Raw genomic sequence first — 113,104 nt, 5'->3', positions numbered from 1 at the left:
AACGGAGATTGTGCTGGAAGCGGCCTTCGGCACCGCCGATATCGCGACAGGCGAGCCGCTGACACCGCGCCATGGCTTCCGGATCGCCTCACATTCGAAGAGCTTCACTGCCGCCGGCATCCTTCGGCTGGTCGAGGCCGGGCGCCTGCGCCTCGACGACAAGGTCGGCGGATTCGTGCCCGGTCTGCACCCCGACATCGCAGCCGTCACCCTCGCGCAGCTGCTGTCGAACAGCGCGGGACTGACTCGGGACGGCCCCGATAACGGCCAGTTCTTCGACCGCAAACCCTATTGCGACAAGGCTGAGCTGCTCGCGGACCTGGCGCAGGCACCGGTTTTTCCGGCCTCGCAGCGCTTCAAATACTCCAACCATGGTTTCGGACTGCTCGGCCTCGTCATCGAAGCGGCATCCGGCGAGAGCTATCGCGACTGGATTGCAAGGGAGGTCGTCGCGCCCGCCGGGCTGACCGAGACCCGGCCCGATATCGACCTCTGGGAGTCCCGCCCGATGGCCAAGGGGCATAGCCCGGCCATGCCGCTCGGCCGCCGCGTCGTCATCCCCGGCGACAATCCCTGCAATGCCATGATTTCGGCTGCCGGCTTCGTCGCCACCGCCGCCGATGTCGCGCGCTACTTTGCGCAGCTTTCGCCAAAAGCCGACAGCAGCATCCTGTCGCCCCTCAGCCGCCGCGAGATGAGCCGCCGCCTTTGGCCGGACGACGAAGCCAGCCTCGGCCGCCATTACGGGCTCGGAACGATCTCGGGCGGCGAGGACGACTGGGCCTGGTTCGGCCATTCCGGCGGCTTTCAGGGTTTCATCACGCGCACTGCCGTGCTGCCGCGGCAGGATCTGACGGTCTCGGTGCTGACCAATGCGATCGACGGCCTCGCCCATCCCTGGCTCGACGGCGTCGTCCACATCCTCAAGCGCTTTTCGGAACTTGGCGCCCCCTCGCCGACGACGCAGGATTGGACCGGCCGCTGGTGGAGCATCTGGAACGCCAGTGACCTCGTTCCCGTCGCCGATAAGGTGCTCTGCGCCAATCCGACGCTGTTCACGCCATTCCTGGACGCTGGCGAGATCGAGATCGAAACGCCAGACCGTGGCCGCATCGCCAGAGCCTCGGGCTTCAACAGCCCCGGCGAGAGCGCGCGACTTGTCCGCGACGAGGCCGGCAAGGTCGCCTCCATCTGGCTGGGCGGGGCGAAGCTCGTGACCGAGGAGGCACTTCGGGCTGAGATGGACGGGCGCTACACCCGGCCATAGGACCGCTTCGGCAAGAAGCAGCCGCGGCAGGCCGTCTTACATCGAAATATCATTCGAAAAGCCGCAACCTCCTGCGTTATCGTCGGGCCGGCGTCCCCATGAATCCCTCCCCGGCGCATAACAGCAGGCGCATGCCATGAGCCCTTTTGCAGTCGGTGGCATCGCGTTTCTCTGCGTGTTCGGCGCCGCCTTTGCCGGAATGCTGATGCGATCGCGGTTACCCGATCATCACCTGAACCCGGACTCAAGGGACGCAATCAAGCTTGCCACCGCCGTCATAGGCACGCTTTCGGCGCTCGCTCTTGGCCTCCTCATTGCCTCGGCCAAGCGATCCTTCGATGACGCGGGGGCCGAACAGAGAACCTCGGCAGCGCGCGTACTGCTGCTTGATCGTGTCTTGGCGCATTATGGGCCCGACGCCGGCGAAATCCGCGGAACGCTTCGCAAGCTCATGGAAGCGAGGTTGAGCAAGGCCAACGCCGCCAGCGAGGGATCGCTGGACGGCGGCCTTGATGTCGAGCCCGTTCAGGATGCGCTGCGAGACCTGTCGCCCCAGACCGAAGCCCAGCGCTGGCTGCAGTCTCGGGCGCTTCAGCTGAGCGGGCTGATCGCAGAAGCGCGCTGGCTGCGAACGGAAACGGAGGTCGGCGGATTCCCGGGAGCGTTCCTCGCCTTCCTGATCCTTTGGCTGGCCTTGCTCTTCGGCTCCTTCGGCCTCCTGGCGCCCGCCAATGGCACGGTCATCGCCATCTTCATCGTCTGCGCCCTGTCGATCACGGGGGCGCTGGTCCTGATCATCGATATGGACCACCCTTATCTCGGCTTCATCAGGATATCCGACACGCCCCTGAGGGAAGCCCTGGCGCGGCTGGGGCAACCCTGATGCGAAGCCGTCGCCGTCATCGCATGAAATGCAGCGTCCGGAAGCGTTGCCGAAACGCCGTCACATCCTTCGCGATGGCCTCGGCCGGCCGCGAGCCGTTGAGGCCCTCGGCGATATAACCGGCGAGCTCGGGCATGTCGGCTGGCGTCATGCCGAAGCGCACGATCTCGGGCGTGCCCAGCCGCAAGCCGTTCACATCGCCTGCGACGGCGGGAAGCGGCAGGCCGATGCCGCAGGTCAGCAGGTTGATCGCCCGCAGGCGCTTGGCTGCCGCCTGTCCGCCGCCATAGGCGCCGGCCTCGATCGCGAATTGATGCGAGGTGGTGATGCCGCGGTCGCGCGCGAAGACCGGCACCTGCCGCTCGACCAGCGCCTCGCCCAGTGCCTTTGCAGTCGCCGCCATCATCTGCGCATAGGCCCGGCCATGCTCCTTCCAGTCGAGCAGCGTGATCGCCAGCGACGCCGATTTGGCCGCATCGAAATTCGCGGTCAGGCCGGGATAGGCGACGGCATCGAGCCGCCTCGCGATATCCGCGTCATTGGTGACGATCAGCCCCGATGGCGGCCCGCCGAGGCTCTTATAGGTGCTCATCGTCATCAGATGAGCGCCCTCCTCCAGGGGCTGCTGCCAGCCATGGCCGGCGATCATGCCCGACATATGCGCGGCGTCGAACAACACGATCGCGCCGACCTCGTCGGCAATCGCGCGGATTTCGCGGATCGGATGCGCGAAGAGGTTGAGGCTGCCGCCGATGCTGATCAGCTTCGGCCGCAGGCGCAGCGCATCCTGCCGCAGCCGCTCGATATCGACCGTGTAGTTGACGGGATCGACAGGCGCGGGATGGGTGACGATGCCATAGAGCCCTGCCGCGCCGGCGCCATGATGAGTCACATGTCCGCCGATCTCGCCCGGCGGCGCGATGATGCAATCGCCGGCTTTTGCCGCGATCATGAAGGCATAGAGATTGGCGATGGCGCCAGACGGCACCCGGATCTCGGCATATTTTGCACCGAAGACCTCCGCTGCGAGCTCGGCGGCGATGATCTCGATCTGCTCGATAGCCTCCAGCCCCATCTCGTATTTGTCGCCGGGATAGCCGAGCGAAGGCCGCGCGCCGAGGCCAGCCGCCAGCGCAGCTTCCGCCTTCGGGTTCATCACATTGGTGGCGGGGTTGAGGTTGACGCAGTCCTGCTCGTGAATGACGCGGTTCTGCGTCGTCAGCTGGCCGATCCGTTCCGCGATGCCATCGAGCGACTGGCCGGCCGTCTCGGCGGCGATGCCGAGCACGTAGTCCTCGCTCGCTTCAGGAACCCAGTCGCGCCTGCCCAGAGCCGTCATAGATCGATCCTCCTCGCGGCGAGCCCGCATGATGCTGGATATGATCGGTTTGCGCGACTGCGCGCAAACGAGTAATCCTCGCTCGAAGGCAGAGAAAATCTCAGCCTCAGTGTTAACTCGGCCCTCATCCTGAGGAGTGCCGCAGGCGCGTCTCGAAGGGTGGTCCAGGAGGCTCCGGCGCAATCTGGATCATCCTTCGAGACGCCGCTTCGCGGCTCCTCAGGATGACGGCTCCAAAGAAAAGATGGTTATGCCCGTCAAACCGCCGCGCCGGCGCCTGCCGTCCCTCAACGCGTTGCGCGCCTTCGAAACAGCGGCGCGTTGCGGCAGCTTCGTCAAGGCGGCCGAAGAGCTTGGCGTGACAGCCGGCGCCGTCACCCAGCAGATCCGGCAATTCGAGACCTGGCTCGGCTTTCCAGTGTTTCAGCGTTTGGCGCAGGGTGTGATCCTGACCGATGCGGCGCGCGAGATCCTGCCCAGGTTGACGCGCGGCTTCGATACGCTTGGACTGGCCGTTCAGGACCTGCGCGACAGCCACCACGACCGGGCACTGACGATCGCGGCGCTCCCCTGTATCGCGCAGCTCTGGCTCTCGCCACGGCTGATGCCTCTGCAAAGCGCCTTTCCGGGCCTGCAGATTTCGGTCTCGGCCATGGAAGAGCCGCCCGATCCGCGCCGCGAACCCCATGATCTCGCGATCTTCTATCTGGACACAGAAGCAGCGTCGGGTGGCATGGCCGCGGGGCAGGCCGATGCGATCCTGCCGGTTTGCGCACCTGCTCTGGCCGCGACGATCGCGAGCCCGGCCGACCTCAGCAGGCACACCCTGCTCCATGATGCAGTCTGGCGTGGCGACTGGGCGCGCTGGCTCGCTTTCGCCGGCGCGGCAGCCAAGATCGACGCGACGCGCGGACCGACCTTCTCGCTCTATAGTCTGGCGCTCGACGCAGCATTGTCGGGCGCCGGCATCCTGATGGGCCGCACCAGCCTCGTCGCCGCGCACCTTGCAGACGGCAGACTGGTCGCACCTTTCGCCTTGGCGTTATCGACCCCCGACCGGCTGACGCTGATCACGGCGCAACCGGAGCACGCCCATCCGCGTCAGGCCGACATTGCCAAATGGCTGATGGAGTCGGTCTGAAGGCGCGAAACCGTTCAAGACTCGGAAGCACGTCGCCATTCCCTGGCAGGCCGTAGGCCTGAGCCCGGAATGACCGGAGGTCGGGGACTTCGATGCCGAAAGCTCAGATATAGGCGCCGCAATCGCCGGCGAGAATCTGATCCATCGAGCGGGCAGGCTCGGCACAACCGGCTTCGCCCACGACCTTTGCGGGAACGCCGGCTACCGTCTTGTTGCGCGGCACCGCCGTCAGCACAACCGAACCAGCCGCGACGCGCGCGCATTTGCCGATCTCGATATTGCCGAGGATCTTTGCGCCCGCGCCGATCAGCACGCCCTTGCGAATCTTCGGGTGACGATCGCCGCCCTGCTTGCCGGTGCCGCCCAAAGTCACGTCCTGCAGCATCGAGACATCGTCCTCGATCACCGTGGTCTCGCCGACGACGAGCCCCGTGGCATGGTCGAGGAAGATGCCCTTGCCGATCTTCGCGGCAGGGTTGATGTCGGTCTGGAAGACTTCCGACGAGCGGCTCTGCAGATAGAGCGCGAAGTCGCGCCGGCCCTGCTTGTGCAGCCAATGAGCCAGGCGGTGGCATTGCAAAGCGTGGAAGCCCTTGAAGAACAGCACCGGCTCCAGCAGCCGATAGCAGGCCGGGTCGCGGTCCAGCACCGCGACGACGTCGGCACGCATGCCCTGCCCGATCTCGGCATCATCGGCCAGCGCTTCCTCGAAAGCCTGCTCGATCAGGTCGGCAGCGACGGCCGGATGGCCGAGGCGGGCGGCGATGCGGTGGCTGACGGCGGATTCGAAGCCGGACTGATTCAGCACCGATGACACGATGAGGCTGCCCAGCGACGGCTCTGCCGCGATCGCCTGTTCGGCTTCGCGCCGCAGGCGGCTCCAGACGGGATCGACGCGGTCGAGCCCGGTGGCGACATCACGTGCTTCTACGACGGAGCGCCCTGACGGCATGATCATTCTCCGGAAAGGATGGTTTGGCGAAGACGACACTAGCACCAACTGCGCAATCCCCGCCAAACCCCGTTTGCAGGGCTGGCATGAATCAGCGTCTCAAGGCGCGGAATCGGAATGCGAACCGAAACCGCCAACCCATTGATGTAGAATAATTTTCTACACGAGACGCGCAGCTGCCACTTATTCTCACAAGCGCGTTAGGAAGTCGAGAACGGCCTGTTTGTGACTCTTGTCGCCAACGGCAAGGTTGTGGTCGCGGCCCTCGATGGCGAAGGATTCCGCGCCGGGGATCAGGTCTGCGAGCTCCGGCCCGGAGCCTGCGACATCGTCCTTCGTGCCGACACTGACAAGCGTCGGCAGCGTGATCCGGCCGACTTCTTGAGCGCTCAACGTCTGGCGCGAGCCCCGGATACAGGCCGCGAGCGCCCTTAGATCGCTCTTCGTCGCATCGGCAAAGGCGCGGAACATGCGCTGCATCGGGTCGGTGAGGACATCGAGCGACGGCGCCTCCATCGCATCCGCGATACCGAGCGGCAGGCCGACGCCTTCGACCAGATGGATGCCGAGCCCGCCCAGAAGCAGGGCGCGGACCCGGTCAGGATGCGCCAGCGCCAGATGCGCCGAAATCCGCGCGCCCATCGAATAGCCCATCACGAAGGCGTGGGGGATATCGAGATGGTCCATCAGCCGCCGCACATCCTCGGCCATGATCTGCGACGAATAGGCTGCGGGATCATAGAGCTTTTCGCTCTGGCCATGGCCGCGATTGTCGAGCGCGACGACGCGATAGCCGGCATGGGTCAGCGTCTTCGTCCATTGGGTGTTGACCCAGTTGACCATATGGCTGGAGCCGAAACCATGGACGAGCACGATGGTCTCACCCTTCGGCACATCGTTGGTCGGCGCCAGATCGATGAAGGCGAGTTGGACGCCGTCGGAAGAAAAGCTTTGCATGGCGGGCCGTCGCTTGGCGGTTGGCTGGATGTCCCACCTGCCATGCGAGCGCGGCTTTGGGTAGCCGCCCCGACGCGGCTTGCCTATGAAGACGGATATGAACCGCACGGCGTCTTCCGCAATCACCCCCCTCTCCCGCTCGCGCATCGACCTCGTCGATCTCGCGCGCGGCCTCGCGCTGCTGGCGATGTTCGTCTTCCACTTCGCCTATGACCTGTCCTATTTCGGCCTGATCGACGTCGACGTCCCCGCTGAGCCGGGCTGGCGCATCTTCGCGCGGCTGATCGCCGGGTCCTTCCTCGCCCTCGTCGGTGTCAGCCTCGTGCTGGCGACGCGCAACGGCCTGAACCGGGCGGCCTATCTCAAGCGCCTTGCCATGGTCGCAGGCGCAGCCGCGCTGGTGACGCTCGGAACCTGGTTCGCGATGCGGCCGAGTTTCATCTTTTTCGGCATCCTCCACCATGTCGCGGTCGCCAGCGTGCTCGCTCTGCCCTTCCTGCGCCTGCCGACGATCGCCATTGCGGCTTCGGCTGCACTTGCCTTCGCCCTACCCTGGCTGGTGACGCATCCGCTGCTGGACCAGCCCTGGGCGGTGTGGCTCGGCCTATCCCGAATGCCGCTGCAAACCGCGGATTTCGTACCGGTCTTTCCCTGGTTCGGCTGTGTGCTTGCCGGAATGACCGTGGCGAGGCTGCTGCTGCCGACGCTGGACACGGCGCGCTGGGCCCGCTGGCGCGCGACCGCCCGGCCCGCACGGCTCGTGGCCTGGGGCGGGCGCCATAGCCTTCTGGTCTATCTGGTGCACCAGCCGCTTTTCATCGGCGCGCTGATGCTGGCGATGCAGTTCATCGTCCTGCCGGCGCCGGAAGAGCAACCCTTTCTGCGCTCCTGCCAGCGCAGCTGCGCGGCCGGCAGCCTGGGCGCGAATGCCTGCGAGCAGCTCTGCGCCTGCACCGTCGACGAGCTCAAACGCGAGAGCCTCTGGCGCAAGGTGCTGGACAATTCGATGAACCCCGAGGAAACCGCCCGCACCACCCGCCTCGCGCAAGCCTGCTACGCGCGTTCATCGAAACGCCCCTGAGGCAATCTCGCACTGGCGCGGGCAGGCCCGGCGCGATAGTTTGCGGCGGCATCACATTCGAAGAGCGACGATCATGGCCGATCACGGCATTCCGCATTTCCACAACGACACCGGCGTCGCCGTCATTCATGTCGGCGCGCATGAGTTCATGTGCATCGGCGCCAAGCCGCCCTTCGATCACCCCCATGTCTATCTCGACATGGGCGCCGATCACGAGATCGTCTGCCCGTATTGCTCGACCCTGTTCAAATATGACGCCTCGCTGAAGGCCGGCACATGTGTGCCGCCGGAGAGCGCCCATCACGAGGACGCCAAGGCAGCCTGACTCAATAAGGCAGCCTGACTCGATCAGGCCGCCTGCCCCGATAAGGCGGCCTGATCCGATTCGGCAGCGGAAGAGTTAAGGGGCTTCCGCGCTTCGGTTGAGTCCGAATTCTCATCGCCAAGGACCCTTACCTTTGTCTCCTCCGCATATCCTGATTGCCGGCGCCGGAATTGGCGGATTGGCGGCTGCGATTTCATTGGCGCGACGCGGGATCTCCGCGACCATCGTCGAGAAGCGAACCGGTTTTGGCGAGACCGGCGCCGGCCTTCAGCTCACGCCCAATTCCGGGCGCGTTCTCGACGCGCTCGACCTGAAGCTTCAGCTCAAGCGCGTCAGCGTCTCCTCGCATGGCCTCGTGATTCGACGCTGGAGCAGCGGCGCAAGCCTGCTTGAAATGCCCTCCGATCCGCAGAGCCTGCCGACGCCGTTCCGGCTGCTGAAGCGCAACGATCTGCATACGGTCCTGCTCGACGCGGCCCGCACGCTCCCCAATGTCAGGCTCGTCGTCGGACGGGGCCTCACCGAGATCACCCAGGATGCAGACGGCGTCACGGCGACGCTTGCGGGCCAGTCAGGCCAGAACGAGACGCTGCGCGGGCTCGGGCTGATCGGCGCCGACGGGCTGTGGTCGCGCGCGCGGGAATTGAGCGGCGATCGTTCGCCGCCGGTCTTCACAGGTTTTGAGGCCTGGCGCGCTCTGGCGCCCGCAGCCGCGGGACAGGCTAAGGCTCGCGTCAACCTGCATCTCGGCGCAGGTTGCCATGCGGTGCATTATCCGGTCGCTGGCGGCCGGGAAACCAATATCGTCATCATCCGCTCGGCCAAGGAGGCGCGCGAAGGCTGGTCCCGCGACGGCGACAAGCGCGTGCTGATGGCGCAAATCGCGGGTGCATCCCGCGAGCTGCAGGAACTCGTGGCCGCAGCCGGCGACTGGCAGGTCTGGTCGCTGTTCGACAGGAAGCCTGCAGCCATGGCCGACGGCCGCATCGCGCTGCTTGGAGATGCCGCCCACCCCGTCCTGCCCTTCCTCGCGCAGGGTGCCTCGCTGGCGATAGAGGATGCGGCCGTGCTGGCCCGCATGCTAGCCGAGCGCCTCGGTCGCGATGGCTCCGCGGGCGTGGCGTCTGCCATCAGCGATTATGCCGCAGCGAGAGCCGCCCGTGTCGCCCGCGTGCAGCAGGCCAGCCGCGAAAACGGGAGAAACTATCATTTCGGCCGTCCCTGGAGCTTTGCGCGCGATTACGGCCTGAAACGCCTCGGCGCTGAGGGCCTGCGGCGGCGCTACAACTGGCTCTACGACTGGCAAGACAGCTGAGAGCGACAAGATACCTGAAATCGCCGCGCCATCTCGCACTCGCCGTATTTCGTCACTATCTATTGCTCATGTGGCATCGAACGGAAGCGACATGATCCGCGTCAATCTCAATGAGCAGCTCAGCCGCCGCCCGGCCGGCATGCCCCGCTGGGCAGCTTGGCTCGCCATGGCCGGCAGCCTCGTTGTCGGCGTCACGCTGTTCCTGATCGCAGCGAGCCTTGCGCTGATCCTGATCCCGATCATCGCGATCGTCGGTGCGGTCGCGATCTGGCGTCTCAAGGCCAAGCTGAAAGCCGCCGGCCTCGATCAGCCCGGCCCATTCCCGCAGCAGCCTAGGCAAGCAGGACGTGTCGAGATCATCGACGCCGAATATCGCATCATCGAGCCCGGCGAGCCGCCGCGTCGCTGACGGTAGACAGCGTCGTCAAGCCGGCGAGCCGCCTCACTCGACTCGGCTGACCAGCACCTTGTCGATCCTGCGGCCGTCGAGATCGACGACTTCGAAGCGCCAATGGCCCTTCTCGAAGACCTCGCCGACATTGGGCAGATGGTTCAATTCGGCCAGGATGAAGCCTGCAACCGTCTGGAAATCGGCATCGCGCGGGATGTGGATGCCGAGCTCATGCGAGAATTCGTCGACCTGCATCCAGCCGGCGACGAGATAGGAGCCATCCGCACGCGTCACGATCGGCGGCTCGCTCTCTTCCTCTTCCTGGAAGGCACCGATGATCGCCTCCAGCACGTCGCCCGGCGTGATGATGCCCTCGAAATGGCCGTACTCGTCGAAGACCAGCGCCATATGCACGCGCGACGCCCTGATCTCGCGCAGCACATGCAGCGCGCCGGCAGTGTCCATCACTACGGGAGCCTCGTTGACCAGCCCAAGCAGGTCATGTGTACCGCCATCCGACAGGAAATCGATCAGATCCTTGACCACGACCACGCCGATGATGGAATCGGACTCGCCCTGCTGTACAGGCAGGCGTGAGCGGCGGGTGGCACGCAGCTGCGCGCGGATCTCGTCGGCGGTATCGGCGAGGTCGATGACCTCGACCTCGCGCCGGGGTGTCATCAAGGCGCGCGCCGAGCGATCGGCCAGCCGCATCACACCCGAGATCATCTCGCGCTCGTCGCGCTCCAGCACGCCGGCGGTCTCGGCTTCCGCGATGATGGTGCGAACCTCTTCTTCGGTGACCCTCTCATCCGACTCGCCCTTCTGGCCGAGCAGGCTCAGCACGGCGCGGCCGGACAGATCGAGCAGGAAGACAAGCGGCGCACCGATCTTGGCGATCAGCGACATGGCCGGAGCGACACGCGCCGCGACACGCTCGGGATCGCGCAATGCGATCTGCTTAGGTACCAATTCGCCCAGTATCAGCGAGAGATAGGTGATCGCGACCACGACGACGCCGACGCCGAATCCATCGGCAGCTCTGGGAGACAGGCCTTGCGTGCTGAGCCATTCAGAGAGGCGCGCACCCAGCGTCGCACCCGAAAAGGCGCCCGAGAGCACGCCGACCAGCGTAATGCCGATCTGCACGGTCGACAGGAAGCGGCCAGGATTATCGGCAAGGCGGATCGCGATGGTCGCGCCTTTGTTGCCTTGGTCGCTGAGAACTTTGAGCCGGGCTGGGCGGGATGAAACGACGGCGAGTTCGGACATGGCGAGCAGACCGTTGATCACGGTCAGAGCCAAGACGATCAGTATTTCGGTTAACAAAACCAGCCCGCGCCATACGAAACCGCACTCGTCAGCGGCTCGCTTCTGGGCTCCTTATAGCGTATCGCCGCCGCGTGGCGATGGGCCGCATAAAAGATTCATAGGCGCATCATGACCGGGCAGCCACCGAAACCCTGGGATCCCTCGACGCAGCCTGCGCCGGCCGACGACCCGCGCCTCCACGCGCCGGCGACCGCGCGCAACCGCGATGCGATCCTCGACGTGCTCCGCGAGATCCTTCCGGCCTCCGGCCGCATCCTCGAAATCGCCAGCGGATCGGGCGAACATATCCTGCATTTTGCCAGGGCCCTGCCCTTGCTGACCTTCCAACCGAGCGACCCGAGCCCTCAAGCGCTCGCGAGCATCGAGGCCTGGACCGCAGACAGCGAGGCCGCGAATATCAGCCCACCGCTTCTCCTCGACGCCGCAGCGCCCGCCTGGCCCGCATGCGGCCCCATCGACGCGATCCTCTGCATCAACATGATCCATATCGCGCCCTGGGCCGCGACCGAAGGATTGCTGCGGCAGGGCGGCGCCATGCTGCGGGAGGGAGCGCCGCTCTATCTCTACGGCCCCTATCGCCGCGCCGACCGCCCGCTCGAACCAAGCAACGCAGCCTTCGACGAGAGCCTGCGCGCCCGCAATCCCGATTGGGGCCTGCGCGACCTCGAAAAGGTAGCCGCCGTCGCAACGGGCGCAGGCTTTTCCGGGCCGAAGGTGACCGAGATGCCGGCGAACAATCTGAGCCTGATCTTCAGGAAGGAATCGCGCCGCTAAAGGCCAGGACCTTGCTCTGCCCGCCCGCATGGCAAGACCAGCCTCTATATCATTGAAATCGCTTGCTTATTGCTGTTTTGACAACATATGCCCAAGGCGAGCGACCATGCCCCCTACCAGTGCACGGCAAAACTACCCATGCACATGAGGATGACGAATACAGAGAGCCAAAGCCACACATCGAGCTCCGACCATATAGGCGGCTTGATGTGAAGAAGCATGTTGCCCTTTCAGCCACATAGCCGACGTTGGTGGCCGCGGCTTCAGAGGAATATTTGTGCTAATTGCTATTCGCAGAGAACCCCTGGAACAGGGCAATCTCGCCTCTCAGGAACTTGACCTCGGCAGGACCTCTGATGGCCGTAAGGCTTCGGTGGCAATGTTTTCCGATACATCCCGTCAGGATATCTTCCAGCGCTCGCGCTGAGAGCATGCTGAGAAACTCGACCTCGCGTTCATGCCGATACGCTTCCGATTCTTTCGTTATGAGCGCGCCTGTCAGAACGGATCTGACAAGATCAGGCGCGGCAACGATCTTCAGCAGGCGGTTTTGAAACATAATGACCTCCGCAGTATCAACTTTGAGGAGGACCGCTAAGTTCCTTTCAATTTGAAGTTGAAGATTCGGCCGGACAGCGGCGCGATCGGCGGGCGATGAAAGCGCTGGCGTTATTGGCCGGGCCGGCCAGATAACGGATCGAGCTTCAATGACTTAAAGGGGTTTGGTGCGGACGGCGGGGATCGAACCCGCATAGCCTTGCGGCTGAGAGATTTTAAGTCTCTTGCGTCTACCAGTTTCGCCACGTCCGCTTGTGGCCAGCGGTAGCGGGCGGACGTTCACTGCGCAAGCGCTTCCCCATTGTCCGCCACGAAGCCGTTCAGTGGCGGCGCGCCGGCTTGTACCATTCGACCCCGTCGGGATCGACATAGAGGCCCGGCGCGACATCCGCGCCGATGCGCTTCTGCTCCATCGGCACGCGGACCGTGTCGTCGCGGTCGCCGCGCTTGACGTAAGGAGCGCCGCTTTGCGGATCGTGGCCGCGCGCGCCGCGAGAATTGACGAGGCCGACGGTCGCCTGGCGACCCGCCACCTTATCCTGCAGTTCCGTCACCGGGCGTCCCGCAAAGGCGATGCGGCCTGTCCCCTCGACCACCGGCAGAGCCCGTCGGCCGGCGCCCTCGCCCGCGATGCGCACGCCGGTGAAGCGCGGGACATAGGTGGCGCCGCCCTTGCCGAAAGCGTTCCAGCCACCGGTCGAAACGATTTGCGCGCCACAGCGCTTATGGCTGCGCTCGCACAGGGCGCGCGAGGCATAGCGCGGCGCCTTCTGCTCGAATTCGGCGCGGGCATTGCGATAGGCGAATTCGCACTGCTCCGGCGTCAGCAGCGCCGCCTCGACGCATTCGTCGCGCCGCTCATAGACAGCGCCCTGCGCCTGTGCGGCGAGTTCGGCCGGAGCTGCGAGGGTCAAGGCAGGCGTGAGCGCGGCAATGCGCAAAGCGGCATACAAGGTGGAAGCCGACATCATGATCATGCGCCGCACCATAATCATGATTGTGGCTTCACAGCAGCGAACGCCGCGAGGCCGCAAGCTCGCGCGTCGCCGCATAATCGATCTTGCCATTGCCGAGCACGGGAATCGAATTCGTCACCAGAATCGCGCGCGGCATCCACAATTCGGGAAAGCCCTGCTCCTTTGCCGCCGCCTGCAAAGCGCCCCGTTCGGCATTGGGCTTTTCGGTGACGAGCACGAGCTGCTCGCCCTTGCGTGCATCAGGCAGCGCGACCACGACATGGTTCTGGTCGGGCCAAAGCCCCGCGATCATCGATTCGACGGCCGCCAGCGAAATCATCTCGCCGCCAAGCTTGGCGAAGCGCTTCGCCCGGCCCTTGATGACGACGAAACCATCGTCGAGCGTGACGATATCGCCGGTGTCGTGCCAGCCGCCCTCGGGCGGCACGATCTGGCCGGGATGCTCGGCGCTGAGATAGCCTGCCATGATGTTGGGCCCGCGCACGCAGAGCTTGCCGCCGTCGGTGATGCCCTCGACGGGATCGAGCCGCGCCTCGATGCCGGGCAGCAGCCGCCCGACGCTGCCCTCGCGCGTCGCGACCGGCGTGTTGCAGGCCAGCACCGGCGAGCATTCCGTGCAGCCATAACCTTCGAGAATCGTGGTGCCGTAGGGCTCCCACATCCTGCGCGTATCGGGCTTCACGCGCTCGGCCCCGGCGACGACGTAGCGCACGCTTTTCAAATCGTCGGGGTCCGCCGCCCGGGCATAGCCCTGCAGGAAGGTGTCGGTCGCGAACAGGAAGGTGCAGCCCATCTCGCCGATCAGCTTCGGTACCTGTTTGTAGTGCAGGGGGCTTGGATAGAGCACGACCTTCATGCCGCTCAGCAGCGGCATCAGCAGCCCGGCCGTCAGCCCGAAGGAGTGGAACGCCGGCAGCGGGTTCATCACGATATCGCGCTCGGACAGAAAGCCCGCGGCAAGCGCGAAGATCTGACGCGCGTTCGAGACCAGATTGGCATGGCTGAGCACCACGCCCTTGGGTTTGCCTTCCGTGCCCGAGGTGAACAGCACGACCGCCGGCTCGTCGGGCTTGGCTTCGTAGGCGCGGTGAACCAGCCCGGGCGCGAGGCTCTGCAACGCTCCCAGCGCCTTGTCGAGGCTGGTGATCTGCTTGCGGACATCCTCAAGATAGATGACCTGCCGCCCCGCTGCGAGGGCCTCCAGCTCGTCGTCGAGCTTGGCCTGGTCGATGAAGCGACGCGAGGTAACGATGGTCTTGAGTTCCGCCAGATCTCCGGCCGCCTTCAGATTCTTGGCACCGGCCGTGAAATTCAACAGCGCGGGCACGCGGCCAAAGGCAGTGAGGCCGAACAGCGTCACCGCCATGCCCTGCACATTGGGCAGCAGCAGGCCGACCCGCTCGCCGGCTTGCGTCACGCCGGCGAGCTTGCGCCCCAGCACCAGTGCGCCGAGCACCAGCCGGCCATAGGTGATCGGCTTGCGCTCGGGATCCTCAAGCGCCACGCGGCCCTTGCCATGGCGCGACGTCGCCTCAAGCAAAGCGCGAAACAGGGTGATGCGAGCGGAGGCAGCATCGAAAGACTGGGCATTGAATTCGGCGGCGGCCATATCTGGCTCGTCTCCCGGCTGGCTGTTTCCTCGGGCGTCAACCTAAGCAGATCGAGCCGCATTGCAACGAAACACCGGAATTCGGATGTGCATCGGGCCGCGGAAAAGCCGCGCCGTTTTTCCGCGCGGCTGGCTACCCAAACGCCCCGATCTCATGCTGGATCGCGCCTGAAATCTCGCGCAGGAGTTCGAACAGCGCCTGCATCGGCGCAAACACGTCGCGATGCAGCGCCTCATAGGTGCCGCCCTCGCGCGGGCCGGGCGGCTCGCCGAAATCGAGGCCGATCGTCGGGTCGGGCTTGAGCGGAAAGATTTCAGCCAGGAGTGCCAGCGAGGCCGGAACGTCGAGCCTCAGCAGCCGCTCGATCAACCCCTCCCGGGTCAATCCCGCATGCGGGCGGAAGTCCGGGATATGCGCCGAGGCAAGCCAGATGCGATGCATCGCGGCAAGCCGGAGCGCATGCAATGCAACGAGCCGCACCGGCATTTCCGGCGTATCGTCCGCCACCGCCTTGAGCTTCAGCGAATCCGAAGACAGCCGCCAGAACAGGCGCCGCAAGGCCGGCGCGAGCTCCAGCCGCGAGAGCGCGTCGGCCACCGCCAGCAGCTCGTCGCGGCGGCCTTCCCTCACCGTCCGTCGCGCACGGTCGAACCAGCTGCCGGGGTCGAGCGTGTCGAGATAGGCGCGCAGCACGTCGAGATCGCTGTTGGCCATGGCATGTTCGGCCAGCCTGTAGGCACGGTCGAACCGATCCGATCGCTCGCGCATTGCCTTGAACAGATCGGGCGCGCGCGACGCGGCATGGCCGATGCCGTGAACGCTGTTCGCCAGCCAGCCGAGCTGCTGCAGGATCGCGTTGTTGGGAATAGCCCGCAATTCGCGGGGATGGCGGATACTCACCGGCCCGCCGGCATCGCTCTGGCGCGCGGCCGGCCGCGACCCGGTCTTGTCCAGCAGCGACGGGCCGAAGGTGCCGATCAACGCTGCATAGCCGGGGTCGTCGACCAGTGTGGTCATCTCCTCCCGGACCGTCTGAAAGAACTCCGTCGCGAAATCCGGCTCGTCATAGATCGGATCGGCCGGTGCATCCTTGCCCGTATCGAACACGGCTTCCGCGATACGCCCGATCGTTGCCGAGGCCAGCTGCGGCGTGCCGAAGAGGAGATAGCCGTCGCTACCCTGGAAGCTGGTCTCGCGCACCGTCTTCACGCCGGCCCGTGCGAAGGCCTGCCGGGCCCAGGCCGGTTCGAGATAGGCCAGACGGTCGGCAAGGCTGCCGGGATGGGCACCACGCCCGACCGACTCGCCATGGGTATCGAAGATGACTAGTTCGATATCGGCGAGATCGTAGCGCGTCAGCAGCTCGCAGATCCGGATGCGCAACCGCTCGACCCAGAAGGTCGATGCGACCTGACCGATATAGCGGCCCGAATCCGAATAGCCGAACTGAATGCAGAGCCGGCCATGCACCTTGAGATAATCGCGGAAATGCGGGCTGCGCAGCGCCTCGTCGATGATGCGCGGTCCCTGCTCCAGCGCGTCGGAGGTCTCGAACAGCGGCGAGATCTCGACCCGGTCGGCAATGCCGAATCGGCTCGCCAGCCAGAGCGCGCTGAGCAGCGTGTAGCCGGTCTCCGTCTCGGCGACGAGGAAACGCACCGGCCGCGAACCATCGACATGTTTCACGATCTGCGCGATCGTCATCACCATGCGCGTCGCAGAGGCGCGCTCCGCCGCCAGGGCCCCGAAATCGATCGCGATCGGCTCGACCTTGCCGAGCAATGCATTGACGGCGGAGAGGAACGCCCGCCGTTGCGCCGGCTGGCTCGGCTCCTCTTCGAGCGGGATGGCGGCGCGCATCGCATTGTGAAGCTGCGAGGCGTTCAACCTGAAATGCGGCAGCGCGATCGACACGCCATGCGCGACGCAACCGGCCTTGACGAGACACAGCGCCATCGTCGTCTCGTCGTCGCCGGACTGGGCCAGCGCCGCATCGAGCGCCGCAATCAGGCGCGACGCCTCGGGCAGCGCCTCCTCGCGCTCGTGAACGAGCGAAAGCGAGAAAGCCTGCAACGCAACGAGGTCCGGCTGCGACGTAATCGGCGGCGCAAGCGCCAGCTGACGTTCGACCGCGGCCAGCGCACTGGTGACGAGATCGCGTACCCCGGCCGCCGCCGGGCCCTGTGGCAGCTTCTCCAGAACGCGGGCGAACTGGCCGCTTTTTGATTCCAGCCGATAGCGCAGCGTGTCCCACCAGCCGATATCGGTACGACCGTCAGTGTCGCAGCCAACCCAGGAGGCAAGGGTGACGGAGCGCGGCACCAAGGTGTTCCAGCGCTCCGGCCAGTGTTGCTTGGCCTCGAAGAGCACGGCGGCGTTCAGCCGGTCGATCGCATCGCGGGCATGGCGGACGGCAAAGCGCGCCTGCTCGAATTCGTCCTGCAGCGTGATCCGGCCATCGGGCCGGAAGGTAAGGTCGGCGTCCTCGACCACGGCGAGGCCCGCCGCGCCACCCGAAGCCAGATCGGCCAGCGCATGCGCCAGCCGCCTGGACATGCCGAAGGTCGGGTGTGCCGTGAAGACGGCCGCGAAACGCGCCCTTTCGACGGAAGCCTTGAAGCTCTCGAAGGGCTCAGACTCCCCATTCGCCTCGGAAACCAGCCGTTCCGCGAGAGCGGCAAGCGGTCGCTCGCCCTCGGTATCCAGCCCGACATAGTGACCGACGCGCACCGCTCGCTGCAGTAATGCCTCCCGGCCGAGATGCCGCACAAGTTCGAGGGCGCCCTCGATCGTCAGCTCGCCGCGATCCATCCGGCGCGTCAGCCAGAGCGTCACGCGCAGGACCGGATTGCCAAAGGGATCGTCGCGCGAATCGCTGCGAGCCTGGACGATTTTCGCACGCAGCTCGGCAGCCAGCGCGGCAATCTGTCCGGCAGATCCTGCGCCTTCGATCACATCAGCCATCGTCACGCCTCTCGTTGCGAGAGGGAGGTAGGCAATTTTTGGACCTTCGTCGAGACGTCCTTGCGATCGCGCGGCGCAGCTGTCGTCAGGCCACGCGAATCTCGTGGCCTGTCACAGGCGCAATCCAGTCGACCGCCTCCCCGGCGGGGAGAGCCTTCGAGAACAGGAACCCCTGCCCTAGCGGGCAGCCCAGAGCCTTCAAGGCCTCCAGCTGTGCCGGCGTCTCGATGCCTTCCGCAACGACATCCATGCCGAGGCTCGCGCCCAGCCGGAGCATCGTCTCCAGGATGGCGCGATCCTGCGGCGAGCTCAGGAAGCGCTGCACGAAGGATTTGTCGATCTTGATGACGTCGATCGGGTAGCTGCGGAGGTGGACGAGCGACGCATAGCCCGTCCCGAAATCATCGAGTGCGACGCGCATGCCGCTTTGCTTCAGCCGCTCCAGCAGCCGCTTGATCGGGCCGCGCTCATTGTCGAGGAAGACGCCTTCGGTGACTTCGACCTCGATCATCTCCGGCTTCAACCCATGATCGGCGATACGCTCGATCAGCGCATCGGCAAAACGATGGTCGTTGAGCTGCGATGTGCTGAGATTGATCGCGATGGTTCCGAAATCGAGCCCCGAACGGTGCCAGAGACCGGCCTGCCTTATCGTCCTCTCGATGACCCATTTCCCAAGGCGCGCCGAAAGCTCGGGGTCCGCGAAGGCGGCCTGGAATGCGCCGGCTGCGATGACCTGCCCGTTGGGCATGCGGCGACGCAGAAGCGCCTCGAAGCCTGACAGGCTGTTGTCCAGCAGCCGCAGCTTCGGCTGGTAGTGGAGCTCAAGCTGATCCTGCACGAGGGCCTTTGCCACGTCGCGCACGGTCTCGAAGCGCTTATCGCCCTCTGCCTTCATCTGCGGATTGAAAATCCGGAACGTGTTCTTGCCCTTCGCCTTTGCCGCATAGAGGGCAATATCGGCATAGGTGAACAGGTCGGCCGGGCGGCATCCAGCGATGGTTTGCGGGAAGGCGATGCCGACCGAAGCGCCAAGCTGGAAGGAATGCTCGCGCCAGACGATAGGCTGCCTCAACTCGTCGAGGACGCGTTCCGCAAGCGCCTCACCTTCGGTCCGATTGAACTCCGGGCTCATCAGCGCCGCGAATTCATCCCCGCCGATTCGCGCGACCAGCACGGCCTCGCTGCAGACGCTGCGAAGCCGGGCTGCGACCTGTTTCAGGCATTCATCGCCCAGTGCGTGGCCAAAGCTGTCATTGACCTGCTTGAAGCCGTCGAGATCGACCAGCAGCAATGGTCCGATCGAAACCCGGCCGACGGCCGCCTCGTCCAGGCGCGACAGGACGGCCTGGAACCGGCTGCGATTGGCCAGGCCGGTCATGACGTCGGTTTCCGCGAGGAAGCGGGTTCGATCCCACAGCGCCCTCTCCGCGGTAATGTCCTGCTTCATGCCGAAGATGCGCACGGCCACGCCGTTCTCGCTCTCCACATCGGCCGTCAGCCGCATCCAGCGCTGTTTGCCGAGTGCGGTCGTGATGCGGGCGTCGAGCGTAAAGCCGCCCTGCTCCCGGATCGCCTTGGCGCGCAGGGCTTCCATCTCCCGGCGCGATACCGGATCGTACATCGCAACGGTCCGCGCCCTGTCGATGGCCGATCCGCGCGGCAGCTCGAAGAGATCGTAGACGCCATCGGTCCAGCGCAGGGTATCGGCGTTTGTCAGGTCGCATTCCCACACGCCGATTTTGGTGGCTGCCGAGGAGCGATCGAAGATTTTCTTGCTATGCGCCAGGGCCGCTTCGCGTTCGCCAAGCAGGCTCGACGTCGCCTCCAGCTCCCGTCTCAGGCCGTCGACCTGCTGCCGCAGCCGATCGAGCTCACTGTCGCGAGGCTCGCGCCGGGCTTCCTGACCTGCGTTCTGATCTTCGGGCAGGTGGTGATCGCGCACGACCGTGCTCTTTTCCGACTGAGATATCCGCTCCGGGAATCATGCTAGTGCGCAGTCGATTAATCATTTGTTAGCCGCGATTGAAAGGCTGCCTTTTGTGTCCGCGGCGTGGATTTTTAAGCACAGGCCGGCTGTGCCATGCGTTCCGTTCCTGTCCGTCGCACCAGGCTGGCGCTTGCCGCGGCCTGCCGCTGTCGGGCATAGGACGCCGCTGCAATTGACGGCCTCCCTGCTGCGCCTTGTCCCGAAAGCTCCCGCGTGAATCACGCCGTCCGCCCGCAGGCCGTATCCGCCGCCACCCCGATCGCCGGGCCATCCGAGGCAAAGCCCTGGCTTGGCATCGCCTGCGGCCTGATCGCGACATTGATCTGGGGCGTTCAGGCGGTAGTCTCACGACAGTCGGTCGCTGACGGGCTGACGGCCGCGGATGTGACGATCCTGCGGTTTTCAGCCGCCGCTCTCGTCCTGCTGCCATGGGCGCTTTGGCGCATGCGCCCCTTCCCTGTCGGAGCTCTCGGCTGGCGGCGCGCGCTTGTCCTGACGCTGCTGGCCGGCGCGCCCTACAGCCTCGTCCTGATCGGCGGAGCCGCCTTCGCACCGGCGCTGCATAGCTCGATCATAACGCCCGGCTTGATCCCGATCTTCACCGCCGGATTGGCGTTCCTGCTGTTCCGCGAGCGCGCCGGACTGGCACGTCTGGCCGGCCTCCTGCTCGTCGTGGTCGGCGTCGCGATTTTCTCGTGGGACACGCTGCTGGGAGCCCCTGCCCGCGCGGGTGCCTGGATCGGCGATCTGCTCTTCGTGCTGACCGCCGTGATGTGGTCGTGCTTTGGGCTGCTGGCCAGGCGGTGGGGCGCGAACGCGATCGAGGTCACCATAGCGACCTGCCTGCTCTCGCTGCTCCTGCTGCCGGTCGTTGCGCTGGTGCTGCCGATCCGGCTCGCGCAGGTCGGGCTCGGCGCCCTGGCGCTGCAGGCGCTCTATCAGGGCGTGCTGGTCGGCGTCGCCGCGCTGTTCTTCTATACGCGGGCGGTCGCGCTGCTGGGCGCGGCGCGCACCGCGCTCTTCCTGCCGCTGGTACCGGTGGTGACGGCGCTGGCGGCAGCCCTGCTGCTGGCGGAATGGCCATCCCCGGCTGAAGTCGTCGGAATGGCCGTGGTGATCACGGGCATGACGATCGCCTTCACGGCCAGGAGCCCAGCCTGAACCCTTGTCCGCCTAAGCTGCTGCCAGCCTGACGCCGCCTCAGCCCTTGTGATCCTTGGCTATGGGCTCGACATAGGCCAGCCCCATATCCCAGGGGAAATAGATCCAGGTGTCCTGGCTCACCTCGGTCACGAAGGTATCGACCGTCGGTACGCCGGCCGGCTTGGCGTAGACAGTCGCGAAATGCGCGTTGGGCAGCATCTCGCGCACGACGCGGGCGGTCTTGCCGGTGTCGGTGAGGTCGTCGACGACCAGCACGCCCTTGCCCTTGCCGTCGCCAATCGCCTTGATCGACGGCGCGACGTCTTTCAGCACCCGAAGTTCGGACTGGTTCTTGTAGTCGTGATAGCTCGCGACGCAGACCGTCTCGATCAGCCGCAGGCCGAGCTCCCGGCAGATGATCGCAGCCGGAACCAGCCCGCCGCGCGTGATGCAGACCATCGCCTCGAACGGGCCCTTCTCGGCCAGCCGCCAGGCCAGCGCACGGGCATCGCGGTGGAACTGGTCCCAGGAAACCGGGAAGGCCTTGTTGGAGGTCGGTTCGGCCATTGCGAGGGCTCCGGGCTGATCGCGGCGCATGCGCGCCCTTCACAGTCCGAAACCTCATCCGCGCGCATCTGGCAAGAGGCCGGCTCACGCCATCCCCAGAAGCAGGGCTGGCGAGAGCCTACAGCATCGGCTTCGTTTGGCGAGCGCCCTGACCTCGGAGGCGACCACCCGCGACCGGCATCGCCGGCGCGCGCGGCTTCCACCGCCGCATTCAGCGCAAGCAGATTGGTCTGGAAGGCGATCTCATCGATCATCGCGATGATCTCGGAGAAGCTTACTCTCCGTCATAAATATCCAGATTGAGCAGCCTAACGACTGTGCAGATCACAGAAATAAAATCATTTACTTAACCTCGCACGCTCCGACTCTATCATCGCCTTCACCGAATTCATTGCCTGGCTCAATTTCTCTGGGTCACGTGAGCGGACGACGACATTCGTGTCCGGGCCCGTTTCGGACCAGAACGGATAGGAGCCGATCGAAACCTCCGGATACGCCTTCGCCACCTCGGCCAGCGCCGTGCCGATATCGCCTTCGCGCAAGCCTGCCCGCACCGTGTCGGACAGAACCTTGACGCCGGTCCTGAGGGTCGGCCCGACGACGTCGAGCATGGCCTGCATGATCGAGGGCACGCCGGCCATCACATAGACGTTGCCGATATTGAAGCCCGGCGCCTTCGACACCGAATTGGCAATCAGCTCGGCCCCGGCCGGAATCCGCGCCATCCGCAGCCGCGCCTCGTTCAGCTGGTCGGCCGGGAAGCGCTCCGACAGCATGGCGATGGCGCGCGGATCATGGTCGATCGAGACACCGAACGCAGCAGCGACCGAATCCGCCGTGATGTCGTCATGCGTCGGGCCGATCCCGCCGGTCGTGAAGACATAGCTATAACGGGCGCGCAACGCGTTCAGTGCAGCGACGATCTCGTCGGTCAGGTCGGGAACGATCCGGACTTCTCGCAGCTCGATGCCGATATTGGTCAGATACTCGGCGATATAGCCGATGTTCTTGTCCTTGGTCCGGCCGGACAGGATCTCGTCGCCGATCACAAGGATGGCCGCCGTGACGAGCGGGCCTGCAGATGTCGTGTCGCTCGTGGTCATGGCAGGTTCCCTCGCTCTGGTCCTAAGAGCTAGGGGTTTGCTTGCGCGGGCTCAAGCGCCCGCCAAAGCACGCCGGTCATGCGCTGCATGCCGCAGGACGCGCCTGAGCGCCTCAGCTTCTCTTGCTCAGCTTCTCTTGCGCTCGAACATGAGATTGAGCCGTGCCTGCGCGATCAGCTTGTAGCCACGCTTCTCCAGCAGCCCGATGAGATCGCTCTGCCAGCGCTGGCGCGAATCCTCCATGACGATGAACTCCGGCCACAGGCTTTCCGGTGCCTCGTTGAGGAAGGGCTCGAGGATCAGATCCTCGGCCCCCTCGACATCGAGCTTGATCGCGTCGAGCCGCTCATAGCCTTCGCTCTGGGCCAGAGCGAGCAGCGTGGTCGCCGGCACCCTGACCGTGTCGCCGGTGCTGGAACTCAGGATGCGGACGCTGGATTCGCCGCGATTCACCGGATCGAGGAACAGCGTCAGCTCGCCCGGCTTGTCGGCAAGCGCGCAGGCCACCGCCTTGATCGTGCCGAACGGATTCTGCGCGATGTTGAACGACAGGCGCGCGAAGATCTCCGGCTGCGGTTCCACTGCAAGGATGCGAGCACCCGGCCCGGCCTTGGCAGCCACAAACAGCGAGTAAGCGCCGATATTGGCGCCGATATCGATGAAGTGAAAGCCCTCGCGCACCCGCGCGGCGAGCATCTCACGTTCCATCGGATCGAAATATTGCGGCGTGAAGAGGACGCGCTTCTCACAGACATTGCCGTCCGGATGGAGGCGCATCCGCGCACCCAGCGCCTCGATGTCGACGGGTTGCCCGCCGAGCGAATGCAGGCCGATGCGACGCAGCGCATACGCCATCTTGCGGCCGAGGAAGCTGTCGGGCGCGCGACGCGTCCAGGCGATGATGCGGGCGATATAGCCTCGCGGCGCGAAGGCGCCGAAGGGCAGCTCCTCCGCCGGTGTCTGTTCGATGATGGCCATTTCGCAGCCTGATACACGCCATGGCGGCCGAACGCCAGCCGCTCGTGACAGGCGACGTGACCCGGCCTGTAGCTCGGCAACGGCAGCGAATTCGGACGAGGGGTCAGAGCCCGGCGTCGGCCTTCATAGCTTCTCACCCAGCAACGCCAGCGCTGTGGAACCGAAAACGCGCATGTTTCCCGCGCGATCGCCGGAAGCTGTCTCGATGGTCAAAACCGCTTCGACGGGCCCCGACACGGCAAAGCAACCATGCCCCGGCGCATCGCCATAGCTGTTCCCTGACGGCCCGGTCGCCCCGGTTTCCGCCAAGCCCCAGGTCGCGCCCAGGCGCTCGCGCACACGCCGGGCGAGCAGCAGCGCATAGGGTTCACTTGCCGGGCGAATTCCCTCCATGTCCGCGAGCGTGATACCGAGCAAAGCGCTCCGCGCCTGCCTGGTGTAGACGACCGCGCCACCCAGAAAGAAGGCCGATGCGCCCGGCTGCGCCAGCAGCGCCGCAGCGATCAGGCCGCCGGCCGACGATTCCGCGACCGCCACGGTCTCACCCCGCGAACGCAGCCGCTCGGCCAACTGTCCTGCAATCGTCAACAAGACCTGCATGAGCTCTCACACCCTTCCTGAAGCGATGCCGTACTGCCGCATTCGCCTTGCGCGATACGCCAAACACAATAGATATGGTCGTCAAGGAGTTGCTCGGCCACAATGACATTCGACGAAACCCTGGGACGATCGCGCATGCGCGATCCGGTCATCAAGCTTCACGGCCCCGAGGCTTTCGCGGCCATGCACAAGGCCGGCCGCCTGACGGCCGAGGGCCTCGACATGCTCGGCGACTACGTCAAGCCCGGCGTGACCACACAGCGGCTCGACGATCTCGCCTTCCAGTTCGCGATGGACAATGGCGCCTATCCAGCGACGCTGTTTTATCGCGGCTACACCAAGTCGATCTGCACCTCGATCAACCATGTCGTCTGCCACGGCATACCCGATGACAAGCCCCTGCGCGAGGGCGACATCATGAACATCGACTACACGCTGATCGTCGATGGCTGGCATGGCGATTCGAGCCGGATGTACGGCGTCGGCGACATCCCCCGCAAGGCCGAGCGGCTGATCGAAATCACCTATGAGAGCCTGCTGCGCGGCATCAAGGTCGTCCGCGCCGGCGCGACGACCGGCGATATCGGCTTTGCGATCCAGCGCTATGCCGAGGCCGAGCGCTGTTCCGTGGTGCGGGACTTCTGCGGCCACGGTGTCGGCCAGCTCTTCCATGACGCGCCCAATATCCTGCATTACGGCAGCCCGGGCGAAGGTCCCGAGCTCAAGCCCGGCATGATCTTCACCATCGAGCCGATGATCAATCTCGGCAAGGCGGGCGTGAAGGTGCTCTCGGACGGCTGGACCGCCGTGACGCGCGACCGCTCGCTGACGGCCCAGTTCGAGCACACAATCGGCGTCACCGAGACGGGTTGCGAGATCTTCACGCTGTCGCCGGCCGGCCGCGACAATCCGCTCAACGCCCGATGACGACCGGCTCCGGCAAGGGGTTGAAGAAGGCCCCGTCGCCTGCAGCCTTTTCCGACGTCGCCACGCCGCATTATCACGGCCACCGCGAACGGCTTCGCGCCCGTTTCCAGGAGGGCGGCGCGGACGCCCTCCCCGATTACGAGCTGCTCGAACTACTGCTGTTCCGCTCGATCCCCCAGCGCGACGTCAAGCCGCTCGCCAAGGAGCTGATCCAGCGCTTCGGCTCCTTCGCCGAGGTGCTGGGAGCACCGGCGCCGCGCCTGACCGAGGTGAAGGGCGTGGGCGAAGGCGTGGCGCTCGATCTCAAGATCGTCGAGGCGTCGCTGCGCCGCATGGCCAAGGGCGCGGTCGCCAAGCGCCCTGTGCTCTCGTCCTGGTCGTCCGTCATCGACTATTGCCGGACAGCGATGGCCTTCGCCGAGCGCGAGCAGTTCCGCATCCTGTTCCTCGACAAGAAGAACGCCGTGATCGCCGATGAGGTGCAGCAGACAGGGACCGTCGACCACACGCCGGTCTACCCGCGCGAAGTGGTGCGGCGCGCGCTGGAGCTCTCCGCCTCGGCCGTCATTCTCGTTCATAACCACCCCACTTGGCCCCCTTCGATCACGGTGGATCACGCTCAATCACATTGAAACACAATGGTTTTTTGGCTTGCGTACTGGGGGCGATATTGGCATATTGGGGGCGGCTAGAGGGGGACCAAAAGGCTCTCCGACCCCGGTTACCGCTCCCGGTTTCTCCTCCACCGATCCCAGTTTCGGGAGGAGGAAATGTCATGCCAAGCCTTACCGATGCCGCCATTCGACAAGCGCTGAAGCGCGTGGAAGTGAGCGGCAAGCAGGAAAACCTCGCCGATGGCGAAGGGCGCGGGACCGGTCGCCTCGTCCTTGTGCTCAAGCCCATGCCTAAGCGCGTGACTGCGGACTGGATGGCGCAGCAGTGGCGCGACAGCAAGCGCATCAAAAAGAAGATCGGCGCCTATCCGTCCATGCCGCTCGCTCAAGCCCGGGAGGTCTATAAGCGCGACTTCGCCGACGTGATCCAGAAGGGTCGCAGCATCAAGATCGCGAATGACACGCGACCTGGCACTGTGGCGGACCTCTTCGAGGGGTATGTCGCGTCGCTAAAGGCCGCCGGCAAGCCGTCGTGGAAGGAAACGGAGAAGGGCCTCAACAAGATCGCCGACACGCTGGGACGAAATCGTCTCGCCCGCGAGATCGAGTCCGAAGAAATCGTCGAACTGATCCGACCGATCTATGAGCGCGGCGCGCGGTCAATGGCGGACCATGTCAGGTGCTATATCCACGCCGCTTTTAGCTGGGGCATGAAGTCGGACAACGATTATCGCAACACTTCGCCTCGCCGGTTCCGCATTCCCTTCAACCCGGCTTCGGGCATCCCGACTGAACCTAAGGTCCAGGGTACGCGCTGGCTCAGCGACGACGAATTCGTGCGGCTCTATCGTTGGCTCGAATGCCCCGACACGCCTGTCACCCCTTCCTATCTGCGTGCCGTGCAGCTCATCATGCTAACCGGCCAGCGGGTGGAGGAGATCGCGCGCTTCCACATCGATCAATGGGATGCGGCCGAACGAATCATCGACTGGTCCAAGACCAAGAACCTTCAGCCCCATGCCGTCCCAGTGCCGTCGCTCGCCGCCGACCTGATCGAGTCGATCAAGCCCAACGAGTTCGGCTGGTTCTTCCCTTCGGCGAAAGACCCCGCCAAGCCGGTGAGCCACGGTACGCTCTATAGCTTCGTCTGGCGCCAGCGCGACCGCGGCGTAATCCCCTACGCGACAAACCGGGATCTCCGGCGCACCTTCAAAACCCTCGCCGGCAAGGCCGGGATCTCGAAAGAGATCCGCGACCGTCTCCAGAACCACGCACTTCAGGACGTCAGCTCGAAAAACTATGACCGCTGGAATTACATGCCCGAGAAGCGGGCCGGCATGGCGAAGTGGGATAAATACGTGCGCGCGCTGCTGGCCAAGAAGAAGGACGGCGGTGCGCTGAAGCAGGCCGCGTGAGCTGGCGCAGCGTCTTGATCATCGCCGCCCTCATGGCCGCCGGCTTCGCCGCGCCGGCAGACGCTGATCCCTGCGAATCTCTCCTCCCTTCCCATGAGGGCATCGTATTCAGCGGCGCCGTTCGATACGTCGGCGATGGCGACAGCCTTTGCGTCGGTCGAACCGGAAATCCCGCTGAATGGATCGAGGTTCGACTTGCCGATTTCAATGCCCCCGAGCTGAATGAGCCCGGCGGATCGGCGGGGAAGAAGGCGCTAGAGCGGCTGGTTCTCGGCCGGCCCGTTACCTGCACGACCGAGCGGGGCCGGAGCGGACGCGTCATATCGTTCGATCGGGTCATCGCACGCTGCCGGACCGGTCAGACAAACCTCGGCGACCTTCTTCGTGCTGCAGGAATCTCGGAGGGCGGGCATTGAAGCGCCGTGCTTCCCATTGACCTAACATAGCTTGGAGGCTATATGACTTGGGAAGTCAGATTGCATTCGGCCTTTGAGGACGAGGTTCTGGCCTTAGAGCGTGACGTCCGTGTCGCAATGTTCGCCGCTGCCAAGCTGCTTGCCGATTTCGGCCCGCAGCTTGGCAGGCCTCACGCCGACACGCTCAAGGGGTCCAGACACGCCAATATGAAGGAGCTGCGCTTCGAGGCGGCCGATGGCGAATGGCGAGCGGCCTTCGCCTTCGACCCGGAGAGAAACGCGATCGTGCTCGTGGCCGGCGACAAGTCGGGTGGAAGCCAGAAGCGCTTCTACAAGAGCCTAGTCGCAAAAGCGGATTTACGGTTTTCCGACCATCTGGAAAGCCTGAAATCCGCAAAGAAGGGAAAGTGAGATGGGCAGGACCATCGACGAAATCATTGCCGAACTACCCGCGGAGGAGCAGGCGGCGATCGAGGCCCGCTACCAGGTACTGAAGGAGGAAGTCGAGGGCTTGCGCGAGCTGCGCCTGATCGCCGGCAAGGCTCAGGCCGACATCGCGACCGCGCTCAATATTAAGCAGCCGTCCGTTTCAAAGATCGAGAGCCAGGCGGACATGTACCTCTCCACACTCCGCAGCTACATTGAGGCGATTGGTGGACAGCTGGAACTGATCGTAAAGCTCCCGGCCCGCCCGGCCTTCACACTCCATCATCTTGGCGACACAGCGGCCGACTATGTGCCCCGGGTGCCCCCAGTGGCGCGGCGGCGCAGGACGCCTAACGGCCAATGACCGAGGCGCATGCTGCGCGACGGCTTCAATCAGGGCGCGGCGCGCACCTTGCTCGAAGAGGTCTCCCGATGGGTTCCCGACCTTGACGGCAACCTCGTCCGAGATTTCCTAACCAGCGGCTACAGCGCACGCGTTTGGGAACTCTATTTGTAGGCCGCGCGCTCCGGGCGCTGAACTTCGACATGGACTACACGCATTCAATCCCTGGCTGCTGCGTCAGGAAGCAGAGGGATCAACGGTGGGGGAGATACAGCTCGCCGATGACGAAGGATACGGCCACCAGAAGCTCAAATTGGAACAGGGCGGGTTTCTCGGGCCAGTCACCTGGCTTTACGCTTCGCGCTACCTCATAACCGGCAGGGTCAAACCAGACAATCGCGTCCACCTCCGCAAGCGGTAATACGACCAGTCGCTGCTGCCGATACGCATCGGCGGGACGAACGCATTCCACTTCGATCGCTATCGTTGCGGTGCCTATACGCGCTGCGCGCGCCGGCTGCCTCTCTTCTACCCATGCACGGATCGTGCGGGGGTCGAGAAGTGAGTTCGCATCTTCACCCGCCGGACGGCCTTCGTAATAGGCTTTCGCATCCAACTCGGCCTGTGGCCGATCAACTGCATCGCCGCGGGCGAGCAGAAAGGCCGCCACAGGGTCAAGGGTGCCCCAACTGATAAGCTCTTTCAACCAGAAGCCAATCCATGGCAAACCGCTCAGGGGCCAATCGGCGATTTCCAGCGCGCGAATGGGCTGTCCGTCATCAGTGGTATCCAGCAGCAGGCCGATGACGCTGCCGAGCCCCCAAGTTCCGCGATAGATGAAGTTGTTCGCCACAAAGGCGTACCAGTTCGTGACCTCGTTCGGGCGAGGTTGTCGCGCCAGCGTCGATTTAGCCAGCCACCAACGAAGCAACATCGGCCAGTCATCGAAACTCTTCTTCCGACCGAGTTTCGTTTCTATCGCAAACACCGGAATTTCAGATAGAAATGCCAACACGTCGCGGATAAAGGTGAACTGCTCTTCGGCGGGCCACTTCACATAATCGCGCCCCTCCGAAAGCTTCACGCGGATCGCCTCCGCGCGATCCAGCAACAGCTTCGCAGATCGGGGTGTCAGGCTCGTCTTATATAAACGCCGGCGCTGGTCGGCATCGGGATACTGGGCCTTGATCGCCCTGCCACGCGCCAGCCAGATCGTCGCCAGATGCGCCTCACCATGCGAAGCCGCATGCGCATAGGTTCGTCGCCAAATCTTCGCCAACTCTGCCTCAAGCTGGGCAGGGTCGAGTTCGATATCCTTGAGTTCCTCGACCTCCTGGATCGCCGCGATCAGGAATGCGTCCAATGAATCAAGATAATCATGGCTGGCTGGCGGGTATGAAGCCTGCTCCGTGACGGCCGTTTGCTCAAGCCAAGCGATGAATTCGGCCTCGGTTCCCCCTCCTACCACCGCTTTCCATGCGCGCTCCAATTCGCGCAGCAGGTGGCCAAGCGGGCTCGATGCCTGATCGTCCGGAATCAGATCGCCCACGGCCGCGGTCGCAGCCTCAAGTCGGGTCACCAGGCTTTCGTATCCGTTCCACTGCCGGTTATAGGTTGGTACGATCCGCCCGAACCGCGTCTCGTAGGTGCGTTCCGGCAGGACCACGAGCGCACTGCCTTCTGTTGCGACACCTGGGCGTCCCGCGCGTCCGATCAGATTGCTGAACTCCTGCAGCGGCAACTCGGCATTACTTCTGAAGACGCTTGGGATCAGCAGGAAATTGACCGGAATGTTGACCCCTTCCGAAAGCGTCGAAGTAGCGATGATGACTCGGACATAGCCACGATCAATAACGGTCTTCAGGCGTCGGGCGAGGAGGCCCGGCATTTTGCCGTGATGCACCACGATGCCGCGTGCTAGCAGCCGATACTCGACAGAATCCTCTGTAAAATAGTCGATGGCTGTCGCCAGGCAGCGCGCCCAAATCTCGTTGCCCTCCTCAATCGACCAATAATCAGGAAGTGCGATATCCTGCCATTTGTCCAAGAGGTCGGCGCACGTCGCGGCAAAGGTGTCGATATTCTGTGTGAGCGAAATCAGGACCGAAGGCGTTGAGCCGTCCGGCCGTTTTGCCGCCAGGTTGAGCGCGGCCCATAGCGTCGGCGCGCGCATCCGAACCTCGGGTCCATCTTCCGGATTGATACCCCCCGGAACAGCGGGGAATGGATCGGGTACGAACGGCGAGTCATCTCGCCGCTCGTCGTCAAACTTCAGCGAGTGCCCATCCATCAGGCTGTAACGGATCGCGAACTGGCCGGTTGGGCGTACTTCGAGACGGCCGAGCATCTGCCGTGTACTGCGATAGGACGAACTTGTGGGTATCGCGTCGGGCGCATCGGAGACCCAACGGGCCAACGCTGGCGCTGCCCGTGCCGCGACCGCAGACAGCGCGACAATACGGAAGTCGTGCTCTTCCCGTGCGCGCATCAGGCGTGTGCCGAGCTGCTCGAGCCGGAAGGCGCGCGATGTCCCGTCACCCAGTCCGGTCAGCCGGGCTTCGTCCTGCTCCACCATATGGGCTTCATCAATGATGACCGTGCGAACCCGGCTGAGGAACAGAACGCCCAGATAACGCAGGAGCGCATCGGCCTTCTCGAACGTGCAGATCACCACAGTCGGCTGATCGGTTTGAATCCAGGCGTCGGTCGGCCCCCAATCGACGCCTCCATACAGGCCCGTGACGACAACCGGGGCCGCTGCGATCCCACGAAGATCCTCGGCGAGACGGCCCTCCACCTCCGCCGCGAGCGCGCGGGACGGCACGAGGTAGAGCACAAGATTGCCGGCAGCGCCTCCGGCCGGGGGATCAGCGAACAGACCCTGGACCGCACCAAGGGTAGCGACCGTGGTTTTCCCTGAGCCAGTTGGCGTACACAGCACGAACGAGCTGTTGTCGCGCAGCTTCGCGATGCCAGCCGCCTGCGCCGGCCAGACAAGCGCCCGTTTGTTGGCAAACGCCGAGCGCGCAAACTGAGTGAGAGCGTCGCCGGCTGGGCCGCTGGACGTGAGGCGGAGTTTATCGATCTGCGGCCAAAGGCAGGTTTCGATAAAACGCCGCGCGCTGGCAGCCGTCAGCCGCGCCAGTAGATAGGAATAGGGATCACGGCTATGCAGGAATCCTAAAGCGAGGGCTTCCAGCTTGACCACCGCGCGCTCGACGGGGGCATCCCCGCCCGTTCTAAGAAACGCGCAGATCGTCCCGACGCACATGACGGTATGCTGGACGGCAGCGACTTCGAGGTCATTGGGATCGATGCGACCATCGGTCCGCAGCCCGCGATAGTTGCTCCAGAACGTCTGCGCCGCTTGGAAAGCAGCCGGGAAGTCCGCCCGAAGGAACTGGCGGAGAAGCTCCGAAAGCGGCTCCCCCTCCGGTAGCCGTCGTAAAAGTCCCAGCGCCATCGCCGGATAATCGGCCAACTGATAGGCTGCGGCAGCCAACAGATGCAGTGGGGCACCCGGCGGCTTTAGCTGCGATTGCGAAAGCCATTCGATGATCTCTGCCGCGCGCTTAATCGAGGTGCGCCACGGCGAGGTAATGTCGGCGCTTCGCTCCAACCAGCCACTTTCCAGCAGCAACATCGCTTCTTCGAGATAACCGGCGATGTCTCCCGCACCGAAACTCGCCAAACCATCACGGCCCATGTCGCGGCGTAGCCGCTGACTGTAGAGTTTGGCTTGGCGTGCCGTTAGGGCTTGGCCTGCCAAATTCTCCCGAATTTCGCGGGCGATGGCGATAGTAGCTGCGTTCGCCATCTCAAGCACCCCGATACAATATGTCGACTACGGCATCTAAATTCTCGAACTGAAACTCCATCGCTTCAAGGTTGCGCTGTATCGTATAGGCCGGGTGAGGCGCTTCGGGAGGAAGCCAGGCGATCCGGTCAGCGGGCTGTTTGGGAGAATGACCGACAGCATAAGCGAGCCCATCGTGGCGAGCTGCCGTGCGGAAACCGTCCCTGTAGAATTGAAGCAGCGCCTGTTGCCATGCTTCAGCTTCGGGCGTGTCGTATTCCGTTAGGAGATTGATCAGTTCGCGCACGCCGCTGGGTCGGTTCCCGCCGACCATAAGCTTTTCGTGGGCGTCTTTCATGATGCCGGTATTGCTGACCGTGAGGCATTTAGCTTCGAGCGTCAAAATGTCGGTGATCACGCCATTGGCGTCCACTCGGAACGCCAGTCCATCATCGCCTGTTCGACCTGGCCGCTTCTCTTTTTCGGCATCTGGATCGTGCGCTTCACCCGCCAGAAGGCGTTCGTTGATCAGGTCCAGATGCTGGAATTCCTGATCGTGAAAGCGGAAGAGGAGCGCTGGAACCATCCAATCGGCGTGTCCGATCGCTCCGAAGTGCTCCACCGCGAGCACGCCAAGCGTTTCCCCAAGATACCCTTGAAGCGATATGCGATTGAGCATCGCAGGATAATGTGCGGCAGGGTCATGCGCCGGATCATTGAAGGGCGACAGATCGTCCTGGAAGCCCGATCGTATCCGACGCCGGGCATCGTCCAACGCTTCCTGAACATAGGCGATCAGTTCATCACGCAATGGGCCAAGGGCACCGTGAACTTCTCGCCAAACCCGTAGCCGGTAGCGTTGATGCGTATGGGAAATGCCTTGATCGACCAACCAGGAATTGAGAGGAACAGGCGTCAGACGACGAAACCGAATCACGTTCTTAAGTTTCCCCCTCCATATTTCCCAAGCTGACCCTTAGCACTGAAGCGCAATCGGCAAGCTGACTTTCCGCGAGACTGAGCGACTTAAATTCAACAGGATAGCGCCTCCCTGCGGGATCGCCGTTCTATCTCCGCGTGCCGCTCCGACCTAACCCTCCGCATTCCGGCTAACGTTGGAAGACCGGCGCCCTCCATCTATGATCACGCCTATGCCTCAGCAGGCTGGCCGGGCAGTGTGACGACATTCGCCGCGCCGAACCAACTCGTCAGCTTGGCCATAGCGTTTGCGGTCAAGAGCTGAGTGAAGAGCAGCGCCAGGCGGGCCTTGGGCCGGGAACAAGCGACGTAGAAAAGGTTTCGATTATTCTCGAAAAATTCCAGCTTGTCGGCCGGCGGACCGGCGTCGATCCATTCGAGCATCTGAACAAAATTATACTTGTTCCAGCCCCTGCCGACGATCACGAGCACATTTTCAAACTCGGCGCCCTTCACACCATGCTTGGTTGCAAATGGCGTATGGCCATCAATGAAGCGGTCGAGCGCTATAACCTCCAAGTACGGGACAGCCCGCAGCTTGCGTAGCTGAGTGACACGCCGCGATTCTCCCTCGACGAGCTCAGGCCCCGTTTCCACTAGCCTTCTCTCGCGTTCCTCCACCGCTTCGGGAAGCCGCATGTGCGGCTGCGCAGCGATGAAATCGATCACCTCGCCGATCGATCCGGCGAGCCGTAGCGCGATCAACGCCGCCATCGCATCAGCCCATGCGACCTTGTCCAGGTGCTTGCGAATGCGCGGCATGCCTGTGCCGAAGCACTCGAACATATCGCCGTAACGCTGCGCTTCGAACGCCGCGCAGGCCGGTTCGAGTTGGTCGGTCAGGAACTTGATATGAGGATCATCTTTCTTCAGCCAAGGGTCGTTGAACTGACCGTAGATCGGCGGGATACTCGCGTAACCTTGTTCGCGAGCCAGCACGCTGTGGCTGAGCATGAGTATCTTGGTCTTCCCGACTGCGAAATCCCAGCCTTCGCCGCCGAGCCGTTCCTTGATGTGACTGAAATATGCTCTGGCCGCATCGGCACTGGTGTCGCCGGTCCAATGGCCGCCGCCCTGTCCAGTACGCCTCACGCCCGGCCAGGCATTGGTGTGGAAGACGCGCGCTTCGCCAGGCGCGTCAGGGTCGCTCACCATCTGCGGCAGATCGGGGCGCATACGGTTTAGCATCTGCACGATCGGGTCCGCCGATCGGAAGTTTGCGTTCTTCTCGATCACCGCAAGCGCGGCGTGCTCCACCGAGCCGCACCCATCGCCATAGATCTTCTGCCAATGGTCGCCGAAAAGCCCGATTAATGGCCCTTCGCCGCGATCGAGAAACCAGGCCTTAAGCGCATCGACAAACGATGCGTCGGTGTCCTGATATTCGTCAATCAGCAGCACCGGATAGCGCGCGGTCAACACCGCGCGAAACTTGGGAAGCGCCATGGCCTGAATCATCAACGCCAGCACATCCTCGTGCCGGATCGTGATCTGCTCTTCCCCGACACTCGGATAGCCAAGCTCATAATGCACCCGCCGAGCACCAATGCCGCCAGCCGGCTCCAGCCTCTCGGCCCAACCGGGCAACTCGGGCACGAGCTTACGCAGCGTCGTCTGGAAATCCTGCAGGATCGACCAGCAAAAGCCATGGACGGTCTCAGGCCGGACCGCCGGATGAGCTTCGACACGCGAGATTATCTCGTCCTTGGCGACGTTAGTGTATGTGATGCAGCCAACCTGCTGGCGCTGGCGCAGTAGCTCTTTGCCGCGCCGGTCGATGAGGCGGCGAAGCGCCTTGTCGAGCGAATAGGTTTTACCCGCTCCGGCGCCCGCTTCCAGACGAAAGCTTCTCCCTTCGTCGAGGCATGCGAACATCCGTTCAAGCGCGACGCGGCCGGCGGCGTCTGCGGGACTTTCGGCGCCATCAGCCATTTTCGCCAACCTCAGCGACATTCACGGCGACACCGGCCACTCGCGCAACGATCTCGACAGCGACAGCGGGCGGCGGCTCCAAAGGCGCGGGGTTGCCCTGGGCCAACCAGCGCAAGCCATCCGAAATGTAGCGGGGCACATTCCAGTCCGTGTGTTCGATCGCGTGTTCCAATGCGAACGTCGACTTTTTCTGCTCGGCCGCGTGCTCATAGGCGAGTGCGGCGGCTTCCCCATCGCCAAGTGGGAAGCGCTCGGGATTTGCGAGAATGAACGCATCTTCAAAGCTACGCGCGCACGGCCCGCCATCTGCCTCCGGGATCTGATAGGCAAGGCGGCGACTGCCAGTCATCTTGTCAGGCGACGTCTTCGCCAACAATGCAGCCGGCGACACTGCATTTCCGAACCAGGCCTTGATGCAACCGTTGCTGGTGAACTGACCGTCGGCGACAGGAACCGCCACGTGCTTCCCTTTGTCATTGGGCTTCACGGCGTCGATGTCGGTGATGATCAGCGCGCGCAACTCAAGGAAGGCGAGAAGATCAAAAAACCGGTGCGCGTAGGCGCCACCGACCTCCATCACCGTCAGATATTGGCTACCGAGCTTTGGCTCGCCAGCGGCCGCAGCATCAGTCTTCCGGATCATCGCGGGGAGCAAGAGCCGCTCCGCCGTGCCTTCGATGAGCACGGCCTTGTCAGCGAAGAATAGGTCACATCGAGTCAGGGTTAGATATTGGTGCAAGAATTCACGGTCGGGGGCCGGCGCATCGCCCATTCCCTGCCGCAGGTCCTTGATGACCGACCGACGTAAGCCCTCGCCGTCCGTCACAGACAGGAAATACCGCATGGACTCAAAGCGCGCTTCATTCGCCATGTGCGGAGAATGCGTGGTCACGACGAACTGCACCGGCCAAGGACGGTTCTCGTTGAGCTGCGTGACGAACGCGCTCGTGATCTGGTCGAGCTGACGAATGAAGACCTCTTGCATCTGCGGATGCAGATGGGCCTCCGGCTCCTCAATGAAGACCAAATGCACGCCGGCCGCCGCCGGGCTTGCCTGATATTCACGAAAGAAGCGTAGCAGCTGAAGCAGCATGTAGACGAGGTTGCGTACGCCGAGCCCATTGTAAGTCTCGGGCAAAGTGACGCCGTTCACGCCAACATAGCGGACCTTGGTATGGTCGTTCAGGAGCTTGTCGACATCGAAGCTCGTTTCGGTGACGAGCCCGGGGTCGGCCAAGCCTGGATAACCGAACAGATCGAACGTGGGCAGCAAGGAGGTAAGCTTCGCATTGAAGCCGACATGCAGATCTCCCTGGATCTGTTCCACCGCCGCCTTCAGCTGCTCGGCCGTCGTTCGCTTTTCCGGGTCGAGCGGATCGGTCAACGCCGACTGAAACAGCACTTCAACGACCTTGCCGAGCACATCGCGTTCGCGATGGGTGTCGTCATCCAGTCCGCGCTGCGCGTTGATGAAGCCCCCGTGGACCAGGGCGGTGAGCGTCTTCGGTTCCAGGGCCTTGCGATTGGTCGGGTCGTTGGGATCGACCGCCTCGAGCGACGACGCATAAGCCGCCGGCAACCGGCTACCGAGTGCGCGAAACAGGGCGATGCGGTCGGCAGCCACGTCCTCTCCTGGCGCGACGATGCCAGCGAACAGCGTCTCGGCTGCCGTCGCTCGTGGACCAAAGGTGAGAACCAGCCGCGCTTCTGAACAGTCTGGATTGAGATCGATGATGCAGTCACTGAGCGGCCCAAGATCCGGCGCATCGACATCATAGGCAATGTCGAGCGTAATCGTGATCGACGGGAGGTGTCCGCGGACATCGGAGGACTCGGCGCCGGCCCGGAAAGCATCGAATGCGGTCCAAAAGCACTCATGACAGCCGAGGGAGAAATCCTCCAGCTTGAACGCCAAGCTCCGTTCGGAAAGGAGCCGGCGGAACAGCTCGGCGATCGAGGTCTTGCCGCTGTTGTTGCGGCCGACGATGACCGTTGTCCGTTCCTCTAGTCCTATCGCAACCTTTCGCAGGAGCCGGAAATTTTCGATCTCCACATGCTTGATTCGCATTCGTTTCCGCCCCTCATCCTGCCTATGCGCATTTTCTCGACTATTTCGGCTCTAACAACTTTATTCTGGTTCGGCGTGTCTCGAAATTATTCATTCGATTCTTTGCGCTTGCTCCACAACGCCCGCGCACGGCGCGTGGGGCTTCATCGGTTTGCCGAGAGGGGAAAGCCTTCCCCTGCGGCCGAGCCAGGGTCTCGGCCGACCCCTTCTGCGGGGACACCCCGCAACGCCCCGCTTAACGGCGATCAGGATACACGGCCCTTCAGGCCCCAAGCTCGGTAGATCCTGATCCGGTTTCTCGCCTGGCTCCCGCTGGCGCTCACGCCATGCCGGTTTCGCTAAGGGCTCCGCCCTCGCGCCGGCAAGGGTGAAGCGCCGGCGAGCCGGCGCCGTCCGGGGCGGTCTCCCCGACCTTCCGCGCGGATGCGTCTTCCAGCACCTCCGCAAATACGGAAATCCGCTTGTGCAGGCCGGGTGATCCCCCTCCGCCCCGGCCGCCCTTGCCCTTGCTACCCCGGTCTCGCCGACGGGCAGGGTTGCAGCGCAGCGCTGCGCTTCAACCCAAGCCCATTAGGAGCAAAGACCATGACGACCGCTGTAATCGAAACCACAGCCACGCCCGCCGCCGAGAACGGCACGGAGATTTTCATCCCGCTCAACAAGCTCAAGAAGTCGGACCGCAACGCCCGGAAGACCCCGCACAGCGAGGCGTCTATCGAAGCCAAGGCGGCAAGCATCCACGCCAAGGGTATCCTGCAAAATCTGGTGGTTGAGCCGGAGCTTGACGCCGAGGGCGCGGCCACCGGCTTCTATTTCGTCACCATCGGCGAAGGCCGGAGGCTGGCGCAGTTGCTGCGCGTGAAGCGCAAGCAGATCAAGAAGACCGAGCCGATCCGCTGCGTCATCGACACACAGAACGACCCGGCCGAAATCAGCCTGGACGAGAACGTCACCCGCGAAGACCTTCACCCCGCCGACCAGTTCGAGCGCTTCCGTGAGCTTGCGGAAAATCGCGGATGGGGAGCCGAGGAAATCGCGGCCCGCTTCGGCGTCACCGCCCATGTGGTGCGGCAGCGCCTTCGCTTGGGAGCCGTCAGCCCTGTGCTGATGCAGGTCTATCGCGATGGCGGGTTGACGCTGGACCAGTTGATGGCCTTCGCCATCGTGGAGGACCACGCCCGGCAGGAGCAGGTTTACGAGAACCTTTCCTATAACCGCGATCCCTCCGTCATCCGCCGCGACCTCACCCGGTCGCATATCGCGGCGACGGATCGGCGCGCGGTCTTCGTCGGCGCGGAAGCCTACACCGAGGCAGGCGGCGTGATCCTGCGCGACCTCTTCACCGAGGATCTGGGCGGCTTCTATGAGAATGTCGCGCTGCTGGACCGGCTCGTCAGCGAGAAGCTGGAGGGGGTCGCTGCGGAGGTTCAAGCGGAAGGCTGGAAATGGGGGAGCGCCCATATCGACTATCCTCACGCCCACGGACTGCGCCGGAATTATCCGCAGCCGGTAGAGTTGTCGGCAGAGGATGAGGCCGCGCGGGAAGCCGCGCAGGCGGAATATGACGCCCTGACTGAGCAGTACGACAGCGCCGAGGAACTGCCCGATGACGTGGATCAACGGTTCGGGGAGTTGGAAGCCGAGATCGAGCGCATCGACGCGCTGCGTCATGCCTACGATCCTGACGACATCGCGCGCGGCGGCGTGTTCGTGGTGCTGAACCATGACGGGACGGCGCGGATCGAACGCGGCTTCATCCGGGCCGAGGACGAGAAGCCAGAGCCGAAAGCGGAGACGGAGGCCGATGCGGACGGCGAAGGCTACACCGTCACGGAGGACGGCGAGATCGTTGAGGACACCGACGAGGACGGGGGTTCGGCCTTGGAGACGGAGGAGGACGCCGACGACGGCAAGCCGCTGTCGGACCTCCTTATTCGCGATCTGACCGCCCATCGCACCCTTGGCCTGCGTCTCGCCCTTGCCGAACAGCCGGACATGGCGTTGATCGCCGTTACCCATGCGTTGGCGGCGCAGACCTTCTACCGGGCACAGGAAGCCCATTGCCTCGATATCCGCCCGACCAGTGCGCATCTTGGTGGACACGCGGACGGCATCGAGGACACGGCGGCGGCGAAGCTGCTGGCCGACCGCCATGAGGGATGGGCGATGGACATGCCGCGCGACGTGGCGGACCTGTGGGGCTTCATCGCCTCGCTGGACCATGCCAGCGTCATGGCGTTGTTCGCCCATTGCGCCTCGCTCACGGTCAATGCCGTGAAGCAGCCTTGGGAGCGCAAGCCCCGCGCCCATGAGACGGCGGACAAGCTGGCGACGGCGGTTGTCCTCGACATGACGGCGCATTGGAAGCCCACGGTGCGGACCTATCTCGGTCGCGTCACCAAGGCGCACATCCTCGCCGCCGTGCGCGAGGCCGTCAGCGATGAAGCGGCGGAACGCCCGTCCGGGATGAAGAAGCAGGCGATGGCGGAAGCCGCCGAGCAGCTTCTGGCCGGAACCGGCTGGCTTCCCGTCCTGATGCGAACGCCGGAACCCGCAGGGCTGGCAGCCGAGCAGTCTGGGGCGCGGGAGACCGTCGAGGCAGAGGATGCTCCGAAGGCGGAAGACGGCAACAGCTATTCCATCGCCGCCGAGTGAGAGGTTGAGCCGGGACCGTATCAACGGTCCCGGCTTCTCCGCCAATGTGAGAGGAAAATTCCGGCCGCGCCTCACGCGCGGCCGGATGACCTCGACCGTCCGACCGGAAGACATGACGTTCCGGCTCGACAGATTGGACATGCGTGGCACGATGACGACGCTGGAAATGGGCAATGCTGGACCGAATGAGAGGCGGTCGAAGCTTGTAAAGGAGAACGGCCATGGTCGCCGTGATGTTGATGAGCGTGGTGCTGATCGGAGTCCTGTGCTTCGTCGCCTATACGCTCGCCACCTATGCGCTTCCCTTCATGTTGGGGCTCGCCGCCGCGCGCTTCGCCTATGACACCGGCTCCGGTCTGATCGGTGCGGGCCTCGTCGGCCTCGCCGCTGGCGCGGTCGCCTTCGGCCTGCTGGTGTTCCTGTTCGCCTCGCTAAGGCCACCGATCCTGCGCCTCGTCGTGGCGTTGGTCTTCGCCGTGCCCGCCGCCATGGCCGGCTATGCGCTGGTCCATGGCGTCACCAATGAGTCCGTCCCGTCCGACATCTGGCGGCAAATTCTCTGCCTCATCGGTGCTATGTTCGTCGGTATCTCGGCGCTGATGCGGCTGGCCGCGCCGTTGGATGCACGGCACGGCCAAGGTGGCGTCGCGTAGCGACATGAAGGTCCGGCGGCGGCGCGCGGCCATCTCGCAGGAAGCCTCTCCAGGGCGAGCTGCTCCCTGAGTGTCCGGGCTCAGTCACCCTTGCAGTGGGATCATGGGATTGCCCTTCACCTCCCACGGCCTCATTCCATGGGCAACGTTGAACGCGGCGACATCTCGAACTTCGGCATGACGGGCGGATCGCACAGCTCCAGGCGGGGGGCTATTCGGCGTCTCCGCTCATGACACCACGAAGGCAGAATCGTCGGAGCCGCGCTCGCTCTCACCCACGAGGACGATGATTGTATCTTGCCGTTGAAGGTCAGGAGCTTGCCCGAGCAATTCGATGCAACCGCCGCCGCCATTGGCGCGGAGGCGGATGGTCGCCATCGCCATGTTCCTGATGATTTTCCATGACGGCCGCCCGCACGCGTCCTCGAATGGATTGGGTCTGACCGAAGACCGGCTTCGCCTCGATCGTCTTCCCGCAACGTCCGCCGCCAACTTTTTTCCGCCGCCTACGGCTTTGCATCGCGAAGCAAAAAAGCCGTCGCCGGTCGTCTTCCACTGACGTTCCCGCCCTTCGGGTGCGGACCGATCGTCCCCAGTCGAACGACCACCATCGAGGTCGCGATGGGCGCGGCCCGAAGAAAAAGGAACACGACCATGGCGACCATCGGCACCTTCACCAAGACCGAGAACGGCTACACCGGTGCGGTCAAGACCCTGACCCTCAACGTCAAGACCGTGAAGTTCGTCCCCACCGAGGGCGACAGCGAGCGCGGCCCCGACTTCCGCATCTTCGCCGGCGCCACCGAGTTCGGCGCAGCCTGGAAGAAGACCGCGCGCGAGACCCAGCGCGAATATCTCTCCGTCAAGCTGGACGATCCGAGCTTCCCCGCGCCGATCTACGCCAGCCTGGTCGAGGCCGAGGACGGCGGAGGCCAGAACCTCATCTGGTCCCGCCGCAACGGCGACTGAGGCCTAACCCCCAAGAAGCCCCGCTCATCCGAGCGGGGCTTCGTCATGCTCATGGCCGCCACTGCCTTTCAGGAAACACGGCGATCAGGATGTGCGGATGTCAGGTTTTGCGGCTTTGCACATCCTGATCAGATCCTTTTGCCCGGCATCCACTGACGCTCTTGCCGGGCAGGTTTGCTAGGGGCGCCGCCCCCGCGCGGCGCAAGGGATCGCTGACGCTCGCTCGGGCCGGTCTCCCCAGCCTTCCGCGGCTTCGCCTTGTGCAGGCCGGGTGATCCCCCTCCGGCCCGGTCGCCCTTGCGCCTTGCTACCCCGGTCTCGCCGACGGGCAAGGTTGCAGCGCAGCGCTGCGCTCCAACCCAAGCCCATAGGAGAATGATCCATGAACACCCTGACCCTCAACCCGCAGCCTGTTTCCGCCGGCTTCCGCGTCGATGTCTCGCGCGGCGAGCGGATCGGCCGCGTTTCGTCGGAATGGTTTTCCCGCCCAGACGACGAGCGCTATTTGAACCTCACCGATCTTCATGACACCGTGCGCCGCCGTACCGAGCGCGCCCATGCCCGCACCGTGGAGAGCCGCGCCGTGCGGGTGGAGGCGAGCCGGGACGACGCGGAACGCCTGTCGCTGATCGTGCCGGGTCGGGACGAGCCGGTTTCCCCGACGCATTGGTCGTTTGGCCAGTTGTGCAGCCTTGTCAGCGCGCCCGCATCCTACATGCGCCAGCTTCCAGCACCGCTGGCTGGGATCAACCTGCAGCACGGCTTGCTGTCGCACCGGGCCGAACTGGTGAAGACGCTGGAGGCTGACGACGGACGGATTGAGCTTCGCGCCGTGACTGGCCCGGACTATGGCCGCATCTGGGATCATGAGCTTGTCGCCGCCGTCATGAAGATCGCGGGCAACGGCATCGGCGACACGCGGTGGAAGGTGCCGGGCGTGCTGGACTGGGCGACCATGACCCATAATCCAATCGTGGACGTCACCAAGGATACGACGACGCTCTACGCCAGCGACCGCGACGTGTTCCTGTTTCTGGTCGACGATACCCATCCCATCGAGGCGGGACGCCTGCCGAACGGTGAGCCGGACCTGTATTTCCGGGGCTTTTATGCGTGGAATAGCGAGGTCGGATCGAAGACGCTCGGCATCGCCTCCTTCTACCTCCGAGCCGTTTGCCAGAACCGCAATTTGTGGGGTGTGGAAGGGTTCGAGGAAATCAGCATCCGGCACAGCAAGTTCGCCGCGCAGCGTTTCGCCCATGAGGCCGCGCCCGCGCTGACCAGCTTCGCCAACTCCTCGCCCGCGCCCTTTGTCGCAGGTATCAGGGCCGCCCGCGAGCGGATCGTTGCCCGCACCGACGAGGACCGCGAGAGCTTCCTGCGCAAGCGCGGTTTCTCCAAGCCGGAAACGACGAAGATCATCGAAACCGTGCTCAGCGAGGAAGGCCGCAAGCCGGAAAGCATCTTCGATTTCGTACAGGGCATCACCGCCCTCGCCCGCACCAAGACCAATCAGGACACACGCCTCGACCTCGAAGGCAAGGCCAAGAAGCTCATGGAGCGCGCCGCCTGAATTCGGCAGAGCCGTGCAGCCGCAAATCCGGCTGCACGGCTTTCTGATTTTCAGGGTTTCCACATGACGGCATTTTCCGACGATCCGTAAATCCGGATCGGCGGGCGCGGCAATGTCAGGGACATGGCCGCCGCTCGCCGTGCTGCGCCCGGCTCGCGAAAAACGGGAACAGCAGCTGTTGCCGACAACACGATTCACTAGTTTACTAGGTGGCACTATACTAGGTGACACGGCGACCTCATCCGCATGAAATTGCGGGAGATCGTCGCGAGAAATTTGCGCAGGCTGAGGCATGCCAAGAACTTGTCGCAGGAAGAGCTTGCCGATCGCGCGGGGATCAATCGCAACTATGTCGGGATGCTGGAGCGAGAAGAAAACGCCGCCACCGTCGATATGCTCGAGAAGCTCGCTGAGGTGCTCGAGGCCGATCCGATCGCGTTCTTCGAGCCCAGCGACACGCCTCATCCGCAGGCTTGAACGAAGCCGCCGTTTTTCCACCCGGCGGGCGCAAGATGGAATCCCTCTCCGGTATGGCAGAGAGCGGGGACATGGTGCTCGTCTGAGCTTCATATTAGAATGCTTCCGGGATTGGTCGCCGATATCGGGTCTACCGGTGCGAGACGATCTCGGGGGACACGGTGATTAAGTTGGAATTCTTGGATGAGCCGCCGGAGAGCGCTGCGCTCACGACCTATGATCGCGAGCACATGAAGCTCTATCTGCGCTTGCTCGATGCCTCGGCAGATGGCGCTGACTGGCGTGAAGCCGTCCAGATCCTGTTCGGGCTCGATCCGGAGCGCGAGCCGGAGCGTGCCCGCCGCGTCCATGACAGCCATCTCGCCCGCGCCCGCTGGATGACGACGCACGGATATCGCGAGCTCGTGCGCGAGGGCTACCGCCACTGAGGCGAGGTGATGCTCCGGCGGCAACACCTGTTGCTGACACGCGGCCTTCCGCGAGCCAGTTCAACCGGGAATAGTAGCCAGCTCGATACACATCAGAATGCGATGCTGGAGGATTGCGATGTCGCAGGACATCTCCCGGTGGCGATCGTCATCGAGCTACGACTATGTCGACCATCTGACGGCGCCCGAGATCGGATGGGAATGGCTGCGGCGCAACGAGGACTATCAGCGCGACTATGCTGACTTTAGCCAGGCGACGCCCCCCACGACGGCGTTGATCGAGCGCGCCAGCCAGCAGTGGGGTTTGCGATTTCCCCGCAGATCCCGCGCTGAACGCCACCGAGACGAAAATCTTCTGGCTTCCAGAGGCCGATACCGGCTCGATCATCCTTGCGTCTGCGCCGCCCCTCCTCTCGACCGATAGCGACGTTGCCAAACCGCTGGCAGTACCGGATGCTCTGATCACGCAGGATGGCGCGCATCACCTGCATGACCTCGGCAATGGCCAGCGCGTTCATATCGTCCGGTCTGCCGATATCGCCGGTGGTGAACAGCTCGCTGCGCTGATCCCGCTCGGGCTCGACGGCTTCGACCGCCTGGAAGCGGTTGCCCGACTTCTGGCATCCCTCCACGGCCGCGTCGTGCCGCCGGACACGCGTCTGACGCGCCAGCAGTTGGCACGCGCCCGGCGCATGCTGCGGGCCGCTGATGGCGCGCGCGACGGGGCGACTCAGCAAGATATCGCAGAAGCGATTTTCCGCACCGGAAAGCTTACCCGCGATGAATGGCAAGCTGCCTCGACACGGCACGCTGTCATGGGCCTTCTCCGGGGTGCCCACGCCATGATTGCCGGCGGCTATCGCAAATTGCTTCGTCATCGACGACGACCATAGCTCCGCCAGTCGCGACCGCCGGTGTGGGAATTTAGCACCCCTATCTTCCCACTGCATCTCACCGGTTTCACTTCGCCATCGTGGCCTTCGTCAGCCGCTGAACGCCAGCGGCCTCAGCGAACACCACGGAGGCCCGATCCATGCGACCCGATCTCGCCGTTTTGCCGCCGCGCTTCCTGCGCACCAAGGAAGCGGCCGATTTTCTCAGCCTCTCCGCCCGCACCCTCGAAAAGCATCGCACCTACGGAACCGGCCCGGCCTATCGCAAGCTTGGCGGCCGCGTCGTCTATGCGGTCGACGACTTGCAGGCCTGGACCGAGCGCGGCGCCGTCACATCGACGTCCGATCCGCGCGGCACGGTGTTGCCTGCCAAGCGCCACGAGCCAGCGCCGACCGCGCATAGCGGTCGCTACGCCCGCTGATCGAAGCGACCTCCCTCTCATGACGGCACGGCATCGCCCGATCTCGGAGCGCGGACAGCTCGACCTGTTCCACGCGCTCCCCGGCGACTTCGCGCCTCGCGACGCGCAGGACCTCATGGCCTATCCATTCTTCTCCCTCGCCAAATCACATCGCACCGCGCCGATCGACTTCGTCGCCGGCGACGTGTCGATCCGCGTCGAGGCGGTGCCCGATCATGGCATGGCCACCATCTGGGACGCCGACATCCTGATCTGGGCCGCCAGCCAGATCGTCGAGGCGCGCGACGCCGGCTTACGCACCTCGCGCCTGATGGCGGCGACGCCCTATGAGATTTTGAACTTCATCGGCCGCGGCGTCAGCTTGCGTGACTACCAGCGGCTGAAGGCCGCCCTCGATCGGCTTCAGTCCACCACTGTCGCCACCTCGATCCGCCAGCCGGCTGAAGGTCGCCGGCATCGCTTCTCCTGGATCAACGAATGGCAGGAGCGCACTGACCGCAACGGCAGACCGGCCGGTATCGAGTTGATCGTTCCCGACTGGTTCTATCGCGCCATCCTCGACGACGCGCTCGTGCTCACCATCGACCGGGCGTATTTCGACCTCACCGGCGGTCTCGACCGTTGGCTTTACCGCCTGGTGCGCAAGCATGGCGGCAAGCAGCGCGCCGGCTGGCGCTTCGACTTCCGCCATCTCCACCAGAAATCCGGCAGCCTCTCACCCTTCAAGCGCTTCGCCTTCGAGCTGCGCGACATCATCCGCCGCCAGCCGCTGCCCGGCTACACCCTGTTCATCGAGGTCGAAATCGGCGGGCGCGTGCTGCTCGCCTTCGAGCCGGCGCCGGCCTCGGAGCCTGTGGAAAGCCTCGTGCTATCGGGAACCCCGACTATCGTGCCATCGGGAACCGCAGGCTCGTGCTATCGGGAACCCAAACAGGGCATAAACCACGGCAAGCAAAGCCGAAATCGCGCCCTTAACTTAGAATCTAACAGAGAATCTAACTCTAAGAGGCGCGCGCGCGACGCGAACGACGTCGCCAATGGCGCCCGCAAGACCTCATCCAGACTCCTCTCTGCCCATCCGGTCGATACGTCTTTCCGTAAATCCGGCTCTGCGGTTTCCGGTGCTCTCGAAGCGCAGCAATTGCCTCTCGGCCAAAGGCGGGGAGAGGCGGAATGATCGTCGCGCTCCTCAATCAGAAGGGCGGCGTCGGCAAGACAACGCTGGCCCTCCACCTCGCCGGCGAATGGGCCACCAGGGGAAAACGCGTCACGCTGATCGACGCCGACCCGCAAGGCTCGGCGCTGGACTGGTCGCAGCAGCGCGCCCGTGAAGCACTTCCGAGGCTCTTCGGCGTCGTCGGCCTGGCGCGCGACACGTTGCATCGCGAGGCGCCCGAACTGGCGCGCCACGTCGATCACATCGTCATCGATGGACCGCCACGTGTCGCCGGGCTGATGCGCTCGGCGCTGCTCGCCGCCGATCTCGTGCTGATTCCGGTACTGCCATCGCCGTTCGACGGCTGGGCCTCGGCCGAGATCCTGTCGCTGCTCGGCGAGGCGCGCATCTATCGCCCGCAGCTCGCCGCCCGCTTCGTGCTGAACCGCTGCGGCGCGCGCACCGTCATCGCTCGCGAGACGGCCGAGACGCTTGCCGATCACGATCCGCCCGTGCTCGCGGCCACCATCGGCCAGCGCGTCGCCTTCGCCGACGCCGCGCAATCCGGCCGCCTGGTTTCCGAGCTCGATCAGGACAGTCCCGCCGCCCGTGAGATCGCCGAGCTCTGCGCCGAGATCGAAAGGATTGCGCCATGATCGAGCGGTCTCCCAAGCGCAGTTTCGCCGCGCGTCCCGCCGATCCTGAGAACTGGATCAAGGCGTCCGATGCGCCCTCCCCGCGCGAATCGGCTGATGGCGGTTACACCGCCCGGCTGACGATCGACGTCACGGCGGACCTGCGTGGGCGCATCAAGATCTCCGCCTTCCAGCGCGGTGTCACCGTCACTGAGATGCTGCGCGACCTTCTCGCGCGCGAATTTCCCAACACCGAAGGAGATCCGTCATGACCGGCACGGCGGCCTCGCGCTTGCGCGGCGGCCCTGCGCCGGCCAGCCCGCCGCCCTTCACGACGCTGGTCGAACTGACCTGGGTCGAGAAGAAGATCGAGCACTGGATCCGGTTCGGCCACCAGACCTATGAGCAGATCCTCGATCGCCGCCGCCGTGTCGTCGGCTTTGCGCCTAACAGCGTATTCGCGCTCAATCGCTGGGCGGCAAACGAGTTCGGCACGATCATCTCGCGCATCGACATAGTGCGCACGATCGGCGCCGGCGAGCCGCTCCAGACGCTGCCCTTCGTGCGGCCTGGCGGCGACATCCTGCTGAAGATCGAAGGCTGGCCCAAGGTCGAGCACGTGCTGCAGGCGATCGACGCCATCGAGGCGCTGCGCATTGATCCTGCCGAGGTTTCGCCAGAGCACTGGCGGCACGTCCACAATCGCCTGACCGCAGGCCAAGAGCCGCGCACGTACAGCGTTGAGCAGCATCGGGCCTTCCTTCTGCGTCGGAGGGCCGAACCATGAGCCGCGCCGGCTACGTCATGGCGACGTACTTCGCGACGATGGGCGTTGCGATTGCAGCCTTCCTTCCGTTGCCGCTCAAGCTCGTTTGGAACGCCTCGGCCAGCACGCCGATCGGTCTCTATGCCATCGGTCCGGCCGAGCGCCTCGAGATCACCGACCTCGTCGCCGTCGATGCACCCGAACCGCTCGCGACCTTCCTTGCCGATGGCGGCTACCTGCCGCGTGGCGTGCCGTTGCTGAAGCGCGTCGCGGGCATTTCCGGGCAACGTGTCTGCCGCACCGGGCGCACGATCAGCGTCGATGGCATCGACATCGCCGAGGCGCTCGAGCGCGACCGACTGGGCCGCGCTCTGCCGACCTGGCGCGGCTGCCGCCTCATCGCCACGGGCGAAATCTTCCTCGTGAACGCGCAGGTCCGCGACAGCCTCGACGGCCGCTACTTCGGCCCGATCTCCACCAGTTCGATCATCGGCCGGGCGACACCGCTCTACACCGACGAAGACGGCTACGGCCGCTTCGAATGGCGCGCACTGAGGCGGTGACGCGCACATCCCTCTCCTCCTCAAACGCACAGCAAAGGAGCTTCCCATGCCCCAGATCGGAGAGTTCACGCGCACGCAATCGGGCTATTCCGGCCGCCTCCGCACGCTCTCGCTCGACCTTGAGCTGACGCTCATTCAGGCCGAGCCGTCCGACACCGAGAACGCGCCCGACTATCGCATCCACTTCGGCGACGAAGATGGACCGGAGGTCGGCGCCGGCTGGAAACGTACGGGCGAACGCGCCGGCGATTACGTCGCGTTGCAGCTCGACGACCCGGTCTTTGTGCAGCCGGTCCGCGCCAACCTGTTCCAGTCCGGCGACGACAAGACCGTCTGGGGACTGCGCTGGAACCGTCCGCCGAAGCGCGGCGAGCGGGACTGAGCCCATGGAGATGCCTCGCCACCGCGATGCCGTCAGGCGATCTGCCGCATCCCGCCGCATGACCCTCCTTCTGCTTTCCGGCCTGATCGTCACCGCGACACCCATCGTCTCGGTGTGTGCGCAGCCTGTGCTGCAAAACCGCTCCGTTCCAGCCAATCCCCATGCCGCCCATATCGCGGAAGCCGCGCAGCGCTTCGGCATTCCGGCGGCCTGGATCGGAGCGGTGATGCGTGTCGAGAGCGCGAACAACGTGCGCGCCGTTTCGCCGAAGGGCGCGATGGGCCTGATGCAGATCATGCCCGAAACCTGGGCCGACCTGCGCCGTCGGCATCGTCTCGGAACCGATCCCTACAATCCGCGCGACAACATCCTGGCGGGCACTGCCTACTTGCGCGAGATGCGCGACCGGTACGGATCGCTCGGCTTTCTTGCCGCTTACAATGCGGGACCTGGTCGATACGAGGAACACCTCGCTGGCCGTCCATTGCCGGCCGAGACGCGCGCCTATGTGGCCGCGCTCCGCCCTATCTTCGGCGGCGTTAAACTCACTCCTCCAGTGACCATCGCCGCCGCCGATCCGAAGACCTGGGCCCGTGCGCCGCTCTTTGTCGCCCAACCCGAGCGCACGCCGGCTGCCGATCCTGCGCAACGCGGCGGTGCTCGGAACGATGCTCCGGCAGCGGCGATCGTGCGCGATGTCTCCGCAAACTCCCCGCAATCGGGCGGTCTGTTCGTGGTCCGAAATCCCGCTGGAGAGCCGCGATGATGGCATTCGCACTCTGGCGCGGTGTGGCGAGCTTCCGGTCAGGTTGGGCGGAAGGATGGGGCTGGCAGGCAAACACGACCAACGGACGGCAAGATAAAAGCGCCCGCGCGTCCTGTCGGCAAGCCATTGACATGATTTGCTTTCCGGCGCGCACGGCGATCGGTCGCGGGCATGCTGCCCGGTTTTCTGCAAAGAATTCAACGACATTTTATGCACGCGCCGTCTTCGCCACCCCTGGGAGGCGGCGATGAGCGAGCGCGATAGCGACTTCCGCATCCAGCCAGGCCGCATTCGCTCGACGCGGGCGCCGAGACCGAAGAGCTTCCTCAACCGGGTGCTGCGCGCCGTGCAGAAGGCCGGCCACACCGACGGTGGATTTACCAAGAGCGCGCACGCTTCAGGTCGCGGGCGCTCGACCTTTGGCCGTGGCCGCAATGCCTTCAGCCGGAACCGTCTGTTCGGCAGCAGTCGCCGTGTCGTCGTGGCTGCCCGCATCGCTCGCCACCAGGGCAAGTCGTTTCGCTCGGCGCCGCTCTCGGCGCATCTCTCCTACCTCAAGCGCGAGGGCGTCAGCCGGGACGGAGAAAAGGGCGTCATGTTCGACGCCGGCTCCGATCGGGTCGACGATCTCGCCTTTGCCGACCGGTGCAAGGACGACCGGCATCATTTCCGCTTCATTGTCTCGCCCGAGGACGCCAGCGAGATGACCGACCTCAAGGCGTTCACGCGCGACCTCGCTCAGCAGATGGAGGCCGATCTCGGCACGCGACTCGACTGGGTCGCCGTCGATCACTGGAACACCGACAATCCGCACGTCCATCTGCTCGTGCGCGGCGTGGACGAGTCCGGCGCCGATCTCGTGATCTCGCGGGACTACATCAGCCGGGGTCTTCGCTCGCGCGCCGAGGATCTGGTGTCGATCGAGCTTGGCCCGAAGCCCGAGCATGAAATCCGCAGCGCCCTGGAGAAGGAAGTCACCGCCGAGCGCTGGACCCGCCTCGACGCCGAGATCCGAGGCCATGCCGACGACGTTGGCGCCATTGACCTGCGTCCTTACTCCAGTGGCTCCGCTAACCCCGAGACCCGCCGCCTGATGATCGGCCGCCTTCAGCATCTGGAGAAGATGGGGCTCGCCACCTCGACCGGCTCCGGGGAGTGGATGGTCGGGCTGGAAGCCGAACGCCATCTTCGCGATCTCGGCATGCGCGGCGACATCATCAAGACCATGCACCGCGCCTTCACCGAGCGAGGCCAGGATCGCGGCGTCGCCGATTATGTCATCGAGGGCGGCGCCGGGTCGCCGATCATCGGCCGGCTGATCGACAAGGGTCTCCATGATGAGCTGACCGGCGAAGCCTATGCCGTGATCGACGGCACCGACGGCCGCGCCCACCATGTCCGCTTCCGCGGTATCGAGGCCTTCGAGCATGCTCCGCCGATCGGCGGCATCGTCGAGGTCCGCCGTTTCGGTGGACCGGAGGAGCAGCGGCCGACGCTGGTGCTCGCCACGCGTTCCGATCTGGATCTTCGCACACAAATCACCGCGCCGGGCGCAACCTGGCTCGACCATCGTCTGGTCGAGCGTGAGCAGATGCCGCTCTCCATGGGCGGGTTCGGCCGCGAGGCGCGCGACGCCATGCAGGCCCGCGCCGATCATCTCGCTGACGAAGGGCTCGGCCGGCGCCAGGGCCAGCGCATTATTCTCCAGCGCGATCTGCTGAGCACGCTGCGCCGCCGCGAACTGGACACCGTGGGCGAGAAACTGTCGGCCGAGACGGGCCTGCCGCATGTGAAGGTCGCGGCCGGCGAGCATGTCTCGGGCACCTATCGGCAGCGCCTGACGCTCCCCTCGGGCCGCTTCGCTATGATCGACAACGGGCTCGGCTTCCAGCTCGTGCCCTGGTCGCGCGAGATCGAACGCAAGCTCGGCCAGCACGTCGCTGGCGTCGCCCGCGATGGCGGCGGCATCGAATGGAGCCTGGGGCGCAAGCGCGACCTCGGCCTCTAGCCCCGAACAGGGAGGGATCCTCGCCATGTCCGCGACCAAAATCCTCTGGGGCCAGATCATCATCGTCTTCCTGATCGTGCTGATCACGACCTGGACGGCGACGCAGTATGTCGCCTGGCAGCTCGGCTTTCAGGCCCAGCTCGGCGCGCCATGGTTCAGGCTTTTAGGGATGCCGGTCTATTTGCCGCCCGCCTTTTTCGCCTGGTGGTTCTCCTACGACGCCTATGCGCCGGAGATCTTCACCAAGGGCGCCTTCATTGCCGCGTCGGGCGGCTTCATCTCGATCGCGGTCGCCATCGGCATGTCGGTCTGGCGGGCGCGGGAAGCCAAGAACGTCGAGACCTACGGCTCGGCGCGCTGGGCCGAGATCGGAGAAGTGAAGGCGGCTGGGCTGCTCGGCCCCGATGGAGTGGTGATCGGCAAGCTCGAGCGCGACTATCTGCGCCATGACGGGCCCGAGCATGTGCTGTGCTTCGCGCCGACCCGATCCGGCAAGGGCGTCGGCCTGGTCGTGCCGTCGCTGCTGACCTGGCCGGGTTCAGCCATCGTCCATGACATCAAAGGCGAGAACTGGCAGCTCACGGCCGGCTTCCGGGCGAAGCATGGCCGCGTGCTGCTGTTCGATCCGACCAACCCGAAATCCGCCGCCTACAACCCGCTGCTCGAGGTCCGGCGCGGCGATTGGGAAGTCCGGGACGTCCAGAACGTCGCCGACGTGCTGGTTGACCCGGAAGGCTCGCTCGACAAGCGCAATCACTGGGAGAAGACCAGCCACTCGCTGCTGGTCGGCGCGATCCTGCATGTCCTCTACGCCGAGGCCGACAAGACGCTCGCCGGCGTCGCCAGCTTCCTGTCCGATCCGAAGCGGCCGATCGAGACGACGCTGCAGGCTATGATGACGACGACGCATCTCGGCGAGGCCGGCCCACATCCCGTCATCGCGTCCACGGCGCGTGAGCTGCTGAACAAATCCGACAACGAGCGCTCCGGCGTGCTCTCGACCGCGATGTCGTTTCTCGGCCTCTATCGCGATCCCGTCGTTGCCCAGGTGACGCGACGCTGCGACTGGCGCATCGCCGACCTGATCGCCGATCCACGACCGGCGACGCTCTACCTCGTGGTGCCGCCATCTGATATCTCGCGGACCAAGCCGCTCATCCGCCTCGTGCTGAACCAGATCGGCCGCCGCCTGACCGAGGACCTGCACGCCAAGGAGCGCAAGCATCGCGTGCTGATGATGCTCGACGAGTTTCCGGCACTCGGCCGCCTCGACTTCTTCGAGTCCGCCCTCGCCTTCATGGCCGGCTACGGCATCAAGAGCTTCCTGATCGCGCAGTCGCTGAATCAGATCGAGAAGGCCTATGGCGCGAACAACTCGATCCTCGACAACTGCCATGTTCGGGTCAGCTTCGCGACCAACGATGAACGGACCGCCAAGCGTGTCTCCGATGCCCTCGGCACCGCCACCGAGATGAAGGCGATGAAGAACTATGCCGGACACCGGCTCTCGCCCTGGCTCGGGCATCTCATGGTGTCACGCTCCGAGACCGCCCGCCCGCTGCTGACCCCCGGCGAGGTGATGCAGCTTCCTCCCTCTGAGGAGATCGTCATGGTCGCCGGCACCGCGCCGATCCGGGCGAAGAAGGCGCGCTATTACGAGGACTCCCGGTTCAAGGAGCGGGTGCTGCCGCCCCCCGATCCGCAGACGTCCGGACGCACCTCCCGCGCCGACGGCTGGTCGACGCTGTCTCCACAGAAACCCGACGTGGCGCTGATGGCCGAGATGGAGAAGTCGGAGAGCGACCCCGCCAATAGCGGCCTGCGCCGGGAACCCGAGCTTCCCGACCATGTCGCCATCGCCAAGGAGACGACCGATCAGAAGCCGGCGGAGGAGTTCGCGATCATGCTCGACGAGGAGCCGGAGGACGCTGCCCGCCAGCGTCAGGCACTGCGCCGCCAGATGACCGGCGTGGCGCGTCAGGTCTCGCTCGATCCCAATGACGGTATGGACCTGTAGGAGGCGGCGATGCGGGACCGCCTGAACCTGACCTTGCCCGCCGAGATGATCACCCGGATCAATGAGCTGTCGGACCGCAAGAAAATCCCGAGATCGGCCATCGTCGAGGCGGCTGTGGCGTCATTCCTGTCGCCCGACGCCGCCGATCGGCGCGAAGCCGCCTTCACTCGCCGGATGGATCGCCTCTCCCGGCAGGCGCAGCGGATCGAACGTGATCTCAGCGTCACGGCCGAGACGCTGGCGCTGTTCGTCCGCTTCTGGCTGACGATCACGCCGCCATTGCCGGGCGAGGCGCAGGCCGCCGCTCAGATCAAGGGTCGCGAGCGCTTCGAAGGCTTCGTCGAGACGCTCGGCAAACGGCTTCAGAAGGGTCAGAGCTTCCTCAGGGAAATCCCGGACGATCTCGCACCAGAGATTCGCGCGGATGACACGACCCGCTAACGGTGAAAATCTGGCCTTTGCCCGCCGGGAATAGCAGGAGACGACCCCGAAGCGGAAGTTCATTTGATCCGGCCGAGCTGTCACTTTTTGGCGCTTTATAACCGGAGTCCAAGACGGAAAAGACATCCTGCTGAGAGATGCGGCACAACTGTTTTTCTACGATATCGGTACGCCATAGCGATTTGAGATCGAGTGAGACGTTCCCTGAGCAGCTTTGTACGGCCTCGTTCAAGCTGCGAGCAGAAGCACACTGAGTACCGTCTGCTTTGAACTGTTCGATACGCGGTAACGTCCGGCGTGTACGGTCGTGACATCCCCCTCGGAAAGCGTTTGATCATCGCCGTCCTGCGTAATGATGCGACCCTGGCCGGCGGTTACGACGACGGTGTGCGGCCGGGTGAAATTCTGCCAGATATCTGCATCACCGGGCGCAAGATGAAGACGCGGACTCGGCGTCGATTGTTTGAACGTCTGTTGCAAGTGTCACCTGTTGAGTGCGTGTCGCAGGGGGCAAGGCTGTTGAAGCTTTGTCGCAGCTGACACCCGGGGAGGCCGACGGCTCGCCATCGATGACAAGGGAAGCGGACGCCTGGCGCTCATCGCGACGATCCGCAACGCGGGAGCAGGGTCTGCCCCCCTCCCGCGTTGTGGTTTAGCGATTGGCGATCAAGCCGAAGCGAGATGCTGGCCGAAGAACGCAGCGAGCTTTTCGACCACGGGCGTTACGAACTGGGGCTTGTCGTACAGGTCGACATGTGTGGCGCCTTCGACGACGAAGAGCTCCTTCGGCTCCTTTGCCTTCGCATAGACCTGGTCGCTCCAGAACTTGGTCTCGGCCTTGGAACCGGCCACGACCATCAAGGGCCTCGGAGAAATCGAGTCGATCAGTTCGAAGGGGAAGAATGCCATCTGCTGGGGGAGGCTGGAGAACATATAGCGGTTGACCGAGTTCGGGTGCTGGCCTCGTGCCGTTCGGTAGTACTCGTAGCCTTCGCGGTACATGACCGGCGTGCTCGCGTTGAACTGGCTCGGTGAATCGACGACCACCGGTACGAGGCGCACAGGCTCGCCACGGGCTTCGCGCGCGCGCTGCTCGCCGGCATCCTTGAGCCGCTTGAGCCGCTCTTCGTAGGAGATCGAGTTCGATAGTCCCTGGCGGCGGCCTTCGCCGATGTCGAAGGTGCTGACGGCCGCCACAGCGCGAACGCGGTGCTCGATCTGCGCGTGGTTGAGGGCATAGCTGCCACCGATGCAGATGCCGAGCGACCCGATCCGGGCGGGATCGACCTGCGGATGCTTCACCAGGAAATCGATGCCGCAGCTGATGTCGTCCACGCGTTGCGCGGGCACTTCCATCAGGCGTGGCTCGCCGCCGCTTTCGCCCTGGTAGGATGCGTCGTAGGCCAGAGCGATGAACCCGGCCTCGGCAAGACGCTGGGCGTAGAGGCCCGACGACTGCTCCTTGACCGCGCCGAACGGGTGCGTCACGACAACCGCAGCGTAGGTCTTGCTGCTATCGAAGCCTGCGGGCTTGAATAGGTTGGCGGCGATGCTCGTCCCCATGTTGCGCGCCGGATAGGTGACGCGTTCGATCGTGACGCCTTTGTCGTTGGGGTAGTTGACGACGAAGGGCTTGCCGCCGGCTGCAGCCTGCGCCGTTGCCGGCCTGCTGGAGGCAAGTGTGGCGCCGACTGCTGCTGCGCCAGAGAGGACCAGAGCCGAGGTTCCGAGAAACCGGCGCTTGTTTTCATCGATACGTTCATCGGCCATCGGAAGTTTCCTTGTTGCAAGATGTTGGCAGGCCGCCAGATAAGGGCGATCATGCCGTCTCGATCCTGCAATAATCGAGACGGTGCAAAGCTGTTGTATTCGTGACTTGTCTTGGCGGTTTGTCAGAGCGGGCTTATTTTGTCGCAGATTGTACCGCGTGAGTTCGGCGCCGGATGATGTTCGACGCATAGTGCGCGGCCAGCACGCACAGTCCGGCTATCGACGCCAGATGGATGAAGAACGGCAGCGCTGCAAATTCGAAGTCCAGGAAACCCATCGTCACGGTCGCGGTCAGCTTGGACCACAGCTCGATCGCCCTCCAGCTATAGAGCCCGTAAGCGGCAATCGTCGTGGCAATGACCCGCAGCGCCGCCGTCCTCAGAGGATTTCTGGTCGAGAACCCGGCGAGCTTACCCATCGTCGCCATGATCAGTGACCATCGCAATCCGACATGGACGCTGACGATGATCAGGCCCCAATAGCCGGCGAGCGCATGGATCTGGCGCGTCGTGAACCCACCGCTGGGGGGCAAGACGCTGAAAACCGATCGTGAGATCATCAGGCTGGTCACCAGCAAGGCGATCATCGTCGCAGCCAGCAATACGGTCACGGCGAGATTGGTCGTAGACCGCGCATCCCGTCTCATTCTCGGGATTGCGCCGTACCAGCGTCGATTGAAGATGTTGTGCCCGATGATCAGCAGGAACATCGCCGTGCCGATCACCTCATGAGAGAGGTTGTCGAGCCAATCATAGGCCAGCGCGATCACCAGAAGCGTGGCCGCGATGAAATCGAGCGTCAGACGGAGAATGAACCGTCGGTTCACGCGTGGTTTTTCCAGCATGAGCCGACATCACGCCTACTGGATGACGGTGCCGTTGAACGCCTTCATGGCATCCATCGTATAGAGGTATTCGCTCGATGCGCGCCCCTGATGGCACGACTGGCAGCGCGCGGAATCATGGCTCGCCTGGATCGTCCGATCGGGGAAGTAGCGCTGAAACTGCCAGTCGCCGGTGCGGCGCTGGTTGTCGTAATCGGCACCCCATCCCTGACCCTTCTGCATGATGAAGTAATCGGCCAGCGCGCCGTTCCGGTAGATGACCAGCGTGACGTGCGCGCCGTCGGGAATGGGCTTGCCAGCCTTCACCAGATCGATGGTTTCACGGCTGGCGAACATCTCTTCGCGAACGCTACCGCGCACGACCGTGGTGTAGTGGACGCCCTTGTCGAAGTCGGCCGGGAAGGTCACCCGATTGGGCTCCGCGCTGGCTTTCCACCCGATGAGGGCGACGCCGCCGCTGACGACGAGCGTAGCCAGAATGCGTGACCACCAGCTGTCCATGTTGTTTCCCTGCCTCTATTCAACGACGCTCGAACGCATCTGCCGCGTGCTGACGAGATTTCTACCGTCGCGATGTCGCGGCGCTTTGTCAGCGAGAGGCTGTTTTGTCGTAAATTGTACGGCGCGCGTGCGGTCTGACCGCCGGGCCTTATGTGGCGCCGACGGCCATGGCGGACTTCTCGCCTGCAAGGGCGACCTCGGCTCTGGGCAGGCAAATGGCTGCGCGCAACCCCGGAGCGTTGTCTGTCAGCACGATATCCCCGCCGTGATGGCGAACAATCGCGCGCGCGATCGACAGGCCCAATCCGACGCCTCCCGTCTCACGGCTGCGGGATGTTTCCAGCCGGAAGAAGGGCGCGAACACCGTCTCTCTCATGTCGTCTGGAATGCCCGGGCCATTATCGAGCACGACGATATCGATCGTCGCACGCGTGTGGAGGATCGATACCCGCGCAAGTCCGCCATAGCGCACGGCGTTCTCGACCAGATTGCGAATGGCGCGACGCAAGCCATCGGGCCGGCATCTGTATGGTGTCTTGCTGCCGTCGACATACTCGACCGGTTGGCCCAGATCGGCGAGATCATCGCAAAGACTGCCCAGCAACGCATTCAGATCGACCGTTCGCGTCTCCTCAATGGTCGCGTCGCCTCGCGCCAACGCGATCATCGCCTCCGTCATCGTCTGGATCTCATCGATGGTCGCCAGCATCTTCTGCTGGACGTCGGGGTCGGTCACGAACTCGGCCCGCAGGCGAAGCGATGTGACAGGCGTCCTCAGATCATGGCCGATTGCCGCGAGCATCCGCGTGCGGTCTTCGACGAACTTGAATAGCCTGCCCTGCATGCGATTGAAGGCTTCGGTCGTATTGCGAATGTCGTCGGGCCCGACTTCCGGCAGGAATGCGACGTTCTCGCCTCGCCCGACAGCTTCCGCAGATGCAGCCAGCCGCCTGAGCGGGCGGCCGATCTGACGAGCGATGACGATCCCGATGAGCGACAGAATGATCGCGGTGATTGCCAGCGAGAAGAGCGATTGTGAACTCCACCAAGGGGTGGTTTCGGATCGATAATAGGCAGAATTCAGCCAGTTTCCGCCGCCCAGATCGATCGACATGCCAAAACCATTAGTGCCGCCGAGATAGGTGAATTGTGCGGCCTGGGGCAGCCCCCAAACCTGTGCTGAAGGTGTGACCCAAGGATCGCTTGCATTGGCATTGCCGACGGACCGAACTTCCGACAGGGCGACCGGCGTATTAACAGCCGAAAGGTGAGCCATGCCCGTCAGGTTGGCCAAAGGCCTCGCCAGCTCCCGCGCAGCCTCCTGTCTCCAGCTGTTGGGATCGGATGGCGGTTTGCTCGACAGCCAGAACCTCGAATTGCTGGTTTCGCCGGTACGGACGGCGTCCTGCCGAAAATCCGTCGGTAGTCTCTCGATCAGGCTCGTAATCGACAGCGTGCGGCTGAGAAACTCGCTTTTGGCCGCCGCATAGAGAGCCTTCTCGCGTTCATCCCACGAGATCAGGAAGGAGAGGACCTGCGAGCTGATGAGAGCCAGCAGCATGAAGCCGATGAATTGCGCTGCGAGACTCCTGCGCCACCATGATGTCATGATGATACGACCTTCGATGACAGGCTGTAGCCGCCGCCCCAATGCGTCTTGATGATCGAGGGCTTCTTCGGGTCGATCTCGATCTTTTTGCGCAGGCGGCTGACGTGATTGTCGATGCTGCGGTCGAAGACGTCCCCATTTCGACCGGCGGTCAGGTCCAGCAGCTGATCCCTGCTGAGAACGAGACCGGGGCGCTCCAGCAAAGCCGTCAGAAGCCGGAACTCGGCGGTGCTGAGCGCGATCCCGACGCCCTCGCTGTCGGTGAGTTCCTGACGACCGACATCCAGCTGCCAATGGTCGAACCTGATCACCTTGGACTTGATAGCTTGCCTGGTCTGCGGCGGAAGGCTGTTGACGCGGCGAAGCACCGCGCGGATCCGGGCCAGGAGTTCCCGCGGAACGAAGGGCTTCACCAGATAGTCGTCCGCACCCAGTTCGAGCCCGATGATGCGGTCCATGTCTTCGGCCATGGCCGTCAGGAAGATGATCGGAATTTGTGTGGACGCGCGGATGTGCCGGCACAGGGAAAGACCGTCCTCGCCCGGCATCATCACGTCCAGCACGATCAGATCGAGTGCGCTCGTCTCAAGGATATCGCGCAAAGCTGCGCCATTCTCCGCCAGGCTGACGCGGTAGCCCTGCTGAATGAGGTATTTGCCGACGAGATCGCGAATATCGCGATGATCGTCGACAACAGCGATATGGGCGATCTCCTGCATCGTTTCCGTCCTGGCGGTCTCGCTCCTGGACAAAGCAGTGGTCATGCTCATTTTCAGCGGTCGATCTCTTCTACACCAACACGCTGCGACATTGAGTCAAGCATGTCCGAGTGGCTACGAGCGCGGCGGTCAGGATTCCACACCACCAATGAAGTCTGGTAGTCGGCGGCTGTCGCAGAACTATGCCGATCGAAGACCCATTTGTACTCAATTGTATCAGGCGGACCCGCCCGCCAATGCCCGTTCAGAACGGAGCCGTCGGTCGTGTTGACAGCGTCTCGCGCCGAAGCAGGTCAGCGATGCGCTGCCCAAGCAGCGGACGCGCTGCAGCAATTGCATTACCGCTAGCAAGGGTTCGAACCAGACAATCAGTCGTCGTGGAAGGTCACACTTGCCGACAGTGGCGCGCGGTCCATGCGCGTACAGTTGGCCTGGGCGGTTTCATCCGGATAGCCGAATAAAATTCCGAAGAGCAGCTTCAGGTCACGCGATAGGCCAAGCGTCTCGCGGATCGTATCGGCATGGAGGCCTAGAACGGTCTGGGGCACGCCGCCCAACCCATGCGCCGCAAGCGAGAGCAGGAAGGTCTGGCCGTACATTCCCAGGTCGCTGGCAACGCGCACGTTATCGCCGATCGAGGGCATGAACAGAAACGCGGCATGCGGCGCGCCGAAGAAGGAGAGGTTCATGGCGCCGGCGCGTGCGCGTCCCGCCTCATCCTCACGCGCAATACCGAGACTGCCGTAATAGACCTTGCCCTGCTCACGTCGGCGATCATCGTAAGGATCGGGAAAAGCCCCCGCATCCCATGAAAAATCTGCAGATGTCTGGCCTGCCTCGCCGGCCGCGAGAAGGGCCTGGGAGAGTTCGTCACGCTTGTTGCCGCTGACGATATGCGTATTCCAGGGCTGCGTATTGCAGTTTGACGGCGCGAACTGTGCGTCTTCGAGAACCTGATGGATCACCGATTGGGGAACCGGGTCAGGCAGAAAAGCACGAAACGAACGCCGCGCACGCACGGTCTCGCCAAACGTCAAGGCAAAAGCGGTTGAGATTTCGCGCTCAGGCGGCGTTGCGATGTAGTTCATCCACGTTTTCCTCCTTGATGGTGGGAAAGCCGAGACGCTTCGTCCGAATGGAGGGCTGCACCGTTAATCTGCATCGCCAAACACCAGCGATGCAGAGAGATCGCGGTGGGCGTCGATCTGCTGCTTGATCGTCTGCAGTTTGTCCTCGATACCGGCCATGGCGTCCGGACCTGCAACGAAGCGGAGTGGCAGCGCTGCTGAATCCGACAAGGTGACCAGAGCGGCGGCGAGCTTTGCCGGGTCACCGCCTTGCTGGCCGTTCATGCCCCTCCAGGCGGTGATCGTCTGCGAGGTCCGCTCGGCATAGTCCTCGATCGAGGGCTCGGGCCAGATCGTGGAAGCGCCTTCCACCAGCAGTTCGGTGCGGAAGAAGCCCGGCTCGACCAGCATGGTGTCGATGCCATACGGCGCGACATCGAACCGAAGCGATTCCATCCAGCCTTCGAGCGCGAACTTGGATGCGGCATAGGCCGCGCAGAATTCCTGCCCGATCAGGCCCGCGGTGGACGAGATGGTGATGACCTGCCCGCTGCGTTGCCTACGCATGACCGGCAGGACCGCTCTCGTCACGTTCAACGGCCCGAAGAAATTCGTCTCGATTTGCGCCCGAAAATGCTCTGGGCTGATCTCCTCGAAATAGCCCGCATAGAAGTTGCCGGCATTGTTGACGAGCACATCGATGCGGCCGAAGCGGTCAACGGCTGCCTGCACAGCCGAGATCGCTGCGTTCGGATCGGTGATATCGAGCGCCACTGTCAGCAGGTTTTCATGAGCCCCGATCGCTTGGAGCACACGTCCCGCATTGCGACCTGTGGCGACGACGGAATGTCCGGCTGCCAAGGCTTTTTGTGCGATGTCGATGCCCAGTCCCCGGCCGGCGCCCGTGATGAACCATGTGTTCTTGTCAGCCATGTGCTGCAGCTTTCTCTACTTTCTGGATCTGGAACCATCCGGCCCTTGCCTCGATCTCAGACCAAAGCTTGTCGGGTACGACGAGTTCAGACAGTTTTGTGGGGTTCAGGGCCGTCTCGATCTGCTGCGATCGGCCCGCCTGCGCGTGTTCGACCCAATCGGGGTTGATCACAAGCCCGCGCCCGACAGCCACGAGAGAAAGCCCGAGCTCCAGCGCTCTGACCGCCTCATCGGGAGTCAGGATGTGGCCTGCCGCGATGACGGGAACCCGCCTGGCCGCATGATCGACGACAATCTCGGCCGTGGTCCTGTCCCCGGTCCCGATGGGCTTGGCCCCAAGGATGTTTCCGAGCGAAGCGTGGATATAGTCGATGCCGCCATCGATCAGACGATCCGTCAGCGCCAGCGCATCGCCGATACGGAGCCTGCCATCACCAGGCTCCTCGTGCGAGATGCGATATCCCAGCAGGAAGGGTCGGTCGGCATGGGCCTCGATCGTGCGTCTGACCTCGGCGACGACCGCCAAAGGGAAGCGCATGCGGTTTTCGAGCGGGCCGCCCCATTCGTCCGTCCGCCTGTTGAAATGCGGCGACAGGAAATTCTGGAGCAGAAAACCATGCGCGCCATGCAGTTCGATCCCGTCGAAGCCCGCTTCGATCGCCCGCCGTGTGCTCTCGCCAAATGCGCGGATCACATCGAGGATCTCGTCATGTGTCAGCGCGCGCGGGGTCAGCGCACGGTTGTAGGGACCAGCTTCGATTTCCACGGCGCTGGCGCTGACCACATCGCCGTCCGGTATCAGTTCGGGTGCCGCTTTGTTGCCGGCATGGAAGAGCTGGAGCACCCCGACCGCGCCGCCGCCCTTCGCGGCCTGCGCCAGCCGCGTCAGACCCGGGAGGAAGCTGTCGCCCCAGGCGGCGAACTCTTGCGTGAAGCCGATGCCGTTCGCCTGCACATGCGTGCAGCCCGTGATGACCAGGCCGGCGCCGTTCACCCGTGGGCGGTAATAGTCAATCTCGGCGTCGGCCACCGTGCCGTCGCTGTTGCCCGACCATGTGGTCATCGGAGCCATCGCGATCCGGTTGCGCAGTGCAATGCCATTAGAGAAGATGAAGGAGGTGAAGAGCTGGTCGTGATTGGATGTCATTTTAAAGCCAGTCGTATGTGTTGGTTTGAGTTGCATTTAGACGACTGACTACGGTGCATCCGAAATTCCGAACTGCGTCAGGTAGGCTATGAGATCGCTAATTTCTTGTGGGTTTTTTATTCCGGCGAAAATCATCTTGGTTCCACGCATATTTTCTCTTGGATTTTCGATAAACGCGGCGAACGTTTTGTCGTCCCAGACGAACCCTGCAGCCTTACTTGCCGCCGAATAGTTGTATCCATCCGCCGTCCCACTCATGCGGCCGAAGAGACCATTGAGCTGTGGGCCTACCCCGTTTCGGGCATTCTCACCGACCTGATGACAGGCACGGCACTTGTTCCAAGAACGTGCTCCGGCCGCGACGTCCTGAGCGAACGCCGGCAAGCTGGTTAGCGTGGCAAGAACAAACGTAATGACGAGGGCATGCATCAGAATTTTCTCTGAGCTTCGAGGACGTCGCCGGCAGAGGGCTTGGCCTCAATGCGAGGAAGGCGGTGGTGCCGTTTTCGTTATTGCCGAGGCCCTGCGGCCGCCTTTTCCGTAACGGCGTCGATGCCGCTGCGGACGCCTGTGATGAACCGGACTTGGTTCATGCCGAACTCCTGTCATCGCTCGGGGCGCTGCGACGCTCGGCCGGTCTGGATCCGTGATGTGCAGTCTCAGGCGATGGCGAAGGGAAGCTGGCGCAGCGGCTTGCCGGTCAGCAGCGCGATCGCGTTGGCAAAGGCCGGCGCCAAGGGCGGCAGGCCGGGTTCGCCCATCCCGGTTGGCGGATCGGCGCTGGGCACGATATGGACGGCGAATTCGGGCACGTCGGTGATTCGGGCTACGGTGTAGTCGCCGAAATTGCTCTGCTCGACGACGCCATCCTTGAGCGTGGTCGCCGAGCCGGCCAGGCACATTGAAAGTCCCATGACGGCCGCGCCCTGGACCTGCGCCTCGACGCTGCGCGGGTTCACGACGAGATTGCAGTGAACACCCGATGTCACCTTGTGCAGAACAGGCTGGCCATCCTTGACCGAGGCCTCCACCACATAGGCAACGACGGAATCGAAGGATTCATGGACCGCGACGCCCCAGGCACGGCCGGCGGCGAGCTTCGCCTTACCATAGCCGCTCTTGTCGACGGCGAGTTGCAGAGCGGCACGATGGCGCGGATGCGTGTCGCCGAACAGCGCCATCCGGTATGCGACCGGGTCCTGCTTCGTCGCGCGCGCGATCTCGTCGAGCAGCGTCTCCATCACGAAGGCGGTATGTGTCGAGCCGACGCTGCGCCACCACAGCACCGGCACGTTGAGCTTGGGATGATGCACGGTCAGGCGCATCGGCAGCGGATAAGGGTCGCGCATGCCTTCCGTGGCCGTGGCGTCGATGCCGTCTTTGACCTGGAAGGCGCCGAAAACGGTCCCAGTGGTGATGGACTGGCCCACGATGACATGGTCCCAGGCAAGCACCTTGCCTGTGTCGTCGAACCCGATGCGGGCGCGGTGCAGGTGCATCGGGCGGTAGTAGCCGCCCTTCATATCGTCCTCGCGGCTCCACACGGTGCGCACGGGCGCATCGAGACCGGCTTCACGCGCCCCCTTGGCGATCGCGCAAGCCTCGACAGCGACGTCGCTGGTGCTGGAAAAGCGCCGGCCGAAGCCACCGCCCGCCATCAGCACGTTGACCACGACCTGCTCCGGCTTGAGGCCGAGTGCCTTGGCAGCGGCACCGGCATCGAGTCCGGCGCATTGGCTGCCCATCCAGATCTCGGCACGGTCATCAGCAAGCCTTACCGTGCAGTTCAGGGGCTCCATCGCGGCATGGGCGAGATAGGGGAAGATGAACTCGGCCTCGATCTGCCGGGGCGCCGTCGCAAGCGGCGCCATGTCCGCGTCCATCTTGCGCGGCCCGGGCTGGCGCGCCAATTCGCGGTACTGAGTGAGCTGCCTTTCGCTATCCACCTTCTCGATCTGGGATGTGTCCCATTCGAGCTTCAGGGCGTCGCGCCCTTGCGTCGCCTGCCAGTAGCCATCGGCCACCACGGCCACGCCCTCGGCACCACCGTCGAGCGGTACACGCAGCACCGCCTTCACGCCCTTGATCGCCTTGGCCGCGCTGTCGTCCACCGAGATGAGACGGCCGCCGAAGACGGGCGGGCGGGCCACGACAGCCGTCAGCTGGCCAGCCAGACGCATGTCGATGCCGAAATCCTGCCGGCCGCTGGTCTTGGCCTGCGCATCCAGACGCTGCGTCGGACGGCCGATGATGCGGAAATTCTTCGGGTCCTTCAGCGTCACTGTCTCGGGGACGGGAAGCGCCATCGCGGCTTCCGCCAGTTCGCCGTAGCTTGCCTTGAGATTCCGAGGACCGAGCACCACACCGGCCTGTGTGCGGAGCGCCGCAACGTCGACCTTCCACTTGGCTGCGGCCGCGTTCAGCAACATGGCGCGAGCGCGGGCGCCGAGTTCCCGGTACTGGGTGTAGCTATTCTTGATCGTGTGCGAGCCACCCGTAAGGTGGATGCCGAACAGCGGATCGGCATAGGCCATATCGTTGGTGCCGTGCTTGCTGCGCACCAGGCTCCAGTCCGCGTCGAGCTCCTCGGCCAGGATCATCGGCAGGCCGGTGTTCACGCCCTGGCCGAACTCCAGCCGGTTGATGGTGATCGTGACCTCGCCGTTTCGGGCAATCTGAACGAAGGCCGACGGCTGCTGCGTCGGCTTGAGGGTACTCGCGACGGCCCCTTTCGACTGACCGAAGGCGACATGCGGGAAGGCGCCCAGCGCCAATCCGCTCGCGCCGGCGAGCTTCAAGAAGCTGCGGCGCTGCAGCATGGCGGGCGCTGCCTTGCCATGCGACATCAGGCGCTGGAACCCACGCGGCAGGTCGTTGGGGTCTATGTTGTGCAACATCACGGCGTCCTTCAGACGAGGCTGCGGGAGGCATCCGCGATCGCGGCGCGGATGCGGGCATAGGTACCGCAGCGGCAGATGTTGCCGGCCATGGCGGTGTCTATCTCGTCGGACGAGGGCTGCTTGCCGCGCGGCAGTGAGGCGATGAACGCCGTCGCGCTCATGATCTGGCCGCTCTGGCAGTAGCCGCACTGGGCGACGTCATGCTTGACCCAGGCGGCATGCACGGCTGCGCCGACGCGGTCGGCGCCCGCAGTCACCGCCTCGATCGTGGCGATCTTCTTGCCCACCGCTTCGGAAACGGGGGTGCTGCAGGAGCGGATCGCCTCGCCGTCGAGATGGACCGTGCAGGCGCCGCACAGGGCTGCGCCGCAGCCGAACTTGGTACCTGTCATGCCGAGCGTATCGCGCAGGGCCCATAGGATCGGAGTTGCGGGATCGACATCGAGCGTATGCTCACGGCCATTGATGGTGAGGGCAAGCATGGCTGATCAGTCTCCTCGGCTTATCGACCTCCGGGCGAACCGCGCCGCGATGATCGTATGCCGACAGATATCGCTGGAACCGCCATTCGATTAGTCTCTATAATTTGCTTGAGCTTATGAGCCGGGGACATCAATGAAGCGCGGCGACCTTTCGGACCTGGCAGCTTTTGCCGTGGTGGCGGAGCAAGGCAGCTTCACCCGCGCCGCAGCTGAGCTCGGCCTCTCGCAATCGGGCTTGAGCCACGCCATGAAGGCTCTCGAAGAGCGGCTCGGTGTGAGGCTCCTGTCTCGGACAACTCGTTCGGTCTCGACCACCGAAGCCGGCCAAACGCTCCTAAGATCGCTGCGTCCTGCCTTGGACGAAATCGCATCGAGCGTGGGCCTCGTGAGCGCGCTTGGCGGCACGCCCTCGGGCACGGTTCGCCTGACCGCCACCAAACACGCCGTATCTTCGGTCTTGATGCCCGTGCTACCGCAATTCCTGTTGCAGCACCCCGACATCAAGCTCGACGTGATCGTCGATGACAATCTCACCGACATCGTAGCGGAGCGTATCGACGCTGGAATCCGCTTTGGCGACATCGTCGAGAAGGACATGATCGCAGTCCGGATCGGGCCCGATATCCGCATGGCAGTCGTTGGAGCGCCGTCCTACTTCGCTACTCACCCCGTACCGCAGACGCCACGCGACCTGTCGGGCCATCGCTGCATCAACTACCGCCACATCAAGACCGGCGGCCTCTACGCATGGGACTTCGAGGAGCAGGGGCGGCCGTTCGAGGTCAAGGTCGAGGGGCCGCTGGTCTTCAATAATTCAGATCTGATCCGGGATGCGGCGCTCGCCGGCCAGGGTCTGGCGTTCGTCTACGAAGACGAAGTTGCAGCCGAGATCGAAGCCGGGCGCCTCAAGCGCATTCTCGAACCATGGTGCCCGACATTTCCCGGCTACTATCTCTACCATCCAAGCCGACGACAATCCCCACCAGCGCTTTCGGCACTGATTGCCGCGTTACGGTTTCGATCTTGAAACGCCCTGCAGCGGCCGAGTTTGAGTCGGAGAAGTATTGAGTGAGCCAAGTCTGTTGGTTTGGGAGCGTCCGCTGTCAGGCGTTCGCCCAATGTCGGCAAATGGCACGAGCCGGTCCAGTTGGGTAGGCGTGCCCAACTTCTGAAAACTATCCACAGCGGCTGTTGTCATTGGTACAAGGCGTCAGATTCCACCATCTGCGTAGCATCGATAGTGTCCGCCTGTGGTCGATTTAGTCAGAATCGAATCCGCCGATCTCCTGTATTTGCACGCTAGGCCACTACGACGATCTAATCTTGTTGAGCCGGCCTGATTCCTGGCTCTCTTAATCGTCCCCGATCCAGGGCCGCGCGTCGTGTGCGCCCGAGAAAGGACGGGGACGACGTGGCGACCACTCACCGGAAATCCGAGGCGATCACGCGGGGAGCGCGCATGTTGCGCACTGCCCTTGGCCCCGCCATCGCTCGATTCCTGGAAGATCCCGCGATCGTCGAGGTGATGCTCAACCCCGACGGGCGGCTCTGGATCGACCGCCTTTCCGAAGGGCTTTCCGATACGGGGCAGCGGCTCTCGCCCGCCGATGGCGAGCGGATCGTGCGCCTGGTGGCGCACCATGTCGGCGCCGAGGTCCATCCGGGTAGCCCCCGCGTCTCCGCCGAGCTCCCCGAGACGGGAGAGCGGTTCGAAGGACTGCTGCCCCCTGTCGTCTCATCGCCTGCCTTTGCAATCCGCAAGCCCGCCGTCGCGATCTTCACGCTCAATGACTACGTCGCCGCCGGCATCATGACTGGCGCGCAAGCCGCAGCGCTGCGTGATGCCGTGGCGTCCCGCCAAAACATCCTCGTCGCCGGCGGCACCTCGACCGGCAAGACGACACTCACCAACGCGCTGCTGCTTGCCTATGCCAAGGTACAGGTCCGTCTGGCGATCTATCGAGAGCAGACGTCGGAGGGGCCAGTAGAGATCCAAGCGCTCAAAGAGAACAATTCCCTCAATCCTGCGCGGTCACCCGCTCCGAGATCACGCGAGTGCTCGGTGGTGAGCGCACTTTCGGCGAGAGGTGATTGATGAAAGCGCTCCTGACGTGCGAGACGATGCTCCCTCGAGGCCGCGCCGCTGCCGCGACGATCATCATCATGGTGGCGTTCAACGGCATCTTCCTGACCGCGAACGGCCTTTTCATGCTGATTGCGCCACTGGCTTGGTACGAGATGGTTCCGGGCGTCACTGATACCGGCTTCTTCAACCAGCACTTCATTCGCGACATCGGGATGATCCAGATGTTCCTCGGCGTGGCGTTCGGCCTCGGGCTGTTCGCGCCGGAGCGTCGCGTTGGACTATGGACAGCCGCGACGTCCTGGCTTTGCGCGCACGCGCTCTTTCATTTTTGGGAGGTTGCCGTCGGAATCTGCTCGCCTGCTGTCATTCCGCGGGACTTTCCGGCGGTGACGCTGCCGGCGCTTCTCGGACTGGCGCTGACGCTCTGGGCACTGCGGAATTCCTTGCCGGCAAGCCGAAGCCCCTCCCTGTCCGCCGCTGCCCAGCCGCTTGACTGCGCCTCCTCCTGTCTTCGACGCCGACGTCTGGATTGATCGGCGAATTCGTTGGCCAAGCCACTCCAGGCGCTAGCTTGCGCTGGCTGCTCTGACCCTACCGACAAACCCGGAGAACGCATATGAAACCGAGTGTCTTCGCCCTGGCGGCAGCCGCCGCGCTGCTCACCATGGCTGTGCGACCAGCGCAAGCAGCACCTCGCACCAAGCCGATCGTCATCCTGGTGCACGGTGCCTTCGCCGAATCCGCGAGCTGGAATGCGGTGATCGCCCGGCTCAACAAGGCGGGCTACGAAACGATCGCGGCTGCCAATCCGCTACGCAGCGTGAAGGGGGACGCTGCCGAAGTCGCGACACTCATACGATCCATCTCCGGCCCGGTCGTTCTCGTCGGCCATTCCTATGGCGGGCCGGTGATCACAGAAGCTGCGAATGGGCAGGCGAATGTTAAGGCGCTCGTTTACGTGGCCGCGTTCGCGCCTGAGACAGGGGAATCCAGCCTGTCACTTTCGGGCAAGTTTCCGGGAAGCACGTTGGGAAGTGCGATCCGGGCGGTCGCGACGCCAAATAGCGGGCGCGATCTCTATATCAAACCGGAGAAATTCCAGACGCAGTTCGCTGCCGACGTTCCGAAAGGACAGGCTGCGTTGATGGCTGCCACACAACGGCCTGTTGCCGAAGCGGCCCTGGCCGAGCCGTCGGGCGTGCCTTCGTGGAAGTCGCTGCCGTCGTACATGATCTACGGAACCGGTGATCGGAACATTCCGCCGGCTGCGATGGATTTCATGGCGCAGCGCGCGCGGATGGTGAAGACCGTCGCCATCAACGGCGCGTCGCATGCCTTGATGATTTCGCACCCCGCAGAGGTCGTATCCATGATCGAGATGGCTGCGTCGTCTCGATAGTCGAACAACGGCCACGGTGATCGAACTGGGCAAACTCCACCGAATTATTCGCGGTCATCGCTTGTCGGATTGCGTATAGAATAGATATTCGTTTTATATAAACGACGATTGGCAATCGGTATTGTAGAATACAATAATCACGAGATCTTTTGCATAAATCTGAATCAACCTATTATATGGTATAGGTAAACTTATATTTTCGTCCAATCGCTCGCATAATACATTCAACCTAATGTCCTCCAAGCCGTGACTTGAACGGCAGCAATTAGGAGAGAGCCATGAGCTTAGACGTCGCTTCACGCTCCGGACGACCGGGGCCGGAAGAGCTGGTCCCGTCGCGCTACGCGGTGCGGGTCGGCGAGATTGATGTCCTGGTAGTCAGCGACGGGGTGCTGCCGCTCCCGACCAAGATGCTGGGGCATAACGTCGCCGAGACCGAGCGGGCCAGTTGGCTGAACGACATGTTCCTGCCGTCCGACGCTTTCGACTGGGCGCTGAACGTGGTCCTGGTGCGCAGCGGCGAGCAGGTCATACTTATCGACGCCGGGCTGGGTCTTGATCCGGAACTCAACCTGCCGCGGGCCGGACAACTGGTTAAGCGCCTGGAGGCCGCCGGCATCGATCTCGGCTCCGTCACCGACGTGGTGCTGACCCATATGCATATGGACCATGTCGGTGGTCTCCTCGTCGAGGGGGTGAAGGACCGACTGCGCCCGGACCTGCGGATCCATGTGGCGGCCGCCGAGGTGAAGTTCTGGGAGGCGCCCGACTTCACGCACGTCAACATGCCGGCGGGTTTCCCGGATGCCCTTCGAGCGGCCGCCAAGCGGTTCGCGCAAGAGTATCGCAGTCACCTGCGGCTGTTCGACGAGGAACACGAGGTCGCGCCGGGTGTCATCGTCCGCCGCACGGGCGGCCACACGCCCGGACATAGCGTGGTCCGTCTGTCTTCCGGCGGCGACCGCCTGACGTTCGCCGGCGACGCCGTTTTCGCTGTCGGGTTCGAACACCCCGACTGGTATAACGGCTTTGAGCATAACCCCGAGGAAGCGGCGCGCGTTCGCCTGCGTCTTTTGACGGAGCTGGCGGGCACCGGCGAACAGCTCGTGGCCACCCACCTCCCGTTTCCGTCCGTCGGTCGGGTCGCGGTCGAGGGCAACGCCTTCCGCTGGGTCCCGGTCTTCTGGGACTATTGAATACCAGTCTGGCTCTCGGCCGAGCCTGGCTGCGCAGTTTCCAAAGCCATGCCGGCTCGGCCGACAACCCGTCCTCGTCGAGGTCGACATCCTTAGATTGATCGAACCGCGCGCCGCATCGGCGGCCGCGCAGGAGGCATCTCATGAAAATCGTCATTATCGGTGGAACCGGATTGATCGGGTCGAAGGTCGCGGAGCGCCTGCGCAAGCAGGGGCATGACGTCATCGCCGCCGCCCCGAATACCGGCGTCAATACGATCACCGGCGAAGGTCTGGCCGCGGTACTCAAGAATGCTGCGGTGGTGATCGACCTCGCGAACTCGCCTTCCTTCGAGGACAAGGCTGTGCTCGAGTTCTTCCGGACGTCCGGCAAGAACCTGACGGCGGCGGAGAAGGTGGCCGGCGTCAAGCATCACGTCGCTCTCTCCATCGTCGGTACGGACCGTCTGCCTGACAGCGGTTATCTTCGCGCCAAGGTCGCTCAGGAAGAGATCATCCGGAACTCCGCCATTCCCTATACGATCGTGCGGTCCACGCAGTTCATGGAATTCCTCGGCGGCATTGCCCAGGCCGGCACGTCCGGCGACACAGCCCGCTTGTCGACGGGCAATCTTCAGCCGATCGCGTCCGACGATGTCGCCGATTTCGTCGCTGAGGCGGCACTGGCCGCGCCGGCCAACGGCATCATCGAAATCTCGGGCCCGGAGCGCGCGTCCCTTTGCGATTTCGTCGCCCGCTACCTTAAGGCGATCGGAGATACCCGCACCGTCGTCCCTGATCCGGATGCCAGGTATTTCGGGACCAAGCTGGAGGCTGGCTCGCTCGTCTCCGACAACAATCCCCGCGTCGGCCGGATCGACTTCGATCGCTGGTTCGCGACAGCTCCCCGGAAATAACCGCGCGTGGATGAGCCGATTTCGAAGCGGCTCATCCACCTTCATCGTTAAAGGACGATAGACATGATCAAGTCATTGGCGTGCGTCTTTGCGCTGACAGCGCTTCTGTCGATTTCGGCATTCGCACATGACACGCCCGGAGGTGGCGAAGGAGCAAAGGTTACGCTGGTCTACGACCGCGAGCTGCCTAACGTACCGGGCAAGAGCATGAGGGGCGTTCTCGTCGAATACGCTCCGGGCGGTTTCTCGGATGGTCATACACACCCTGCTTCCGCTTTCATCTATGCAACGGTGCTCGAAGGAGCGATCCGCAGCCAGGTCAATGATGGCCCCGCCACGGTCTACAAAGCCGGCGAGAGCTTCTCGGAATTCCCTGGCGACCGTCACGGCGTCAGCGAGAACGCGAGCAAGACCCACCCGGCAAAACTGCTTGCCGTGTTCGTCGTCGATACCGCCCAGCAGGAACTGACCTTCCCGCTCAAGAAGTAGATAGCGACGTCGGACAGCCATCCGGCGCACCGTCTTCCTCAGCATGAGCGACCGCCAAGGGAACCTCTTTCCATGCCCGGCGATGACCACTTCCTGCCTTTGGTGCTGATCAACATCCTCGGAACCGCTGGCATCGTCGTGTGGCACGTTCAGGGCAGCGGCCGTCCGACGGGTCGCCTGATCGTCCAGATCCTGTTCTTCATCGGCATGAGCGTCGTGCTCAATGCGGGAGGCATCGCTCCGCATCAGCCCGACGACCTCCATGCGGAGGGGCTGGCCGCGGTGCTTTCCAAGTCCGCCAGAATTCTCTGGTGGACCCACCTCGCCTGGACGATCATCGGCTTCATCCACATCTACGTCAGGCTCAATCGTAAGCCTCACGAAGCGCACCTGATCCTGGATATGGCCGTCGCCGGGATCTATCTCGGTGTAGCACTGTCGGTCATGGGGTTCGTCTTCGGCCTGCCGATCGCCACGCTTGTCACGACGTCGGGCGTTGTCGCCTTGATCCTGGGCCTCGCATTGCAGAATACGCTAGGCGATGTCTTTTCCGGCATCGCCCTGACGCTCGGCAAAGCTTATTCGATCGGTGACTGGGTGCAGTTGAACGACGGCACCGCGGGACGCGTCACCGAAACCAATTGGCGCTCCACCAACCTGCTGACTGGGTTGAACAACATCGTCGTGCTGCCGAACAGTCTGCTGGCGAAGCAGAGCCTGACCAGTTTGAGCCGCCCCGACGAGTCGCATCTGCTCACCCTGGGCCTGCGCTTTGCGGCCGGGCAGCGGCCGCGCATCATCGAGGACGCCATGCGCTCCGTGCTGGAAACCAGTACCCGTATCGTAAAGGATCCCCCGCCAGCCGTTGCCCTGAAGGCCATCGATGCGGCGGCCATCGAGGTGGAGTTGCAGTTCCGTGTCGCGAGCCTCGTAACGGGGACATCCGCCAAGAACGAGATCATCGACCTCATCCATGACCAATGCGGCGCGAGCGGTCTTTCGCTGGCCGGGCCTGCCTAGGACTCTCCATTCTGGTGCCACGGTGGGTTGCGGCGCTTGCCCGCATGCCGTCTCGCGCGCAGCAGCGGAACACTGGACGATCTCCTTGCAAGTCATGGATTTCCATAAGTGCAGCTGCAGCGTCCCGGCGCTAGGGTCTGGCGAGTTTGCCAGTCTGGTCTTCGCGAACTGGTGCTAGATGAAGCGGTGACGGTTTCGAGGCATTCCGTCTCCGAGAGGAGCAGCAGATCATGATAGCAGCGCTTCATCGAACGCCGCCGGCCATGATCTTCGTGATGCTGGCCCTTGGCCTTGCGGCATGCTGGTCGGCCGGTACTCCCATCGGCATTCTTGCACCCCTCGGCGCTCTCTTCCTCTACGCCCGGGGCTATTGGCTCCTGTCACTCTGGGGTGGGCTGCTGGTCGCCCTTGCCGGGGCGGTCCTCGCCGCGATGCTGTATCCGGGCGCGATACGGGACGCCTCGCGGTCGCTCGCAGCCCTCGCCACGGTGGCCGGCTGCATCGGCCTGCTTCTTGCGCCATATCCGCTTCGCCGAAGCAGCCGGCTCGCCGCGATGGGTCGGCAAGCGGCCGGGCAGCCGGACGGGCTGGCAGGCGACATGGACAGCGTCCCCGAAGGCGCTGTCCATCCAGATGACCGACCTGCGATCGCGCATGCCGCGGCCTACGCATTCTGGACGGGCGTGCCGCAAGTGACGAGCTATCGGCTGCGTGAGCCGGACGGCAGCTATCGCTGGACCGAATTGCGCGCCGAGCCGGGCTATGGCGTGAGCGTCGATGTCGACGCCATGGTGTCGAGACCGGATGATCGCTGGACTGTCGCGGAATCGCTTGGCGAGACCGTGCAGGCAGTGCAGGCCGCCAAGGTAATCGAGAGCTTGCACGGCAAGGCCTGGGCTTTCGATGCGATAGGGAAATTCACCTATGTGACCCCTGCGGCCCAGATTGCCATCGACATGGCTCTGGAGGATCTCAATCGTCGTCTCGGCGAGCGGGAATTCATCGATGGCGGTGAGGTCGGCTGGATGCGCGGTGTTCATCCGGACGATGTCGACGGGGCCGCTGCGACCCTGCGCCATTGCCTCAAGACGGGCGAGCCGTGGAACATCGAATACCGCATGCTTCGCGCAACGGGCCACTATGTCTGGCACCGCATTTCAGCGCGGCCGACACGGGATGGCGAGGGGCGCATCACCGGCTGGTTCGGCACCTCGATCGATATCGACGTCTATAAGAAAACCGAGGCTGCGCTGCGAGAGCGAGAAAAGCATCTCGAACAGCTCATCGACACGGTGCCTGCCATGATCTGGAGCATGTCAGCGGAGGGCCGCCCCATCTATCTTAACAGGCGGATCATGGAGGTCACCGGCGCCACGCTCGATACAGTCAAGGCGTCGGATGGGTCTCTATCGTTGAAGAAGATGATTCATCCGAATTTCTGGGAGCTGGCAGAAAAAACCTTCGCGAGATCGGTCGCGACCGGCGCGCCGTACGACATCAAGTACCTCCAGCATCGGGCTGGCGGCACCTATCGATGGACACAGACGCGCGCAGAACCTCTGTGCGACGAAGCCGGTAAGATTATTCGATGGTACGGTGTATCCGTCGATATCCACGATCTGATCACCACCCAGACCGAACTCAATCTCCGAAAGCAGGAATTGACGCGGCTGATCGATCTGGTTCCGAGCTTCCTCTGGCGACTGACCCCGACCGGGGCGCCGAATTTCTTCAACCGCCGCTTCATCGACTTCCTGGGCATTGATGACGGTGACCTTGAGCAATCCCGGACGGAGCGATACGCAGCCGCCCTGAAGGTTGCGATCCATCCGGACGACGCCAGTCGCGTTTGGGCAGAAATCAAGGACTGTCTCAGCAGCGGTCGGCCTTACGCGATGCGCTATCGCCTGCGACGTCACGATGGTGTTTATCGCTGGATGGACGGGCGTGCCGAGCCGCTCCTGGACGACGATGGCGGCATCATTCAGTGGTATGGTCTGTCCCATGACATCGACGACCAGTTGCGCGTCGAGGAGGCGCTCAGGGAAAGCGAACAATCGCTGCGCCAGTTGGTCGAGACACTGCCGGCCCTCATCTACTGCGCTGCGCCAAATGGGGAACCGATTTATCGAAGCGAGAAGCTGGGGGAGTTTCTTGGCTTTGGGCTCGGTGACAAGGACGCGGAGGGACGGACACGCCTGACCGGCACTCTCGAAGCGATCATCCATCCCGACGACCTGCCCGACGTAAAAGAGAGATACGGGCACTCGCTGGCGACGGGCGCGCCCTATGCGATGAAGCACCGCCTCCGGCGGGCGGATGGCGAGTATCGCTGGGTCGAGACGCGAACCGCGGCGATGAAAAATGCCGAGGGAGAGATCGTTCAGTGGAACGGCATCTGCTTCGAGATCGAAGATCAGGTGCGCGCGCAGGAAGCGCTGACATTGACGCAGGAACGCCTGGCACGCGCAGCGCAAGCTGCGAGCCTGGCCGAGCTATCTGCCTCGATCGCCCATGAGGTCAACCAACCGCTCGCGGCCGTGGTCGCCAATTCGCACGCGTGCCAGCGCTGGCTGACCTCGGACCCGCCCAATCTGGAGCGGGCGCAGAAAACCATCGAACGTATCATCAGGGATGCGAATTCAGCCGCCGATGTCGTCGGCCGGGTTCGTGCCTTGTTCAGGCAGACGGACCAAGCGCGAAACCTCTGCCCGCTCGACGCCATTCTTCATGAAGCGCGGGATCTGATGATGGAAGAGGCGGTCCGGCGCCGCATGCGTATCGAGGTCGAGGTCGAGGCAGGTCTTCCGTCGCTGGAGCTGGATCGCATCCAGATTCAGCAGGTTCTGGTCAACCTGATCCGCAACGGCCTTGAGGCGATGGAGCCTGCTCGGCGCGGGGTTCTGCGCGTCCGAACACTGCGCGCCGGCGAGTTCGTCAGGACCGAAGTCCGCGATACAGGCGCGGGTATCGGCGCCCCGGACAAGGTCTTCGAGCCGTTCTTCTCGACCAAATCCCATGGGATGGGCATGGGGCTGGCGATATCGCGCACCATCATCGAGTCCCATGGCGGGCGGCTATGGGCCGAGGACAATCAGCCCAGCGGGGCGACTTTCATCTTCACCCTCCCGGCGGAAGCGAAAGCGGATCATGACCGTTGACGACACCATCGTGTTCATCGTCGACGATGACGAGGCGCTGCGCGAGGCGCTGGGCGAGTTGCTCGAGGCCAACGGGGTTCGGTCGGTGCTGTTCCAATCCGCCGGCGACTATATCGGCGCCGACAAGCCCGACCTCCCGGCCTGCCTCCTTCTCGATATCGAGCTTCCCGATATCAACGGCCTCGACCTGCAACGGCAGATCGCGCGGGACGACCATCCGCCGATCGTGTTCATCACTGGCCATGGCGACATTCCCTCGTCGGTGCGTGCAATCAAGCATGGCGCCGTCGATTTCCTGACGAAGCCGTTCAGCGATACCGCGCTCCTGGCAGCGATCAACGCGGCGATCGCGCAGGACCGTGAAACAAGGGCGAAGCGCGCCGAGCTCACGCTGCTGAAGCAACGCTATCACGAGCTCTCTCCGCGAGAGCGAGACGTGCTTCCGCTGGTCGTGAGCGGACTCCTCAACAAGCAAGCTGCGGCCGAGCTCGGCATCAGCGAAGTGACCCTTCAGATTCATAGAAGAAACGTGATGCAGAAAATGGCGGCGTCATCGCTCGCCGACCTGGTGCGAATTGCGGAGCGTTTGGAAATCCCGATCCAGCATTCGCGCCGGATGGGAGGAATATAAGTGTGACCAAGAATAAATATGTCGTGGCCGTCGTCGATGATGATCCGAGATTGCTCGAATCGCTTGAGGAATTGCTCGAGTCTGCGGGATATGCGGTTCGTAGCTTCTCGTCAGCGGCAGCGCTGACACGGGCTGGCCTCTCCGGACTGGATCTCCTCATCACCGATGTCGGCATGCCGGGGCTGAATGGCTTCGAGCTGCGCGACCTCGTCAACCAAGAACGTCCGGAGCTGCCGGTCTTTCTCATCACCGGGCGCCACGAGATCGCCGAGCAGATCAGGGCGCGGGCCGTGGAGAGCTTCTTCTGCAAGCCGTTCGATGGCCAAGCCTTACTCGCGGCGATCGCAAGGGCACTAACTCAACAAGGACGTGGAAGGTGAACATGATCATTGACCGCTCACTCTCGCAAAAGTCGGTGCTCTCCTCCAGGCGAGGTGCAGCCGAAGAACAGCAGCCTCTCGTCATCATTGTCGATGACGACGCCTCGGTCCGAGACGCACTGTCTGAGCTTATGGAGTCGGCCGGCTTCGCAGCGGTTTCGTTCAGCTCGACACAGGCGCTGCTCGAGACCGGTAAGCTCGACCAGCCGGGATGTCTCATCCTCGACGTGCGTATGCCCGGTTTCAGCGGGCTCGATCTACAGCGCCATCTGACCACGAATGGAAATCCCAAGCCGATCGTCTTCCTCACTGGGCATGGCGACATCCCCATGACCGTCCAGGCCATGAAGGCGGGCGCGGTGGATTTCCTGACGAAGCCGGTCCGCGACCAGACGCTTCTGGACGCCGTCAATGCGGCCATCGGGCTGGATGCGGCGCGCAGGGCGGAAGCTGCGAAGATCAAAGGGTGTGTTGAGCGCCTGCAGACTCTGACGCCACGGGAGCGCGAAGTCATGTGCGAGGTCGCACGGGGTCGCCTCAACAAGCAGATCGCCTTCGACCTCGGCATCAGCGAGGTCACGGTCAAGCTGCACCGGGGTAACCTGATGCGGAAGATGGAAGTTGCCTCCCTCGGCGAACTTATCAGGGCGTGGGAGGCTCTTCCGGTCGGCATGCGTATGGCGAACGCCGCCTAGCCTTGGTGAGGCTGGGGCACCGGATTCGGTGCTCCAGAGCTTATGGTCACGGCGTGATGCTTCGCCAATGCGCCGGAATGGCTAAGCTAAGGAACGGCATGGCAACCTCTCCTGAGATCAGGTCAGCGTGATGCCGCCATCGACGGCTAGGTTGACGCCGGTGATGAATTGCCCGTCGGCGGAACAGAGAAAGAGCGCCGCCTGTGCGAGCTCTTCCGGCTTGCCCATCCGGCCGAACGGGATCATCCGGGCGGCCTGCTCCTCGACCTGCGCCTGCGTTTCCGGAGCGACGCCGAGCTTTCCAATAATCGGCGTATCGGTCGGGCCGGGGCTGAGCACGTTCACGCGAATGCGCCTGTCCTTAAGTTCCAGGGCCCAGTTGCGCGCAAACGCTTCGATTGCTGCCTTGCTGCCAGCGTAGACCGCGTGACCATCCAGCACCTTGCGGCTCGCGATCGAGCTCGTCAGCAAGATCACTCCGCCCTCACGCAATAGCGGAGTGATCTTCTGCACGCCGAAGAACGTGCCGCGCGCATTGGTGAGGAATTGCGTGTCGTAGTCGGCGACCGTCACGTTGAAGCTCGGCTGAATGCGGATGTTGCCCGCATTCGCCACATAGATGTCGGCCCGTCCGAAACGATCGGAGACCAGCGCGGCGACACGTTCGTGCGTGCCGAGGTCGGCAACATCACCTGCGAGGCCGGTCGCCTGAGGCCCGAGGGCGGCGACGGCTTCGGTCACGGCGTCTTCTCGACGACCGACGATCAGCACCTTCGCGCCAGCGGCTATGAACAGGCGCGCTGTCGCGAAGCCGATCCCGCTGTTGCCGCCGGTGATCACGGCGACCTTGTTCGACAATTTTCCCATGTGGATCTCCATTGATGATCCGTCAGTTGGGTCGCTCCTGAGTGAAATCAAAATATGCCGAAGTCGACGTGATCTATACGTTTGAATAGATCATATTGTCTTCGAGCGTATTGATCGTCATTTTAGGAAGATGAAAATAGACATACCTCGAAAATCTGACGACCAGATCGATGTTGTCGCCGGCTTGAGGTCGAAGTGTCGGGGTTTGATGCTCAATCGAGCGCCCTGAGCATTTCGGTCCCGCAACCAGTATCTGCGCCCTGGAGGCGCCAATGCCCAACAAAGCACTATCCAGTTCCACCGACCTCAGTCGGCGGGACCTTCTTTGCGGCGGCGCCGGCATGGCGGCGATTGGCACGCTTCCGCTCCAGTCCTTGGCGCAGCCCGCCACCGTTCCCCCTCACAACAGCAAAAGGAGCCGACGCATGAATTATGTCACCACGCGGGATGGCGTTGAGATTTTCTACAAGGATTGGGGCCCGAAATCGGCCCAGCCGCTGGTCTTTCACCATGGCTGGCCGCTCAGTTCGGACGATTGGGACACCCAGATGCTCTTCTTCTTGGCCCAGGGTTTCCGGGTCGTCGCTCACGACCGGCGTGGGCATGGCCGTTCGAGCCAGGTCAGCGACGGGCATGACATGGACCACTACGCGGCCGACGCCGCGGCCGTCGTCGAACACCTCGACCTGCGCAACGCCGTGCATATCGGACACTCCACCGGAGGCGGCGAGGCGACGCGCTATGTCGCGCGCCATGGCAGGAGCCGTACGGCGAAGCTCGTTCTCATCGGCGCAGTCCCGCCGATCATGGTCAAGACCGAGCGGAACCCGGGCGGCCTGCCGATCGAAGTCTTCGATGGTCTCCGGAAGAGTCTCGCGGCCAATCGCAGCAAGTTCTACACCGATCTCGCATCGGGGCCGTTCTACGGATTCAATCGCGCCGGGGTCGAGACGGATGCCAACGTCGTCCAGAACTGGTGGCGCCAGGGCATGATGGGAGCTGCCAAGGCTCATCACGAGGGTATCAAGGCCTTCTCCGAGACCGATTTCACGGAGGATCTCAAGGTCATCGAGGCTCCGGCTCTCGTCATGCATGGCGATGATGATCAGATCGTCCCGATCGGCGACAGCGCCCCGCTTTCGGCGAAGCTCCTGAAGCGGGCGACCCTGACGATCTACAACAAGTTCCCGCACGGCATGGCGACCACCCATGCGGATACGATCAACAGAGACATCCTTGCCTTCGTCCGAGGGTAACGCTCACGGACGAGGCGGCTGGCGAAGCCGCCTCGTCATAGTTGCCGTCCGCCGATCAGCTTCGGCGGTGAGTCATCGCACAGGGAAGCCGCGGCCTGCGAGCCGACCGTTCGCTGACAGCTTCTGGAATCCGTCGATCGAGGCCCTCGAAAGCCATGTCAGAAATCCAAAAAGACCGTCAAATTTTGGCCGGCGTTGCTGTGCCGGATACTAAACTGGTGGCCAGCGCTCTCGCTTATGCTCGCCGAGCATGCGAGCCTTACCTGTACAACCACGTTGTGCGCTCCTGGCTTTTCGCCGCTCGCCTAGGGCAGCTTCGGCATATCCATCATGATGAGGAAGTCGTCGCTGTCGGGACGCTCCTGCACGATGTCACGCTGAACGAGCGGTTCAACGAGCCGCGACGGTTCGAGGTCGAGGGCGCCGATCTCGCCCGAAGCTTTGCCCGAGAGAGCGGTGTCGACGATCGTCGTGCTCAGTTGATTTGGGACAGCGTAGCCCTCAACTCAACACCGTCGATCGGCCTCTACAAGGAGGCTGAGGTTGCGCTCTGCACGGCAGGCATCTGCCTAGATGTCGTCGGACTGCAATACGACGCGCTCCCGCCGGACGAGGTCCAGCAGATCCTCCTGGCCTATCCGAGGCTCGGGATGAAGCGGCTGATGACGCAGTGCTTCTGCCACATCGCCAGAACCCGTCCTGAAACCACCTACGACAATTTCGTGCGTGATTTCGGCGAGCGGCTCGTAGCGGACTACCGCGCGCCGTCGTCGGTCGATTCTGTCGAGCGCGCGCCGTTCGACGAGTGAGATGCATTCCTCAGGGAGCGAGGATATCAAGGAGACGGCGCATGAAGATCGTTGTGGTAGGCGGGACCGGCATGATCGGGTCCAAGCTCGTCGATGCGCTGGCCGGCCGTAGTCTCGAAATCGAAATCGCCTCGCCATCGCGCGGCGTCGATACGGTCACCGGAGAAGGTCTGGCCGAGGCGCTGTCCGGCGCGCAGATGGTCGTGGACGTTTCCAACTCTCCGACCTTCGATCAGGACGCCGCGCTCGCCTTCTTCGAGGCCTCCGGACGCAACCTGCTCGCTGCCGAGGAGGCCGCCGGCGTCCAGCATCACGTCGTTCTCTCTGCCGTCGGGACCGATCGGCTACCCGATTGCGGGTATTTCCGAGCCAAGATGATGCAAGAGGTGATCGTGAGAAGCGCAAACGTGCCCTATACGGTCGTGAGGTCGACGCCCTTCTTTGAGTACATCAACGGAATCGTCGAGGCCGCCGCGGAAGGAGACTCGCTTCGCATTTCGCCGGCCCTGATCCAGCCCATCGCAGGCGACGATGTCGCGCTTGCACTGCGCGACGTCGTCCTCGGGCGCGCGCAGAACCGCGAACTGGAAATCGCGGGCCCGGACCGCTTTCGGCTCGACGAAATCGCTCGTGAAATATTGGCCGCTAACGAGGATCCGCGGCCGATCGTTGTCGATCCCAAAGCGCTCTATTTTGGAGCCGTGTTGCATAACGACACCCTCGTGCCTGGTGATCATCAGCGCATTGCGGCGCCGACACGCTTCGAGGATTGGCTGCGACGATACGTGGCACAGTCGCTGGCCCCGGCCAACTAAAGCAGTGTGCCAGAGGGCGTCGACGCGGCGAAGTTCGGCTTTTACTCCGTGCGATTATACTGAATCGCGAGGTCGGAGCTGCGTCACGGCGATGGGGATGACGTGAGCATTGGGCCAACGACGCATCGCGGACGCGGCCGCAAGACATCGCAGTAGAAGATACAGCGGTGTCGATAACGGGCTCTGTCAGCTCGAGAAAATCAGCACCAACGATGGCAATAGAGATTCCGGATATCTACAAATATCCGCGCACAGACGCGAGACATCCAAAGTTTATATTTAGATCGAGTGCATATGAAATTTATACCTATGTTTATTAATGGGAACATGCAAGTAGGTTTTGCAGATTGAAACCTAATCTTCGGCATAATTCTAAGATCACTGGAATTTGCCAAAGTGGATCCGCGGTACAGACATCCGCTACCTGTTAAGGCCAGATGAGCATCGGGGGCCAAGATGAGCATACAGATCCACATCACCGAACCTGGGGAGGAGTTGCGAGGCGGCGCCGATCAGTCATTGCAGGCGATGGCGCGCCTATTGGCCGTCGCGGGGCATGATCTCAAACAACCCATTCAGATAGCAATGCTGTCGATCGCCGTAGCGGCCGGCAAGATCACCTCAGAACCTGTCGCGAGAAGATTGAGAACTGCACTCGATGCAATGAGGCGGCTCAATTCGGAGCTTGATGACATCGCCCGGCTCTCGCAACTAGGCACGACAATGCCAAGGACAATGCCCGTCGACCTCGACGGCATGCTATATGAAGTCGAACGCGACTGGCGCGCATACGCGGATGAATGCGGTACGGTCCTTCAGATCAATTCCTCCCCGGTTTGCGTCCAGTCCGATCCAGCCATGCTGAAAACGATCCTGCGCAACCTTGTGGGCAATGCAATCCGACACGCCGGGCCGCGCGGCCACGTCTCGTTATCATGCATGCGACGTGGTAGTACGCTTCAGATCGACGTCCAGGACGATGGGAACGGCATCGCGGTTGGTCAACTATCGCGAGTCTTCGACGCTTTCGAGCGCTGCGGCGGCGCAAGCTCTCACGACGGACTTGGTCTCGGCCTGACCATAGTACGCCAGACAGCCGAAATGTTGCGCCACCCGATTTCGGTGCGTTCCGTCGAGAATGAGGGGTCCACCTTTTCTATTGACGTGCCGTTGTTGGGGCCTCGCATTGCACAGCCGATGGATGCAGGCCCGTTCGAACCTAGCCTTGGCGAGGGAACACAAGTGGAGAGTAGGCTAGTATCAATTTTTTCCGAAGAGGATGGCATCCTCAGGCAGTCGTGAGCTGCGCGGATGCTTTGTCGCTCAAGCCGGTTCGGCCCCCCAACCGGTTTTCGAGTAGACTATGTCGTCCCGCCGTTCGCCAATGCCTAGCCTCAACTCCATCAGCAGTGCCGGGGGCGGTGCCGCGCTGTGGGAAAGGTTGTCACTGCAGATTGCCGATGCATGTCGAACCGCCAGCAGCGTTGCTTCCCATTTGGGGGGCGCCGACGGCAGACAGGATGATGCGGCGGATCCGATCGAGAGTCGGCGCCGTGGGTTGCCGCGACGCCCCTTCGATCCGACGAAGCATCAATGCAGCCGAGTGGTAGGCGACGCCAACTGCCCCATGCCCGATAAGTGCCGGATAAAATAGACATAGCCTTCCGCTGATCTCGCAGGATTCTTGATCAGAGGCGCCATGGGACAGTGCTGGCTTGATTCCGTAAAGACAAGGAAGGGCGCGGGGATGAGACAATGATTCCGCTTCAATACCAATCTATGAGCGAGCAGATCCTACACGTTGGTTCAAGTCGGCCAGACCGTTGTTTGATTTAATGCGGCATGGAATCCGAGTTTATTTTGCGACGCCGCAGCCACTTACGGAGGTGGCTGATACGGCTGAGTTGGCAGAATCAGCAGGAGAATCTCGTGGGACAGCCACAAACAACGAAGAACTTTGATAAATCATCTGGTGAGAGGCTGGGGCGCGACGACTTGGTTCCGTCGCGCTACGCCGTGCGGGTCGGCGAGATCGACGTGCTGGTCATCAGCGACGGCGTTCTGGAGCCGCCTGCAGAGTCAATGGCTACTAATGCCGACCCGGCGACCCGGAACGCCTGGCTCGATCGGTCATTCCTGGCGCACGACACATTCGATTGGGCGCTGAACGCGGTCGTGGTGCGCAGCGGGAAACAGACCATTCTCATCGACAGCGGAATTGGTGGCGAAGTTCCGGACTTCACGCGGGCCGGGCTGTTCGGCCATCGACTCGCGGCCGCCGGCGTCGATCTGGCCTCTGTGACCGACGTGGTGCTGACGCACATGCACTTCGACCATGTGGGGGGGCTCCTCGTCGATGGAGTGAAGGAGCAGCTTCGTCCGGACCTACGGGTCCATGTCTCTGCCGCGGAAGCCAAGTTCTGGGAAGCGCCTGATTTCTCTCGCACCGGCATGCCGCCGGCTCTTGCGGAGATCGCGAGAAATGCGTCGAAGCGCTTCTTGAAGATGTACCACACCGAGTTGCGCACTTTCGAGCAGGAACAGCAGATTGCGCCGGGGGTGATCGTCACTCGCACCGGCGGCCATACCCCCGGCCACAGCGTGGTGCGCATCGCGTCCGGCAGCGACAGGCTGATGTTCGGCGGCGACGCCATATTCCCAGTCTCGTTTGACCATCCCGAGTGGCACAACGGTTTCGAACACGACCCCGAGGAGGCCACCCGCGTTCGGCTGCGCCTGATGCAGGAGCTGGCGACGACCGGCTCCTGGCTGGTGTCCACGCACATGCCGTTCCCATCCGTCGGTCGCGTGGCGGCTGAGGGCAAAGTCTTTCGCTGGGTGTCGGCCTGGTGGGACTACTGAGCCGCCGGTCAGGCGGCACCGGCCTTGCGGCCGTCAGATCCAGATCGCATAGGTTCGGAGCCACTCTCAGAGGTGCCCAAACGGGCGATTAAACGAGCGCAAGACGATGCGGCAGCGGGATTGGTCCGCTGCCCTTCGTTGGGAACTCGTTGGGCGACCGGCAGGCGGGCGTGCTCAATGAACAGCCTTGGCCACGGCGAGACGTCTGTCGTGAGCCACCGAACTGTGCCGCCTGCCCTACCCTCCTGCGTGCCTTCTGCGAGGCATCCGGCGTGGGCTCGCTACGCAACTCGGCACTCTCTCCAAGACGAATTCGATCGTGCGACAGGCTGGCGCATCATTGCTTGGCCTCAGGAGCTTTCGTGTCGACCCCTGCGTACCTTACGGTCGAGGAAGTTGTTGCCCGCTACCGTGGCCAGGTCAGCGAAGGCACGCTGCGGAACTGGCGAGCGATGCGGATCGGTCCGTCCTTTATCAAGATCGGCAAGGCGGTCCTCTATCCCGTCAGCGAGCTCGATCGTTGGGACAAATCCAATCTGGTGATTTGCAGACCTTCCCGGTCTTTGTCGTTGGAGGAGCACGCTCCCGCACGTTGAGGTGGATCACCGTGGCTGGCTGTTCAAGCCATCGGCGATGCGATATGACGAAATTCACGATGCGGAATCCGTGACAAAGCGGGATTGCGGAGTATCGTACAAGCTTAAGCATGATTGATGATTATTTATCACGAGTAATCACGCTCTACATATACCACTTAGCGACCCCTTTTGATTTCGAATTTAAAGCAGGGCGTTGAAACACAAAAGGAATTTAGCTTAGAGTAGACTGGTCCACAATCATCCGTCGGGTGACCCGACACCGTCGACCCCGGATGTGAAAATGACCCGCGAACTCGTTGATATCGCAAAGCCACTGGGCATCGCGATCCACGACCACATCATCGTCGGGCGCGACGGTCACGCAAGCTTCCGGGGCTTGGGCCTGCTTTAGGGCTTCCTCCCGGCCGACCGGCAAGTCGCGTGAAAAGGAGCGCTGCTGGAATGCCGCCATTTTCGCTCAAGCGGGTCTACGATCCAGCTCAGGAGAATGACGGCTTGCGCGTTCTCGTCGATCGGCTCTGGCCACGCGGTATCGCCAGGGACCGTGTCGACCTCTGGCTGAAGGACATTGCGCCGAGCGACATGCTGCGCAAGCGCTTCCACGGACAGCCCGACCATTGGGACGAGTTTCTCGCCGCCTACTACGCCGAACTGAAGGGTGCGGCAGCGCTGGCTGCCGTGCGCACCCTGTTCGAGCATTCGAGGGAAGGCCCGGTCACCCTGCTCTACGCCGCCCGCGACGCGGAGCACAACAACGCCGTCGCACTGAAGCAATGGCTCGAAGGGCAGCCCGGGAATCAGGCCTGACGGAGGTGGCTGAGCCCACCAAGTTCCCCGCTCCCGATCGGATCCAAACTTGCCGGAAGCAGCGGCTGCCTTGACCGTTCGACTATTGGACAAACGCCCGGACGGCCAGCTTGCGCGGATTGACTAAGGAATAGGCAGAAGCCGGCGCGCCCCTGACCATCGGCCCCCTTCCCGAACGCAAGCGAATGCGCATAGGCTACCGAAAATGGGGAAAGATGCCTGACATGGTCGCGTTTGATGAAATGACCGGCTCGGGGGCCGAATTACGACCGGCCTATGACGCGCTTGACCGCTGGCTGAAGGAAGCGCCGCCGGAAATGCTGGCGCTGCGGCGCAGCCAGGCCGAACTGTTCTTCCGGCGTATCGGCATCACCTTCGCGGTTTATGGCGACGAGGAATCGACCGAGCGGCTGATCCCCTTCGACATCATCCCGCGCGTGCTGACCAAGCCCGAATGGACCAAGCTGGAGGCGGGCCTGCGCCAGCGCGTCACCGCGCTGAACATGTTCTTGGCCGATGTCTATGGCCCCAAGGAGTGCCTGAAGGCCGGCATCATCCCGCCCGATCTGGTCTATCGCAACGCCTGCTATCAACTCGAGATGGTCGATTTCAAGGTGCCGCACGGCATCTACTGCCACATCGCCGGCATCGACATCGTCCGAGTCGACGCGGACACCTTCTATGTGCTGGAAGACAATGCCCGTACCCCGTCCGGCGTCTCCTATATGATGGAGAACCGCGAGGTGATGCTGCGGCTCTTCCCGGAACTCTTCGCCATGCATCGCGTGGCGCCCGTCGACAATTATCCCGACCAGCTGCTGGCGACGCTGCGCTCGGTCGCACCGCGCAGCGCCCCCTCGGACCCGACGATCTGCCTGCTGACGCCCGGCCAGTTCAATTCGGCCTTCTACGAACACTCGTTCCTGGCCGACAAGCTCGGCATCGAGCTGGTCGAGGGCTCTGACCTGCTGGTCAAGGACGACGTCGTCTACATGCGGACGACGCAGGGTCCCAAACGCGTCGACGTGATCTACCGGCGCATCGACGATGATTTCATCGACCCGCTGGTCTTCCGCGGCGATTCGGTGCTCGGCGTGCCCGGCCTGATCGGAGCCTACAAGGCCGGCAACGTCACGCTTGCGAACGCAGTGGGCACCGGCGTCGCCGACGACAAGGCTGTCTATAGCTACATGCCGGAGATCGTGAAGTTCTTCACCGGGGAGGAGCCGATCCTGAAGAACGTCCCGACCTTCCGCTGCCGCGAGCCCGAGGCCAATGCCTATGTGCTCGACAATCTCGACAAGCTCGTCGTCAAGGAGGTCAACGGTTCGGGCGGCTACGGCATGCTGGTGGGGCCCCACGCCAACAAGGCCCAGATCGAGACATTTCGCAGGAAGCTGAAGGCGAGCCCTGAGGGCTTCATCGCCCAGCCGACGCTGGCGCTTTCGACCTGCCCGACCTTCGTGGCGTCGGGCGTCGCGCCGCGCCATGTCGATCTGCGCCCCTATGTGCTCTCGGGCGCCAACGGCATTTCCTGCGTGCCGGGCGGGCTGACGCGCGTTGCCCTCAAGGAAGGCTCGCTGGTGGTGAATTCCAGCCAGGGCGGCGGCACCAAGGACACATGGGTGCTCGATGCGTAACATCAACGGTGGCATTCCTGCCGGACTTAGCCCAGACGCTCCGCGCCTCGTCACGAAAAGGCCCGAACTGACCATGCTATCGCGCACCGCCGACAGCCTTTACTGGGTCTCCCGCTATGTCGAGCGGGCCGAGTATCTCGCCCGCATCCTCGACGCCACGATGCGCCTGACCAACCTGCCCTCCGCCTATGGCGGCGCGGGCACCGAATGGCAGAGCGCAGTATCGACAGCCGGCTGCGAGGAAACTTTCGCCAAGGTCTATGGCGAGGCCAATGAGCGCAATGTCTGCGACTTCCTGACCTTCAACCCCGACAACGCCTCCTCGATCCGCAACTGCTTCGCGCTGGCGCGCTCGAACGCGCGCGCCGTGCGCACTGCATTGACCTCGGAGATGTGGGACGCGCTGAATGGCGCCTGGCTCGAACTCCAGCGCTTCGAGAAGAAGCGCATGGATCGCGAGGAACTGGCGCGCTTCCTGGACTGGGTGAAGAACGTCTCACTCGTCTTCGACGGCTCGGCCTACCGCACCATGCTGCGCGATGACGGCTACTGGTTTTCCAGGCTCGGCGTCTATGTCGAGCGGGCCGACAACACGGCCCGCATCCTCGACGTCAAATACCATGTCCTGCTGCCGGCCAATGAGCAGGTCGGCGGCTCGCTCGATTATTTCCAGTGGACGACGATCCTGCGCGAGGTCTCGGCGCTGACCGCCTATCACTGGGTCTACCGCGAGGCGGTGAAGCCGCTGCTGATCGCCGACCTGCTGATCCTGAACCGGCGCATGCCGCGCTCGCTCGCCGCCTGCTACGAAAACATCTCGCGCTTTCTCGACCATCTCGGCGATGCCTATGGCCGGCAGGGTCCGGCCCAGCGCCAGGCGCGCAAGACCCTCGCCAACCTCAACAACACCCGCATCGACGATATCTTCGAACACGGACTGCATGAGTTCATCTCGGACTTCATCACCGAGAACAACCGCCTGGGCGGCACGATCATCGAGCAGTATCTGCAATGATCATCGGCCAGACGCCCTGCGGCGACGGAGCGCTCGCCTCCGCGGGCGCGGACGGTTAAGAGAAGGTCAAGATTAGCCACTCCCGCCCCGAACTGCGGTCATCATGCGGATCAGGATCTCTCACTCGATCAGTTACGACTATGCCGAGCCCGCCCGGCATATCACGCAGATTCTGCGGCTGACCCCGCGTGACCATGACGGCCAGCACGTCATGTCCTGGCGGATCGAGCCCAATATCGATGGCCGCATGCGCTCCTCGCAGGATGCGCACGGCAATATCGTGCACAGCTTCTACGCCGATGGGCCGATCTCGGCCCTCTCGATCAAGATCGACGGCCTGATCGAGACCGTGGATCTGGCGGGCGTGGTCCGGGGCGGCATCGAGCGCGTGCCCTCCGAAGTGTATCGGCGCGACACCCTCCTGACGACGCCAGACGAGGCGCTGCGCGGCTTTGCGCTGGAGGCGACGAGCCAGGCCGATACACCCCTGTCGCGCATGCACGCGCTGATGGACGCGCTCCACACTGAAATCGCCTGCGTCGATGCAAGCGGCCGCATCGGCATCGGCGCAGCTGCCGCCTTCGCCGCACGCGAAGGCATCGCTCAGGATATCGCGCATGTCTTCATGACCTGCGCCCGCCAGCTCGGCATGCCCGCCCGCTATGTCTCGGGCTATGTGGCACAATCCGACACCCTGCCCCATGCCAATGGTGCGCATGCCTGGGCCGAGGTGTATTTTGACGACTATGGCTGGATCGGCTTCGACCCCGCCAACGGCCTGTGCCCGATCGACACCCATGTGCGTGTCGCGGCCGGGCTGGACTTCGCCGATGCCGCGCCGGTTCGTGGTGCGCGCAAGGGCGGCGACGGCGAAAACCTGGCCGTCCTCGTCAGCGCCCGCGAGACCGACAGCCGCCTCGTAAATCAGTGATCCGCCGCCCTCGGGCACTGCGACAGACCATGCAAGGACTTGCCCTTTGACCTATTGCGCCGGAATCCTCGTGCAGGATGGTCTCGTGATGATCGCCGACACCCGCACCAATGCCGGGCTCGACGACATCTCGACCTTCCGCAAGCTGCATGTGTTCTCCTGGCCGGGCGACCGGACCTTTGGACTGATGACGGCGGGCAATCTCTCGATCACCCAGTCGGTCGTCAGCATCCTGCACGAGGGACTGCCCAACGCGGAAACCGGCGAGATCGATACGCTGCTTGGCGTGGGCTCGATGTTCCGCGCCGCCCAGCTCGTCGGCCGCGCCATTCGCCATGTCAGGGAAAGCGACGGCCCCGCGCTCAAGGATGCCGGCGTCAAATTCGAGGTCACGATGCTGTTCGGCGGCCAGATCAAGGGGCAGCCGATGCGGCTGTTCATGGTCTATGGTGCCGGCAACTTCATCGAATGCGGCATGGACGCGCCCTTCCTCCAGATCGGCGAGCACAAATACGGCAAGCCGATCCTCGATCGCGCCGTGACCTACAAGACCCATCTCTACGACGCGCTGAAGGTCGGCCTGATCTCGATGGACTCGACCATGCGGTCCAATCTCGGCGTCGGCCTTCCCATCGATCTGATCGTGATGCGGCGCGACGCGGACGAGCCCGAACTCAGCCGGCGGATCGAGGCGGGCGAGCCCTATTTTCATGACCTGCGCGAGCGTTGGTCGGCAGCGCTGCGCGCGGCACACACCGCAATCCCGCGCCCTCCCTACGAACCGACCCCCGGTTGAGTTTGTGTGTGCGGCGCACTTCTAGGCAACGGGATATCAAGAATTGACCTTCTAGGGTCAAATTCTCCTATGGCCGCTTTGGATCGCTGATGCCCTTGCCTTCCGCCGCGAAGATGACGAACGCGGATTCCTCCGCGCGCATGCTCGCGAGCACGGTCGCGACACTGGGCTGTGCATTCCTCCTGGTCATGGCAGGTGCGGTCGCCGTCGTTGTCGCGATCACCAAGGATGCCAACCGCCTCGAAGCGCAAAGACAGGCCGATCGTATCGAAGCGGCATTCGACAGTCAGGTCCGGTTGCGCGAACTGCGTCTTTCCAGCCTCGCAGCCGCCGGCGATCTGCAGGCTGCGCTCCGCGATCCCGACCCTCTGAGCGCACTCCAGGCGGCGTTCATCCGTCTCAGCAGCCGGTTCGTCGAATTCGACGGCGCCTATATCGTTTCCTCGAGCGGGCGCGTCTTTGCCGGCGTCGAGTCAGGTGCGGCGGCCGGTCAGGCCGGCTATGACGGGTTGAAGCATTTCAGCCGGTCCATCCCGGGCAGCGTCAAACCGATTGACCTGTCTGTGCCCAAGAGCAGCGTTTTGTCGCCGGGCGCGGGTGCCGCCTGGGCGTCGATCATCTTTGACGGACATGAGACGATCAGCATCATGGCCGCCGAATTGGCGCGCCCCGGGATCTTCTCGTCACAGCTCGGGCCGATCTCGATCGTCGGCTACCGGCGCGTATCCAGCGCGATGCTGGCCGATCTCGCCGAGCGCTATCGCGTGGCCAATGTCAGGCTCGTCAAGACCATGCCCGACGATCCGATCTCCCGGCGCGAACTGGCCGCTCCCGACGGCAAGACCGAGGCCTGGCTGACCTGGTCGCCGGAACGCCCGGGCGACGCGATGCTGCAGAAGTTCCTGTGGGCGCTCATTGCGATCGGGCTGCTCGTCGGCGCCATCTTCGCCTTCGTCGTTCATCGCCTGCGCAGCGCCTCCGTCCAGATCACGTTGCGCGAGCACCAGATCCAGCGCCTTGCCGCGCATGACGAGCTGTCGCTTCTGCCCAATCGGCGCACCTTCGATATCAGGCTCGATCAGGAGTTGGCCCAGGTCGACCGGAGCGGCTCCGGGCTGGCCGTGCTGCTGCTCGACCTCGACCGCTTCAAGGCCGTCAACGACACATATGGCCATACGGCCGGGGACGAATTGATCCGTCAGGTTGCCGAGAGGCTGTCAGGCATCGTGCGGCTCGGCGATACCGTGGCGCGCATCGGCGGCGACGAGTTCGGCATCATCCAGAGCCATACGCAACTTCCCGCAGGTTGCGTGGCGCTGGGGGAGCGCATTCTGGCAAGCCTGACCGAGCCCTTCCTGATCATGGGCGTCGAGACGACGATCGGCTGCTCGATCGGCATCGCGCTGGCGCCCCAGGATGGCACCGATCGGGAGACCCTGCTGAAGCTCGCCGATACCGCGCTCTATCAATCGAAGAATACCGGGCGCAACCGCTACTCCTTCTTCGAGGCGCAGATGAACCGCGCCTTGGATCTCAAGCGCATGGTCGAGGACGACCTGCGCCAGGCGATCGCAGACGACCAGCTGGTGCTGCACTACCAGCCCCAGGTCTCGATCGACGGGTCGACCATCGTCGGCGTCGAGGCCCTGGTGCGCTGGCCCCACCCCGTCCATGGCATGGTGCCGCCGTCCGAATTCATCGGCATCGCCGAGGAGCGCGGGCTCATCATGCCGTTGAGCGAATGGGTGCTGCGCAAGGCCTGCGAGGAGGCGAAGCGCTGGAAGGGCGTCCGGCTCGCCGTCAACGTCTCGCCAATCCAGTTCCGGCACAAGGATTTCGTCGCCAACGTCATCCGCATCATCGACGAAACCGGCTTCGATCCGTCCCAGCTCGAACTGGAATTGACAGAAGGCGTCCTCATCGAGGATGCCGATGCCGCCGAGATCGCGATGATGGATCTGCGCGCCCATGGCGTCGGTCTGGCGCTCGACGATTTCGGAACGGGCTATTCAAGCTTGATCTATCTGCGGCGCTTCGCCTTCGACAAGATCAAGATCGACCGCTCATTCCTCGAATATATGGAAACGACCGGCGAATCCGCGATCCTGGTCCATTCCATCGCCCATCTGGGACGCGCACTGGGCCTGCGGGTCTGTGCCGAGGGTGTCGAGACCGCCGAGCAGCATCGCTTTCTTCAGGCGATCGGCTGCCATGAATTGCAGGGTTTCCTGTTCTCCAAGGGCGTTCCGGCTGATGAGATCGACCGGTTGCTCACGCTCGACAATCCCTTCGCCGAAGTGCTCGCTGCCGCCTGAGCGCTGCGCTCAGAAGAACAGCCCATGGATGCCGCTGAAGATCGCGTAGGCGAAACCGGCGCTGAGCATCAACCCGATTGCTCCGAACACCGCGCCGATGATGATGATCACGCCATCGCGTTCGACCAGGCCGAGCCCGACCAGGCAAACCGCGAGCCCTAGCGGGATTTGACCGATGAAAGGCGCGGCAACAATGAGCCCGAGCGCCAGCACCAGAATGACAAAGCCCAGCACTTGAATCGCGAACGCGCCGCCGAGCATCGTCAGCCGCGGCTGCGAAAAGCGCTCCAGGCGCAGCAGGATCGGCAGGGCGCGCGCCACCGCCCGCGTCAGTTCAGGCTTGCCGATGCTGCGGGCGAGCAGCGCCTGCGGCAGCCACGGCATGGTGCGCCCCGCCAGCATCTGGGCGGCGACGAAGGCCAGCACCAGGCCGCAGACCAGAGGAATGGGCGGAGGCATGGGCAGGCAGTTCGGCAGGCCGAGCAGAACCACGAGCAGCGCGTAGGCGCGGTCTTTCAGCGCCGCCACGATCGAGCCCACGGCGATGCGCTCCCCGGGCAGGGTGGCCAGCGCCGTCAGAAGTCCGGAAGTGCGTAGCGGAGATGACAATGGAACAGCCGGGCCGACGCGGAAGCAGCGGCCTAGCACGGGCGGGGCACGCCCAACAAGCACGCCCCACGCAGGCGCTCAATGCAGTGTCAGCACACCATCGATATTGACGATCTCGGCGGGGCGAATGAGCCGCGAATGCGCCACGATGATCGAGTGCAGCGGACCGTCGAGCTCGCGTTTCCAGAAATCGAGGAAATCATGCAGCACCGGAAAGCGCGGGGCGAGATCGTATTGCTGCCAGATGAAGGTCTGCAGGACACTGGGATGATCGGGCATGCGATAAAGGATCGTCGCCGTCGTCAGTCCGTAGCCTGCCAGTTGCCGGAGGAAGTCCGTAGACACCATCACCATCTCCCCTCGCCACACACGATGAAAGCCTAGCCGGTTATATATGTAGGGTGCGCCCGCTTGGTTAACAAATGGTTGCAAGCCTCTGCCACGCTACTGCAATCATTGTTGCGTTTGGCCAGTTCCGGCACTGGCTAAGACGGCGGGGGCGTGCGTGGCGTATGGGTGGGCGATGGCCGGAACGGCCAGGGTGGTGGCTGTCTGCGCCGCCATGCTCGCTAGTCCCGCCATGGCCGAGGAAGAGGACGAGATTGAGGAACTGCCTCGCTCTCCCCTCTCGGCCGTCATCTTCGGCTCGCTCGATGCCGGCCCCACTAAGACATTGCTGTCCGTGGGCTGGAAGCGCAGTTGGGGCGGCGGCCCTGCGAGGAGCGGATTTCGCACCATCGTCAAATCGGGAAGCTCTGTGGAGCAGGCCGATCGCCTGAGCTCGCGCGGCATCGCCTATAAGAGCGAGAAACAGGTGCTGCTCGGCTATGAATGGCGCGTCGGCGACAGTTTCGTCTCGCTCTATGCGGGCTCCGATTTCGAAAGCGAGATACGTCAGACAGCGAGGGCCATCCAATGGACCACGCGCTATGGCACGCGCCTGCAGGCAGATCTCTGGGCAACGCCGACGACCGACACGATGCTGCAGGCGGGCGCTTATGTCTCCTCGCTGAACGGGCGCATCTGGGGTCGCCTAGCGCCGGGTTGGCGACTGGCTCGGGACGTCCATGCCGGGCCCGAAATCGAAGGCTATCGCGAACGGGACTACAGGAAGGTGCGGCTGGGCCTGCACCTGACGGGCCTGCGGCTGCTCGGGGTGAACTGGCGGGTTTCAGGTGGCTGGCAACGAACCAGCGACCGGCCGTCAGAACCCTATGCGACCGTCGGCCTGCACTGGCAGCGCTGAACGCCCTGATCCACTATCGTTCGCCGGTCAACGCCTGCAGCGCCTCGGGCGTATCGACATCCAGCGCGATCGCGGGATCGTCGAGCGGTACCTCGACGATCGCATCGCCGGCTTCATCGAGCAGTCGCCTCGCGCCCTGATCGCCCGAAAGTCGTGACACGGCCGGAAACAACGCGCGCGACAGCAAGACCGGATTGCCGCGCTGTCCGAGCAGCGTCGGCACCACCGCCAACGCGTCAGGCCGGTCGGCGAAGGCTTGCGCCAGCCGGTCGATCACCTGCCCCGTCACATTCGGCATATCGCCCAGCGAGACGACGACGCCAGGCGCATCCGGCGAGAGCGCCGCCAGCCCCGCCTTCACCGAGCCGGCAAGCCCGGACGCGAAATCGCGGTTGTGCACGAAAGTGACGTCGAGACCCGCCAGAGCGCTCTCCACCTCGGCGCCCTGATGCCCGGTGACGACCAGAACCGGCCCGGCTTTCGAGGCAAGCTGGGCCTCGACCGCATGGCGCACCAGCGGCTTTCCGCGCAGCTCCTGCAATAATTTGTTGCGTTCGCCCATGCGGGTCGAACATCCGGCTGCCAGCACTATCCCCGCGACCGGCGCAACCTCGATATGGCCCGGCGCGCGCGGCTGCGGGCGCGACACGATTTCCATCAGCAGCCCGCCGACCCCCATTGCCTGGATGTCGGAGCGGCGCACAGGAATGCCGGCGAGGCAGCGCTGCAGCACCCAGTCGAAACCGTTCTCCTTGGGCGAGCGGGCGCAGCCCGGCGCGCCGATGACCGGCTTGCCGTTCAGCTCCCCAATGAGAAGCAGGTTGCCGGGATCGACCGGCATGCCGAGATGCTCGATGCGCCCTCCAGCCGCCAGCAGCGCCTGCGGAATCACATCGCGCCTGTCGGTGATGGCCGAGGCTCCGAACACGACGACGATCTTGGCCGGCCCCGCCGCCATCTCCCCAATGGCCTGCGCCAGCGGTTCGATCTCATGGGGCACGCGGCTATCGGCCGATATCGTGGCGTCGGCCGGAATCAGCCGTTCCGCCATGATCCGCAGCGTCTTGTCGACGACGGATGGCTTCAGCCCCGGCAGAAGCGTCGATATCACCGCGACGGAGCCGGGCAGATAGGGAGCGACGGAAACGGCGCGACTATGGCCGAGCGCCGCCAGTGCTTCGCCGACCAGCGTCGCAGGCACGCCATAGGGGATGATCTTCACCGTCGCGATCATCTCACCCGCGACGACCGCTTTCATCGCCGGGAGCGTGGCGGCCGTAATCGCCTCGTCGATGCCATTGAATGACTCGATCGCAGCGACATCGAGCGTCAAGACGCCTGCCGCGCTGGCAAAGAGATTGACGCGGCCGGTGAATGGCATCTCGGCAGTGACGCCGGTTCCTGCCAGCGCGGCCGCGAGCTGTGCCGCCGCCGCGTTCTCGTCGATATCGCCGGGCTCGAAGCGAACCGCCACGACCTCGCTCAATCCCGCCGCCGCAAGCTTTTCCGCGATGTCCGCAGAAATCGTCGCGCCTTTTTTGACGATCGTCTCGCCGGCACGAACCGTATGGGCCGCAATGCTGCCCGCGGCGTCGGCTATGGCGACCGGTCCGAATTTCATGACGCGCGCCTCAGGCTGCCGTCCGGCGCGGGCCGCGCAGCGTGTTGACGATCTCGCCCAGGATCGCGAGCGCGATCTCGGCCGGGGAAACCGCGCCGATATCCAGTCCGATAGGTGCATGGATGCGGCCGGTCGCGACCTCGTCGAAACCAGCGGCATTCAACCGCTCGAGGCGCCGGCCATGCGTTTTCCGGCTGCCGAGCGCGCCGACATAGAAACAATCGGAGCGCAGCGCTGCTTCAAGTCCGGGATCGTCGATCTTGGGATCATGCGTCAGCGCCACGAAGGCGGTGTAGGCATCGAGCCCCAGACCCTTGATCGCCTCGTCGGGCCACTCCGTCAGCAGCGTCACCTCGGGAAAGCGATCGGGCGTGGCGAAGGCGGTGCGCGGATCGATGATGACGACATCGAGATCGAGCAGCTTCGCCATCGGCGCCATGGCCTGCGAGATATGGACGGCCCCGGTCACGACGATGCGCGGATGTGGCGCCTGTACGGTCAGGAAATACTGCACGCCGGCCGCCTCGACCATGCCGCTCTTGCCCATGCGCAGCTGCTTGTCGACGATTTCGGCCAGAGGATCGGCAGCGATGTCGGCGGCCTTGATCAGCCGTTGCGCACCATCGGCCATCTCGGTGACGAGCACGGTGGCGCGGCGCGCGGCACGCTCGGTATTCAGCGCCGCGAGGACCGGAAGCTCCATCGGCTCAGCCCTTATCCGTCGCGAGTTTGATGCCGAGCCCGATCATCAGCGATCCGCCAAGCCAGCGCCCGAAGGCGAAGCCGGCCTGCGTCTTCTTCATCGTCTTCACCACGGCCGAAGCGCCGAGCACGGTCACGAAATCCGCCGAGGAAAAGGCGAAGTTGACGATGATGCCGAGGATCAGGAACTGGCCCCAGACCGGCAGCGAGCCGGCGGGGTCGACGAACTGCGGCAGCAGCGCGATGAAGAACAGCGCCACCTTCGGATTCAGCACCTCCACGATGAATGAGTCGAGCAGCGCGCGCTTCACCGTCTTCGCCGGTGTCACCGCGCTATCGGCCGCGCCCAGTTTGGAGCGGATCATGCCGATGCCGAGCCAGACGAGGTAGAACGCACCGGCGAGCTTCACCGCGACATAGAGTTCCGGCACGTGCTTGAAGACCGCCGACAGCCCGAAGGCAGCGGCGAAAACATGCAGATAGCAGCCGAGATGGATGCCGAGCATCGCCATGAAGCCGGCGCGGCGACCATGAGCAATCGTCTGCGCCGCCGTGTAGAGCAAGGCCGGGCCGGGGAAATAGGCGACGAGAAGCGTCAGCGTCGCAAACGCGAAAAGGGTTTCCCAGGAGGCCATCAGTTCACCTTTTCCACATAGACCCTGATGCGCCCGCCGCAGGAGAGCCCGACCTTCCACGCCGTCTCATCGGCGACGCCGAATTCAAGCGTGCGCGCCTTGCCGTCAGCGATGACGTCGACCGCCTCCTCGACAACCGCACCCTCGACGCAGCCGCCGGACACCGAGCCCTGAAAATTGCCCTCGCCATCGATGACGAGATGGGAGCCCACGGGCCGCGGGGCCGAGCCCCAGGTTTCGATCACAGTGGCCAAAGCCACGCTGCGGCCGGATTTTGCCCAGCTTTCAGCCGTTGCGAGAATATCGGAATCGGTGCTGATCATGACTGTCATCCCTGCCCGCTCGGCGATGCCTCGGCACGCCCCGCGACCTTACGCGCGTATACGCGCGCGGTATCGAGCTAGTTAAGCATGCCCGTTGCAGAATGCGAGCATGGGACCGCCTATTCTCGTCGCCCGGCGGCATCCCTGGCCTGAGAGATGATCGATATGGACGGCGTTATCCTCCTGCACGGCATCGCCCGGCGCTCGGCATCGCTCCGCCAGATGGAGCATGCGCTGGGCAAGGCCGGGTATCGCACGCTCAATCTCGACTACCCCTCCCGCGACAAGGGATTACGCGAGATCACTGCGCACCTGCGCGAACCGATTGCCGCGTTCGGCGAGAGCCTTGAGGGGCGTCTTCATATCGTCACCCATTCGATGGGCGGTCTGGTCGCCCGCGCCTGTATCGCAAGCCATCGTCCAGAACGCCTGGGCCATGTCGTGATGCTGGCCCCGCCGAACGAAGGCAGCGAAATCGCCGATCTCCTGCGTGGCAATGCGCTCTATCGCGCCTTTTTCGGGCCCGCCGGCGGCGAACTGACCACGATGCAGCCAGCCGAGCTGCGCGATCTGCTCGGAACGATCGACTACCCCCTCGGCGTCATCGCCGGAGACCGCACGCTCTATCCGGTGGAATCGCTGCTGATCCTGCCGCGCCCCAATGATGGCCGCGTCTCGGTCGAGCGGACGCGCATTGCCGGCATGAGCGATCACATCACGCTGCATGCAAGCCATCCGCTGATCATGCGCCACCAGGCCGCGATCGAGCAGACGCTGCATTTCCTGCGTCACGGCCATTTCACGCGCTAGAGCATTTTCGAGCGAAGTGGACACCGGTTCGCGTGAAGAAAATGCGATAAAACAAGGAGGTAGAGCAAAGCTCACCCAGCCTTCCGGAGCCACAGGCGCGGGTCGCTTGCCCTGTCTGCAACCGGCGCAAGCGCCGCGCAGAGATCGCTCATTGCCGCCAGATTGTGGATCGGCCTGAACGAGTCGACATGCGGCAGCATCGCCCGAATGCCGCTGGCACGGGCCTCGAAGGCCTCGAAGCGCAGGAGCGGATTGAGCCAGACCAGTTGCCGGCAGGAGCGGTGCAGGCGGTCCATCTCGAAATCGAGTTCGCCGTCGAGATGCCGCTCCAGACCATCGGTGAAGAGCAGCACGACGGCGCCGCCCGTCAGCACGCGGCGCGACCAGACCCGGTTGAACGTGTGCAACGCGGTTGAGATACGGGTACCGCCCTCCCAATCGGGTGCGGCCCGGCCGGCCAGCGCCAGCGCGTCGTCGGGATCGCGCGCCCGCAGGCTGCGCGTGATGTTGGTCAGCCGCGTGCCGAAGACGAAGGAGTGCACACGCCTGCGCTGCTCGGTGAGCGCGTGCAGGAAATGCAGGAAGATGCGCGAATACTCCGCCATCGAGCCGGAAATATCGACCAGCGCCACGATCGGCGGATGAACCTGTGCCCGCTCGCGAAAGGCCAGATCGATCGAGCCGCCGCCCCCGCGCAGGGATCGCCTGAAGGTTCGCCGCGGATCGATGCGCGCGCCCTGATGCGCGGCCTGGAAGCGCCGCGTCGGCACCGTATCGTCAGGCAGGCGCAGGCCCGCGATCAGCTGTTTGGCCCGGGCGATCTCGGCCGCGCTCATCTGGGCGAAATCGCGCGATTTCAACGTCTCGCGATCGGAAACGGTCATCTGAGCCGTGAGCTCGGTCAGCTCACGCGGCAGCTCGTCTTCCTCGCTTTTGGGCGGCGCGAAAGCCTCCGCCACACGCAGCGCCCCGGCCTCCGCCTTCTCGGGCTGGCTGTCGGCTCCCGGCGAGACCGGCGACATCTGCGCCATCAGCTTCTCGATCAGCGCCCGCCTGCGCCAGAACAGGCGAAACGCCTGATCGTAGATCACCGTATCCTCATGCTTCTTCACGAAGATCGCATGCAGTGCCCAATAGACGTCGTCGCGCGCGCCAAGCGCCCCATCGGCCAGCGCCTCGACCGCCTCGATGACCGCGCCCGGCCCGACGCGCACTCCGGCGATCCGCAGCGCACGGGCAAAATAGGTAACGTTCTCGGAGAGTTTTCCGGTCATGAACGGGCTCCCCCCGTCATGCTCGGGCTTGTACTCACGCGCCCATCTCGGTCATGAAGACCTTCTGCGCGATCTGCCATTTGCCGTCGATCTTCAGGAATGACAGCAGATCGGTGAAGTAGCGCGGCGGCATCTGGCACTTGACCTTGACCAGCGCCAGCGTCGGCCCGACGAGATCGATCGTGAGGATATGGTCGCTGCGCTCCAGCCCGGCCGCCTTTGGCGAGGGCCGGTTGCGCACCGCCTCGAACCACTCCGCCCGCGGCACGATCTTGATCGCGCCTTCCGCGGAATGCGTCAGCGCGCTGGTTGGATGGAACACCTGTCCGAGCTTCTCGACATCGCCCTCATAGAGCCCGTCGAGATAGATCCAGGTCGCGGCCTCGATCGCCTTGATGTCGTCGTTCACTGCTTTTTTCTCCGTCATGCTCGGGCTTGTCCCGAGCATCCACGCCTTGCGGCGCGGATGAAAGGAAAGACGTGGATGGTCGACACAAGGTCGACCATGACGGTAAGGCGCACGCGACTTTATCCCCGCGCCTCGGCCTTCACCTGGTCCAGCAGCTCCCGCACCTTCGAGCCCTGCATCGCCTGGATGTCGTCCTGATACTTCAGCAGCGCACCCAGCGTGTCGGAGACGATCGCGGGGTCCAGCGCGACCGCATCCAGCTCCACCAGCGCGCTTGCCCAGTCCAGCGTCTCGGCGACGCCCGGCGCCTTGAACAGCTCCTCCTTGCGGATAGCCTGCACGAAGGCGACGACCTGCTTTGCGAGCTTCGCGGGAGCATCGGGCGCGCGCGCTTTGAGGATGGCGAGTTCTCTGGCAGCATCGGGATAGCCCACCCAATGGTAGAGGCAGCGCCGCTTCAGCGCGTCATGGATCTCGCGGGTGCGGTTGGAGGTCAGGATCACGATGGGCGGCTCGGCCGCCTTGATGGTGCCGAGTTCGGGGATCGTCACCTGCGAATCCGCGAGAACCTCCAGCAGAAAGGCCTCGAAGGCCTCGTCGGTGCGGTCGAGCTCGTCGATCAGCAGGATCGGCGCTCCGCCATCCTGCGGCTCCAAGGCCTGCAGCAGCGGCCGCTTGACCAGGTATTTCTCGGAAAAGATGTCGGCTTCCAGCCGCTCGCGATCGCCTGTCGCGCCACCGGCCTCGGCCAGCCGGATCGCCATCATCTGCCCGGCATAGTTCCACTCATAGACGGCGGATGCGAGATCGAGCCCCTCATAGCACTGCAGCCGGATCAGGCGCCGGCCGAGCCCAGCCGACAGCACCTTCGCGATCTCGGTCTTGCCGGTGCCGGCCTCGCCTTCGAGCAGCAGCGGACGCTTCATCCTGAGCGCCAGGAAGAGCACGGTCGCCAGCGCGCGATCGGCGACATAGCCCTGCGACTGCAGCAGCGCCAGCGTCGCGTCGATGGAATCCGGGGTTTTCAAATGCAGGTCTCGAAGCAAGAGCGTGTCTCGAAAAATGAGCGATGGGGTCAGCCGGCAGCGATGGCCTCTATCTCCAGAAGCCAGGCCTCGTCGAAAATGCCGGCAATCACCACGCTGAGTGCGACCTTGCGGTCACCAAGGATTTCGGCACGAGTCTGGCGGCTTTCCGCAGCATAGCGCCGATCGGACAGGAAGGTCGTGACCTTCACGAGATTGTCCAGCGTCATGCCGGCCGCGCGCAGCTGCGCCTCGACATTGCGCCAGGCCAGCCGCGACTGTTCCGCGAAACTCTCGGGCACGGTGCCGTCGCGTGTCACAGGGATCTGGCCGCTGATGAAAAGCTGCCGCGTCGCTCCCGAGACCAGCAGCGCCTGGGCATAGCCGCCTGCGGCCTCGGGCGCGTCCGGCGCGTTGATGATCCGCTTGTCCATGATCTGCTCGCACTCATCCGCTCAGCAAAAAATCCTCCCCCTGTGTGGAGGAGGATTTCGCTGGAGGTCAATCGGCTTCGGCTACTTGCCCGTCACTTGCCCGTCACTTGCCCGTTACTTGCCCGTCGCCCGCGCCACGGCCTCTTTCGCCATCACGCCGATGAGATGGGCGCGATATTCCGGATCGGCATGCATGTCGCCATTGATGCCCTTGGCCGTGGCCTTGAGCCCGTCGAGCGATTTCGGCGCAAAACGCGCCTTCAAGGCGGCTTCGGCTTCGGGCCAACGGAAGACGCCGCTCTCGCCCGCGCCCGTCACCGCGACGCGAACATCCGAGCCGCGCTTGGCCACGAAAACGCCGACCAGCGCATAGCGCGAGGCCGGATTGCGGAATTTGGCGTAACTGGCCTTGGAGACGATCGGAAATGAGATCCGGGTGATGATCTCGCCCTCTTCCAGCGCGGTCTCGTAAAGCCCGGTGAAGAATTCCTCGGCACCGAGCTTGCGCGTATTGGTGACGATGGTCGCATCCAGCGCCAGCAGGGCGGCGGGATAATCAGCCGCCGGGTCGTTATTGGCGACCGAGCCGCCGATCGTGCCGCGATGGCGCACATGCGGATCGCCGATATGCGAGGCGAGCCAGGCGAGGCCGGGAATCGCCTCCTGAACGATCGCGGACTCGGCGACTTCCGCATGGGTGGTCATCGCGCCGATAACGACATTGCGCCCCTTGCGGACGATGCCCTTGAGATCCGCGCAGGCGCCGAGATCGATCAGCGCGCTCGGCGAGGCCAGGCGCTGCTTCATCGTCGGCAGGAGGGTGTGCCCGCCGGCGAGGATCTTGGCGTCCTCCTTCTTGGCGAGGAGGCCGGCAGCCTGACGCGCGGTCGCCGGGCGATGATAGGTGAAAGCGTACATGGATGTCTCCGCTCGGTTCGGGAACCGTCATGCTCGGGCTTGACCCGAGCATCTCGTCCAGGAAAGCGCAGATGCCGCCTCACTGGAAAGAGATGGCCGGGTCAAGCCCGACCATGACGCGTGATACTTATTCGGCTGCCATTCTCTTGATGCTCTTCTGGGCCGCGCGCCAGACGGCCTGAGGCGTCGCCGGCATGGCGATGTCCTCATGCCCGAGCGCATCGGTGATCGCATTGATGACGGCGGGTGGCGAGGCGATCGCGCCCGCCTCGCCGCATCCCTTGATGCCGAGCGGATTGGAGGGACATGGCGTGACCGTCATGCCGACATCGAAGGAGGGCAGGTCGTCGGCGCGCGGCATGCAGTAATCCATGAAGCTCGCGGTCACCAACTGGCCGTCGGCATTGTAGCGCGCGCCCTCGAGCAGGGCCTGCCCGACGCCCTGGGCGATGCCGCCATGAACCTGCCCCTCGACGATCATCGGATTGATGACGATGCCGAAATCGTCGACCGCAGCCCAGCGCTCGATCCGGGTGATACCGGTTTCGGGGTCGATCTCGAGCTCGCAGATATGGACGCCGGCCGGGAAGGTGAAGTTGGTCGGATCGTAGAACGCGCCTTCCTTCAGCCCGGGCTCCAGATCCTGCCCGTTGAACTTGTGGGCGACATAGGCCTGCAGCGCACACGAACCGAAATCCAGCGTCCTGTCTGTGCCCTTCACTTTGAAATGCCCGTCGGCGAAGTCGATATCGGCCTCATCGGCCTCCAGCACATAGGCCGCAACCTTCTTGCCCTTGGCGATGACCTTGTCGAGCGCCTTGAAGATCGCGGACATGCCGACGGCGCCGGAGCGGGAACCGTAGGTGCCCATGCCCATCTGCACCTTGTCGGTGTCGCCATGGATGATCGAGACATTCTCGATGGGGATGCCGAGCCGGCCGGAGACGAGCTGGGCGAAGGTCGTCTCATGCCCCTGGCCATGGCTGTGCGAGCCGGTGAGAACCTCGACGGTGCCCACCGGGTTGACGCGGACTTCGGCCGATTCCCATAGGCCGACGCCCGCGCCGAGCGAACCGACCGCCGCCGAGGGCGCAATGCCACAGGCCTCGATATAGGAGGAGAAACCGATCCCGCGCAGCTTGCCGTTGCGGGCGGAATCGCGCTTGCGCTTGCCGATGCCCTTGTAGTCGATGATCTCCAGCGCCTTCTTCATCGAAGCCGCGTAGTTGCCGGTGTCGTACATCATGATGACCGGCGTCTGGTGCGGGAACTTCTTGATGTAGTTCTGCATCCGGAATTTGGCCGGGTCCTTGCCGAGTTCGCGTGCCGCGACCTCCACCAGCCGCTCGACCACGAAAGTGGCCTCGGGCCGCCCGGCCCCGCGATAGGCGTCGACCGGCGCGGTGTTGGTATAGACCGCATCGACCTCGGCATAAACAGCCGGGATGTCGTATTGGCCAGACAGCAGCGGCGCGTAGAGATAGGTCGGCACCGAGGACGAGAACGTCGAAAGATAGGCGCCGAGATTGGCCGTGGTATGAACCCGCAGCGCCGTGATCTTGCCGTCCGCGTCAGTTGCAAGCTCGGCATGGGTGACATGGTCGCGGCCATGCGCGTCGGACAGGAAAGCCTCGGTGCGGTCCGAGGTCCATTTCACGGGACGGCGGACCTTCTTGGCCGCCCAGACGCAGACCGTCTCCTCGGCATAGATGAAGATCTTCGAGCCGAAGCCGCCGCCGACATCGGGCGCGACCACGCGCAGCTTGTTCTCCGGCGCGATGCCGATGAAGGCCGAGAGCACGAGCCGGGCGACATGCGGATTCTGGCTCGTAGTATAGAGGGTGAAGGCGCCCTCCCCGTCATCATAATCGCCGACAGCCGCGCGCGGCTCCATCGGGTTCGGCACCAGCCGGTTGTTGACGATATCGAGCTTGGTAACGTGCTTGGCGGCCTTGAAGGCCTTCTCGGTGGCATCCTTGTTGCCGAGATGCCAGTTGAACACGGTGTTGTCGGGCGCTTCCGCATGGACCACGGTCTTTGCCCCGGCAGCGCTCGCAGTGTCGACCACCGCAGGCAGAACGCCGTAATCGACCACGATCGCCTCGGCTGCATCGCGCGCCTGCGCCAGGGTTTCGGCCACGATCACGCAGACATGGTCGCCGACATAGCGCACCTTGCCCTGGGCCAGAGCCGGATGCGGGCCGGCGCGCATCGGCGAGCCGTCCTTGTTGTGGATCATCCAGCCGCAGATCAGCCCGCCCACCTTGTCGGCTGTGAGGTCATCCCCGGTGAAGATGCCGAGCACGCCCGGCATTGCGGCCGCGGCCTTGGTATCGATCTTGTCGAGTGTGGCGTGAGCATGCGGGGAACGCAGAAAATAGGCATGCGCCTGGCCGGGGCGGTTGATGTCGTCGGTATAGCGGCCCTGGCCGGTGATGAAGCGATGGTCTTCCTTGCGGCGAACGGCGGCGCCGATTCCGGTGGCGGACATGGTGTTCCCTCCTCGCACAACGCCTCTGACGGGCGCCTGATGGCATGAGAAAAGGCCCGCGCGGGACGGCGCGGACCGAACGCCTTACTCTGCGGCTTGACGAGCCGGGGCGGAGGATGCGCCCATGGCCTGCGCGCCGGCTGCGACCGCCTTCACGATGTTGTGGTAGCCGGTGCAGCGGCAGATGTTGCCGTCCAGATCCTCGCGGATGGTCTTCTCGTCCAGCACAGAGCCGCGACGGTTCACGATATCGACCGCCGACATGATCATGCCCGGCGTGCAGAAGCCGCATTGCAGCCCGTGATGTTCGCGGAAGGCTTCCTGCATCGGATGCAGGGTGCCATTCGCCGCCAGCCCCTCGATCGTCGTCACGCTGGCGCCATCGAGCGAGACGGCGAGCGTCGTGCAGGCCTTCACCGCCTTGCCGTCGATATGAACAATGCAGGCGCCGCACTGGCTGGTGTCGCAGCCGACATGCGTCCCGGTCAGTCGCAGGTTTTCACGCAGGAATTGCACCAGCAGGGTGCGGGGGTCGAGATTTGCGGAGACGGCCTTGCCGTTCACCGTCAGCGAAACCGTGGTCATGAGCATATCTCCTGCGACCCGTATCGATGCCCAGCCCGTGACCATTTCGGCCACTCGATCCAAGCCGGAGCTATTGCCGGAGCCGCTCGCCCCAACGGGCAGCTTCTCCTTGGAATAGCTAAAAACGGAATGTGGACCCGGGATTTTGCGCGGTCAAGCTGGATGCGCGCACGATCGATAGTGCGTTTGCGGGTGTTTCCAGGCAAAATCGCGTGGAGTGGCGGATGGCACGCCTGAAACCGTTGTTGGCGAATTTTTAATCGACAGCGCTCAATCTCGCTCGACCGCGATGACGCCTCGTCGTCGCGACCATGAGTAGCGCTGTGTTGTCGACGCTCGATCAAATCCAACGCCGCCTGCGCGCGATCGGCTACGGCGACGCGCAATGCGCGCGTCTGCACCTGTATCGCCCGATCGTAGACCGCGTCATCGACGAGATCGTAGCTGGCGATTTCGAACGCGCCTTCACGATTCACCCCGTGCTGCGCGAGAGCGTCCTGCCGATGGCGGACACGCTCTACCCTGCCGAAGCGGCGCATTTCCGCCTGCTCTTCGACGGTGTTTTCGATGAGCGCTACGTTGCGTCGATCGAACAGCTCTGCGAACTCGAACGGAAGGCACTGGTCGGCCCGCGCCCGCGTGTCTCGATCGCCTTCACGCTGTCCAAGGAGATCCTCATCCGGAGCCGGAAAAGGGCGGTGTTCTCGCCGTCCGTCCTGGCGCAGGACCTCTTCATCATCGAGCGCGTGCTGACCTATGACGTCAACACGGCCATCACGATCGCCCAGCAGACGGAAGCCGGCGAAGCGAAACGGCGCGATGCGGCGCTGGACGACGTCACCGCGACGCTGAAAACCCGCATCGGCAGCCTCGACAACACGATCAGCAACGCCGTCGAGCAATTCGTCTCGACCTCCAGCGAAACCGGCAGGGCAACCGCCTTCATCAAGGACACGATCGGCCAGGTGGCGCGCGCCTCGATGAGTGTGCGCGAGAAGTCGCTCCAGACGGCTGCCGCGACCGAGGAGATGTCGGCGAACATCGCCGAAATCGGCCAGCGCGCCCGCAAGAGCCTGACGATCACCAACCGCGCGGTGCTCGACGCCGGGCAAATGAACGACGCCATCGCACGACTGCGCAACGTCACCGACAGCATCGGCACCGTGGTCGGCATGATCGCAGACATCGCCGCGCAGACGAACCTCCTGGCGCTCAACGCCACCATCGAGGCGGCGCGGGCCGGCGAAGCCGGGCGCGGCTTTGCGGTCGTCGCCTCCGAGGTCAAGTCGCTGGCGACGCAGACGGCGAGCGCGACGCAGGACATCGCCAGGCAGATCGCGGAACTCGCCGCCAGCGCCGAGGCGTGCAGCGCCCATGCCGCCTCGATCGCCGACACCATCGGTGAGATCAGGCTCGATTCCGAGGCGATTTCAGACGCCGTTTCCCAGCAGAGCGCCGTGACCGCCGGCATCGCGCGGGACGCCTCCGAGGTCGCGGAAAGCTCCGACGAGGCCATCGCGAGCGCCAATGCCGTCAATGACAGCCTGACGATGACCGAGAAGACGCTGGAGCGCGCCAATGCGGCGGCTGCCGACATAGCGCTTCAGGTCGGCTCGGCCGAAGCGACCGTCAGCAAGGCTCTGGCGGCGTTGCGCCGGGCCTCCTGAGGAGCCCCGACACCATCAGTCTCAGCCCTCATCCTGAGAGTCTGGCCGAGAATGTCGTAAGCAAATTCAGTCGTTTGGCATTGCGCATCGAAAGGCGTCGTCATCCCGGGCGACCGCAGGGAGACCCGGGATCCATTCCGGAGCGCTTGCCAGTGGGGTTCCGGAATGGATCCCGGATCTCCGCTTCGCTGCGTCCGGGATGACGGCGCGTTTATCACTGATGTTCAAGTCCTTGAAAACTGGGATATCATTCTCGGCCAGGCTCTGAGGAGCCGTTCCGTTAGGAATGGCGTCTCGAAGGGTGATCCAGCACGCTCTGGAACCATCCTTCGAGACGCCGCTTCGCGGCTCCTCAGGATGAGGGCTGAAGAGTTTCAGGATGAGGGCTGAAGAGTTAAAGAGCCTCAGCCCTCGCTGACGGCTTTGGCGAAATTGGCGAAAAATTCGTCGGCCAGCTTTTTCGAAACCGAATCGATCAGCCGCGCGCCAAGCTGCATCAGCTTGCCGCCGACCTGCGCCTCGACATCGTAGCGCAGCACGGTCTGGCCGTCCTCGGCATCATCCAGCACGACCTTGGCGCCGCCCTTGGCGAAGCCGGCAATGCCGCCCTCGCCTTCGCCGACGATCCTGTAGCCATTGGGGGGATCGAGTTCAGTGAGCTCGACCTTGCCGCGAAAGGTCGCCTTCACCGGGCCGAGCTTCACCTTCACCACGGCCGAGAAATGCGTGTCGTCATCCCTGTTGAGCTGTTCGCAGCCCGGGATACAGGCCTTCAGCACCTCGGCATCGTTCAGCTTGGCCCAGACGACGGCCTTCGTCGCGGGTAGCGTCACTTCACCGTTCATCGTCATCGCCATGGCGCCGTTTTCCTTTATCCGCGCTGGAACTGTCCGGCTCATGTTGCGGCCGGCCACGCCCCGGGTCTATCCAAGCATGGTCAGGCCTATCCATGATCGGAAAGGGCCGATCCGCACAAGAGGCTTCGGATATGCAGACCGGTCGCGACCGCCGCGCAGGAGATAAGCCAGGGCTGGTGACGGTATGAGCACCCCTGCGAGCGGGCTGTTCGGCGAACTTTTCGTCGACGCCGAGATGGCCGCCCTGTTCGACGACAGGGCGACCCTGCAGGGCATGCTCGATTTCGAGGCCGCGCTGGCGCGCGCCGAAGCCGACGCCGGACTTATCCCGGCAGCGATCGCTGAGATCATCGCGGCCCAGTGCAAGGCCGAGTTCTATCAACCCGCAGAGATCGGCAAGGCCGCCACGCTCGCCGGCAATCCTGCCATCCCCTTGGTCAAGGCGCTGACTGCGCGCGTCGCCGCTCAGGACGCAGACGCCGCCAAATGGGTCCATTACGGCGCAACCAGCCAGGACGTGATCGATTCCGGCCATGCGCAGCAATATGGCGCGGCGCAGGCGATGCTGCTGAAAAGAGCCGCAAGCCTCGCCCATCTGCTCGCGCAGCTCAGCCGGGAGCATCGCCATACGCCGATGATCGGCCGCACCTTCCTTCAGCATGCCGTGCCGGTCAGCTTCGGCGTCAAGGCGGCGCAATGGCTCGATCCGGTGATCGCCTTTCATGACCGCATGCGGATGGAGGGCCAGCCCGCCCATCAGCTCGGCGGCGCGGCCGGCACCCTCGCCTCCCTCGGCGATCACGCCGGGGCCGTGCTCGACGCTTTCATCGCACAGACCTCCTCGCCCGGCGCCGGCATGCCATGGCATACGGCGCGCCATCGCCTCGCAAGGCTGGCGGCGGAACTCGGCATCCTCACCGGCCATCTCGGCAAGGTCGCCCTGGATATCTCGCTGATGGCGCAGACGGAGGTCGGCGAACTCGCCGAACCCGAGGCGCCCGGCAAAGGCGGCTCGTCGGCGATGCCGCACAAGCGCAATCCTGTCCTGTGCACGCTGATCCTTTCGGGCGCGAAGCGGGCGCCGGGACTGGTCTCGACCATGCTCGCAAGCCTGCCGCAGGAGCATGAGCGCGCCATGGGCGGCTGGCACGCGGAATGGCGCACCATGTCGGAACTCTTCGCCATTGCCGGTACTGCGCTGAGCCAAACCATCACCCTGATCGAAGGGTTGCAGGTTTTCCCCGAGCGCATGCGCCGCAACCTCGACATGACGCATGGACTCGTCATGGCCGAACGCGTCTCGCTGGCGCTCGCCGGCACGCTTGGACGCGCGCAGGCCCATCACCTCCTCGAGGAAGCAAGCCGTCTTTGCGTCGCGACCGGCCGCCATCTGCAGGACGCTCTGGCCGAGAGCGAAGCGGTGACAGCCCAGCTCGGAGCAGAGGAACTCGACGCCCTGTTCGATCCGGCGACCTATCGCGGTGCGAGCGACGTCATCATCGACCGCAGCCTTGCCCATTATCAGGCCTGGAAGACCGCGCGTGGTTGAACTGTCAGCCGCAGAGCGCGCGATCGCCAGTGGCGCACAAGGCGCGGGCGCCGCGATGGCGATGCGCATCGTCGCCGAGGCAGCGCGGCTGATGGGCGCGCCCCGGCTGATCCCGGTCGCCTCCGCCCATATCGACGGCGCGCTCTATCACGGCGATTCCGGTACTCTCTTCGCGGAGAGGCTGGTTGCAGGCGCAGCGAAGGTCGCGGTTCGCGCGACCCTGAACGTCGGCTCGCTCGGCCCGGCCGGTTGCGCCGCGATCCGCCTGCCGCCCCACGAGCGCGACATGGCCGGCCGCATGATGCGGGCCTATGAGGCGATGGGCTGCGAACCCTCCTGGACTTGCGCGCCCTATCAGGCCGGCCACCGCCCGGCGCAGGGGACGGATGTCGCCTGGGGCGAGTCCAACGCCGTGGTGTTCTGCAATTCCGTGCTCGGCGCCCGCACCAACCGCTATGGTGACTTTCTCGATATCGCCTGCGCCATCGCTGGCCGGGCTCCGGATTATGGCCTGCACCGCCCGGAAAACCGCGTCGCGACACTGCTGATCGATGTCACCGGGCTGTCGCAGGCTTTGCGCAGCTCGGATGTGTTCTACCCGGTGCTCGGCACGTTTCTCGGCCGCATGGCTGGCGATGCGGTGGCTGTGATCGAAGGCCTGCAGGGCTGCACCACCGAAGACCGGCTGAAGGCGCTGGGCGCTGCCGCCGCCTCGGCCGGCGGTGTCGGACTGTTCCATGTCGCCGGCGTGACGCCCGAAGCACCGGACGCCGCGACCGCGCTCGGCGGATTGCCCGCGCGCGAGCAGATTCTGCTCACCCCCCAAGAGGTCGCGAGCACGCTGGCGCGGCTTTCCACGGCTGGCGACACGGGCCGCGTCGATGCAGTCGCGGTCGGCTCGCCGCATCTTTCGCTGGCCGAGATCGACCAGATCGAGCACCTGCTCGCCGGCCGCACGCTCAAGGCCCCGCTCTACGCCAATACCGGCCGCCATGTCCTGAAGCCGCTGGAGGCGCAGGGTCGCCGCAGCGCGCTGGAAAGCGCCGGCGTGATCTTCGTGGTCGATACCTGCATTGTCGTCACGCCGATCCTGCCCGAGATCGCGGATGCCGTGCTGATGACCAATTCCGGCAAGTTCGCCCACTACGCGCCGGGGAATACGGGATACGCCGTGACCTATGGCTCGCTCGGCGAATGCGTCGAGAGCGCGGTCGCCGGCCGGCTCGTCAGGGAGCGGCAGGCATGGAGCTGAGGCAAGAATGGAGCTGAACACGGAGATTCTGGTTCCCGGCGCAGCTGTCGAAGGCGTATGCCTTGCGCTGTCCGCACCGATCAGCTTCTGGGGCGGCGTCGATCCGCGCTCCGGCATCATCATCGATGCGCGCCATCCGCAGCGAGGCCTGAGCATCGCAGGCACGATCCTCGCCTTGCCCGGCACGATCGGCTCCTCCTCGGCTTCCGCCGTGCTGCTCGAACTCGTTCATGCCGGCAAGGCGCCGGCCGCCCTGCTGATGGATGCGCCGGACGCCATCCTGCTGCTCGGCCTCTTGGTCGCGCGCGAGATGGGCTGGCCGACGCCGCCCGCGCTACGCCTCCCCGCCGAGCAGCAAAGACCTCTCGCAGGCCTGCGCCTTCTGCTATCCAGCGATGGCAGGATCACGGAAGACAAAGTCGCAAGCGACTAGGACAAGCGACTGGCGCAAGCGACTAAGGCAAACGACTAAAGACAGAGGGGAAGGCCGATGCCGATCGAAACCATCAGGGGCGAGCCCTTCAACATCCGGCTCGACGGCTCGCCCGAGGCACCGGCCTTGCTGCTGTCGAACTCGCTGGGCACGGACCTCTCGATGTGGGGCCCGCAGATCGCGGAATGGTCGCAACATTTCCACGTCATCCGCTACGATTCACGCGGCCACGGCCAATCGACCGCCCCTGACCGCCCCTATTCCATCGCCGGGCTGGGCCATGATGCGCTGGCGATCCTCGACCATCTCGGCATCGAGAAGGCGCATTGGTGCGGTGTCTCCAAGGGCGGCATGGTAGGCCAATGGCTCGCGACCCATGCCCGCAAGCGGCTGGGCCACGTCGTGCTGGCCAATACCGCAGCCCGCATGGGCCCGCCCGACCTCTGGAACGCCCGCATCAAGAACGTCCGAGCCAACGGCATGGCCGGCCTCGTGCAGCCGACGCTGGAACGCTGGTTCAGCCTGGGCTTTCGCGAGGCGGATGCAGCGACCATCGCCAAGGTCAGCGAGATGCTCGCCTCGACACCGGCTCTCGGTTACGCGAATTGCTGCGGCGCGGTCCGCGACATGGACCAGCGCGAGCCGATCCGCTCGATCACCAACCCTGTGCTGGTGATCGTCGGCACGCTTGATCCGGCGACTCCACCGGAAATCGGGCGCCAGATCGCCGACGCCATCCACGGTGCCAAGCTCGTGGAACTCGAAGCGGCGCATCTCTCCAATCTCGAACAGCCCGCGGCCTTCACCAGCGCCGTGCTCGATTTCCTGACCGCCTGAGGAGCCTGCCATGGACGACAAGACCCGTTACGACAACGGCATGAAGACCCGCCGGGCCGTGCTCGGCAGCGCCTATGTCGACAAGGCCAGCGCAGGCGTCACCGCGTTCAACCAGGACTGGCAGGAGTTCATCACCCGCACAGCCTGGAACGACGTCTGGAACCGGCCAGGCCTGGCTCGCCGCGAACGCTCGATCATCGTGATCTCGATCGCCGCCTCGCTCGGCGCCTGGGGCGAATTCCGCATCCATGTCCGCGGCGCGCTGAATAACGGCTTGAGCCGCGACGAGATCAAGGAGGTGCTGATGCAGACGGCGATCTATGCCGGCGTCCCCGCCGCCAACCACGCTTTCAAGGAAGCCGCCAGCGTCTTTGCCGAGGTCGATGCCGAGTTGAATACAGAGGCCGCCGAGGACTGAGGGCGCCAAGGACTGAGGGCGACCAGGAGCACGCGACGACGCTACACGGCGTCGAAACCGCGCCTGCGGTAGATCAGGCTGCTGCCCGCCCCGGCGCCGCCGATCCCGACCACCTCTCCGATCACGACGCGATGGCTGGCGATGTCATGCATCGCCACCAACCGGCAATCGAAGGCGGCAAGCGCCCCGGCCAGAACCGGCGCGCCGGTTGCCAGCTCATCCCATCGGGCAGAGTTGAAGCGCGCTTCGCCTTCGATGCCGCGCCGGCTGGCGAAAATCTCGGCCAGATCCTCGCTGCCCCCCGGCAAGGTATTGATGCAGAAGAAGCCGCTGGCCTCGATGGCGGCCAGCGTGCGGCTGGATCGCTCGATGCAGACAAGCACCGTCGGCGGCGAATCCGAGACGG

At 63.9% G+C, this 113,104-nt stretch carries 113 protein-coding genes, 1 tRNA gene and 4 pseudogenes (2 of these 118 running past the window's edge); 71 read left to right on the top strand and 47 right to left on the bottom strand.

The window, feature by feature from the left end; translation table 11 throughout:
• Both C4S73_RS09920 and C4S73_RS09915 read left to right on the top strand, forming a co-directional pair.
• Nucleotides 1-1,267: the 3' portion of a serine hydrolase domain-containing protein gene (locus tag C4S73_RS09920; RefSeq protein WP_103872455.1), read on the top strand. 104 nt of this gene lie to the left of the window's left edge; the window shows 1,267 of its 1,371 coding nt (coding positions 105-1,371); the start codon falls outside the window, past its left edge; the stop codon is at nt 1,265-1,267.
• 136 nt (nt 1,268-1,403) lie between these two features.
• Nucleotides 1,404-2,150: a bestrophin-like domain gene (locus C4S73_RS09915; RefSeq protein WP_103872296.1), complete on the top strand. Its 747-nt coding sequence runs from the start codon at nt 1,404-1,406 to the stop codon at nt 2,148-2,150.
• A gap of 16 nt (nt 2,151-2,166) precedes the next feature.
• Here the strand turns inward: C4S73_RS09915 and C4S73_RS09910 are convergent, their stop codons facing one another.
• Nucleotides 2,167-3,489 carry a serine hydroxymethyltransferase gene (locus C4S73_RS09910; protein ID WP_103872295.1) on the bottom strand — a complete coding sequence of 441 codons (1,323 nt, stop codon included), beginning with the start codon at nt 3,487-3,489 and terminating at the stop codon, nt 2,167-2,169.
• Between the two features lie 250 nt (nt 3,490-3,739).
• Between C4S73_RS09910 and C4S73_RS09905 the strand changes: the two genes are divergently transcribed.
• Complete coding sequence (locus C4S73_RS09905) at nt 3,740-4,630, top strand: LysR family transcriptional regulator (RefSeq protein ID WP_103872294.1); 891 nt, start codon at nt 3,740-3,742, stop codon at nt 4,628-4,630.
• Nucleotides 4,631-4,733: 103 nt separating this feature from the next.
• Here C4S73_RS09905 and cysE read toward each other — a convergent pair whose 3' ends face one another.
• Both cysE and C4S73_RS09895 read right to left on the bottom strand, forming a co-directional pair.
• Nucleotides 4,734-5,582 (bottom strand): serine O-acetyltransferase, encoded by an 849-nt coding sequence (cysE, locus tag C4S73_RS09900; RefSeq protein WP_200827973.1) that lies wholly within the window; start codon nt 5,580-5,582, stop codon nt 4,734-4,736.
• Nucleotides 5,583-5,771: 189 nt separating this feature from the next.
• Nucleotides 5,772-6,539: an alpha/beta fold hydrolase gene (locus C4S73_RS09895; protein ID WP_103872292.1), complete on the bottom strand. Its 768-nt coding sequence runs from the start codon at nt 6,537-6,539 to the stop codon at nt 5,772-5,774.
• 97 nt (nt 6,540-6,636) lie between these two features.
• On the opposite strand from C4S73_RS09895, the gene C4S73_RS09890 reads away from it, so the two are divergent.
• The 4 genes from C4S73_RS09890 to C4S73_RS09875 all read left to right on the top strand — a co-directional run bounded on the left by C4S73_RS09890 (nt 6,637) and on the right by C4S73_RS09875 (nt 9,669).
• Entirely contained in the window at nt 6,637-7,620 is a 984-nt protein-coding gene (locus C4S73_RS09890; RefSeq protein ID WP_160115714.1) for an acetyltransferase domain-containing protein, read from the top strand.
• A gap of 73 nt (nt 7,621-7,693) precedes the next feature.
• Nucleotides 7,694-7,945, top strand: coding sequence for a zinc-finger domain-containing protein (locus tag C4S73_RS09885; protein WP_103872290.1), 252 nt, complete (start codon nt 7,694-7,696; stop codon nt 7,943-7,945).
• A 133-nt stretch (nt 7,946-8,078) separates the two neighbouring features.
• Nucleotides 8,079-9,260, top strand: a complete 1,182-nt coding sequence (locus C4S73_RS09880) for an FAD-dependent monooxygenase (protein ID WP_160115713.1) — start codon at nt 8,079-8,081, stop codon at nt 9,258-9,260.
• Nucleotides 9,261-9,351: 91 nt separating this feature from the next.
• Nucleotides 9,352-9,669, top strand: coding sequence for a hypothetical protein (locus tag C4S73_RS09875; RefSeq protein ID WP_103872288.1), 318 nt, complete (start codon nt 9,352-9,354; stop codon nt 9,667-9,669).
• 33 nt (nt 9,670-9,702) lie between these two features.
• Here C4S73_RS09875 and C4S73_RS09870 read toward each other — a convergent pair whose 3' ends face one another.
• Nucleotides 9,703-10,965, bottom strand: a complete 1,263-nt coding sequence (locus C4S73_RS09870; RefSeq protein WP_200827980.1) for a hemolysin family protein — start codon at nt 10,963-10,965, stop codon at nt 9,703-9,705.
• Between the two features lie 126 nt (nt 10,966-11,091).
• Between C4S73_RS09870 and C4S73_RS09865 the strand changes: the two genes are divergently transcribed.
• Complete coding sequence (locus tag C4S73_RS09865) at nt 11,092-11,757, top strand: DUF938 domain-containing protein (RefSeq protein WP_103872286.1); 666 nt, start codon at nt 11,092-11,094, stop codon at nt 11,755-11,757.
• Between the two features lie 280 nt (nt 11,758-12,037).
• Here the strand turns inward: C4S73_RS09865 and C4S73_RS29040 are convergent, their stop codons facing one another.
• The 6 genes from C4S73_RS29040 to C4S73_RS09835 form a co-directional block, all read right to left on the bottom strand.
• The gene (locus C4S73_RS29040; protein ID WP_103872285.1) at nt 12,038-12,316 is read right to left on the bottom strand and encodes a DUF7696 family protein; all 279 of its coding nucleotides are present in this window, start codon (nt 12,314-12,316) and stop codon (nt 12,038-12,040) included.
• Between the two features lie 164 nt (nt 12,317-12,480).
• Nucleotides 12,481-12,567 (bottom strand) — tRNA-Leu (locus C4S73_RS09855).
• Between the two features lie 68 nt (nt 12,568-12,635).
• A complete protein-coding gene (locus tag C4S73_RS09850) occupies nt 12,636-13,286 on the bottom strand; it encodes a DUF1190 domain-containing protein (RefSeq protein WP_160115712.1) in 651 nt (216 codons plus the stop codon).
• Between the two features lie 34 nt (nt 13,287-13,320).
• Nucleotides 13,321-14,901: an AMP-binding protein gene (locus C4S73_RS09845; protein ID WP_103872283.1), complete on the bottom strand. Its 1,581-nt coding sequence runs from the start codon at nt 14,899-14,901 to the stop codon at nt 13,321-13,323.
• Between the two features lie 133 nt (nt 14,902-15,034).
• Nucleotides 15,035-17,866, bottom strand: a complete 2,832-nt coding sequence (locus C4S73_RS09840) for a phosphoenolpyruvate carboxylase (protein WP_103872282.1) — start codon at nt 17,864-17,866, stop codon at nt 15,035-15,037.
• Nucleotides 17,867-17,951: 85 nt separating this feature from the next.
• Entirely contained in the window at nt 17,952-19,811 is a 1,860-nt protein-coding gene (locus C4S73_RS09835; RefSeq protein WP_103872281.1) for a putative bifunctional diguanylate cyclase/phosphodiesterase, read from the bottom strand.
• Nucleotides 19,812-20,069: 258 nt separating this feature from the next.
• Here C4S73_RS09835 and C4S73_RS09830 point away from each other — a divergent pair, with 258 nt between their 5' ends.
• Nucleotides 20,070-21,017 carry a DMT family transporter gene (locus C4S73_RS09830; protein ID WP_103872280.1) on the top strand — a complete coding sequence of 316 codons (948 nt, stop codon included), beginning with the start codon at nt 20,070-20,072 and terminating at the stop codon, nt 21,015-21,017.
• Between the two features lie 39 nt (nt 21,018-21,056).
• Here C4S73_RS09830 and gpt read toward each other — a convergent pair whose 3' ends face one another.
• The 5 genes and pseudogenes from gpt to C4S73_RS09805 form a co-directional block, all read right to left on the bottom strand.
• Nucleotides 21,057-21,566, bottom strand: coding sequence for a xanthine phosphoribosyltransferase (gene gpt, locus C4S73_RS09825; RefSeq protein WP_103872279.1), 510 nt, complete (start codon nt 21,564-21,566; stop codon nt 21,057-21,059).
• Nucleotides 21,567-21,695: 129 nt separating this feature from the next.
• A pseudogene (locus tag C4S73_RS09820) lies at nt 21,696-21,835 on the bottom strand (methyl-accepting chemotaxis protein); the annotation flags it as partial.
• A 69-nt stretch (nt 21,836-21,904) separates the two neighbouring features.
• Nucleotides 21,905-22,669, bottom strand: a complete 765-nt coding sequence (locus tag C4S73_RS09815; RefSeq protein ID WP_103872278.1) for a competence/damage-inducible protein A — start codon at nt 22,667-22,669, stop codon at nt 21,905-21,907.
• Between the two features lie 126 nt (nt 22,670-22,795).
• Nucleotides 22,796-23,647 carry an FkbM family methyltransferase gene (locus C4S73_RS09810; protein ID WP_103872277.1) on the bottom strand — a complete coding sequence of 284 codons (852 nt, stop codon included), beginning with the start codon at nt 23,645-23,647 and terminating at the stop codon, nt 22,796-22,798.
• A 123-nt stretch (nt 23,648-23,770) separates the two neighbouring features.
• Nucleotides 23,771-24,247: a CinA family protein gene (locus tag C4S73_RS09805; RefSeq protein WP_103872276.1), complete on the bottom strand. Its 477-nt coding sequence runs from the start codon at nt 24,245-24,247 to the stop codon at nt 23,771-23,773.
• 102 nt (nt 24,248-24,349) lie between these two features.
• Here C4S73_RS09805 and map point away from each other — a divergent pair, with 102 nt between their 5' ends.
• From map to C4S73_RS28180, 7 genes are all read left to right on the top strand, one after another.
• Nucleotides 24,350-25,174: a type I methionyl aminopeptidase gene (map, locus tag C4S73_RS09800; RefSeq protein ID WP_103872275.1), complete on the top strand. Its 825-nt coding sequence runs from the start codon at nt 24,350-24,352 to the stop codon at nt 25,172-25,174.
• A complete protein-coding gene (locus C4S73_RS09795) occupies nt 25,171-25,806 on the top strand; it encodes a JAB domain-containing protein (protein ID WP_103872274.1) in 636 nt (211 codons plus the stop codon). The genes map and C4S73_RS09795 overlap by 4 nt, the downstream gene beginning before the upstream one ends.
• A 143-nt stretch (nt 25,807-25,949) precedes the next feature.
• Nucleotides 25,950-27,203, top strand: a complete 1,254-nt coding sequence (locus C4S73_RS09790) for a tyrosine-type recombinase/integrase (RefSeq protein WP_103872273.1) — start codon at nt 25,950-25,952, stop codon at nt 27,201-27,203.
• Between the two features lie 14 nt (nt 27,204-27,217).
• Complete coding sequence (locus C4S73_RS09785; RefSeq protein ID WP_244595524.1) at nt 27,218-27,619, top strand: thermonuclease family protein; 402 nt, start codon at nt 27,218-27,220, stop codon at nt 27,617-27,619.
• 42 nt (nt 27,620-27,661) lie between these two features.
• A complete protein-coding gene (locus tag C4S73_RS09780) occupies nt 27,662-28,030 on the top strand; it encodes a type II toxin-antitoxin system RelE/ParE family toxin (RefSeq protein ID WP_103872272.1) in 369 nt (122 codons plus the stop codon).
• A gap of 1 nt (nt 28,031) precedes the next feature.
• Entirely contained in the window at nt 28,032-28,409 is a 378-nt protein-coding gene (locus C4S73_RS09775) for an XRE family transcriptional regulator (protein WP_103872271.1), read from the top strand.
• Between the two features lie 9 nt (nt 28,410-28,418).
• Complete coding sequence (locus tag C4S73_RS28180; RefSeq protein ID WP_160115711.1) at nt 28,419-28,562, top strand: hypothetical protein; 144 nt, start codon at nt 28,419-28,421, stop codon at nt 28,560-28,562.
• 79 nt (nt 28,563-28,641) lie between these two features.
• On the opposite strand, the gene C4S73_RS09770 is transcribed toward C4S73_RS28180, so the two are convergent.
• The 4 genes from C4S73_RS09770 to C4S73_RS09755 all read right to left on the bottom strand — a co-directional run bounded on the left by C4S73_RS09770 (nt 28,642) and on the right by C4S73_RS09755 (nt 37,162).
• Nucleotides 28,642-32,205, bottom strand: a complete 3,564-nt coding sequence (locus C4S73_RS09770; RefSeq protein WP_103872453.1) for a DEAD/DEAH box helicase — start codon at nt 32,203-32,205, stop codon at nt 28,642-28,644.
• Between the two features lies 1 nt (nt 32,206).
• Complete coding sequence (locus C4S73_RS09765) at nt 32,207-32,995, bottom strand: hypothetical protein (protein WP_244595523.1); 789 nt, start codon at nt 32,993-32,995, stop codon at nt 32,207-32,209.
• Between the two features lie 338 nt (nt 32,996-33,333).
• Complete coding sequence (locus tag C4S73_RS09760; RefSeq protein ID WP_103872269.1) at nt 33,334-35,094, bottom strand: UvrD-helicase domain-containing protein; 1,761 nt, start codon at nt 35,092-35,094, stop codon at nt 33,334-33,336.
• Nucleotides 35,087-37,162, bottom strand: a complete 2,076-nt coding sequence (locus C4S73_RS09755) for an ATP-dependent nuclease (protein ID WP_103872268.1) — start codon at nt 37,160-37,162, stop codon at nt 35,087-35,089. Before C4S73_RS09755 ends, C4S73_RS09760 begins: the two co-directional genes overlap by 8 nt.
• Before the next feature lie 585 nt (nt 37,163-37,747).
• Between C4S73_RS09755 and C4S73_RS09750 the strand changes: the two genes are divergently transcribed.
• Nucleotides 37,748-39,817, top strand: a complete 2,070-nt coding sequence (locus tag C4S73_RS09750; protein WP_103872267.1) for a ParB/RepB/Spo0J family partition protein — start codon at nt 37,748-37,750, stop codon at nt 39,815-39,817.
• Nucleotides 39,818-40,038: 221 nt separating this feature from the next.
• A complete protein-coding gene (locus C4S73_RS09745; RefSeq protein WP_103872266.1) occupies nt 40,039-40,470 on the top strand; it encodes a hypothetical protein in 432 nt (143 codons plus the stop codon).
• A gap of 228 nt (nt 40,471-40,698) precedes the next feature.
• Here the strand turns inward: C4S73_RS09745 and C4S73_RS28175 are convergent, their stop codons facing one another.
• Complete coding sequence (locus C4S73_RS28175; protein WP_160115710.1) at nt 40,699-40,848, bottom strand: hypothetical protein; 150 nt, start codon at nt 40,846-40,848, stop codon at nt 40,699-40,701.
• On the opposite strand from C4S73_RS28175, the gene C4S73_RS27900 reads away from it, so the two are divergent.
• The 19 genes from C4S73_RS27900 to C4S73_RS27895 all read left to right on the top strand — a co-directional run bounded on the left by C4S73_RS27900 (nt 40,838) and on the right by C4S73_RS27895 (nt 54,506).
• Entirely contained in the window at nt 40,838-41,029 is a 192-nt protein-coding gene (locus C4S73_RS27900; RefSeq protein WP_146071312.1) for a hypothetical protein, read from the top strand. The two genes, C4S73_RS28175 and C4S73_RS27900, sit on opposite strands and share 11 nt — an antisense overlap.
• A 95-nt stretch (nt 41,030-41,124) precedes the next feature.
• Nucleotides 41,125-41,439 (top strand): DUF736 domain-containing protein, encoded by a 315-nt coding sequence (locus C4S73_RS09740; RefSeq protein ID WP_103872265.1) that lies wholly within the window; start codon nt 41,125-41,127, stop codon nt 41,437-41,439.
• Between the two features lie 382 nt (nt 41,440-41,821).
• On the top strand, nt 41,822-43,012 hold the full coding sequence (locus C4S73_RS09735) for a DUF932 domain-containing protein (RefSeq protein WP_103872264.1): 1,191 nt from the start codon (nt 41,822-41,824) through the stop codon (nt 43,010-43,012).
• A 246-nt stretch (nt 43,013-43,258) separates the two neighbouring features.
• Nucleotides 43,259-43,489, top strand: a complete 231-nt coding sequence (locus tag C4S73_RS09730; protein ID WP_103872263.1) for a helix-turn-helix domain-containing protein — start codon at nt 43,259-43,261, stop codon at nt 43,487-43,489.
• A gap of 161 nt (nt 43,490-43,650) precedes the next feature.
• Entirely contained in the window at nt 43,651-43,917 is a 267-nt protein-coding gene (locus C4S73_RS09725) for a DNA -binding domain-containing protein (RefSeq protein WP_425290329.1), read from the top strand.
• 97 nt (nt 43,918-44,014) lie between these two features.
• Entirely contained in the window at nt 44,015-44,341 is a 327-nt protein-coding gene (locus C4S73_RS28630; protein WP_342210569.1) for a transcriptional regulator domain-containing protein, read from the top strand.
• Nucleotides 44,247-44,810, top strand: coding sequence for a DUF2285 domain-containing protein (locus tag C4S73_RS28990; RefSeq protein WP_342210570.1), 564 nt, complete (start codon nt 44,247-44,249; stop codon nt 44,808-44,810). Before C4S73_RS28630 ends, C4S73_RS28990 begins: the two co-directional genes overlap by 95 nt.
• 140 nt (nt 44,811-44,950) lie before the next feature.
• Nucleotides 44,951-45,232 carry a helix-turn-helix transcriptional regulator gene (locus C4S73_RS09710; RefSeq protein ID WP_103872261.1) on the top strand — a complete coding sequence of 94 codons (282 nt, stop codon included), beginning with the start codon at nt 44,951-44,953 and terminating at the stop codon, nt 45,230-45,232.
• Nucleotides 45,233-45,251: 19 nt separating this feature from the next.
• Nucleotides 45,252-46,409, top strand: a complete 1,158-nt coding sequence (locus C4S73_RS09705; RefSeq protein WP_103872260.1) for a replication initiator protein A — start codon at nt 45,252-45,254, stop codon at nt 46,407-46,409.
• Nucleotides 46,406-47,044, top strand: coding sequence for a ParA family partition ATPase (gene parA / locus C4S73_RS09700; protein WP_103872259.1), 639 nt, complete (start codon nt 46,406-46,408; stop codon nt 47,042-47,044). Before C4S73_RS09705 ends, parA begins: the two co-directional genes overlap by 4 nt.
• Entirely contained in the window at nt 47,041-47,295 is a 255-nt protein-coding gene (locus C4S73_RS09695; RefSeq protein WP_103872258.1) for a hypothetical protein, read from the top strand. Before parA ends, C4S73_RS09695 begins: the two co-directional genes overlap by 4 nt.
• Nucleotides 47,292-47,810: a DUF2840 domain-containing protein gene (locus C4S73_RS09690; RefSeq protein ID WP_103872257.1), complete on the top strand. Its 519-nt coding sequence runs from the start codon at nt 47,292-47,294 to the stop codon at nt 47,808-47,810. Before C4S73_RS09695 ends, C4S73_RS09690 begins: the two co-directional genes overlap by 4 nt.
• Entirely contained in the window at nt 47,807-48,352 is a 546-nt protein-coding gene (locus tag C4S73_RS09685; protein ID WP_103872256.1) for a S26 family signal peptidase, read from the top strand. The genes C4S73_RS09690 and C4S73_RS09685 overlap by 4 nt, the downstream gene beginning before the upstream one ends.
• Before the next feature lie 46 nt (nt 48,353-48,398).
• The gene (locus tag C4S73_RS09680; protein WP_103872255.1) at nt 48,399-48,734 is read left to right on the top strand and encodes a DUF736 domain-containing protein; all 336 of its coding nucleotides are present in this window, start codon (nt 48,399-48,401) and stop codon (nt 48,732-48,734) included.
• A gap of 4 nt (nt 48,735-48,738) precedes the next feature.
• Nucleotides 48,739-49,500, top strand: coding sequence for a lytic transglycosylase domain-containing protein (locus C4S73_RS09675; protein ID WP_103872254.1), 762 nt, complete (start codon nt 48,739-48,741; stop codon nt 49,498-49,500).
• A gap of 247 nt (nt 49,501-49,747) precedes the next feature.
• Nucleotides 49,748-51,508 carry a relaxase/mobilization nuclease domain-containing protein gene (locus C4S73_RS09670; RefSeq protein ID WP_103872253.1) on the top strand — a complete coding sequence of 587 codons (1,761 nt, stop codon included), beginning with the start codon at nt 49,748-49,750 and terminating at the stop codon, nt 51,506-51,508.
• A 25-nt stretch (nt 51,509-51,533) separates the two neighbouring features.
• On the top strand, nt 51,534-53,525 hold the full coding sequence (locus tag C4S73_RS09665; RefSeq protein WP_103872252.1) for a conjugal transfer protein TraG: 1,992 nt from the start codon (nt 51,534-51,536) through the stop codon (nt 53,523-53,525).
• 9 nt (nt 53,526-53,534) lie between these two features.
• Nucleotides 53,535-53,966 carry a ribbon-helix-helix domain-containing protein gene (locus tag C4S73_RS09660; RefSeq protein ID WP_103872251.1) on the top strand — a complete coding sequence of 144 codons (432 nt, stop codon included), beginning with the start codon at nt 53,535-53,537 and terminating at the stop codon, nt 53,964-53,966.
• Nucleotides 53,967-54,296: 330 nt separating this feature from the next.
• Entirely contained in the window at nt 54,297-54,506 is a 210-nt protein-coding gene (locus tag C4S73_RS27895; protein WP_146071311.1) for a hypothetical protein, read from the top strand.
• A gap of 126 nt (nt 54,507-54,632) precedes the next feature.
• Here C4S73_RS27895 and C4S73_RS09655 read toward each other — a convergent pair whose 3' ends face one another.
• The 11 genes from C4S73_RS09655 to C4S73_RS09605 form a co-directional block, all read right to left on the bottom strand.
• Nucleotides 54,633-55,736, bottom strand: coding sequence for an alpha/beta hydrolase (locus tag C4S73_RS09655; protein WP_103872250.1), 1,104 nt, complete (start codon nt 55,734-55,736; stop codon nt 54,633-54,635).
• Between the two features lie 133 nt (nt 55,737-55,869).
• The gene (locus C4S73_RS09650; RefSeq protein ID WP_103872451.1) at nt 55,870-56,562 is read right to left on the bottom strand and encodes a DUF4405 domain-containing protein; all 693 of its coding nucleotides are present in this window, start codon (nt 56,560-56,562) and stop codon (nt 55,870-55,872) included.
• Nucleotides 56,563-56,595: 33 nt separating this feature from the next.
• Nucleotides 56,596-57,081: a cytochrome P460 family protein gene (locus C4S73_RS09645; RefSeq protein ID WP_103872249.1), complete on the bottom strand. Its 486-nt coding sequence runs from the start codon at nt 57,079-57,081 to the stop codon at nt 56,596-56,598.
• A 148-nt stretch (nt 57,082-57,229) separates the two neighbouring features.
• Nucleotides 57,230-58,690 carry an ATP-binding protein gene (locus tag C4S73_RS09640; RefSeq protein WP_103872248.1) on the bottom strand — a complete coding sequence of 487 codons (1,461 nt, stop codon included), beginning with the start codon at nt 58,688-58,690 and terminating at the stop codon, nt 57,230-57,232.
• A complete protein-coding gene (locus tag C4S73_RS09635; RefSeq protein WP_103872450.1) occupies nt 58,687-59,409 on the bottom strand; it encodes a response regulator in 723 nt (240 codons plus the stop codon). The genes C4S73_RS09640 and C4S73_RS09635 overlap by 4 nt, the downstream gene beginning before the upstream one ends.
• 368 nt (nt 59,410-59,777) lie before the next feature.
• Complete coding sequence (locus C4S73_RS09630; RefSeq protein WP_103872247.1) at nt 59,778-60,497, bottom strand: nitroreductase; 720 nt, start codon at nt 60,495-60,497, stop codon at nt 59,778-59,780.
• Between the two features lie 63 nt (nt 60,498-60,560).
• Entirely contained in the window at nt 60,561-61,409 is an 849-nt protein-coding gene (locus C4S73_RS09625; RefSeq protein WP_103872246.1) for an SDR family oxidoreductase, read from the bottom strand.
• Nucleotides 61,402-62,556: an NADH-dependent flavin oxidoreductase gene (locus C4S73_RS09620; protein WP_103872245.1), complete on the bottom strand. Its 1,155-nt coding sequence runs from the start codon at nt 62,554-62,556 to the stop codon at nt 61,402-61,404. The genes C4S73_RS09625 and C4S73_RS09620 overlap by 8 nt, the downstream gene beginning before the upstream one ends.
• Nucleotides 62,557-62,604: 48 nt before the next feature.
• Complete coding sequence (locus tag C4S73_RS09615; RefSeq protein WP_103872244.1) at nt 62,605-62,985, bottom strand: c-type cytochrome; 381 nt, start codon at nt 62,983-62,985, stop codon at nt 62,605-62,607.
• Nucleotides 62,986-63,215: 230 nt separating this feature from the next.
• Entirely contained in the window at nt 63,216-65,453 is a 2,238-nt protein-coding gene (locus tag C4S73_RS09610; RefSeq protein WP_103872243.1) for a xanthine dehydrogenase family protein molybdopterin-binding subunit, read from the bottom strand.
• Nucleotides 65,454-65,464: 11 nt separating this feature from the next.
• Entirely contained in the window at nt 65,465-65,938 is a 474-nt protein-coding gene (locus C4S73_RS09605; RefSeq protein ID WP_103872242.1) for a (2Fe-2S)-binding protein, read from the bottom strand.
• A gap of 133 nt (nt 65,939-66,071) precedes the next feature.
• Here C4S73_RS09605 and C4S73_RS09600 point away from each other — a divergent pair, with 133 nt between their 5' ends.
• The 13 genes and pseudogenes from C4S73_RS09600 (at nt 66,072) to C4S73_RS09545 (ending at nt 77,891) form a co-directional block, all read left to right on the top strand.
• Nucleotides 66,072-66,965, top strand: coding sequence for a LysR family transcriptional regulator (locus C4S73_RS09600; RefSeq protein WP_103872241.1), 894 nt, complete (start codon nt 66,072-66,074; stop codon nt 66,963-66,965).
• A 384-nt stretch (nt 66,966-67,349) separates the two neighbouring features.
• Nucleotides 67,350-68,027: pseudogene (locus tag C4S73_RS09595) on the top strand (ATPase, T2SS/T4P/T4SS family); the annotation flags it as partial.
• A 5-nt stretch (nt 68,028-68,032) separates the two neighbouring features.
• The gene (locus C4S73_RS09590; protein ID WP_200827971.1) at nt 68,033-68,557 is read left to right on the top strand and encodes a hypothetical protein; all 525 of its coding nucleotides are present in this window, start codon (nt 68,033-68,035) and stop codon (nt 68,555-68,557) included.
• Nucleotides 68,558-68,640: 83 nt separating this feature from the next.
• Nucleotides 68,641-69,423 carry an alpha/beta fold hydrolase gene (locus C4S73_RS09585; protein ID WP_103872240.1) on the top strand — a complete coding sequence of 261 codons (783 nt, stop codon included), beginning with the start codon at nt 68,641-68,643 and terminating at the stop codon, nt 69,421-69,423.
• A 278-nt stretch (nt 69,424-69,701) separates the two neighbouring features.
• The gene (locus C4S73_RS09580) at nt 69,702-70,619 is read left to right on the top strand and encodes an MBL fold metallo-hydrolase (protein WP_103872239.1); all 918 of its coding nucleotides are present in this window, start codon (nt 69,702-69,704) and stop codon (nt 70,617-70,619) included.
• Nucleotides 70,620-70,762: 143 nt separating this feature from the next.
• Entirely contained in the window at nt 70,763-71,515 is a 753-nt protein-coding gene (locus tag C4S73_RS09575; protein ID WP_057193508.1) for an SDR family oxidoreductase, read from the top strand.
• A gap of 63 nt (nt 71,516-71,578) precedes the next feature.
• Nucleotides 71,579-72,004: a cupin domain-containing protein gene (locus tag C4S73_RS09570; protein WP_057193509.1), complete on the top strand. Its 426-nt coding sequence runs from the start codon at nt 71,579-71,581 to the stop codon at nt 72,002-72,004.
• A gap of 72 nt (nt 72,005-72,076) precedes the next feature.
• Nucleotides 72,077-73,024 carry a mechanosensitive ion channel family protein gene (locus C4S73_RS09565; RefSeq protein ID WP_057193510.1) on the top strand — a complete coding sequence of 316 codons (948 nt, stop codon included), beginning with the start codon at nt 72,077-72,079 and terminating at the stop codon, nt 73,022-73,024.
• A 230-nt stretch (nt 73,025-73,254) separates the two neighbouring features.
• Nucleotides 73,255-74,265 (top strand): annotated as a pseudogene (locus C4S73_RS29035) (PAS domain-containing protein); the annotation flags it as partial.
• Nucleotides 74,239-76,185: a PAS domain-containing protein gene (locus C4S73_RS09560; RefSeq protein WP_425290334.1), complete on the top strand. Its 1,947-nt coding sequence runs from the start codon at nt 74,239-74,241 to the stop codon at nt 76,183-76,185. The pseudogene C4S73_RS29035 and the gene C4S73_RS09560, both read left to right, overlap by 27 nt.
• A complete protein-coding gene (locus C4S73_RS09555; protein ID WP_103872237.1) occupies nt 76,175-76,816 on the top strand; it encodes a response regulator transcription factor in 642 nt (213 codons plus the stop codon). The genes C4S73_RS09560 and C4S73_RS09555 overlap by 11 nt, the downstream gene beginning before the upstream one ends.
• A gap of 2 nt (nt 76,817-76,818) precedes the next feature.
• Nucleotides 76,819-77,196 (top strand): response regulator, encoded by a 378-nt coding sequence (locus C4S73_RS09550; protein ID WP_057193513.1) that lies wholly within the window; start codon nt 76,819-76,821, stop codon nt 77,194-77,196.
• 2 nt (nt 77,197-77,198) lie between these two features.
• Nucleotides 77,199-77,891, top strand: coding sequence for a response regulator transcription factor (locus tag C4S73_RS09545; protein ID WP_057193514.1), 693 nt, complete (start codon nt 77,199-77,201; stop codon nt 77,889-77,891).
• 117 nt (nt 77,892-78,008) lie between these two features.
• Here C4S73_RS09545 and C4S73_RS09540 read toward each other — a convergent pair whose 3' ends face one another.
• Complete coding sequence (locus tag C4S73_RS09540; protein WP_103872449.1) at nt 78,009-78,758, bottom strand: SDR family NAD(P)-dependent oxidoreductase; 750 nt, start codon at nt 78,756-78,758, stop codon at nt 78,009-78,011.
• Between the two features lie 425 nt (nt 78,759-79,183).
• Between C4S73_RS09540 and C4S73_RS09535 the strand changes: the two genes are divergently transcribed.
• From C4S73_RS09535 to C4S73_RS09475, 13 genes and pseudogenes are all read left to right on the top strand, one after another.
• On the top strand, nt 79,184-80,014 hold the full coding sequence (locus tag C4S73_RS09535) for an alpha/beta fold hydrolase (RefSeq protein WP_103872236.1): 831 nt from the start codon (nt 79,184-79,186) through the stop codon (nt 80,012-80,014).
• Nucleotides 80,015-80,169: 155 nt separating this feature from the next.
• The gene (locus tag C4S73_RS09530; RefSeq protein WP_103872235.1) at nt 80,170-80,823 is read left to right on the top strand and encodes an HD domain-containing protein; all 654 of its coding nucleotides are present in this window, start codon (nt 80,170-80,172) and stop codon (nt 80,821-80,823) included.
• A 41-nt stretch (nt 80,824-80,864) separates the two neighbouring features.
• The gene (locus C4S73_RS09525; protein WP_103872234.1) at nt 80,865-81,638 is read left to right on the top strand and encodes an SDR family oxidoreductase; all 774 of its coding nucleotides are present in this window, start codon (nt 80,865-80,867) and stop codon (nt 81,636-81,638) included.
• Between the two features lie 456 nt (nt 81,639-82,094).
• Nucleotides 82,095-82,940 carry a sensor histidine kinase gene (locus C4S73_RS09520; RefSeq protein WP_103872233.1) on the top strand — a complete coding sequence of 282 codons (846 nt, stop codon included), beginning with the start codon at nt 82,095-82,097 and terminating at the stop codon, nt 82,938-82,940.
• A gap of 597 nt (nt 82,941-83,537) precedes the next feature.
• Nucleotides 83,538-84,500: an MBL fold metallo-hydrolase gene (locus tag C4S73_RS09515; protein WP_425290333.1), complete on the top strand. Its 963-nt coding sequence runs from the start codon at nt 83,538-83,540 to the stop codon at nt 84,498-84,500.
• A gap of 362 nt (nt 84,501-84,862) precedes the next feature.
• Nucleotides 84,863-85,096 carry a helix-turn-helix transcriptional regulator gene (locus tag C4S73_RS09510; RefSeq protein ID WP_103872231.1) on the top strand — a complete coding sequence of 78 codons (234 nt, stop codon included), beginning with the start codon at nt 84,863-84,865 and terminating at the stop codon, nt 85,094-85,096.
• A gap of 229 nt (nt 85,097-85,325) precedes the next feature.
• Nucleotides 85,326-85,490: pseudogene (locus C4S73_RS09505) on the top strand (JAB domain-containing protein); the annotation flags it as partial.
• A 50-nt stretch (nt 85,491-85,540) separates the two neighbouring features.
• On the top strand, nt 85,541-85,906 hold the full coding sequence (locus C4S73_RS09500) for a DUF488 domain-containing protein (protein WP_103872229.1): 366 nt from the start codon (nt 85,541-85,543) through the stop codon (nt 85,904-85,906).
• 224 nt (nt 85,907-86,130) lie between these two features.
• The gene (locus tag C4S73_RS09495; RefSeq protein WP_425290328.1) at nt 86,131-87,546 is read left to right on the top strand and encodes a circularly permuted type 2 ATP-grasp protein; all 1,416 of its coding nucleotides are present in this window, start codon (nt 86,131-86,133) and stop codon (nt 87,544-87,546) included.
• A 73-nt stretch (nt 87,547-87,619) separates the two neighbouring features.
• Entirely contained in the window at nt 87,620-88,561 is a 942-nt protein-coding gene (locus C4S73_RS09490) for an alpha-E domain-containing protein (protein ID WP_103872227.1), read from the top strand.
• Nucleotides 88,562-88,664: 103 nt separating this feature from the next.
• Nucleotides 88,665-89,492: a transglutaminase family protein gene (locus C4S73_RS09485; protein WP_103872226.1), complete on the top strand. Its 828-nt coding sequence runs from the start codon at nt 88,665-88,667 to the stop codon at nt 89,490-89,492.
• A 46-nt stretch (nt 89,493-89,538) separates the two neighbouring features.
• Nucleotides 89,539-90,288 (top strand): proteasome-type protease, encoded by a 750-nt coding sequence (locus tag C4S73_RS09480; protein ID WP_103872225.1) that lies wholly within the window; start codon nt 89,539-89,541, stop codon nt 90,286-90,288.
• Nucleotides 90,289-90,377: 89 nt separating this feature from the next.
• Complete coding sequence (locus C4S73_RS09475) at nt 90,378-92,603, top strand: putative bifunctional diguanylate cyclase/phosphodiesterase (RefSeq protein WP_103872224.1); 2,226 nt, start codon at nt 90,378-90,380, stop codon at nt 92,601-92,603.
• 9 nt (nt 92,604-92,612) lie between these two features.
• On the opposite strand, the gene C4S73_RS09470 is transcribed toward C4S73_RS09475, so the two are convergent.
• Both C4S73_RS09470 and C4S73_RS09465 read right to left on the bottom strand, forming a co-directional pair.
• Nucleotides 92,613-93,212 carry an exopolysaccharide biosynthesis protein gene (locus C4S73_RS09470; protein WP_103872223.1) on the bottom strand — a complete coding sequence of 200 codons (600 nt, stop codon included), beginning with the start codon at nt 93,210-93,212 and terminating at the stop codon, nt 92,613-92,615.
• A gap of 78 nt (nt 93,213-93,290) precedes the next feature.
• Nucleotides 93,291-93,560 carry an usg protein gene (locus tag C4S73_RS09465; RefSeq protein ID WP_103872448.1) on the bottom strand — a complete coding sequence of 90 codons (270 nt, stop codon included), beginning with the start codon at nt 93,558-93,560 and terminating at the stop codon, nt 93,291-93,293.
• Between the two features lie 157 nt (nt 93,561-93,717).
• Here C4S73_RS09465 and bcsS point away from each other — a divergent pair, with 157 nt between their 5' ends.
• On the top strand, nt 93,718-94,458 hold the full coding sequence (bcsS, locus tag C4S73_RS09460; protein ID WP_146071310.1) for a cellulose biosynthesis protein BcsS: 741 nt from the start codon (nt 93,718-93,720) through the stop codon (nt 94,456-94,458).
• A 13-nt stretch (nt 94,459-94,471) separates the two neighbouring features.
• Here bcsS and C4S73_RS09455 read toward each other — a convergent pair whose 3' ends face one another.
• The 4 genes from C4S73_RS09455 to C4S73_RS09440 are packed head-to-tail and all read right to left on the bottom strand — an operon-like array spanning nt 94,472 to nt 97,739.
• Nucleotides 94,472-96,079 (bottom strand): NTP transferase domain-containing protein, encoded by a 1,608-nt coding sequence (locus C4S73_RS09455; protein ID WP_103872221.1) that lies wholly within the window; start codon nt 96,077-96,079, stop codon nt 94,472-94,474.
• A 10-nt stretch (nt 96,080-96,089) separates the two neighbouring features.
• Nucleotides 96,090-96,782: an XdhC family protein gene (locus C4S73_RS09450; RefSeq protein WP_103872220.1), complete on the bottom strand. Its 693-nt coding sequence runs from the start codon at nt 96,780-96,782 to the stop codon at nt 96,090-96,092.
• Between the two features lie 4 nt (nt 96,783-96,786).
• The gene (locus C4S73_RS09445; protein WP_103872219.1) at nt 96,787-97,416 is read right to left on the bottom strand and encodes a LysE family translocator; all 630 of its coding nucleotides are present in this window, start codon (nt 97,414-97,416) and stop codon (nt 96,787-96,789) included.
• The gene (locus C4S73_RS09440) at nt 97,416-97,739 is read right to left on the bottom strand and encodes an XdhC family protein (RefSeq protein WP_103872447.1); all 324 of its coding nucleotides are present in this window, start codon (nt 97,737-97,739) and stop codon (nt 97,416-97,418) included. The genes C4S73_RS09445 and C4S73_RS09440 overlap by 1 nt, the downstream gene beginning before the upstream one ends.
• Before the next feature lie 165 nt (nt 97,740-97,904).
• Here C4S73_RS09440 and C4S73_RS09435 point away from each other — a divergent pair, with 165 nt between their 5' ends.
• On the top strand, nt 97,905-98,549 hold the full coding sequence (locus C4S73_RS09435; RefSeq protein WP_244595518.1) for an alpha/beta fold hydrolase: 645 nt from the start codon (nt 97,905-97,907) through the stop codon (nt 98,547-98,549).
• Nucleotides 98,550-98,620: 71 nt separating this feature from the next.
• Here C4S73_RS09435 and C4S73_RS09430 read toward each other — a convergent pair whose 3' ends face one another.
• The 7 genes from C4S73_RS09430 to C4S73_RS09400 form a co-directional block, all read right to left on the bottom strand.
• Nucleotides 98,621-99,823, bottom strand: a complete 1,203-nt coding sequence (locus C4S73_RS09430) for a vWA domain-containing protein (protein ID WP_103872217.1) — start codon at nt 99,821-99,823, stop codon at nt 98,621-98,623.
• A 34-nt stretch (nt 99,824-99,857) separates the two neighbouring features.
• Nucleotides 99,858-100,250 carry a nuclear transport factor 2 family protein gene (locus C4S73_RS09425; protein ID WP_103872446.1) on the bottom strand — a complete coding sequence of 131 codons (393 nt, stop codon included), beginning with the start codon at nt 100,248-100,250 and terminating at the stop codon, nt 99,858-99,860.
• A 101-nt stretch (nt 100,251-100,351) separates the two neighbouring features.
• A complete protein-coding gene (locus tag C4S73_RS09420; protein ID WP_103872216.1) occupies nt 100,352-101,260 on the bottom strand; it encodes an AAA family ATPase in 909 nt (302 codons plus the stop codon).
• Nucleotides 101,261-101,307: 47 nt separating this feature from the next.
• A complete protein-coding gene (locus tag C4S73_RS09415; protein ID WP_103872215.1) occupies nt 101,308-101,691 on the bottom strand; it encodes a RidA family protein in 384 nt (127 codons plus the stop codon).
• 114 nt (nt 101,692-101,805) lie between these two features.
• Nucleotides 101,806-102,609 carry an FAD binding domain-containing protein gene (locus C4S73_RS09410; RefSeq protein WP_103872214.1) on the bottom strand — a complete coding sequence of 268 codons (804 nt, stop codon included), beginning with the start codon at nt 102,607-102,609 and terminating at the stop codon, nt 101,806-101,808.
• A 127-nt stretch (nt 102,610-102,736) separates the two neighbouring features.
• Entirely contained in the window at nt 102,737-105,100 is a 2,364-nt protein-coding gene (locus C4S73_RS09405) for a xanthine dehydrogenase family protein molybdopterin-binding subunit (protein ID WP_103872213.1), read from the bottom strand.
• 84 nt (nt 105,101-105,184) lie between these two features.
• Nucleotides 105,185-105,685, bottom strand: a complete 501-nt coding sequence (locus C4S73_RS09400) for a (2Fe-2S)-binding protein (protein ID WP_200827970.1) — start codon at nt 105,683-105,685, stop codon at nt 105,185-105,187.
• A 326-nt stretch (nt 105,686-106,011) separates the two neighbouring features.
• On the opposite strand from C4S73_RS09400, the gene C4S73_RS09395 reads away from it, so the two are divergent.
• Nucleotides 106,012-107,352 carry a methyl-accepting chemotaxis protein gene (locus tag C4S73_RS09395; RefSeq protein WP_160115709.1) on the top strand — a complete coding sequence of 447 codons (1,341 nt, stop codon included), beginning with the start codon at nt 106,012-106,014 and terminating at the stop codon, nt 107,350-107,352.
• Nucleotides 107,353-107,756: 404 nt separating this feature from the next.
• Here C4S73_RS09395 and C4S73_RS09390 read toward each other — a convergent pair whose 3' ends face one another.
• On the bottom strand, nt 107,757-108,209 hold the full coding sequence (locus tag C4S73_RS09390) for an SRPBCC family protein (protein WP_103872210.1): 453 nt from the start codon (nt 108,207-108,209) through the stop codon (nt 107,757-107,759).
• Between the two features lie 184 nt (nt 108,210-108,393).
• Here C4S73_RS09390 and pcaB point away from each other — a divergent pair, with 184 nt between their 5' ends.
• Genes pcaB through pcaC form a run of 5 tightly spaced genes read left to right on the top strand, consistent with a single transcriptional unit; the run spans nt 108,394 to nt 112,698 of the window.
• Nucleotides 108,394-109,758 carry a 3-carboxy-cis,cis-muconate cycloisomerase gene (pcaB, locus tag C4S73_RS09385; RefSeq protein ID WP_103872209.1) on the top strand — a complete coding sequence of 455 codons (1,365 nt, stop codon included), beginning with the start codon at nt 108,394-108,396 and terminating at the stop codon, nt 109,756-109,758.
• A complete protein-coding gene (locus C4S73_RS09380) occupies nt 109,751-111,010 on the top strand; it encodes an aconitase X (protein WP_200827969.1) in 1,260 nt (419 codons plus the stop codon). The genes pcaB and C4S73_RS09380 overlap by 8 nt, the downstream gene beginning before the upstream one ends.
• Nucleotides 111,011-111,017: 7 nt before the next feature.
• Complete coding sequence (locus C4S73_RS09375) at nt 111,018-111,443, top strand: aconitase X swivel domain-containing protein (RefSeq protein WP_103872208.1); 426 nt, start codon at nt 111,018-111,020, stop codon at nt 111,441-111,443.
• 57 nt (nt 111,444-111,500) lie between these two features.
• A complete protein-coding gene (gene pcaD, locus C4S73_RS09370; protein ID WP_103872207.1) occupies nt 111,501-112,280 on the top strand; it encodes a 3-oxoadipate enol-lactonase in 780 nt (259 codons plus the stop codon).
• Nucleotides 112,281-112,290: 10 nt separating this feature from the next.
• The gene (gene pcaC / locus C4S73_RS09365; protein WP_103872206.1) at nt 112,291-112,698 is read left to right on the top strand and encodes a 4-carboxymuconolactone decarboxylase; all 408 of its coding nucleotides are present in this window, start codon (nt 112,291-112,293) and stop codon (nt 112,696-112,698) included.
• Between the two features lie 41 nt (nt 112,699-112,739).
• Here the strand turns inward: pcaC and C4S73_RS09360 are convergent, their stop codons facing one another.
• Nucleotides 112,740-113,104: the 3' portion of a flavin reductase family protein gene (locus C4S73_RS09360; protein ID WP_103872205.1), read on the bottom strand. The gene runs 154 nt beyond the window's last position; only the last 365 of its 519 coding nucleotides appear in the window; the start codon falls outside the window, past its right edge — the gene reads right to left on this strand; it ends in the stop codon at nt 112,740-112,742.

The sequence above is a fragment of the Allobosea lathyri genome (genome assembly GCF_900108245.1).
GTDB classification, from domain to species: domain Bacteria; phylum Pseudomonadota; class Alphaproteobacteria; order Rhizobiales; family Beijerinckiaceae; genus Allobosea; species Allobosea lathyri.
The sequence above is the reverse complement of the archived record's forward strand: the minus strand, read 5'-3'. Positions and strand labels throughout refer to the sequence as shown.

Bases quoted from the DNA above. Each gene is read 5' to 3' on its own strand.
- C4S73_RS09915 (WP_103872296.1), top strand. From the start codon at position 1,404: ATGAGCCCTTTTGCAGTCGGTGGCATCGCGTTTCTCTGCGTGTTCGGC.
- C4S73_RS09910 (WP_103872295.1), bottom strand. From the start codon at position 3,489: ATGACGGCTCTGGGCAGGCGCGACTGGGTTCCTGAAGCGAGCGAGGAC.
- C4S73_RS09905 (WP_103872294.1), top strand. From the start codon at position 3,740: ATGCCCGTCAAACCGCCGCGCCGGCGCCTGCCGTCCCTCAACGCGTTG.
- cysE (WP_200827973.1), bottom strand. From the start codon at position 5,582: ATGCCGTCAGGGCGCTCCGTCGTAGAAGCACGTGATGTCGCCACCGGG.
- C4S73_RS09895 (WP_103872292.1), bottom strand. From the start codon at position 6,539: ATGCAAAGCTTTTCTTCCGACGGCGTCCAACTCGCCTTCATCGATCTG.
- C4S73_RS09890 (WP_160115714.1), top strand. From the start codon at position 6,637: ATGAACCGCACGGCGTCTTCCGCAATCACCCCCCTCTCCCGCTCGCGC.
- C4S73_RS09885 (WP_103872290.1), top strand. From the start codon at position 7,694: ATGGCCGATCACGGCATTCCGCATTTCCACAACGACACCGGCGTCGCC.
- C4S73_RS09875 (WP_103872288.1), top strand. From the start codon at position 9,352: ATGATCCGCGTCAATCTCAATGAGCAGCTCAGCCGCCGCCCGGCCGGC.
- C4S73_RS09865 (WP_103872286.1), top strand. From the start codon at position 11,092: ATGACCGGGCAGCCACCGAAACCCTGGGATCCCTCGACGCAGCCTGCG.
- C4S73_RS29040 (WP_103872285.1), bottom strand. From the start codon at position 12,316: ATGTTTCAAAACCGCCTGCTGAAGATCGTTGCCGCGCCTGATCTTGTC.
- C4S73_RS09850 (WP_160115712.1), bottom strand. From the start codon at position 13,286: ATGATGTCGGCTTCCACCTTGTATGCCGCTTTGCGCATTGCCGCGCTC.
- C4S73_RS09845 (WP_103872283.1), bottom strand. From the start codon at position 14,901: ATGGCCGCCGCCGAATTCAATGCCCAGTCTTTCGATGCTGCCTCCGCT.
- C4S73_RS09840 (WP_103872282.1), bottom strand. From the start codon at position 17,866: ATGGCTGATGTGATCGAAGGCGCAGGATCTGCCGGACAGATTGCCGCG.
- gpt (WP_103872279.1), bottom strand. From the start codon at position 21,566: ATGGCCGAACCGACCTCCAACAAGGCCTTCCCGGTTTCCTGGGACCAG.
- C4S73_RS09815 (WP_103872278.1), bottom strand. From the start codon at position 22,669: ATGACCACGAGCGACACGACATCTGCAGGCCCGCTCGTCACGGCGGCC.
- C4S73_RS09810 (WP_103872277.1), bottom strand. From the start codon at position 23,647: ATGGCCATCATCGAACAGACACCGGCGGAGGAGCTGCCCTTCGGCGCC.
- C4S73_RS09805 (WP_103872276.1), bottom strand. From the start codon at position 24,247: ATGCAGGTCTTGTTGACGATTGCAGGACAGTTGGCCGAGCGGCTGCGT.
- map (WP_103872275.1), top strand. From the start codon at position 24,350: ATGACATTCGACGAAACCCTGGGACGATCGCGCATGCGCGATCCGGTC.
- C4S73_RS09795 (WP_103872274.1), top strand. From the start codon at position 25,171: ATGACGACCGGCTCCGGCAAGGGGTTGAAGAAGGCCCCGTCGCCTGCA.
- C4S73_RS09790 (WP_103872273.1), top strand. From the start codon at position 25,950: ATGCCAAGCCTTACCGATGCCGCCATTCGACAAGCGCTGAAGCGCGTG.
- C4S73_RS09780 (WP_103872272.1), top strand. From the start codon at position 27,662: ATGACTTGGGAAGTCAGATTGCATTCGGCCTTTGAGGACGAGGTTCTG.
- C4S73_RS09775 (WP_103872271.1), top strand. From the start codon at position 28,032: ATGGGCAGGACCATCGACGAAATCATTGCCGAACTACCCGCGGAGGAG.
- C4S73_RS28180 (WP_160115711.1), top strand. From the start codon at position 28,419: ATGCTGCGCGACGGCTTCAATCAGGGCGCGGCGCGCACCTTGCTCGAA.
- C4S73_RS09770 (WP_103872453.1), bottom strand. From the start codon at position 32,205: ATGGCGAACGCAGCTACTATCGCCATCGCCCGCGAAATTCGGGAGAAT.
- C4S73_RS09760 (WP_103872269.1), bottom strand. From the start codon at position 35,094: ATGGCTGATGGCGCCGAAAGTCCCGCAGACGCCGCCGGCCGCGTCGCG.
- C4S73_RS09755 (WP_103872268.1), bottom strand. From the start codon at position 37,162: ATGCGAATCAAGCATGTGGAGATCGAAAATTTCCGGCTCCTGCGAAAG.
- C4S73_RS09750 (WP_103872267.1), top strand. From the start codon at position 37,748: ATGACGACCGCTGTAATCGAAACCACAGCCACGCCCGCCGCCGAGAAC.
- C4S73_RS09745 (WP_103872266.1), top strand. From the start codon at position 40,039: ATGGTCGCCGTGATGTTGATGAGCGTGGTGCTGATCGGAGTCCTGTGC.
- C4S73_RS27900 (WP_146071312.1), top strand. From the start codon at position 40,838: ATGGTCGCCATCGCCATGTTCCTGATGATTTTCCATGACGGCCGCCCG.
- C4S73_RS28175 (WP_160115710.1), bottom strand. From the start codon at position 40,848: ATGGCGACCATCCGCCTCCGCGCCAATGGCGGCGGCGGTTGCATCGAA.
- C4S73_RS09740 (WP_103872265.1), top strand. From the start codon at position 41,125: ATGGCGACCATCGGCACCTTCACCAAGACCGAGAACGGCTACACCGGT.
- C4S73_RS09735 (WP_103872264.1), top strand. From the start codon at position 41,822: ATGAACACCCTGACCCTCAACCCGCAGCCTGTTTCCGCCGGCTTCCGC.
- C4S73_RS09730 (WP_103872263.1), top strand. From the start codon at position 43,259: ATGAAATTGCGGGAGATCGTCGCGAGAAATTTGCGCAGGCTGAGGCAT.
- C4S73_RS28630 (WP_342210569.1), top strand. From the start codon at position 44,015: ATGCGATGCTGGAGGATTGCGATGTCGCAGGACATCTCCCGGTGGCGA.
- C4S73_RS09710 (WP_103872261.1), top strand. From the start codon at position 44,951: ATGCGACCCGATCTCGCCGTTTTGCCGCCGCGCTTCCTGCGCACCAAG.
- C4S73_RS09705 (WP_103872260.1), top strand. From the start codon at position 45,252: ATGACGGCACGGCATCGCCCGATCTCGGAGCGCGGACAGCTCGACCTG.
- parA (WP_103872259.1), top strand. From the start codon at position 46,406: ATGATCGTCGCGCTCCTCAATCAGAAGGGCGGCGTCGGCAAGACAACG.
- C4S73_RS09695 (WP_103872258.1), top strand. From the start codon at position 47,041: ATGATCGAGCGGTCTCCCAAGCGCAGTTTCGCCGCGCGTCCCGCCGAT.
- C4S73_RS09690 (WP_103872257.1), top strand. From the start codon at position 47,292: ATGACCGGCACGGCGGCCTCGCGCTTGCGCGGCGGCCCTGCGCCGGCC.
- C4S73_RS09685 (WP_103872256.1), top strand. From the start codon at position 47,807: ATGAGCCGCGCCGGCTACGTCATGGCGACGTACTTCGCGACGATGGGC.
- C4S73_RS09680 (WP_103872255.1), top strand. From the start codon at position 48,399: ATGCCCCAGATCGGAGAGTTCACGCGCACGCAATCGGGCTATTCCGGC.
- C4S73_RS09675 (WP_103872254.1), top strand. From the start codon at position 48,739: ATGGAGATGCCTCGCCACCGCGATGCCGTCAGGCGATCTGCCGCATCC.
- C4S73_RS09670 (WP_103872253.1), top strand. From the start codon at position 49,748: ATGAGCGAGCGCGATAGCGACTTCCGCATCCAGCCAGGCCGCATTCGC.
- C4S73_RS09665 (WP_103872252.1), top strand. From the start codon at position 51,534: ATGTCCGCGACCAAAATCCTCTGGGGCCAGATCATCATCGTCTTCCTG.
- C4S73_RS09660 (WP_103872251.1), top strand. From the start codon at position 53,535: ATGCGGGACCGCCTGAACCTGACCTTGCCCGCCGAGATGATCACCCGG.
- C4S73_RS09655 (WP_103872250.1), bottom strand. From the start codon at position 55,736: ATGGCCGATGAACGTATCGATGAAAACAAGCGCCGGTTTCTCGGAACC.
- C4S73_RS09645 (WP_103872249.1), bottom strand. From the start codon at position 57,081: ATGGACAGCTGGTGGTCACGCATTCTGGCTACGCTCGTCGTCAGCGGC.
- C4S73_RS09640 (WP_103872248.1), bottom strand. From the start codon at position 58,690: ATGACATCATGGTGGCGCAGGAGTCTCGCAGCGCAATTCATCGGCTTC.
- C4S73_RS09635 (WP_103872450.1), bottom strand. From the start codon at position 59,409: ATGCAGGAGATCGCCCATATCGCTGTTGTCGACGATCATCGCGATATT.
- C4S73_RS09630 (WP_103872247.1), bottom strand. From the start codon at position 60,497: ATGAACTACATCGCAACGCCGCCTGAGCGCGAAATCTCAACCGCTTTT.
- C4S73_RS09625 (WP_103872246.1), bottom strand. From the start codon at position 61,409: ATGGCTGACAAGAACACATGGTTCATCACGGGCGCCGGCCGGGGACTG.
- C4S73_RS09620 (WP_103872245.1), bottom strand. From the start codon at position 62,556: ATGACATCCAATCACGACCAGCTCTTCACCTCCTTCATCTTCTCTAAT.
- C4S73_RS09615 (WP_103872244.1), bottom strand. From the start codon at position 62,985: ATGCATGCCCTCGTCATTACGTTTGTTCTTGCCACGCTAACCAGCTTG.
- C4S73_RS09610 (WP_103872243.1), bottom strand. From the start codon at position 65,453: ATGTTGCACAACATAGACCCCAACGACCTGCCGCGTGGGTTCCAGCGC.
- C4S73_RS09605 (WP_103872242.1), bottom strand. From the start codon at position 65,938: ATGCTTGCCCTCACCATCAATGGCCGTGAGCATACGCTCGATGTCGAT.
- C4S73_RS09600 (WP_103872241.1), top strand. From the start codon at position 66,072: ATGAAGCGCGGCGACCTTTCGGACCTGGCAGCTTTTGCCGTGGTGGCG.
- C4S73_RS09590 (WP_200827971.1), top strand. From the start codon at position 68,033: ATGAAAGCGCTCCTGACGTGCGAGACGATGCTCCCTCGAGGCCGCGCC.
- C4S73_RS09585 (WP_103872240.1), top strand. From the start codon at position 68,641: ATGAAACCGAGTGTCTTCGCCCTGGCGGCAGCCGCCGCGCTGCTCACC.
- C4S73_RS09580 (WP_103872239.1), top strand. From the start codon at position 69,702: ATGAGCTTAGACGTCGCTTCACGCTCCGGACGACCGGGGCCGGAAGAG.
- C4S73_RS09575 (WP_057193508.1), top strand. From the start codon at position 70,763: ATGAAAATCGTCATTATCGGTGGAACCGGATTGATCGGGTCGAAGGTC.
- C4S73_RS09570 (WP_057193509.1), top strand. From the start codon at position 71,579: ATGATCAAGTCATTGGCGTGCGTCTTTGCGCTGACAGCGCTTCTGTCG.
- C4S73_RS09565 (WP_057193510.1), top strand. From the start codon at position 72,077: ATGCCCGGCGATGACCACTTCCTGCCTTTGGTGCTGATCAACATCCTC.
- C4S73_RS09555 (WP_103872237.1), top strand. From the start codon at position 76,175: ATGACCGTTGACGACACCATCGTGTTCATCGTCGACGATGACGAGGCG.
- C4S73_RS09545 (WP_057193514.1), top strand. From the start codon at position 77,199: ATGATCATTGACCGCTCACTCTCGCAAAAGTCGGTGCTCTCCTCCAGG.
- C4S73_RS09540 (WP_103872449.1), bottom strand. From the start codon at position 78,758: ATGGGAAAATTGTCGAACAAGGTCGCCGTGATCACCGGCGGCAACAGC.
- C4S73_RS09535 (WP_103872236.1), top strand. From the start codon at position 79,184: ATGAATTATGTCACCACGCGGGATGGCGTTGAGATTTTCTACAAGGAT.
- C4S73_RS09530 (WP_103872235.1), top strand. From the start codon at position 80,170: ATGTCAGAAATCCAAAAAGACCGTCAAATTTTGGCCGGCGTTGCTGTG.
- C4S73_RS09525 (WP_103872234.1), top strand. From the start codon at position 80,865: ATGAAGATCGTTGTGGTAGGCGGGACCGGCATGATCGGGTCCAAGCTC.
- C4S73_RS09520 (WP_103872233.1), top strand. From the start codon at position 82,095: ATGAGCATACAGATCCACATCACCGAACCTGGGGAGGAGTTGCGAGGC.
- C4S73_RS09500 (WP_103872229.1), top strand. From the start codon at position 85,541: ATGCCGCCATTTTCGCTCAAGCGGGTCTACGATCCAGCTCAGGAGAAT.
- C4S73_RS09495 (WP_425290328.1), top strand. From the start codon at position 86,131: ATGGTCGCGTTTGATGAAATGACCGGCTCGGGGGCCGAATTACGACCG.
- C4S73_RS09490 (WP_103872227.1), top strand. From the start codon at position 87,620: ATGCTATCGCGCACCGCCGACAGCCTTTACTGGGTCTCCCGCTATGTC.
- C4S73_RS09485 (WP_103872226.1), top strand. From the start codon at position 88,665: ATGCGGATCAGGATCTCTCACTCGATCAGTTACGACTATGCCGAGCCC.
- C4S73_RS09475 (WP_103872224.1), top strand. From the start codon at position 90,378: ATGCCCTTGCCTTCCGCCGCGAAGATGACGAACGCGGATTCCTCCGCG.
- C4S73_RS09465 (WP_103872448.1), bottom strand. From the start codon at position 93,560: ATGGTGTCTACGGACTTCCTCCGGCAACTGGCAGGCTACGGACTGACG.
- C4S73_RS09455 (WP_103872221.1), bottom strand. From the start codon at position 96,079: ATGAAATTCGGACCGGTCGCCATAGCCGACGCCGCGGGCAGCATTGCG.
- C4S73_RS09450 (WP_103872220.1), bottom strand. From the start codon at position 96,782: ATGGAGCTTCCGGTCCTCGCGGCGCTGAATACCGAGCGTGCCGCGCGC.
- C4S73_RS09445 (WP_103872219.1), bottom strand. From the start codon at position 97,416: ATGGCCTCCTGGGAAACCCTTTTCGCGTTTGCGACGCTGACGCTTCTC.
- C4S73_RS09440 (WP_103872447.1), bottom strand. From the start codon at position 97,739: ATGATCAGCACCGATTCCGATATTCTCGCAACGGCTGAAAGCTGGGCA.
- C4S73_RS09435 (WP_244595518.1), top strand. From the start codon at position 97,905: ATGGACGGCGTTATCCTCCTGCACGGCATCGCCCGGCGCTCGGCATCG.
- C4S73_RS09430 (WP_103872217.1), bottom strand. From the start codon at position 99,823: ATGACCGGAAAACTCTCCGAGAACGTTACCTATTTTGCCCGTGCGCTG.
- C4S73_RS09425 (WP_103872446.1), bottom strand. From the start codon at position 100,250: ATGACGGAGAAAAAAGCAGTGAACGACGACATCAAGGCGATCGAGGCC.
- C4S73_RS09415 (WP_103872215.1), bottom strand. From the start codon at position 101,691: ATGGACAAGCGGATCATCAACGCGCCGGACGCGCCCGAGGCCGCAGGC.
- C4S73_RS09410 (WP_103872214.1), bottom strand. From the start codon at position 102,609: ATGTACGCTTTCACCTATCATCGCCCGGCGACCGCGCGTCAGGCTGCC.
- C4S73_RS09405 (WP_103872213.1), bottom strand. From the start codon at position 105,100: ATGTCCGCCACCGGAATCGGCGCCGCCGTTCGCCGCAAGGAAGACCAT.
- C4S73_RS09400 (WP_200827970.1), bottom strand. From the start codon at position 105,685: ATGACCACGGTTTCGCTGACGGTGAACGGCAAGGCCGTCTCCGCAAAT.
- C4S73_RS09390 (WP_103872210.1), bottom strand. From the start codon at position 108,209: ATGGCGATGACGATGAACGGTGAAGTGACGCTACCCGCGACGAAGGCC.
- pcaB (WP_103872209.1), top strand. From the start codon at position 108,394: ATGAGCACCCCTGCGAGCGGGCTGTTCGGCGAACTTTTCGTCGACGCC.
- C4S73_RS09375 (WP_103872208.1), top strand. From the start codon at position 111,018: ATGGAGCTGAACACGGAGATTCTGGTTCCCGGCGCAGCTGTCGAAGGC.
- pcaD (WP_103872207.1), top strand. From the start codon at position 111,501: ATGCCGATCGAAACCATCAGGGGCGAGCCCTTCAACATCCGGCTCGAC.
- pcaC (WP_103872206.1), top strand. From the start codon at position 112,291: ATGGACGACAAGACCCGTTACGACAACGGCATGAAGACCCGCCGGGCC.